The 115343-nt window shown below is 74.8% G+C and carries 92 protein-coding genes (2 of these 92 running past the window's edge); 49 read left to right on the top strand and 43 right to left on the bottom strand.

All coding sequences use genetic code 11. The features are described from left to right. On the top strand, window positions 1-601 hold the 3' portion of the coding sequence (locus tag CAE01nite_RS10180) for an APC family permease (RefSeq protein WP_146903596.1). It extends 869 nt beyond the left edge of the window; only the last 601 of its 1470 coding nucleotides appear in the window; the start codon falls outside the window, past its left edge; the stop codon is at window positions 599-601. Between the two features lie 2 nt (window positions 602-603). Continuing rightward, a complete protein-coding gene (locus tag CAE01nite_RS10175; RefSeq protein ID WP_146903593.1) occupies window positions 604-1068 on the top strand; it encodes a universal stress protein in 465 nt (154 codons plus the stop codon). An 84-nt stretch (window positions 1069-1152) separates the two neighbouring features. On the opposite strand, the gene CAE01nite_RS10170 is transcribed toward CAE01nite_RS10175, so the two are convergent. Then, on the bottom strand, window positions 1153-1455 hold the full coding sequence (locus CAE01nite_RS10170) for a helix-turn-helix domain-containing protein (RefSeq protein WP_146903591.1): 303 nt from the start codon (window positions 1453-1455) through the stop codon (window positions 1153-1155). A gap of 67 nt (window positions 1456-1522) precedes the next feature. Between CAE01nite_RS10170 and map the strand changes: the two genes are divergently transcribed. Next, the gene (map, locus tag CAE01nite_RS10165; protein WP_146903588.1) at window positions 1523-2308 is read left to right on the top strand and encodes a type I methionyl aminopeptidase; all 786 of its coding nucleotides are present in this window, start codon (window positions 1523-1525) and stop codon (window positions 2306-2308) included. Window positions 2309-2387: 79 nt separating this feature from the next. On the opposite strand, the gene CAE01nite_RS10160 is transcribed toward map, so the two are convergent. Then, window positions 2388-3749 (bottom strand): malectin domain-containing carbohydrate-binding protein, encoded by a 1362-nt coding sequence (locus CAE01nite_RS10160; RefSeq protein WP_146903585.1) that lies wholly within the window; start codon window positions 3747-3749, stop codon window positions 2388-2390. Between the two features lie 373 nt (window positions 3750-4122). Here CAE01nite_RS10160 and CAE01nite_RS10155 point away from each other — a divergent pair, with 373 nt between their 5' ends. The 3 genes from CAE01nite_RS10155 to CAE01nite_RS10145 all read left to right on the top strand — a co-directional run bounded on the left by CAE01nite_RS10155 (window position 4123) and on the right by CAE01nite_RS10145 (window position 9291). Further along, window positions 4123-5283, top strand: coding sequence for an endo-1,4-beta-xylanase (locus CAE01nite_RS10155; RefSeq protein WP_146903582.1), 1161 nt, complete (start codon window positions 4123-4125; stop codon window positions 5281-5283). Between the two features lie 184 nt (window positions 5284-5467). Then, window positions 5468-6265 carry a polyphosphate kinase 2 gene (gene ppk2, locus CAE01nite_RS10150; protein WP_146903579.1) on the top strand — a complete coding sequence of 266 codons (798 nt, stop codon included), beginning with the start codon at window positions 5468-5470 and terminating at the stop codon, window positions 6263-6265. 95 nt (window positions 6266-6360) lie between these two features. Further along, window positions 6361-9291 carry a zf-HC2 domain-containing protein gene (locus CAE01nite_RS10145; protein WP_146903576.1) on the top strand — a complete coding sequence of 977 codons (2931 nt, stop codon included), beginning with the start codon at window positions 6361-6363 and terminating at the stop codon, window positions 9289-9291. 54 nt (window positions 9292-9345) lie between these two features. Here CAE01nite_RS10145 and CAE01nite_RS10140 read toward each other — a convergent pair whose 3' ends face one another. Further along, the gene (locus CAE01nite_RS10140; protein ID WP_246131129.1) at window positions 9346-10113 is read right to left on the bottom strand and encodes a nuclease-related domain-containing protein; all 768 of its coding nucleotides are present in this window, start codon (window positions 10111-10113) and stop codon (window positions 9346-9348) included. Between the two features lie 346 nt (window positions 10114-10459). Next, window positions 10460-11539, bottom strand: a complete 1080-nt coding sequence (locus tag CAE01nite_RS10135) for a Gfo/Idh/MocA family protein (RefSeq protein WP_146903571.1) — start codon at window positions 11537-11539, stop codon at window positions 10460-10462. Between the two features lie 368 nt (window positions 11540-11907). On the opposite strand from CAE01nite_RS10135, the gene ggt reads away from it, so the two are divergent. Next, window positions 11908-13689: a gamma-glutamyltransferase gene (ggt, locus tag CAE01nite_RS10130; RefSeq protein ID WP_146903568.1), complete on the top strand. Its 1782-nt coding sequence runs from the start codon at window positions 11908-11910 to the stop codon at window positions 13687-13689. An 11-nt stretch (window positions 13690-13700) separates the two neighbouring features. Here ggt and CAE01nite_RS10125 read toward each other — a convergent pair whose 3' ends face one another. The 4 genes from CAE01nite_RS10125 to CAE01nite_RS10115 all read right to left on the bottom strand — a co-directional run bounded on the left by CAE01nite_RS10125 (window position 13701) and on the right by CAE01nite_RS10115 (window position 18340). Then, complete coding sequence (locus tag CAE01nite_RS10125; protein WP_146903565.1) at window positions 13701-14702, bottom strand: DMT family transporter; 1002 nt, start codon at window positions 14700-14702, stop codon at window positions 13701-13703. A gap of 236 nt (window positions 14703-14938) precedes the next feature. Further along, window positions 14939-15076, bottom strand: a complete 138-nt coding sequence (locus CAE01nite_RS18120; RefSeq protein ID WP_186816511.1) for a hypothetical protein — start codon at window positions 15074-15076, stop codon at window positions 14939-14941. 144 nt (window positions 15077-15220) lie between these two features. Beyond that, window positions 15221-16615, bottom strand: a complete 1395-nt coding sequence (locus CAE01nite_RS10120) for an FAD-binding oxidoreductase (RefSeq protein WP_222595874.1) — start codon at window positions 16613-16615, stop codon at window positions 15221-15223. Window positions 16616-16747: 132 nt separating this feature from the next. Then, a complete protein-coding gene (locus CAE01nite_RS10115) occupies window positions 16748-18340 on the bottom strand; it encodes a trypsin-like peptidase domain-containing protein (protein ID WP_186816510.1) in 1593 nt (530 codons plus the stop codon). Between the two features lie 228 nt (window positions 18341-18568). On the opposite strand from CAE01nite_RS10115, the gene CAE01nite_RS10110 reads away from it, so the two are divergent. Then, entirely contained in the window at window positions 18569-19042 is a 474-nt protein-coding gene (locus CAE01nite_RS10110; protein WP_146903559.1) for a hypothetical protein, read from the top strand. A 66-nt stretch (window positions 19043-19108) separates the two neighbouring features. Here the strand turns inward: CAE01nite_RS10110 and CAE01nite_RS10105 are convergent, their stop codons facing one another. Next, window positions 19109-22141, bottom strand: coding sequence for a helix-turn-helix transcriptional regulator (locus CAE01nite_RS10105; protein ID WP_186816509.1), 3033 nt, complete (start codon window positions 22139-22141; stop codon window positions 19109-19111). Between the two features lie 291 nt (window positions 22142-22432). On the opposite strand from CAE01nite_RS10105, the gene CAE01nite_RS10100 reads away from it, so the two are divergent. Next, window positions 22433-22936 (top strand): NADPH-dependent FMN reductase, encoded by a 504-nt coding sequence (locus CAE01nite_RS10100; RefSeq protein WP_146903555.1) that lies wholly within the window; start codon window positions 22433-22435, stop codon window positions 22934-22936. Window positions 22937-23033: 97 nt separating this feature from the next. On the opposite strand, the gene CAE01nite_RS10095 is transcribed toward CAE01nite_RS10100, so the two are convergent. Then, entirely contained in the window at window positions 23034-23900 is an 867-nt protein-coding gene (locus CAE01nite_RS10095; protein WP_186816508.1) for an SDR family oxidoreductase, read from the bottom strand. A gap of 182 nt (window positions 23901-24082) precedes the next feature. On the opposite strand from CAE01nite_RS10095, the gene CAE01nite_RS10090 reads away from it, so the two are divergent. After that, window positions 24083-25336 carry an MFS transporter gene (locus tag CAE01nite_RS10090; RefSeq protein WP_146904077.1) on the top strand — a complete coding sequence of 418 codons (1254 nt, stop codon included), beginning with the start codon at window positions 24083-24085 and terminating at the stop codon, window positions 25334-25336. A 225-nt stretch (window positions 25337-25561) separates the two neighbouring features. Then, window positions 25562-26938, top strand: a complete 1377-nt coding sequence (locus tag CAE01nite_RS10085) for an HNH endonuclease signature motif containing protein (RefSeq protein WP_146903550.1) — start codon at window positions 25562-25564, stop codon at window positions 26936-26938. An 84-nt stretch (window positions 26939-27022) separates the two neighbouring features. Here CAE01nite_RS10085 and CAE01nite_RS10080 read toward each other — a convergent pair whose 3' ends face one another. From CAE01nite_RS10080 to CAE01nite_RS10065, 4 genes are all read right to left on the bottom strand, one after another. Further along, a complete protein-coding gene (locus tag CAE01nite_RS10080; protein ID WP_146903548.1) occupies window positions 27023-27499 on the bottom strand; it encodes a PTS mannitol transporter subunit IIA in 477 nt (158 codons plus the stop codon). Then, the gene (locus CAE01nite_RS10075; protein WP_146903545.1) at window positions 27496-29118 is read right to left on the bottom strand and encodes a PTS mannitol transporter subunit IIBC; all 1623 of its coding nucleotides are present in this window, start codon (window positions 29116-29118) and stop codon (window positions 27496-27498) included. The genes CAE01nite_RS10080 and CAE01nite_RS10075 overlap by 4 nt, the downstream gene beginning before the upstream one ends. 161 nt (window positions 29119-29279) lie before the next feature. After that, window positions 29280-30320 (bottom strand): zinc-dependent dehydrogenase, encoded by a 1041-nt coding sequence (locus CAE01nite_RS10070; RefSeq protein ID WP_146903542.1) that lies wholly within the window; start codon window positions 30318-30320, stop codon window positions 29280-29282. Window positions 30321-30532: 212 nt separating this feature from the next. Continuing rightward, window positions 30533-30814: a YciI family protein gene (locus tag CAE01nite_RS10065; protein WP_146903539.1), complete on the bottom strand. Its 282-nt coding sequence runs from the start codon at window positions 30812-30814 to the stop codon at window positions 30533-30535. Window positions 30815-31067: 253 nt separating this feature from the next. On the opposite strand from CAE01nite_RS10065, the gene CAE01nite_RS10060 reads away from it, so the two are divergent. Further along, window positions 31068-33689, top strand: coding sequence for an ExeM/NucH family extracellular endonuclease (locus tag CAE01nite_RS10060; RefSeq protein ID WP_222595873.1), 2622 nt, complete (start codon window positions 31068-31070; stop codon window positions 33687-33689). Window positions 33690-33818: 129 nt separating this feature from the next. Here the strand turns inward: CAE01nite_RS10060 and CAE01nite_RS10055 are convergent, their stop codons facing one another. From CAE01nite_RS10055 to CAE01nite_RS10045, 3 genes are all read right to left on the bottom strand, one after another. Then, window positions 33819-34676 carry a sigma-70 family RNA polymerase sigma factor gene (locus CAE01nite_RS10055; protein WP_146903533.1) on the bottom strand — a complete coding sequence of 286 codons (858 nt, stop codon included), beginning with the start codon at window positions 34674-34676 and terminating at the stop codon, window positions 33819-33821. A gap of 174 nt (window positions 34677-34850) precedes the next feature. After that, complete coding sequence (locus CAE01nite_RS10050) at window positions 34851-36359, bottom strand: multicopper oxidase family protein (protein ID WP_146903530.1); 1509 nt, start codon at window positions 36357-36359, stop codon at window positions 34851-34853. Between the two features lie 73 nt (window positions 36360-36432). Further along, complete coding sequence (locus tag CAE01nite_RS10045; protein ID WP_146903527.1) at window positions 36433-36897, bottom strand: hypothetical protein; 465 nt, start codon at window positions 36895-36897, stop codon at window positions 36433-36435. A gap of 370 nt (window positions 36898-37267) precedes the next feature. On the opposite strand from CAE01nite_RS10045, the gene CAE01nite_RS10040 reads away from it, so the two are divergent. The 5 genes from CAE01nite_RS10040 to CAE01nite_RS10020 all read left to right on the top strand — a co-directional run bounded on the left by CAE01nite_RS10040 (window position 37268) and on the right by CAE01nite_RS10020 (window position 42856). Next, entirely contained in the window at window positions 37268-37486 is a 219-nt protein-coding gene (locus CAE01nite_RS10040) for a hypothetical protein (RefSeq protein ID WP_146903524.1), read from the top strand. Window positions 37487-37610: 124 nt separating this feature from the next. Next, a complete protein-coding gene (locus CAE01nite_RS10035; RefSeq protein WP_146903521.1) occupies window positions 37611-38624 on the top strand; it encodes a zinc-dependent alcohol dehydrogenase in 1014 nt (337 codons plus the stop codon). Then, window positions 38621-40225: a xylulokinase gene (locus tag CAE01nite_RS10030; protein WP_146903518.1), complete on the top strand. Its 1605-nt coding sequence runs from the start codon at window positions 38621-38623 to the stop codon at window positions 40223-40225. Before CAE01nite_RS10035 ends, CAE01nite_RS10030 begins: the two co-directional genes overlap by 4 nt. Window positions 40226-40479: 254 nt before the next feature. Then, window positions 40480-41715, top strand: a complete 1236-nt coding sequence (locus CAE01nite_RS10025) for an aminopeptidase (RefSeq protein WP_186816506.1) — start codon at window positions 40480-40482, stop codon at window positions 41713-41715. A 130-nt stretch (window positions 41716-41845) separates the two neighbouring features. Further along, window positions 41846-42856, top strand: coding sequence for a ketopantoate reductase family protein (locus CAE01nite_RS10020; protein WP_146903512.1), 1011 nt, complete (start codon window positions 41846-41848; stop codon window positions 42854-42856). Between the two features lie 93 nt (window positions 42857-42949). Here CAE01nite_RS10020 and CAE01nite_RS10015 read toward each other — a convergent pair whose 3' ends face one another. After that, a complete protein-coding gene (locus CAE01nite_RS10015) occupies window positions 42950-44461 on the bottom strand; it encodes an MFS transporter (RefSeq protein ID WP_146903509.1) in 1512 nt (503 codons plus the stop codon). 131 nt (window positions 44462-44592) lie between these two features. Here CAE01nite_RS10015 and CAE01nite_RS10010 point away from each other — a divergent pair, with 131 nt between their 5' ends. The 3 genes from CAE01nite_RS10010 to CAE01nite_RS10000 all read left to right on the top strand — a co-directional run bounded on the left by CAE01nite_RS10010 (window position 44593) and on the right by CAE01nite_RS10000 (window position 47454). After that, window positions 44593-45363 (top strand): TetR/AcrR family transcriptional regulator, encoded by a 771-nt coding sequence (locus CAE01nite_RS10010; RefSeq protein ID WP_146903506.1) that lies wholly within the window; start codon window positions 44593-44595, stop codon window positions 45361-45363. 79 nt (window positions 45364-45442) lie between these two features. Next, window positions 45443-46699: a kynureninase gene (locus CAE01nite_RS10005; RefSeq protein ID WP_186816505.1), complete on the top strand. Its 1257-nt coding sequence runs from the start codon at window positions 45443-45445 to the stop codon at window positions 46697-46699. Then, complete coding sequence (locus CAE01nite_RS10000; protein ID WP_146903504.1) at window positions 46696-47454, top strand: alpha/beta hydrolase; 759 nt, start codon at window positions 46696-46698, stop codon at window positions 47452-47454. Before CAE01nite_RS10005 ends, CAE01nite_RS10000 begins: the two co-directional genes overlap by 4 nt. Window positions 47455-47562: 108 nt before the next feature. On the opposite strand, the gene CAE01nite_RS09995 is transcribed toward CAE01nite_RS10000, so the two are convergent. Further along, window positions 47563-48102 (bottom strand): ester cyclase, encoded by a 540-nt coding sequence (locus tag CAE01nite_RS09995; protein ID WP_146903501.1) that lies wholly within the window; start codon window positions 48100-48102, stop codon window positions 47563-47565. 122 nt (window positions 48103-48224) lie between these two features. Here CAE01nite_RS09995 and CAE01nite_RS09985 point away from each other — a divergent pair, with 122 nt between their 5' ends. Both CAE01nite_RS09985 and CAE01nite_RS09980 read left to right on the top strand, forming a co-directional pair. Continuing rightward, a complete protein-coding gene (locus CAE01nite_RS09985) occupies window positions 48225-48542 on the top strand; it encodes a DUF1905 domain-containing protein (protein WP_146903495.1) in 318 nt (105 codons plus the stop codon). A gap of 33 nt (window positions 48543-48575) precedes the next feature. Further along, a complete protein-coding gene (locus CAE01nite_RS09980; RefSeq protein WP_186816504.1) occupies window positions 48576-49796 on the top strand; it encodes a M20 metallopeptidase family protein in 1221 nt (406 codons plus the stop codon). A gap of 35 nt (window positions 49797-49831) precedes the next feature. On the opposite strand, the gene CAE01nite_RS09975 is transcribed toward CAE01nite_RS09980, so the two are convergent. The 4 genes from CAE01nite_RS09975 to CAE01nite_RS09960 all read right to left on the bottom strand — a co-directional run bounded on the left by CAE01nite_RS09975 (window position 49832) and on the right by CAE01nite_RS09960 (window position 56016). Beyond that, a complete protein-coding gene (locus CAE01nite_RS09975; protein ID WP_146903493.1) occupies window positions 49832-50719 on the bottom strand; it encodes an NAD(P)-dependent oxidoreductase in 888 nt (295 codons plus the stop codon). A gap of 143 nt (window positions 50720-50862) precedes the next feature. Then, entirely contained in the window at window positions 50863-52161 is a 1299-nt protein-coding gene (locus CAE01nite_RS09970; RefSeq protein ID WP_246131128.1) for an MFS transporter, read from the bottom strand. A 148-nt stretch (window positions 52162-52309) separates the two neighbouring features. Further along, window positions 52310-53281, bottom strand: coding sequence for an aldo/keto reductase (locus tag CAE01nite_RS09965; RefSeq protein ID WP_146903489.1), 972 nt, complete (start codon window positions 53279-53281; stop codon window positions 52310-52312). A 92-nt stretch (window positions 53282-53373) separates the two neighbouring features. Next, window positions 53374-56016 carry a patatin-like phospholipase domain-containing protein gene (locus CAE01nite_RS09960; protein WP_186816503.1) on the bottom strand — a complete coding sequence of 881 codons (2643 nt, stop codon included), beginning with the start codon at window positions 56014-56016 and terminating at the stop codon, window positions 53374-53376. Window positions 56017-56115: 99 nt separating this feature from the next. Here CAE01nite_RS09960 and CAE01nite_RS09955 point away from each other — a divergent pair, with 99 nt between their 5' ends. The 5 genes from CAE01nite_RS09955 (at window position 56116) to CAE01nite_RS09935 (ending at window position 61187) form a co-directional block, all read left to right on the top strand. After that, a complete protein-coding gene (locus CAE01nite_RS09955; protein WP_146903486.1) occupies window positions 56116-57087 on the top strand; it encodes an aldo/keto reductase in 972 nt (323 codons plus the stop codon). A gap of 123 nt (window positions 57088-57210) precedes the next feature. Beyond that, a complete protein-coding gene (locus tag CAE01nite_RS09950; RefSeq protein ID WP_146903483.1) occupies window positions 57211-58005 on the top strand; it encodes a (Fe-S)-binding protein in 795 nt (264 codons plus the stop codon). After that, window positions 58002-59549 (top strand): LutB/LldF family L-lactate oxidation iron-sulfur protein, encoded by a 1548-nt coding sequence (locus tag CAE01nite_RS09945; protein ID WP_246131127.1) that lies wholly within the window; start codon window positions 58002-58004, stop codon window positions 59547-59549. Before CAE01nite_RS09950 ends, CAE01nite_RS09945 begins: the two co-directional genes overlap by 4 nt. Then, window positions 59546-60331: a LutC/YkgG family protein gene (locus CAE01nite_RS09940; RefSeq protein WP_246131126.1), complete on the top strand. Its 786-nt coding sequence runs from the start codon at window positions 59546-59548 to the stop codon at window positions 60329-60331. The genes CAE01nite_RS09945 and CAE01nite_RS09940 overlap by 4 nt, the downstream gene beginning before the upstream one ends. 16 nt (window positions 60332-60347) lie before the next feature. Continuing rightward, window positions 60348-61187 carry an aldo/keto reductase gene (locus tag CAE01nite_RS09935; RefSeq protein WP_146903481.1) on the top strand — a complete coding sequence of 280 codons (840 nt, stop codon included), beginning with the start codon at window positions 60348-60350 and terminating at the stop codon, window positions 61185-61187. 47 nt (window positions 61188-61234) lie between these two features. Here the strand turns inward: CAE01nite_RS09935 and CAE01nite_RS09930 are convergent, their stop codons facing one another. After that, a complete protein-coding gene (locus CAE01nite_RS09930; RefSeq protein WP_146903478.1) occupies window positions 61235-61630 on the bottom strand; it encodes a type II toxin-antitoxin system VapC family toxin in 396 nt (131 codons plus the stop codon). Between the two features lie 253 nt (window positions 61631-61883). On the opposite strand from CAE01nite_RS09930, the gene CAE01nite_RS09925 reads away from it, so the two are divergent. Further along, window positions 61884-62852 (top strand): aldo/keto reductase, encoded by a 969-nt coding sequence (locus CAE01nite_RS09925; RefSeq protein WP_146903475.1) that lies wholly within the window; start codon window positions 61884-61886, stop codon window positions 62850-62852. Here the strand turns inward: CAE01nite_RS09925 and CAE01nite_RS09920 are convergent. Then, a complete protein-coding gene (locus CAE01nite_RS09920; protein ID WP_146903472.1) occupies window positions 62837-63244 on the bottom strand; it encodes an MmcQ/YjbR family DNA-binding protein in 408 nt (135 codons plus the stop codon). The two genes, CAE01nite_RS09925 and CAE01nite_RS09920, sit on opposite strands and share 16 nt — an antisense overlap. A gap of 649 nt (window positions 63245-63893) precedes the next feature. Here CAE01nite_RS09920 and CAE01nite_RS09915 point away from each other — a divergent pair. The 4 genes from CAE01nite_RS09915 (at window position 63894) to CAE01nite_RS09900 (ending at window position 68693) form a co-directional block, all read left to right on the top strand. Beyond that, window positions 63894-64964, top strand: a complete 1071-nt coding sequence (locus CAE01nite_RS09915) for an SPL family radical SAM protein (protein WP_146903469.1) — start codon at window positions 63894-63896, stop codon at window positions 64962-64964. Between the two features lie 2 nt (window positions 64965-64966). Then, on the top strand, window positions 64967-66208 hold the full coding sequence (locus CAE01nite_RS09910; protein ID WP_246131125.1) for a spore photoproduct lyase family protein: 1242 nt from the start codon (window positions 64967-64969) through the stop codon (window positions 66206-66208). 88 nt (window positions 66209-66296) lie between these two features. Beyond that, window positions 66297-66701, top strand: a complete 405-nt coding sequence (locus CAE01nite_RS09905; RefSeq protein WP_146903466.1) for a hypothetical protein — start codon at window positions 66297-66299, stop codon at window positions 66699-66701. Between the two features lie 147 nt (window positions 66702-66848). Then, on the top strand, window positions 66849-68693 hold the full coding sequence (locus tag CAE01nite_RS09900; protein ID WP_146903463.1) for an AfsR/SARP family transcriptional regulator: 1845 nt from the start codon (window positions 66849-66851) through the stop codon (window positions 68691-68693). A 131-nt stretch (window positions 68694-68824) separates the two neighbouring features. On the opposite strand, the gene CAE01nite_RS09895 is transcribed toward CAE01nite_RS09900, so the two are convergent. Both CAE01nite_RS09895 and CAE01nite_RS18115 read right to left on the bottom strand, forming a co-directional pair. Continuing rightward, window positions 68825-69667 carry a class I SAM-dependent methyltransferase gene (locus CAE01nite_RS09895; RefSeq protein WP_146903461.1) on the bottom strand — a complete coding sequence of 281 codons (843 nt, stop codon included), beginning with the start codon at window positions 69665-69667 and terminating at the stop codon, window positions 68825-68827. Between the two features lie 148 nt (window positions 69668-69815). Continuing rightward, window positions 69816-70295, bottom strand: a complete 480-nt coding sequence (locus CAE01nite_RS18115) for a hypothetical protein (protein ID WP_186816502.1) — start codon at window positions 70293-70295, stop codon at window positions 69816-69818. A 321-nt stretch (window positions 70296-70616) separates the two neighbouring features. Here CAE01nite_RS18115 and CAE01nite_RS09890 point away from each other — a divergent pair, with 321 nt between their 5' ends. The 4 genes from CAE01nite_RS09890 (at window position 70617) to CAE01nite_RS09875 (ending at window position 77958) form a co-directional block, all read left to right on the top strand. Then, a complete protein-coding gene (locus CAE01nite_RS09890; RefSeq protein ID WP_186816501.1) occupies window positions 70617-73064 on the top strand; it encodes a fibronectin type III domain-containing protein in 2448 nt (815 codons plus the stop codon). Window positions 73065-73286: 222 nt separating this feature from the next. Further along, entirely contained in the window at window positions 73287-75731 is a 2445-nt protein-coding gene (locus CAE01nite_RS09885; protein ID WP_146903455.1) for a fibronectin type III domain-containing protein, read from the top strand. Window positions 75732-75934: 203 nt separating this feature from the next. Continuing rightward, window positions 75935-77338: a sensor histidine kinase gene (locus CAE01nite_RS09880; protein ID WP_146903453.1), complete on the top strand. Its 1404-nt coding sequence runs from the start codon at window positions 75935-75937 to the stop codon at window positions 77336-77338. Next, on the top strand, window positions 77335-77958 hold the full coding sequence (locus CAE01nite_RS09875) for a response regulator (protein ID WP_146903450.1): 624 nt from the start codon (window positions 77335-77337) through the stop codon (window positions 77956-77958). The genes CAE01nite_RS09880 and CAE01nite_RS09875 overlap by 4 nt, the downstream gene beginning before the upstream one ends. A gap of 30 nt (window positions 77959-77988) precedes the next feature. Here the strand turns inward: CAE01nite_RS09875 and CAE01nite_RS09870 are convergent, their stop codons facing one another. Both CAE01nite_RS09870 and CAE01nite_RS09865 read right to left on the bottom strand, forming a co-directional pair. Beyond that, on the bottom strand, window positions 77989-78789 hold the full coding sequence (locus tag CAE01nite_RS09870) for a sulfite exporter TauE/SafE family protein (protein WP_186816500.1): 801 nt from the start codon (window positions 78787-78789) through the stop codon (window positions 77989-77991). Window positions 78790-78890: 101 nt separating this feature from the next. Further along, window positions 78891-79961 (bottom strand): LacI family DNA-binding transcriptional regulator, encoded by a 1071-nt coding sequence (locus CAE01nite_RS09865; RefSeq protein WP_146903447.1) that lies wholly within the window; start codon window positions 79959-79961, stop codon window positions 78891-78893. 270 nt (window positions 79962-80231) lie between these two features. Between CAE01nite_RS09865 and CAE01nite_RS09860 the strand changes: the two genes are divergently transcribed. Continuing rightward, the gene (locus tag CAE01nite_RS09860; protein ID WP_146903444.1) at window positions 80232-81587 is read left to right on the top strand and encodes a Gfo/Idh/MocA family protein; all 1356 of its coding nucleotides are present in this window, start codon (window positions 80232-80234) and stop codon (window positions 81585-81587) included. A gap of 158 nt (window positions 81588-81745) precedes the next feature. Here the strand turns inward: CAE01nite_RS09860 and CAE01nite_RS09855 are convergent, their stop codons facing one another. Beyond that, the gene (locus CAE01nite_RS09855) at window positions 81746-82969 is read right to left on the bottom strand and encodes a Gfo/Idh/MocA family protein (protein ID WP_146903442.1); all 1224 of its coding nucleotides are present in this window, start codon (window positions 82967-82969) and stop codon (window positions 81746-81748) included. Window positions 82970-83314: 345 nt separating this feature from the next. Here CAE01nite_RS09855 and CAE01nite_RS09850 point away from each other — a divergent pair, with 345 nt between their 5' ends. The 4 genes from CAE01nite_RS09850 (at window position 83315) to CAE01nite_RS09835 (ending at window position 87701) form a co-directional block, all read left to right on the top strand. Beyond that, a complete protein-coding gene (locus CAE01nite_RS09850; protein ID WP_146903440.1) occupies window positions 83315-84250 on the top strand; it encodes a carbohydrate ABC transporter permease in 936 nt (311 codons plus the stop codon). Next, the gene (locus CAE01nite_RS09845; protein WP_146903437.1) at window positions 84243-85148 is read left to right on the top strand and encodes a carbohydrate ABC transporter permease; all 906 of its coding nucleotides are present in this window, start codon (window positions 84243-84245) and stop codon (window positions 85146-85148) included. Before CAE01nite_RS09850 ends, CAE01nite_RS09845 begins: the two co-directional genes overlap by 8 nt. A gap of 111 nt (window positions 85149-85259) precedes the next feature. Next, on the top strand, window positions 85260-86615 hold the full coding sequence (locus CAE01nite_RS09840; protein ID WP_146903434.1) for an ABC transporter substrate-binding protein: 1356 nt from the start codon (window positions 85260-85262) through the stop codon (window positions 86613-86615). Window positions 86616-86726: 111 nt separating this feature from the next. Further along, window positions 86727-87701: an AEC family transporter gene (locus CAE01nite_RS09835; RefSeq protein ID WP_146903431.1), complete on the top strand. Its 975-nt coding sequence runs from the start codon at window positions 86727-86729 to the stop codon at window positions 87699-87701. Here the strand turns inward: CAE01nite_RS09835 and uvsE are convergent. The 4 genes from uvsE to CAE01nite_RS09820 form a co-directional block, all read right to left on the bottom strand. Continuing rightward, on the bottom strand, window positions 87679-88686 hold the full coding sequence (gene uvsE / locus CAE01nite_RS09830; RefSeq protein ID WP_186816499.1) for a UV DNA damage repair endonuclease UvsE: 1008 nt from the start codon (window positions 88684-88686) through the stop codon (window positions 87679-87681). The two genes, CAE01nite_RS09835 and uvsE, sit on opposite strands and share 23 nt — an antisense overlap. A 122-nt stretch (window positions 88687-88808) precedes the next feature. Further along, window positions 88809-88982, bottom strand: coding sequence for a hypothetical protein (locus CAE01nite_RS18110; protein ID WP_186816498.1), 174 nt, complete (start codon window positions 88980-88982; stop codon window positions 88809-88811). A gap of 128 nt (window positions 88983-89110) precedes the next feature. Then, window positions 89111-92098 (bottom strand): S8 family serine peptidase, encoded by a 2988-nt coding sequence (locus tag CAE01nite_RS09825; RefSeq protein ID WP_146903425.1) that lies wholly within the window; start codon window positions 92096-92098, stop codon window positions 89111-89113. Between the two features lie 117 nt (window positions 92099-92215). Then, window positions 92216-92803: a DUF2238 domain-containing protein gene (locus tag CAE01nite_RS09820; protein ID WP_146903422.1), complete on the bottom strand. Its 588-nt coding sequence runs from the start codon at window positions 92801-92803 to the stop codon at window positions 92216-92218. An 84-nt stretch (window positions 92804-92887) separates the two neighbouring features. Here CAE01nite_RS09820 and CAE01nite_RS09815 point away from each other — a divergent pair, with 84 nt between their 5' ends. The 4 genes from CAE01nite_RS09815 to CAE01nite_RS09800 are packed head-to-tail and all read left to right on the top strand — an operon-like array spanning window position 92888 to window position 97731. Next, a complete protein-coding gene (locus CAE01nite_RS09815) occupies window positions 92888-94678 on the top strand; it encodes a phospholipase D family protein (protein ID WP_146903419.1) in 1791 nt (596 codons plus the stop codon). 59 nt (window positions 94679-94737) lie between these two features. After that, window positions 94738-95853 carry a hypothetical protein gene (locus CAE01nite_RS09810; RefSeq protein ID WP_146903416.1) on the top strand — a complete coding sequence of 372 codons (1116 nt, stop codon included), beginning with the start codon at window positions 94738-94740 and terminating at the stop codon, window positions 95851-95853. A 28-nt stretch (window positions 95854-95881) separates the two neighbouring features. Continuing rightward, a complete protein-coding gene (locus CAE01nite_RS09805) occupies window positions 95882-97072 on the top strand; it encodes a sensor histidine kinase (protein ID WP_186816497.1) in 1191 nt (396 codons plus the stop codon). After that, window positions 97069-97731 carry a response regulator gene (locus tag CAE01nite_RS09800; protein WP_146903410.1) on the top strand — a complete coding sequence of 221 codons (663 nt, stop codon included), beginning with the start codon at window positions 97069-97071 and terminating at the stop codon, window positions 97729-97731. The genes CAE01nite_RS09805 and CAE01nite_RS09800 overlap by 4 nt, the downstream gene beginning before the upstream one ends. A 79-nt stretch (window positions 97732-97810) precedes the next feature. Here the strand turns inward: CAE01nite_RS09800 and CAE01nite_RS09795 are convergent, their stop codons facing one another. Then, complete coding sequence (locus CAE01nite_RS09795; protein WP_186816496.1) at window positions 97811-99193, bottom strand: HNH endonuclease signature motif containing protein; 1383 nt, start codon at window positions 99191-99193, stop codon at window positions 97811-97813. 622 nt (window positions 99194-99815) lie between these two features. On the opposite strand from CAE01nite_RS09795, the gene CAE01nite_RS09790 reads away from it, so the two are divergent. Together CAE01nite_RS09790 and CAE01nite_RS09785 are read left to right on the top strand one after the other, a co-directional pair. After that, window positions 99816-100217: a VOC family protein gene (locus tag CAE01nite_RS09790; RefSeq protein ID WP_146903404.1), complete on the top strand. Its 402-nt coding sequence runs from the start codon at window positions 99816-99818 to the stop codon at window positions 100215-100217. A gap of 93 nt (window positions 100218-100310) precedes the next feature. Then, the gene (locus CAE01nite_RS09785; protein ID WP_146903401.1) at window positions 100311-101285 is read left to right on the top strand and encodes an aldo/keto reductase; all 975 of its coding nucleotides are present in this window, start codon (window positions 100311-100313) and stop codon (window positions 101283-101285) included. Between the two features lie 80 nt (window positions 101286-101365). Here the strand turns inward: CAE01nite_RS09785 and CAE01nite_RS09780 are convergent, their stop codons facing one another. Next, a complete protein-coding gene (locus CAE01nite_RS09780) occupies window positions 101366-102190 on the bottom strand; it encodes a formate/nitrite transporter family protein (protein ID WP_146903400.1) in 825 nt (274 codons plus the stop codon). 129 nt (window positions 102191-102319) lie between these two features. Here CAE01nite_RS09780 and CAE01nite_RS09775 point away from each other — a divergent pair, with 129 nt between their 5' ends. Then, a complete protein-coding gene (locus CAE01nite_RS09775; RefSeq protein ID WP_146903397.1) occupies window positions 102320-103468 on the top strand; it encodes a zinc-dependent alcohol dehydrogenase in 1149 nt (382 codons plus the stop codon). A gap of 17 nt (window positions 103469-103485) precedes the next feature. Beyond that, window positions 103486-104055, top strand: coding sequence for a hypothetical protein (locus CAE01nite_RS09770; RefSeq protein ID WP_146903395.1), 570 nt, complete (start codon window positions 103486-103488; stop codon window positions 104053-104055). A 15-nt stretch (window positions 104056-104070) separates the two neighbouring features. On the opposite strand, the gene CAE01nite_RS09765 is transcribed toward CAE01nite_RS09770, so the two are convergent. The 7 genes from CAE01nite_RS09765 to CAE01nite_RS09735 form a co-directional block, all read right to left on the bottom strand. Next, on the bottom strand, window positions 104071-104919 hold the full coding sequence (locus tag CAE01nite_RS09765) for a sulfurtransferase (RefSeq protein ID WP_146903392.1): 849 nt from the start codon (window positions 104917-104919) through the stop codon (window positions 104071-104073). After that, a complete protein-coding gene (locus tag CAE01nite_RS09760; protein WP_146903389.1) occupies window positions 104916-105620 on the bottom strand; it encodes a helix-turn-helix transcriptional regulator in 705 nt (234 codons plus the stop codon). Before CAE01nite_RS09760 ends, CAE01nite_RS09765 begins: the two co-directional genes overlap by 4 nt. A 187-nt stretch (window positions 105621-105807) precedes the next feature. Further along, window positions 105808-110862, bottom strand: coding sequence for a multicopper oxidase domain-containing protein (locus CAE01nite_RS09755; protein WP_146903386.1), 5055 nt, complete (start codon window positions 110860-110862; stop codon window positions 105808-105810). A gap of 233 nt (window positions 110863-111095) precedes the next feature. Then, entirely contained in the window at window positions 111096-112418 is a 1323-nt protein-coding gene (locus tag CAE01nite_RS09750) for an MGH1-like glycoside hydrolase domain-containing protein (RefSeq protein WP_146903383.1), read from the bottom strand. Window positions 112419-112443: 25 nt separating this feature from the next. After that, complete coding sequence (locus CAE01nite_RS09745; RefSeq protein ID WP_222595872.1) at window positions 112444-113790, bottom strand: glycoside hydrolase family 36 protein; 1347 nt, start codon at window positions 113788-113790, stop codon at window positions 112444-112446. Next, on the bottom strand, window positions 113787-114866 hold the full coding sequence (locus CAE01nite_RS09740; protein WP_146903381.1) for a zinc-dependent alcohol dehydrogenase: 1080 nt from the start codon (window positions 114864-114866) through the stop codon (window positions 113787-113789). Before CAE01nite_RS09740 ends, CAE01nite_RS09745 begins: the two co-directional genes overlap by 4 nt. 9 nt (window positions 114867-114875) lie before the next feature. Then, a protein-coding gene (locus tag CAE01nite_RS09735) for a carbohydrate ABC transporter permease (protein ID WP_146903378.1) crosses the window boundary here: on the bottom strand, window positions 114876-115343 show its final stretch. 480 nt of this gene lie beyond the right edge of the window; the window shows 468 of its 948 coding nt (coding positions 481-948); its start codon lies beyond the right edge, outside the window; its stop codon occupies window positions 114876-114878.

Genomic DNA, 115343 nt, shown 5'->3' with positions numbered 1-115343 from the left:
GATGCTGGTCGTCTTCGGGCTGGTCGCCATGGTCGCCATCAGCAACACCGCCCTGGTCACCGTGGTCGCGCAGTCCCGGATCCTGTACGGGATGGCGCGCGAGGACGTCGTCCCCGGGGTCTTCGCCAGGATCCACCCCACGCGCCGGAGCCCGTACGTCGCGCTGCTCTTCGGTGCCGCCGTCGTCGTCTCGCTGCTTGTGATCGGGGCCGCGATCCGCACTACCCAGGCCGACCTGCCGGTGGACGACCAGCTGGACGTCGTGGACCGGCTGGCCACCATCACCGTGGTGTTCCTGCTGTTCATCTACGCGCTGGTGATCGTCGCCTGCCTGAAGCTGCGGGGCAGTGACGAGACAGCGGACACGTACCGGGCGAACACCCCGCTGCTGCTCCTCGGGATCGTCGGCAACCTGGCCGTGCTCGTGTACACCTTGATCGACGACCCGGCGGCGCTGTTCTGGGTGGGGGGTCTGCTGGCCGTCGGCCTCGTGCTGTACCTCCTGGAGAAGTTCTTCGGGCACAAGCAGCCGGGTGCACCAGGGGAGCACCCGGCTCCCGCCACAGCCGTCGAAGCGCCCGCCGCGGACAAGGAGCTCTGACCATGCACGTCATCGTCGCCACCGACGGGTCCCGGGCGTCGCTGGTCGCGGCCCGGCAGTTCAAGTGGATCGCCGACTCCCGCGAGATCACCGACGTGACGGTCGTCGCGGTGGTGAGCCCGTTCGCGGCGGTGCCGTTCGCCAACGAGCTCGGCTCGCAGCGGCCCACCGAGCTCACCGAGCTGAGCTTCGCCCGCGAGGCCCAGGTCGCCGTCGACCTCGTGGCCGCGGAGTTCGACGGGTGGGGACCCACCGTCCACCAGCAGATCCGCAGCGGCTCCCCGGCCCAGGAGATCATCCGGGCCGCCGAGGACGTCGAGGCCGACCTGATCTCCCTGGCCGCGGGCAGCCGTGGGCTGACCCAGACGATCCTCCTCGGCAGCACCGCGTCCCGCGTGCAGCACTCCGCGCCCTGCCCGGTGCTGGTCTGCCGCCCGACCCGGAACAGCGAGCGCGTCACGAGCTGAGGAGCCCGCCGGGTCCGAAACCGGGCCCGGGCTCGCGCGTGCGTCGCGCCGGGCTGCGACAGGAACCGACCCGATCGACCCGACCTACCCGGCCAGGCGCGCCGCCGCGTCGGCGCCGGGCCCCGTGACACCGGCCTCGCCGTCCGACCGGGTGACCTCGGACCACACGGCGTCCAGGGACAGGCCCAGGACCTCGGCGATCGCCGCGATCGTCGAGAAGGCCGGCGTGGCCACGCGGCCGGACTCGATCTTGCGCAGGGTCTCGGGGGAGATGCGGGCGTCCAGCGCGGTCGCGAGCATCGACCGCTCACCGCGTGCCCGGCGCAGCAGCGCGCCGAGGCGCCGGCCGCGTTCGACGTCGGCGGGGGTGAGTGGCAACCGGACCATGACCGGGATTGTAGTACCGGGATAGCATGGCCGGGATAGTTATCGCTCCCCACCTCGAAGGCGTCGCATGATCGAGATCCTCAGCCCCACCGAGCTGCCCCGGGCGCGCGCGGCCGGCGCCCTGGTCGCCGACATCCTCCAGACGCTCCGGTCCCGGGCCGCGGTCGGGACGAACCTCCTGGACGTCGACCGCTGGGCACGGGCGATGATCACCGGGGCCGGCGCGCAGTCCTGCTACGTCGACTACGAGCCGTCCTTCGGCCGTGGCCCCTTCGGCCACCACATCTGCACGTCGGTCAACGACGCCGTGCTGCACGGGCTGCCGCACGACTACGCGCTCGCCGACGGCGACCTGCTGACGCTCGACCTCGCCGTGTCCCTGCGGGGGGTGGTCGCGGACTCCGCCGTCAGCTTCGTCGTGGGCGAGGCGCGACCGCCGGAGAGCGTCGCGATGATCGACGCGACCGAGCGCGCCCTGAGCGCCGGCATCGCCGCGGCCCGACCGGGCGCACGCATCGGGGACCTCTCCCACGCCATCGGGTCGGTCCTCGCCGGCGCGGGCTACCCGATCAACACCCAGTTCGGCGGGCACGGCGTCGGGTCGACGATGCACCAGGACCCGCACGTCGCGAACGCCGGTCGGCCGGGCCGGGGGTTCACGCTGCGGCCCGGGCTGCTGCTGGCGCTCGAGCCGTGGGTCATGGCGGACACCGACGAGCTCGTCACCGACGCCGACGGCTGGACGCTGCGGAGCGCGACGGGCTGCCGGACGGCGCACAGCGAGCACACGATCGCCATCACCGACGACGGCGCCGAGATCCTCACCCTGCCGACGGGCGCGGCCGTGGGGTGACGCGGACCGGCGACCGCCCCAACCGGGGTGCGCGCGACGCCCACGCCGAGCGGGTCGTCCGGTGTGGCGGCGACGCGGCTCAGGCGCCGTTCGTCCGGATGCGGGCGGGGAGTCCCGTGTCGTCGTAGACGTTGCCGGTCGTCACGGCGACGGCCGCGGTGGTCGCGGGCATGATCACCGGGCAGTCCGCGACGGTGGTGCTGCGGCCGAACCGGTTGTCCTGGACGACCAGCCCCTGGACCGGACCCCGACCCTTCTCGCTGATGTTGACGGTGCAGCCGCCGTGGTCGAGCCAGTTGCCGACGATCCGCGCGTCGCTCACCGCCCCGGTGTTCGGGGTGACCATGACGGCGGCGTTCCTGCCCCCGGTGATGGTGCTGTTCGACACCCGCAGGCCGGTGCCCCGGTGCACCTGGATCCCGTCGTTGTGGCTCTTCCCGTCGGACTGGTTCGGGACGTCGTCGTAGCTGCGCAGGTCGTGGATCCACGAGTCCAGCACGTGCAGGTCGTCCCCGTGCACGCCGACGCCGTCGACCGTGCCGGTGATCTCCACGCGCCGCAGGGTGGCGTTCTGGGCGCCGATGCCGTCCTGCCAGAAGGACGGGTGCTCGGGGCGGAGCTCGCTGTCCTCGATCACGAGGCCGGTGTTCGCAGCGTTGTAGCTGGTCACCAGGGGTGTCGCGGTCGTCAGCGTGGCCGCGCTGCCGCGGATGACGGACCGGGTGATCCGCACGTCGGGTGCGCTGATCTTCACGTAGCCGTGGATGTCCATGGCGTCGAGGTGGGTGCCGGGGGTCGTGATGGTCAGGTCGCCGTAGTGGTGCGTGAGGACCGTCCCGGCGGGCACACCCGTCGTGTCCGGTCCGGGCTTGACCGGCGTGGGGGTCGGGGTGGGGGTGGGGGTCGGCGTCGGAGTGGGCGTGGGGGTCGGGGTGGGGGTCGGGGTTGGCGTCGGCGTGGGGGTCGGCGACGCCGTCTCCTTCTGGGTGACCTGGATCGCGGACACCTTGGGCTGCCCGACCCGGCGGACGAAGCCCAGGCTGAGCGTCCCGTCGGTGACGACCACGTCGACGGTCACGTCCAGCGCCCGGTTCTTGCCGCCCGCGCGGGCGAAGATGTCCAGCCTCGGCACGACGACGGCGCCCTCGGCCGTGACGTCGTAGACGCGCCGTCCGGGAGCCCCGGCCGTCAGCTCGGCCTGGCGCAGCACCACCGTGTACGTCCCCGGCTCGCCGACGGCGATGCCCCATGCCGAGAGGTCCAGGCGCTCGCGCTGGTAGAGGGCGTCGTCCGTCGTCCCGGCGATGCCGGCGCGGGACGTCGACACCGTGCCGCCCACGGTCCCGGACGCGGACCTCCAGGTGCTGCCGGCCGCGTCCGTCACGGCCGAGCCGACGACCATGCGCACCGGTGCCATCGCGGCGGCGACGGCCGGTCCCATCCATCCCGCCGTCAGCGCGAGCCCGGCGATGGCAGCGGTCGCGGCAGTCGTGGCCGCTCGGGTCGATCGAGGCCGACCGACACGGACGAGGGGGGCGACGACCACGGCAGTCTCCTGGTGCGAGAGGGACACGGGGGGTGGGTGCCGGCCGCCGCAGGGCCGCCGTCGCCCGCACGCCTCACCGAGCCGCGGACCCGTCGACCGTAGGGGACGCCGAACGGGTGAACAAGTCCCCGGCGGCTTGCCATCGGCGTCGGTCATCCGACCGTCCTCGGCCCAGCGGTTGACGGAGCCGTGCCCTCGTGTTGCACTGAGGGCGCATCGAAAACGTTATCGACAACGTTCCGGATGTCCCCATGCAAAGGAGCATGTCTTGCGCACCTCTCGTTCCCTCATCGCCGGCGCCCTCTCGCTGGCGACCCTGGCCGTCGCACCGACCGCCGCCTGGGCCGCACCGGTCCAGACGGCCACGCCCCCGCCGGCCCACGAGTCCCACCAGTTCAGCCGCAGCAGCCTGGCCAGCATGGCCGGGGAGCTCGGGCTGACCTTCGGTGTCGCGGTCAACACCGACGAGCTGGAGAACGACCGGAAGTACCGGCACCTGGCCACCACGCAGTTCTCCAGCGTGACGGCCGAGAACGTCATGAAGTGGGGCCCGATGGAGCCCGTCCGCGGCGAGATCGACTACGGCCCCGCCGAGGCGCTCATCGCGTCCGCCGTCGAGAACGACCAGCTCGTGCGTGGCCACACGCTGGTGTGGCACAGCCAGACGCCCGCCTGGCTCTCGCCGGACGGCACCGAGACGACCCTGACGCCCCAGCAGGTGCGGGACGCGATGCAGAAGCGCGTCACGGAGACGGCCACGCACTTCAAGGGCCAGATCTGGCAGTGGGACGTCGTGAACGAGGCCTTCAACGAGGACGGCACGTACCGCCGGACCGTCTTCTACAACGCCTACGAGGCGCTGGGCCTGCCGGGCCACCAGTACATCGCCGACGCGTTCCGCTGGGCCCACGCGGCCGACCCGGACGCGCTGCTCTTCTACAACGACTACAACCTCGAGTTCACCAGCCCGAAGGTCCTCGCGGCGGAGGCCATGGTCAAGGAGCTCCTGGCCCAGGACGTCCCGATCCACGGCGTCGGTCTCCAGGGACACCTGGCCACCCAGTACGGCTTCCCCAACCTGCAGGAGAACCTGCAGCGGTTCGCGGACCTGGGTCTCGAGGTCGCGCTGACCGAGGTCGACATCCGCACCTTCGTCCAGCCCGACGGCAACGGCGGGTTCACCCACGAGGTGCTCACCCCGGAGCTGCAGGCCACGACCGAGGCGTTCTGGCGCGGCACCCTCGAGGCCTGCCTCGCGGTCGAGGCGTGCAACTCGTACACCGTGTGGGGCGTCGGCGACGCGAACTCCTGGGTGCCCGGGGTGTTCCCCGGTGAGGGCTCTGCCCTGCTGTGGGACGAGCGTCTGAACAAGAAGGCGCAGTTCCACGAGCTGCGCGACGTGCTGCGCGACGCCATCCGCCAGCAGTAGCACCACCCGCACGACCCGGGCCCTGAGGGACCCGGCACGAGGGGCACGTCCATCCGGACGTGCCCCTCGCGCGTCGCCGGGCGCTCCTGCGACGACCCCCCGGGGTTCCGCGTGCCGCCGTTCGGCACACCGGTGGGCGCCGGCGGTGCCAGGATCCGAGAGCCACGACGTGCGGAGGTGCGCGATGTCCGACCGGATCCCCAAGAAGGTCTACGAGAAGGAGCTGTCCCGGCTGCAGGCCGAGCTGGTCACCCTGCAGGAATGGGTCCGCAGCCGCGGGGAGCGGCTCGTCGTGGTGTTCGAGGGGCGCGACGCCGCCGGCAAGGGCAGCACGATCACGCGGGTCAGGCAGTACCTCAACCCCCGCATGGCCCGGGTGGCGGCGCTGCCCGCGCCGGGGGACCGCGAGCGCACCCAGTGGTACTTCCAGCGGTACGTCGCGCACCTGCCGGCCGCGGGGGAGATCGTGCTGTTCGACCGGTCGTGGTACAACCGGGCCGGCGTCGAGATCGTCCTGGGGTACTGCACGCGGGACGAGTACCACCGCTTCCTGCACCAGTGCCCGATCTTCGAGCGCATGCTCGTCGAGGAGGGCATCATCCTGCGCAAGTACTGGTTCTCGGTCTCCGACGAGGAGCAGGAGGCCCGGTTCCGCTCCCGCCTGGACGACCCGATGCGGCGGTGGAAGCTCTCCACGACGGACCTGGAGTCGGTCACGCGCTGGGAGGACTACTCGCGGGCGAAGGACCAGATGATGGTCCACACCGACATCCCCGAGGCGCCGTGGTGGGTCGTCGACAGCGACGACAAGCGGCGGTCGCGGCTCAACATGATCGCCCACCTGCTCGACAGCATCCCGTACGAGCAGGTCGAGCCGCCGACGATCGAGCTGCCGCCGCGGCCGCCGTCGACCGGGTACGTCCGCCCGCCCAAGGACACCCAGCGGTACGTGCCGGACCACGCGGCGACGCTGAGCACGTGAGCGCCCGGCATGTGCGCGCGCGCGGAACCGTGACACGCTACTTCGGACGGCGGAGAGCCGGATGGTGGGCAAGGGGGCCCGGAGGGGCGGCGTAGGTGACGGACGAGCCCGAGGCGCGGGACGGCGACGCGTCCGACGTCGACCTCCTGGTGGCCGCCCGGCGCGGTGACAGGGGTGCCCTCCGGACGCTCCACACGCGGCACGAAGCAGCCGCACGCGCCGTCTCCCGGCAGTACACGCGCTCCGCCGCCGAGGCCGAGTCGATCCTCCAGTCGGCGCTCGCGCAGGTGGACGGGGCCATCGCCGTCGGTCGGGGCCCTGAGGCCGCCTACCGGCTCTACCTCTTCGCCGCCGTGCGGCGCCTGGCGCTCGGTCGACCCGGCCCAGGCGGCCCGCCGACCGTCCCGGTGCCGGCGGCCGCGGCCGCGCCACCGCCGGGCGTCGCACCGCTGGACGCCCCGCTCGTCGACGCCGAGGACAGCCCGGCCGCAGCCGCCTTCGCCTCCTTGCCGGAGCGCTGGCAGGCGGTCCTCTGGTACCAGGCGGTGGAGGGGCTCCCGGACGCGCAGACCGGACGCCTGCTCGGTCTGTCGCCCGGTGAGGTGGCCTCGCTCACCTACGTCGCCCGGAGCGGGTTCCGCGACGCCTACCTGCGCGCCCACGCGGACGGCGCCCCGACCCCGCAGTGCCGCGCCGTCCAGGCGATGGTTCCCGCGCTGACGCGGGGCGACCTGGGGCGCCGCGACGCCGCTCGCGTCCGTGCCCACCTGGACGGCTGCGCCCGCTGCCGCGCCCTCGAGGCGGCGCAGCGCGACGACGGCCAGGACCTGCGGGGCGTCGTCGCCCCGCTCGTGCTGGGTCTGGTCGGGGTGGGCGCGCTGGCCGAGCGCCTCCCGGTCGGCGGTCTCGACGACGCCGTGGACCTCGGCGCGGTCCCGGGCGGGTCCGGCGACGGGTCGGGTGCCGCGGCGGCCGGTGCGGAGGGCGAGTCGCTCGGCGGACCGGCCTCCGGTCTGCTCGGTCCGCCGGGGTACGGCGCCGCGGCCGGGCCCGGGGCGCCGGCGGGTGAGGTGGCCGCCGGCGCAGGCACCGGGGCCGGGGTCAAGGCGGGAGGCGGTCTGGCCGGCCTCGGCGCGGCCGGCGCGGGCGCGGCCGGTGTCGGGGCCGGGGTGGGCGCGGGTCTCTCCGCGGCGGGCGCGGGCGGTGCTGCCGCGGGTGCCGGAGCGGCGGGTGCCGGAGCAGCTGGTGCCGGAGCCGCTGGTGGCGCAGCGGCGGGTGCCGGGTCGGTCGGTGCCGCGGGGGCCGGTGCGGGAGCGGCCGGTGCCGCGGGGGCGGGTGCCGGGGCCGCCGGTGCCGCGGGTGCGGGAGCGGCTGGTGCTGCAGCGGGCGCCGGCATCGCCGCGATCCCGGTGGGTGTGCTGGCCGCGGCCGCGGGCGGCCTCGTGGTGGTCTCCCTCGCCCTCGGAGGCGTGTTCGACCCGGGGACGGATGAGGGCACCACGCCGGTCGCCGGGTCGGGGGAGCAGGCAGAGGTCGACGGCGGCGCCGACCCGGACGCCGACCCGGGTGCGGTCCCGGGGTCCGACGGACGCGGTGAGCAGGGAGCGGCCGACGACCCCTCCAGCGGTGACGGCGACGCGGGCGGGGAGCCGGGCACCGGTGCGGAGGGGGCGCCGGGACCGGCGGCACCGGGAACGGGGCCCGGCGCGGCCGGCGAGCCCGTGACCCCGCCGGCGACCGCGCCTCCCGCCGCCGGCGTGCCCGGCCCGGCGCCGGCTCCGGCGCCCAGCAGCGGGGCCCGGCAGGCGCCCGCACCCCGCCCGACGGCGCCGCCGGCCGCGCGGCCCACCCCGCGACCGCCGGCTCCCGCGCCGACCGTTCCGGACCCGCCACCGGCGCCCGACCCGCCACCGGCTCCCGCGCCGCCGCCCGTCGTCCCGGTCGACGAGGAACCCGAGCCGCCGCCGGTGCAGCCCGCTCCGGAGCCCACCCCGGCGGTGCTGGGGGTGTCGTCGTCCGCCGACGAGGTCGTGCTGACGCCCGACGGTGTGCAGACGGTCCTCGTCGAGCTCGCGAACACCGGCGAGAGCAGCGCGGCCGACGTGCGGGCCACCGTCGTCCTGCCCGCAGGTCTGGAGCTGGAGGGCCCCCCGAGCGGGGACGGGTGGGTGCCCTGCGGGGACGAGCCGGTGCAGCTCTGCCTGCCGGAGCTGGCCCCCGGCGCCGCGACCGTCCTGTCGGTCCCGGTCCGCGTGGCGGACGAGGAGGCGGCCGAACCCGGTGTGGTCGCCGTCACCGTCACCGCCGACGCGGTCGAGCCGGTGGTCCTCGCCGTCCCGGTCGCCGTGGCCCCCGCCCCACCCGAGCTCACGGTCGTCGCCCCCGAGACCGCGGAGCTCGTCGCCGACGTGCCCGGGCCGGTGACCGTCAGCGTGCGCAACTCCGCGCCGGCACCCGCGCAGGACGTGGTGGTGACCGTCTCGCTCCCCCCGGGCGTGCGCTGGGTGGGCTCGGGGGAGGAGTCGCCGCCGTGGGCCTGCGAGTCGGACGGCGACTCCGTGGTGTGCTCGGTGCCCGAGCTGCCCGGTGCGACCACGGAGGGTCCGGCCGTCGTGGGCCTGTCGCTGACCGTGGTCGCCGACCCGGAGGCGGCCGGCGTCCCGGCGGAGATCGCCGTCACGCTGGTGGTGGACGGAGGCGCCCCCGCGACCGCGACGGTGCCCGTCACCGTCGCCCCGCCCGCTCCCGGTCCGGGTGTGCCGCCACCCCCGGACCCGCCCGTGCCGCCGGACGTGCCGGGTCCCCCGCCGGTGGACCCGCCGGTGCCGCCGGACGTGCCGGGTCCGCCGCCGGAGGAGCCGCCGGTGCCGCCGGACGTGCCGGGTCCGCCGCCGGTGGACCCGCCGGTGCCGCCGGACGTGCCCGGTCCGCCGCCGGAGGACCCGCCGGTGCCGCCGGACGTGCCGGGTCCGCCGCCGGACGAGCCGCCCTCGCCGCCGGAGGAGCCGCCCCCGCCGCCTGGGTGAGCCGGCGGCTCGACCGCGGAGGGCGGACCCGTCGGTCGTCACACCCCGTCCCCGTCAGGCGACCGGGAACGCCTTTGCGAGGGTGCGGTGCACCGCGTGGGTCGCGGCCTCGTCCAGACCGCCGGGCCCCACGAGCTGCTGCGCGAGCTTCCGGGGAGACAGGACGTGCACGCCCGAGGTCGTGAAGGAACCGCCGAGCAGGGGCCAGTCGGCGTCGACGAAGCACAGCACCCCGCGGAGCGGCACGTCGGCGTGCCCGGCCCCGTCGAGGACGTCGCGCACGAGCCCGACCTGGCTGAGCACCGAGGACACGAGAGAGGTCCGGTCGCGTGTCCCCACCAGCAGCCGCTCGACCCGCGGCCGGAGCAGGCCACCCTCGACCTGCAGGTGCGGCCGCCCGCGGTAGCGCTTGGCGTCGATGACGACGACGCCGCGGGGCGAGACCGCGAGCTGGTCGATGTTGGCCCTCGTCCGGGGGATGCGGCGGTCGTGCAGGACGCGGACGCCCTTCTCGGTCAGCGTGTCCAGGCGCCGGCCGAGCTGCTGCTCACCCTGTGCCCCCGTCGCCCACGCCGTCGTGCTCCGCGGCTCGTCCGACACGGCCAGGATCAGCCCGCCCAGCCGGGGGTGCGCCGTGCGGACGCGCTCCTCGCGACGGGTCCTGCGGCGCTCGTACTCGCGCTGCGCCGAGGCGCCCGCCGAGCCGGTGGCCACCGCCTCGGGGTGGGTGGCGTCCGGTACGTCGCGGGGCGGGGTCCCGGGATCGCGCCGGACGGCATCGCCCCGGGAGACATCGCTCCGGACGGCGTCGCTCGCAGGCATGACGGACGCCGCCGCCGGCGTCCCCCCGCCCGACGACCCTGGGCCCGAGGAGCACGCCAGGCACGTCACGGACCTGGCAGCCCGGTCGTAGAGCGCCGTGGTGCCCGCGGGCACCGGTTCGCCGCAGGACCGGCAGGTCCCGGCGTACCCCAGGCGCATGGGGGTCGGGGTCGATCCCGGCTCGGTCGTCACGGTCCACATCGTGCGCCCGGTCGGCGCGTCGTGGGGTGCGACCGCGCATCCGGTGGACTACCCGGGTGGCTTCGCGACCCGGCACGCGGCACGCCGGTCCACCGCAGCCGGGCGAGCGGGGCGTGGTGGTCGTCGCCCGGGCGCCGGGCACGTCTCAGAGCGTGACGCGGTCGCCCGTGCGTGCGGACTCGTACACGGCCCGGACCACCTCGACGGCGTGCCGTCCCTCGGCGCCGTCGACCAGTGGCCGGCGCCCCTGCTCGGCGGCCTCGATGAAGTCGGCGAGCTGGGCGCTGTGCGCCTGGCCCCAGCCGTCGGGTCCCGGCTCCTCGGCGGCCGTGCGGGTCGCCTCGTCGACGGCGGCGGTCGCCGCGCGGGTCCCGCCGGTCGCCACCTGGACGGCGTGCGCGTTCGCGGCCTCGCCACCGCGCCTGTCACCCCCGACCGTGGCCAGCGTCGCGAGGCGGTCGCCCTCGATGACGGCGCCGCCCGAGGTGCCGTGCACGGACAGGCTCGCCGGGAACCCGGGGTACGCGCTGGTCGTGGCCATCAGGGTGCCGACGGCGCCGTCGGCGAACTCCAGGGTGGCGCAGACGACGTCCTCCACCTCGATGCGCTCGTGGGCCGCGGTGCGGGCCACGGCGTAGACCGTCCGGACCGGACCGCAGATCCAGCGCAGCAGGTCCAGGGTGTGCACGCCCTGGTTCATCAGGGCCCCGCCGCCGTCCAGCGCCCACGTCCCCCGCCACTGGCCCGAGTCGTAGTACTCCTGCGTGCGGTACCAGGGCACCCGCGCCTCGGCGAGGACGAGCCGGCCCAGCTCGCCGTCGTCCACGGCGGCCTTGACCACCTGCGACGCGGAGTCGAAGCGGTGCTGGGAGACGACGGCGAGCGTCGCCCCGGACGTGGCCTGCGCCTCCAGCAGCCGGTCGCATGCCTCGAGCGTGACCTCCATGGGCTTCTCGACGATGACGTGCTTGCCGGCGAGCAGCGCCGGGACGCCGACCTCGGCGTGCAGGCCGCTGGGCGTGCAGACCGTGACGGCGTCGATCGTCGGGTCCGCCAGGACGTCGGCGTACGGCGCCGCGTCGATCCCGAACTCGGCGGCCATCGCCTCGGCGCGCTCCGGGACGACGTCCGAGCACACGACGAGCTCCGCGCGGCCTCCCAGCTCGCGCAGCGCGCGGATGTGGGTCGGCGCGATGACGCCGCACCCGACCAGGGCGAACCTCACCGCGGCACCACCGCGTCCGGACCCGGGACGGCGGGCGCGTCCGGGACGGCAGGCGCAGGCGCGCGGTCGCCGGCGTCGACGGCGGACGGGCGGGACGGCACACTCACGCGCACGGGCCTCCTCAGGTCGCGGACGACGGCGATCGTCACCCGGCGGGTGCAGAACGGTCCGGGCCTCGACCGTAGGAGCCCGCGCCGCGGTGCGCGAACCGGCCGGCCGGCCGGGCGAGTGCCGAACGACGGCGTGCGGGCGGAGCGGCCGCAGCCGCGGGACGGCCGCGCGGGGACCCGGGGACCCCGGGGGCTGGGCGAGCGCCGCGGACGGTGGTAGGACGGGAGCCCGCGCCACCTCGCTACCAGGAGCCCCCCATGCGCTCGTCCCGGCACCCCGCAGCGGTCGGCGCGCTCGCCGCCGTCGTCCTCGTCCTCGCCACCGGCACGGCGCCGGCGTCCGCCGTCCGGACGGTCGACAAGGTGCCGGTCGCCGTGGGCACAGGCGGGGCGGTCGCCACCGTCGACCCCGAGGCGACCGCCGCCGGTCTGGAGGTGCTGCGCCGCGGTGGCAACGCCGTCGACGCCGCCGTCGCGGCCGCCGCGACGCTCGGCGTCACCGAGCCGTTCTCGGCCGGCATCGGCGGCGGCGGGTTCTTCGTCTACCACGACGGGGCGTCCGGGACGGTGCACACCATCGACGGACGGGAGACCGCGCCCCAGCGGATGACGAGCGAGTCCTTCACCGAGGGCGGCAAGGCCATCCCCACCACCGAGGCAATCACCTCGGGCCTGTCCGCCGGGGTCCCCGGCACCCCGGCGACGTGGGCGACGGCGCTCGACCGGTGGGGCACCCTCGACCTTCGCCAGGCGCTGCACCCGGCGATCGCGGTGGCGCGGCGCGGGTTCGTCGTCGACCAGACGTTCGTCAGCCAGACGCAGGACAACGCCGCACGCTTCGGCCTGTTCACGTCCACGGCCGACCTGTTCCTGCCCGACGGCGCCCCGCCGGAGGTCGGGTCGGTCTTCCGCAACCGGGACCTCGCCGACACGTACCGGCTCCTGGCGAAGGAGGGCGTCGACGCCCTCTACACCGGCCCCCTGGCGCAGGAGATCGTGGACACGGTCCAGCGGCCGCCGGTCGTGCCGGGCAGCACGGCGAACGTCCGGGCGGGGCTGATGGAGCTCGGCGACCTCGCCTCGTACACCGCCCCGCTGCGCGAGCCCACCCACGTGAGCTACCGGGGGCTGGACGTGTACGGGATGGCCCCGCCGTCGTCCGGTGGCTCCACGGTGGGGGAGGCGCTCAACATCCTGGAGACCGTCGACCTCTCGGTGCTCGACGACACCCAGGCGACGCACCGGTACCTCGAGTCGAGCGCCCTCGCCTTCGCCGACCGGAACCGGTACGTCGGTGACCCGGACGCCGTCGAGGTGCCGCTCGAGGAGCTCCTCTCCGACGGCTTCGCCGCCGAGCGGGCCTGCCTCGTCGACCCGGACGCCGCACTCACGAAGCCGGTCGCACCCGGCGCACCGGACGGCTCCTACGGGGGCTGCGGGGCGTCGGCGACCGGCGGCGCCGAGGGCACGGAGGGGACGTCCACGACGCACCTGACCACCGCGGACCAGTGGGGCAACGTGGTCGCCTACACGCTGACCATCGAGTCGACCGGCGGCAACGGCATCGTCGTGCCGGGCCGGGGCTTCCTGCTCAACAACGAGTTGACCGACTTCACCTTCGTCCCCAGCCAGGGCGACGCCCCGGACCCGAACCTGCCCGGGCCCGGGAAGCGCCCGCGCAGCTCCATGTCCCCCACGATCGTCCTGCAGGACGGTGAGCCGCTGCTCGCGCTCGGGTCACCCGGCGGGTCGACGATCATCACCACGGTCCTGCAGGTCCTGGTCGGCCGCCTGGACCGGGGGATGACGCTGCTCGAGGCCGTCGCCGCCCCCCGGGCCACCCAGCGCAACACCGCCGCGGTGCAGGCGGAGCCGGGCTTCCCGCGCCCCGCGCTCGAGGCGCTGGGTCACACCTTCACGACCACCGCGGAGATCGGCGCGGTCGCCGGGATCGAGCTCCTGGACGACGGCACCTTCATGGCGGTCGCGGAGCCCGCGCGGCGCGGCGGCGGCAGCGCGGGAGTCGTGGACGAGGGCTGAGCGGCGACCGCTCAGGCGGCGACCTGGTCGGGACGATCGCGCTCGCGGCGGGCGGTGGACCGCGAGGCGGCGCGCAGCCGCCGTCCGCCCCGGGAGGACATCGCGCCCACCACACCGGCGATGGACAGGGCCCCGCCGAGGACGTGCAGGCCGGTGATGCGCTCGTCGAGCAGCAGCCAGGCCAGGGCGCCGGAGATGAACGGCATGGCCAGCTGGACGACCGGCGGGATGTTGGCCGGGATGCGGCTGAGCGGGTACGTGGACAGGAAGTGCCCGAGCACCCCCGGCACCAGCGCGATCGACGCGGCGATGGTCAGGTTGCGGCCGCTGATGCTCCCCACCGGCTCGCCGGCGACCAGCACGTAGCCGGACACGGTCACAGCCGCGGCCACGCCGACGCCGAACAGGAAGGGCAGCGCACCGATGTGCGCCATCGCCCGCTTGGACCAGACGACGTAGAACGCCGCGAGCACGACGTTGGCGAACGCCAGGGCCATCCCGGCCGGGCGGCCCTCCGGTCCGGCGGTGCCGGCGACGACCACGACGCCGGCGCCGATGATCGCCAGGCCCGACCACGCCCGGAACGCCGCGCCGGGCCGCTCGCCGAACAGCACCCGCGCGAGCACCCCGACCAGCACGGGCGCGACCACCTGCATGAGGGTCACGTCCACCACCGACGTCGCCTTGATGGCGAGCATGAACAGCAGCTGGTGGGTGCCGAAGACGACGCCGGTCACCGCGGCCCAGCGCCAGCCGAGCCGGCTGGTGAGGACCGGGTGCGAGCGGCGCCGCCACAGCAGGGCGATCCCCAGGGCCGCCGCGCCGATCCACAGCCGGTAGAACGAGAGCACCCCGCCGGACGTGGTCGACACCCCGACCAGGACGGGTCCGATGCTGAAGAGGAGCATCCCCAGGACCACGAGGAGCACCGGTCGGTCGTCGACCGCGGTGATCCATCGCGGGCGGCCCCGGCGCGTGGCGACGGCGGAGGCGTCGGGACCGGTCTGCGTCATGTCCAGCCACCATCTCGGGCGTCGTCGGTCGAGGGTCGCCCGGGCGGTGCCAGCCGCGACGGAGCCTGGCGACCGTACGTCGCGCTCCACCGGCCCGCCCGGCGAGCCCGGTCGCGGTCCGATCCCGTGCGGAGCAGCCGCACCCCGCCCCGAGCCCCCGGACGCGCAGAGGGACGGGGTGCTCGCGCACCCCGTCCCTGTGGTCGGCGCCTCGGCCGGGCGCCGGGCACGTCGTGCTACCGCTTGCGGTTCTTGGCCTTGGCGAGGAGCTCGCGGGCCTTGCGCTGGTTCTCCGGCTTCTGCGCCTGGCGCAGGAGCATGGTGCCCACCTTCAGGGCGACCCCGCTGCGGATCGCCTTCCCGAGGAATGCCATGGTCGTTCCCTTCGTCGTCGCGGTCCGTTCCCTGTCACGGTATTCGCGGACGGCGCCGCCCGCAGGCCGGGAGCGGTGTGACGCACCCGTGCCGGGCCCACCGCGTCGGCGGTGCCCGGCACGTCGCGTGGCGGCGCGAGCGGGTCACACGTCCAGCGCGTGCCCGATCGCCATGACGCCGTCGGGGTCGTACGTCCCGATGGCCGCCCGGAGCCGGGTGAGCGTGGGCGCGTCGTACGCCTCCACGAGGCGGCCGGGGTCGAACGTGAAGTTGGGCATCCGGTGCCCGCCGACCCACGGCCCCATCGTCCGGATCACCTGCTCGGCGTGCTCCGCCACCCCGGGGACGCCCGGGATGCCGACGAGCAGCACGGCGTACGCGGCGCCGCGGGAGCAGAAGGCACTGGGGTGCTCGCCGCCGCGCGCGACCGCCCCGCCCATCTGCCGGACCTCCACGAGCACCTGCGGGGACGTCGACGCCGGACCTGCGACGGCGAGCAGCGCCGCGGCGGCCTCGGCCGGGAAGCCCGTGAGCACGGCCGCGGCCTCGGTGGCGGGCATCGGGTCCAGCGGGTCGGTGTGCACGGAGTCGATGGCGGCGTACGGCTTCACGGCGACGTCGTCGAGCAGCACGGGCGCCGCGGCGCGCATCGGGGCGAACCGGCGCTCGCCCTCGGCGGCGTCGCCGGTCCACACGTACCGGACCGACAGCGTCAGGCGCTCGGCGAGCTGCGGCGGCACGCCCGGCATGGCCGGCAGCCGGAACAGCGCGAACGACGTCGTGCCCAGCTCGGGGAGGTCCGTGCACCAGTCCCGCCAACGCTCGACCACCGCGGCGGCGTCCGCGCCGTCGAACCACAGGGACCCGCCGAGGAACGTCGGCTGGTGCACGAGGTCGAACTCGACCGCCGTGACGATGCCCAGCGTCCCCTTGCCGCCGCGGAGCCCGAAGAACAGGTCGGGGTGCTCGGTCGGGGTGGCGCGTCGCAGGACGCCGTCGCCGGTGACGACCTCGAACGCACGAACCCGGTCGGCAGCGAGGCCGTACGTGCGGGCCATCGGCCCCAGGCCGCCGCCGGTGGTGTAGCCCACCACACCGACGTCGGTCGTCGACCCCGACAGCGGGGCGAGCCCGTACGGGGCGGCGGCCTCGACGACCCGGGCCCACTTCACGCCGGCGCCGACGCGGGCCCAGCCCTCCGGGTGCACGACGCACTCGTCCAGGCCCGAGGTGGCCACCAGCAGCTCACCGACCAGCTCGGCCATGGCTCCGTGACCGGTCGCCTGCGGGGTGACGAGCAGGTCGTGGCGGGCGGCGAACCGGACCGCCTCGACGACGTCGTGCGCGGTGGCCGCGGCCAGCACGGCGGCGGGGCGGACCGCGACGGCGAGGTTCCACGGCGAGACGAGCGCCTCGTAGTCGGCGTCGCCCGGGACGGCGACGAGGCCGACCGTGAGGTGCTGCAGCTCGGCGAAGGGGACGTGGGTGGACAGGTGGTCGAGGACGGTGTCGGTGAGGGTCATGTCGGTGAGGGTCATCAGGGGCTCCAGGTGTCTGCGGTGATGAGGAAGGTGGTGAGGGAGAAGGGGAGGGCCCGCGGGTGGCCCCGCCCGGCTCGGAGGAGCGGGGCGGGGCCGCCGGCGCAGGCGTCGGACGGACGGGGCCGCCGGCTACAGCTGCCCGCCGCACGAGCCGCAGAACCGCTGGCCGTCGACCGCGGGGGCCCCGCAGGAGCGGCAGGTGGCGGCGGCCTGCGCGACGGCGGTCGGCGCGGGCGGCGTCGCCGTCAGGACCGAGGTCGTGCCGGTGGACGCCGGCGCGGGAGCCGTGCCGGTGGCGAAGCCCGTCGTGGCGCGGGCGGCCGGTGCGGCCGTCCCGAACCCGACCGGGGCCAGCGGCTGCGTCTGCGGCGCGAACGGCGCCGGGCTCCCGGCCGGGGCAGCCGGGGCGAAGGTCACCGAGCCGACGCTGTCCACCACGGACACCGGCCGACCCTCGGCCGGGGCCGACGTCACCACCGCGGCGTCCAGCAGAGGTGCCGGCGGGACGACGGCGGCGCGGCGGGCGGCGTTCCGCCTGCGGCGCACGACCAGGACGACGACCAGCACGACCATCACGGTGCCGCCGAGGATCGCGGCGCCGGCGGCCACCAGCACGCCGATGCCGAGGGCGAGCGCCTCCTCGTCGTCCACCGTGGTGGTCACCTCGGCCGCGAGAGGCTCCGCAGTGGGCTCGGGCGTCGGGACGTTCGCCGCCGTGAGTGTGACGCCCTTGGCGGTCAGCCAGGCGTGCAGGTCCGAGGCGTCGGTGATGAAGTTGAACGCCTGGTCGCCGACGATCTTGGAGGAGTTGACGCCGACCACGTTGCCCAGCGAGTCGACCGTCGGGCCGCCCGACATGCCGCCGGACAGGTCCGCGTTGATCTCGGTGCGCGGCACGCCCAGCTCGCTGATCTGCTGGCTGCTCACCGAGCCGGTCTTGAAGCTGGCGCGCACCCGGCTCGCGTCCACGACGCTCTGCACGGAGGCGGGGAAGCCGACCGAGGTGACGGCCATGCCGTTGGTCGGGTCCGCCGCGGACACCGGCAGCGGGATGCTGCCCGTGACGTCGGCCTTGAGCAGTGCGGTGTCGCCCTGGTCGAACGAGCGGTAGTCGACCAGCTGCACGGCGAGCGGGTCCTCGATGACGATCCCGTCCACGGCCTTGGGCTGCACCGCGTAGACGATCCGCTGGGGCTCCGAGCCGGCGTCGAGCCCCTCGACCGGCCAGGTGGCGTACGCCGTCCCGACCGTGGCCGCGGCCTCGTCCGGGGTCAGCACGCCCTCGTCGACCAGGCTGCCCAGGAACGTGTCGACCAGCGAGTGGCGTCCCTCGACGGGGTCGACGCAGTGCCCGGCGGTGGCGATCTGGCCGGTGTCGGAGACGAAGAAGCCGGTGCAGATCGAGGCGACGTAGACCTCGTCGCTCCAGATCGTGCCGGCCTCGTCCGGGATGCCCACGAAGCCGCTCCACTCGATGTAGAGCTGCACGACGCTCGGCTCGATGTCCGTGCCCAGGGCGGCGTCGGCGCCCGGCGTCGTCCCGGTCGTGCCGGCCGGCGGCGCGGTCTCGGTCGTGCCGGCGGGCGGCGCGGCGGGCGCGGCCGACGCGGAGGGCGCGACCAGGAGCGAGCCCGCGGTGAGGGCGGCGGCGCCGACGGCGGCGAGGGACAGCGCGGAGCGGTGGAGCACGGGCCGGCGACGCGTGGCGGTCGTCGTGGACATGGTGGTGCCTTTCGGTGCGGGTGGTCCGGCGAGGACCTGGGTGTCCGGGACGGGATCTCGCCCCACCACGAGGTTGCTCGCACGCCGCGCCACGGACATCGGCGGAACTACGTATCCGGTACCGCGGGAACTACGTACCTACCCGGCCGCGGGCCTCAGGGCCGGGTGGCGGGTACGCACGCCGAAAGGTCCTTGTGACGGCCGGTGCGGGGCTGCCACCATGCCCGCATGTCGACAGCGGATGTGGTCGTGCTGCGCTCCACCGGGACCGACGCCGCGGCGTCGTCGGACGGCGTCGCGGCGGGTGTCCTGCCTGCGCTGCTCGCGGGGGAGCCCGAGGAGGCGACGCAGGACGACGTCGTGCACCGGTACCGGGGTGCGCGGCTGCTGTACGCGGCGGGCGCGCGCCACATCGACGTGACGGCGTCGCCGGCCGACCCGACGACGGTCCGGCTGACGGTCGTCTGGCCGCAGGACGCGCCGTCCGAGCGCAAGCGCGCCGCCTTCACCGGCTGGTGGGTCGACCGGGCCGCGACCCTGGGGTGGGAGCCGGTCGAGACGGACGAGCTGGTCGGCGCGGTCGAGGTCGCCCGGTACGTCGCGACCGACGCGCCCCAGGACGACGGCGGCGTGCCGGTCGTCGTCCACGACTGGGCGCCCCCGCGGCGGGACACGTCGCGCACGTCCGGCCGGCGTACCTGAGCCGTCCCGCCCGCACCGCCCGCGACCGCCGGTCGGGGGGATCGTCGGTGCCCGGGGACCGTGCGTCTAGCGCGTCACCAGCAGCCCGGCCCGGTGCGCGGCCGCGGCCGCCTGCTGCCGGCTGCTCGCCCCGAGCTTGGCCAGGATGTGCGAGACGTGGACGGCCGCGGTGCGCTCGCTGATGAACAGCCCCCGGGCGATCTGGCGGTTGCTGGCGCCGTCGGCCAGCAGGTGCAGCACCTCCAGCTCGCGCGTGGTCAGCCCGAACGGTGCCGCGGCGCGCGCCGGCGCCTCCGCAGGCTCCGGCGTGGTCAGCGCGACCCGGGCCCGGCGCGCGACCGCCTCCACCGCGGCCACCACGGGCGCGGCGGCGAGGCGCTCGGCGACGGCGTGGGCCTCGGCCAGGTGCTCCGCCGCCGGACGGCGCGCACCCGTCACCAGCTCGTGCTCCGCGAGCCGCAGCAGCGCGTAGGCCAGGCGCAGGGGTCGCCCGACCTGCCGGGCGAGCTCCACGACGGCGGCCCACGGCGGCGCGCCGTCGCTGCGCGCGCGGGCGGTCTCCGCGGCGCACAGCGCCGAACCGAGCCGGACGTCCGGCAGGTCGTCGGGGGACGTCGCCGCCACCGAGGCAGCCAGCGCGGCCAGGCGCTCGACCCGTGCAGGGTCCGCCGCGCCGGGCAGCAGCACCGCGTCCGCCTCGATCCGCAGCGCGACGGTCAGGGCGCCCAGCAGCGACTCGGGGTCGTCGGAGCGGGCGAGCGCCTCGACGGACCGGTCCACCGCGTCCCGCGCCGCCGCGGTGTCACCCCGCCACGCGAGGTGCTCGGCGTGCACGCGCCACAGCGCCGCGGTGAGCTCGGGCTCCGCGGACCGGTCGACCAGGTCGTGCGCCACGGCCAGCGCCTGCGTCGCGCCGTCGCCGCGGTGGACGCGGACCTCCGCCTCGGTGAGGGCGATGTGCGCGGCGAGCCCCGCGGCCGGGCGGCGCGCGGAGCACCAGGCGACCCAGTCCATCGCCTCGTCCCACCGGCCGAGCAGGATGAGCGCGCTGACCGCGTTGCCGACGGCGGTGACCGCCGCGGGCGGGTGGTGCGCCCCGTCGCCGAGGTCCCGGACCGCCGCCACCACAACGTCGACGGACTCCTCCTCGCGCCCGACGTTCTGCAGCACGTACGCGGTGTTGGACACCGCCCGCCACAGCTCGTCGTCGCTGCCGCACGCCACCGCCACCTCGCGGGCCTCGCGCAGGGCGCGCAGACCCTCGTCGGCGTCACCGCGCAGCGCCGCGACGACGCCCCAGGTGTCGAGGGCGCTCGCGCGGGCGGCGTCCGACCCGCTCGCGGCCGCCACCGCCAGCGCCTCCTGCGCGCGTGCTCCGGCCTCGTCGAGGCTGCCGAAGATCATCGACGACGCGGCGTGGCTGGCCATCACCCGCGCGCGGGTAGGGGTCGGGTCCGGGGTCGGGAGGGTCTCCAGGGCACGCAGGTACGCCGCGTTGGCGCCCTCGCCGTCGCCGGTCTCGCGGCGGAACCAGGCCAGCCGCTCCCAGCAGCGCGCCTGCAGCTCCGGGGGCGTCGGGCCGCTCAGGGGGTCCTCGTCCGGGGCGCCCGCGCCCGGCGTGCCCGCGCGCAGGGTGCCCGTGGACATGCCGGCGTCCAGGGTGTCCTCGAGGAGCGCGATGCCGCCGTCCACGTCACCGCTCAGCCGCAGCGCCTCGGCCAGCTCGAGGCGGACCTCGGCCGCCGGCAGCACCGAGGGCGCCGTCCCCGGGAGCGGCGGCTCCAGCCGGTCGCGGTGGCCCAGCGCCCGCCGCAGCAGCGCGACCGCCTCGGGGAACGCGCGCACCCGCACCGCGGCGCGCCCCGCGGCGACGCAGGCCTCGAACGCGGCCGCCTCGTCGCCGGACCGGCTCCAGTGGTCGGCGAGCTCCGCCAGCCGCTCCGGTCCGCCGCCGGCCGGCGAGCGCCCCAGCTCCCGGGCGACGTGGCCGTGCAGCCGTCGACCCAGCCACGGCGGGATCGCGCGGTACACCACCTCCCGGTCGAGCCCGTGGCGCAGCGCGTAGCCGGAGCCGGCGCGCACCAGCAGCCCGGAGCGCACCGCCTCCTCCAGGCTCCGGTCGTCACCGACGGGCAGGGTGTGCGCGGGGGGCCCCTGCGACCGCAGGGCCGCGACGAGCCGGCCTATCGCGTCGGGCTCCACCGCCCGGCCCACCGTGGCCACCACCCGCAGCACGTCCAGCGCGTCCGGGGACAGGCCGGTGAGCCTCGCCGCGACCGCGCTGGCGTAGGTGCGGGGCAGGTGGTCGTCGCCGCCGTGGTGCTGCGCGAGCTCGGCCGCTGCCAGCGCGTTGCCCTCGGCCCGTCGCACGACGGCGCCCACCTCGTGCTCGGCGGTCTGCGGCCCACGGATCTGGTGCACGAGCGCCGCCACGTCGTCGTCCGGCAGGGGGTCCAGGGCGAGCCAGCGCACCGCGGGAGCGCGGTGCAGCTCCGCGACGGCGCGGTCCAGGTGCTCGTGCGGCGTCGTGCCGGTGTCGCGCAGCGTGGCGGCGAGCAGGATCGCCTCGGTGGTCACGCTGCGGGCCAGGAACACCAGCAGCGCCAGGCTCGACGGGTCGGCCCACTGCAGGTCGTCGACCAGGACGACCACCGGTCGCCACGCGGCGGCGGCCTCGAGCACGTCGAGCAGCTCGGTGAACCGGCGGTACACCTGGTCCTCGCCCGCGGTGGCGTCGGTGGCGTCGGGGCTGTGGGGAGCCGGGGAGGCGGCCGGGCGCGCCCACTCCCGGGCGGCCGCCAGCACCGCCGGCGGAGCGTCCGTGCCGCGCAGCCGCCGCAGCGCCTCGACGAACGGCGCGAACGGGACGCTCGGGTAGTGCGGGCCGGGCCGCTCGACGCAGCCGCCCTGCAGCACCACGTGGTCCGCACCGGCCTCGCGGGCGACGTCGAGCGCGCGCAGGACGAGACGGGTCTTGCCGACGCCGGGCGCCCCCACGACGACGACGGCACGTCCCCGGCCGGACGCCGCCGCCGCCAGCTCCGCCGTCAGGGTCGCCAGCTCGGCGGCGCGCCCCACGAAGACGTCGGTCGGGTCCATGGCACCTCGTCCCGGGTCGGTCCGGTGGCGGCGTTCGGCGTTCGGCGTGGCGGCGTCGTCCGGCGGATACGGCCGGGCCGGCAGGTCCTCGCAGGACCCGGGCAGGTCCGGAGGGTCCGGAGGGTCCGGCAGGTCCGGCACTGGGGAGTGTCCCGGACCGTGGTGCCCCAGCGGAAGGGCGTCGTCCGCGGACAGGGCGGACGGCGGCCGCCGGGCGCGCGTCATGATGGCCACGACATCCGGCTGCGACGGGGCGGTCGCGGGCGCACGGGACGCAGCGCGGGAGGCTCCATGAGGACGGCAGTGGTCGTGGGGAACCCCCGGGCGGGCTCGCGGACGCTCGAGGCGGCGCTGCGGGTGGCGCGCGGGCTGTCCGGTGGCGACCCGGACCTCGTCCTGGACTTGGCCGAGATCGACGCCGAGCTGCTCGGCTGGGGGACGCCGCGCGTCAAGGAGCTCGTCGCCGGCCTGCCGTCCTTCGACCTGGTGGTGGTGGCGAGCCCGACCTACAAGGCGACGTACACCGGCCTGCTCAAGCTGTTCCTCGACAAGGTGCCGGGCGGGACCGGCCTGCAGGACGTCGTCGTCGTCCCGCTCATGCTCGGTGGTGCACCGGTGCACGCGCTCGCGCCCGAGCTGACGCTGCGCCCCGTGCTGAGCGAGCTGGGCGCCACCACGCTCGCGGGGCTCTTCCTGCTGGAGCAGACCTACGCCGACGGCGAGGACGTCGACCGGTACGTCGCCCGGTGGGCGGCGACGGTCCGCGCGCTGGCGTCGGCCCGCCCACCGCGGTAGCTCGACGGGCTGGCCGGCGTCGGCGTCGTCGGCGGGTGGGTCGGACGGCGGGTCGGGACGGCGGGTCGGGCCCGCGGGTCGGTCGGACGGCAGGTCCTCAGGCGCTCGCGGTGGTCCGGACGAGCTCCTGCACGACCGTCCGCGCCGGGGTGGGGGCGATGCCGGAGGTGCCGGACAGCTCCGTCATGTCGATCGGCGAGTCGTAGGTGTCCATCAGCGCGAGCAGGCCGCTCATGACGGGCGGAAGACCGGGCACGGGCTCGCCGGGGGCCACCGTCCGGACGTCGAGCTCGCGGCCGAGCTCGTCCTGCGCGAGCGCGACGACGTCCCGCCAGGACACGGGCTCCGGACCGCCGATCACCAGGGTGCGACCGGCCCGCTGGGACGGGTCGAGCGCGGCGACGGCGTACGCCGCGACGTCCCGGACCGAGACCATCGAGTGGCGCCGGCGCCCTTCGCCGACGAGCGTGACCGGCTGCCCGGCGAGCGCCGGACCGACGACCGCCGGGACCCAGATGTCCAGGTAGATGTTCGGCCGGAGGATCGTCCAGGCCGTCCGCGAGCCGCGCAGGTGGTCCTCGGCCTCACCCTTGCCACGGAGGAACGGGTCCGGGCCGGCTGCGTCGGCCCCGAGGGCCGAGACGAGCACGAAGTGCTCGACGCCGGACGCCACCGCGGCGTCGATCAGGTCGACGTTGCCGCGTCGCTCCACGGTCTCGGGCGTGTCCGCCCCGCCGCGCTGCGCGGAGTTGGCGGTCGTCACCACGGACTCGACGCCGGCGCACGCGGCGCGCAGCGACGCCGGGTCCTTCAGGTCCCCGGTCACCAGCTCGGCGCCGGCCGACCTCAGCTCGGCGGCGCCCGGCCCGCCCCGCACGAGGGCACGGACCCGGTGCCCCTGCTCGAGCAGCCGGTGTGCGATGAGTCCACCCAGGAGGCCGGTGGCACCGACGACGAGGATCACGTCCGCTCCCTCCCGCACAGCCACGTCGCTGCACGCCTGTCAGGCGGCACGCGTCGGGCGCGGGTGCGCGGACGTCGGCCGCACCTGGCACCTCGCGATCATGCTCGCGCCGGGTCAGCAGGGGAAGTCCCGCGGCGTGGCCTGGGCGTGCGAGACCGGTCGGTGGGATCCTCCTCGGCATGGTGGCCCCGACGCCGCGGCGCATACAGCGCCTGTACCTCGTCCTGGTGGCGGGCAACACGCTCGCCACGTCCGTGATCTGGGGTGTCAACACGCTGTTCCTGCTGGACGCGGGGCTGACCAACTTCGAGGCGTTCGCCGCCAACGCGTTCTTCACCGCCGGGATGGTGCTGTTCGAGATCCCCACCGGGGTGGTCGCCGACGTCCGGGGACGACGCGCCTCGTACCTGCTGGGGACCGTCGTGCTGTCCGCGTCGACGCTGCTCTACTACGCGCTGTGGGTGAGCCACGGCCCGTTCTGGCAGTGGGCGGTCGTGTCCGTGCTCCTGGGGCTGGGGTTCACGTTCTTCTCCGGGGCGGTCGAGGCCTGGCTGGTCGACGCCCTGGTCGCGACCGGGTACACCGGCGCCCTCGAGGCCGTGTTCGGCCGCGCCCAGACGGTCGGGGGCGCCGCGATGCTGGTCGGCGCCGTCGGGGGCGGGGTGCTGGCGCAGGCGACGTCGCTGGGGTTCCCCTTCCTCGTCCGGGCGGGCGCGCTGGTCGTCATGACGGTGGTCGCGGGGCTGTTCATGCGGGACCTGGGGTTCACGCCCGACCGTTCCGCTCCCGCACGGGAGGCGGTGCGCGACCTGCTGCGCGCGTCGGTCCGGCACGGGCTCGGCAACCGCCCCGTGCGGTGGCTGATGCTCGCCGCACCGTTCGTGTCCGGTGTCGGGATCTACGCCTTCTACGCCCTGCAGCCCTTCCTGCTCGAGCTCTACGGGCGCGAGGACGCCTACGTCGTCGCCGGGCTCGCGGCCGCAATCGTCGCCGGCTCGCAGATCGTGGGCGGCCTGCTGGCGACCCGCCTGCGGTCGGCCGTCCGCCGGCGCACGACGGCGATCATCCTGTCGACCGCGGGCTCGGCGGTCGCGCTGGGAGCGCTCGCCCTGACCGGCAGCTTCGTCGTGGCTCTGGTGCTGCTCGTCGTCTGGGGCCTGCTGGAGGCGGCGTCCGAGCCGGTGCGCCGGGCCTACCTCAACGACCTCATCCCGTCCCGCCAGCGCGCCACGGTGCTGTCCTTCGACTCCCTCATGGGCAACACCGGTGGGGTCGTCGTCCAGCCCGCGCTCGGGCGCGCCGCGGACCTGGTCGGGTACGGGACGTCCTACGCCTTCGGGGCGCTGGTGCAGCTGGTCGCGGTCCCGTTCCTCGTGCGCAGCCGGCAGGAGCGCCACCCGGCGGACCTGGGCTCGCAGGCGCCGTCGGCGTCGTGAGGGGTCGCGGGCCGAGCCGTCACGAGCTCCATTCCCGCCGTCGTCACTGGCGCCGCGCCGACCACAGGCTGCCGATTCTCGGTCCCGTCCACAATGCATGGTGAGGCCCCCGGGGAATGTCAGTGGCCCACCGTAGAGTCGTGCCCAAGGAGTTCGCTCGATCGCGTCAGGTAAAACCTTGTGATCTGCCATGGCGCGCCTAGGGGCAGGAATGAGGTGACCGTCGTGGCCGATGAGGACTCGCCCGGCAACACCCTTCAGCGCCCGCGAGCGGTGGATGTCGCTCTCCTGCCCGCGGGCGTCGCCGGCCCGCTGGTGGATTTGGTGGCTGCCATGGACCGCGTGGGGTCGCTGGCCGCTGGGACGGACCTCGACGGGCGTCAGGCCGAGGCCGTGGCGGCGGTGCTCGCCGACGTGACAAGCCGCGCTGCGGTGGCGCAGGCGCGGATGCTGTCGGTGATCGAGGCGGACGGGCTGTGGTCGCTCAGGGCCAGGTCGTTGGCGCGGTACGCGGCGCGCCAGCTCGGCACCGGCATCCGCACCGCTCAGGAGCAGGTCCGGCTGGCCCGAGCCCTGCGGGACGACCTGCCGGCGACCCGGGTAGCGGCAGCAGCGGGCGAGGTCACCGTGGAGCACGCGCGCGTGCTGGCGGCGCTGGCGCCGACGACGGAGCAGCGGCGAGCCGTGCTCGCTCAGGCCGACAACCCGTGCAACGAGGAGTGGCTGGTCCGCCAGGCGCAGCTGCTGCCGGTGGACGACTTCCGCGTGCTGGTGAGGCGCTGGGCCGCCGAGGCGGACGCCGACGCGGACGACCGCGGGTACGTCGAGGCGTGCGACCGCGAGTTCCTCGAGGTCTCACCGACCTGGGGCGGGTACCACGTCGATGGGTTCCTCACCGTCGACCACGGACAGGCCCTGCGCGAGGCGCTGGAGTCGCTCACGCCCGTGCCGGCCGCCGGGGACGACCGGACCGCCGACCAGCGTCGCGCCGCCGCCCTCGGCTCGATGGCTCGGCTCGTGCTGGACAACGCAGCCACGGGGACCGGCCGGACCGTGCGGCCGCGGATCGGGGTGCTCGTCTCGCACGAGACGATGCAGAACCTCGTCGACCGGGCGCAGGCCGCGCAGGACCGGCGGACGCTTCCCGGCCTCGCACCCGGGCTGTCGCCGCGGACAGTGGCGCAGACCCCGCAGTTCGAGGACGGCACTCCCGTCCCGCGGATCCTGCTGGACCGGCTGGCGTGCGACGGCGAGCTGAACCGCTACGTCTTCGGACCGCGGTCCGAGATTCTCGACGTCGGCCGAGCGGAAAGAACATTCACGCGAGCCAGACGATCAGCGATCATCGCCCGCGACCGGCACTGCCGATATCCCGGCTGCACCGCGCCACCGCTGATATCGGAATGCCACCACGTCGAGCACTGGTCGCGCGATCACGGGAGCACGTCCGTGGACGACGGCATCCTGCTGTGCTTCCACCACCACGACCACGTCCATGCGCGCGGTATCGAGATCCAGCGGCGGGGGAGCCGTTGGGTGTTCACCGACGCCGCCGGACGAGAGGTGGGGGGTCACCGCCCGGACGACGACGGCGTCGCGTAGACGCGACGCAGGCCCGGACCGTCCGGCCCGGGCCCGCGTCGTCTCCCCTCAGTGGTGGGGAGGGAGCACCCCGGTCGCCACCCCTCAGTCGTCGTTGACCGACTGCAGGATGTCGTAGATCTCCCCGGCGCTGCCGGCCTGGAGGATCCCGCGCGCGAGGTCGTCGTCGGAGAACACCAGGGCGACCTTGGACAGCACCTCGAGGTGGCCGCCCTCCGCGCCCGCGATGCCGACGACCACCCGGACGGGGTTGCCGTCGCCCCACTCCAGCGGCTCGTCGTACCGCACCAGGCTGATCGCCGACCGCTTGATGCTCGCCTTGGACTCGTTCGTGCCGTGCGGGATCGCCAGCAGGCTGCCCATGTACGTCGTGTAGGACCGCTCGCGCTCGAGCATCGCGTCGACGTACGCGGGGCTCACCGCCTCGGCCTGCACCAGCAGCGCACCGGCCTCGCGGATGGCGTCCTCCTTGGTCCGGGCCGACCCCGAGATGACGATCAGGTCCTTGCTGAGGACGTCGTCGGCGCCCTCGTCGGCGGGCGTCGGGCTGGTCTGCGTCACTTGTCCGCTCCTTCCGCGTCGTGCCGGCGTGCGGTGACCTCGTCGACGACCTGGTCGTAGACGGGGCTGTTCATGAAGTTGTCCACCGAGAGGTGCCGCGAGTGCGGCGCCCGGATGCGGGCCCGGTCGGTCAGCTCGCGCTGGCTGATGACGAGGTCGGCGTCGTCGTGCAGGTTCGCGACCGCGACGTTGACGACGGACACGTCCCCGGCGCCGGCCTTCTTCAGCTTGCTCCGCAGCACGCTCGCGCCCATGGCGCTGGAGCCCATCCCGGCGTCGCAGGCGAAGATGATCGAGCGCACGGGCCCGTCCGCGACCGCCGTCGCCGTGACCGGGGTGGTCGCGTCGGCCATGGTCGTCGGCTCGCCGTCGCGCTGCGACAGCGTGCCGAGCACCGAGCTGCCCTTGCCCTTGTTCGCCTCGGTCTGGGCGATCGCGGCCTCGAGGTCCCCGCTCTCGCCGAGCTCGAGGTCCCGACGGCGCGACGCCCGCAGGATCAGCGCCGAGACGAGGAACGACACCCCGGCGGCGAAGAGGACCGACAGGATCACCCCGAGGTAGCTGTCCCGGGAGGTCTGCGCCAGGACGGCGAAGATGCTGCCCGGTGCGGCGGGACCGACCAGGCCGCTGCCCAGGACCGCGTTGGTCGCGACCCCGGTCGCGCCGCCGAGGATGGCGGCGACGATGAGCATCGGCTTCATCAGCACGAACGGGAAGTACACCTCGTGGATGCCGCCGAAGAAGTGGATGATGATGGCGCCGGGGGCCGACGCCTTGGCCGAGCCGACGCCGAACAGGGTGTAGGCCAGCAAGATGCCCAGGCCCGGTCCGGGGTTGGACTCGACGAGGAACAGCAGCGACTTGCCGGACTCGGTCACCTGCTGGACGCCGAGGGGGACCAGGATGCCGTTGCCGACGGCGTTGTTGAGGAAGAGCACCTTGGCCGGCTCGACGATGACGCTCAGCAGGGGCAGCAGGCTGTTCGCGGCCAGCCACTCGACGACGGCGCCGAGCACGTTGCTGATCTGCGTGACCAGAGGGGCGATGCCGAAGAGGGCCGCCACCGCGAGCGTGCCGCCGACGATGCCGGCGGAGTACATGTTGACGAGCATCTCGAAGCCCGGGCGGATCTTGCCGTGCCAGATCGCGTCGACCTTCTTCATGATCCACGCGGCCAGCGGGCCGACGATCATCGCGCCGAGGAACATCGGGATCGTGCTGCCGACGATGATGCCGACCGTCGCGATGCTGGCGACGACGCCGCCGCGCTCGCCGTAGACGATGCGCCCACCGGCGTTCGCGATGAGCAGCGGCAGCAGGTAGGTGATCATCGGGCCGACCAGCCCGAGGTACTGCCGGAACGTGGTGCCGTCCTCGGCCTCGACGAGCTGGGTCGCGGCCCCCTGCCAGGAGCCGACGTCGGCGTTGCCGAAGCCGCCGATGACGGCGTTGGGTGTCCACCCGAGGGAGATGAAGAGCGAGGTGATCAGGCCCCAGGCCACGAAGGCCGGCAGGTTGGGCATGATCATCCCGGTCAGGAACGCGCCGAAGCGCTGCAGGCGGACCTGCGCGGCCTTGCGACCGCTCATGGCGGGGGAGGCCGCCACGGCTGTGGTCATCGTCGACTCGCTTTCGTGTGATGCCGTGATCGATGGGTGGCGTCGTCGGTGACGCGACCTGGACTGGCGGCGGTGCTCCGCGGAGGACGTCGTCGACGCCGTGCGGTCGTGCGGTGGTGCGGGGGTGCCGGGCGGTGCCGGGCGGTGCCCGGCCGCGGTTCTCAGGGCTCGATGGTGACCTTGATGCCCGTGCCGTTCTGGACGATCGCGATGCCGTCGAGCACCTGGTCCAGCGGCAGGCGGTGGGTGATGAGGTCCGACACGGGGACCCGGCCGTCGGCGATCATCGCGAGCGCCTGCTTGTTGTGCTCCGGGCTCGAGCCGTTGGCGCCCTTGATGGTGAGCTCGCTGTAGTGCACGAGGTTGGAGTCCAGCGTGATGGTCGGCCGGTCCTTCGGCAGTCCGCCGAAGAAGCTGACGCGCCCTTGCGGCCCCACCATGCGCAGCGCCTGCTCCTGGGCCTGGCCGGACGCCGCGGCGGTGATGACGACGTCGACGCCGCGGCCGTTCGTCAGCGCGCGCACCGCCTCCACCGGGTCGGTCTCGGCCGCGCAGATCGCCGCGTCCGGCTTGACGAGGTCGGCGGCGAGGTCCAGGCGCTCGCGGCTGAGCTCGACGAGGAAGACCTGGGCCGCACCTCGGGCCCGGGCGAGGCGCACGTGGAGGCAGCCGATCGGTCCGGATCCGACGACGACGACCACGTCGCCCTCGTGGGTGTCGATGAGCTCCTGGGCGTTGATGGCGCACGCGAACGGCTCGGCGACGCTGGCCTCGGCGTACCCGACGTTCTCCGGGATGCGGTTGAGCCCGTCCACCGCGAGCACCTGCGGCGGGACGATGACGTACTGGGCGAAGCCCCCGTCGAAGTCGTAGCCCATGGACAGCTGGTTCGGGCAGACGGTCATCCGGCCGGCCTGGCAGAACTCGCACGTCCCGCACGGGATGGCGGCGATGACCTGCACGCGGTCCCCGGGTGACCAGCCGGTGACGCCGGCGCCGACCTCGACGACCTCGCCGGCGATCTCGTGCCCCATCACCCGGGGCGGGACGATCCGCTGGTGCCCGGACTTGGTGATCTTCACGTCGGTGCCGCAGGTGGAGTTGGCGCGGACGCGGAGCTTGACCTCGCCCTCACCGGGGCTGGGCTCGGGGACGTCCTCGATGCGGACGTCGCCGGGGGCGTAGAACCTCAGGACCTTCATGACACTCCTTCGTGTCGGTGGACATGCCGGGCCCTCGGGGACGCGGCACCTGCGCCCCTGTGACCCGATGTCCGACCGTGTTGGTACGGATCTGTTTAGTTCCGGATGTCTGTGGTGTCAAGCGTTTCGCCCGAGATCCGGGCAGGAACGGGCGACAGAGCCCGTGGGACGGTCCCGGCAAGGCCCGGGTGGCCCCCGACCGAACACGGCCGTCAGCCGCCGTCCGGGGCGAGCACCTCGTCCCAGGGGCGGATCGTCCACGACGCGACGACACCGTTGAGCACGAACGGGTCGCCGGCCACGAACTCCTCGGCACCCTCGCTCGAGGTGAAGACCGCCAGCGCCTCGCCGTTCATGGGCTCCTGCAACGTCCCGGCCATCAGCAGGACACCGCGGTCGTGGAACTCGTGCAGCCGCCGGACGTGGGCCGCGCCGTTGGCGGCGGCCAGCGGCATGAAGTCCTCGACGGCGGTGTAGCGCAGCACATGCTTCATGGCGCCATGCTGGCGGCACCGGGCCCCGGCGGACCACGAAATGAGCAGGTGGATGTCGTACCACCGGGCGTCGGCTGCCGGACACGTGCCGGTCATCTCGACCGGTCAGGATTCCGGCGCGGTACGGCGCGGACGCCCGTGCGGGTGGCGTGGCCGACACTGTCACAGCCAAGATCAGCGGCGGTGCGCGTCCCTGTGACCCATGGCTGCGCCCGTTCGCACCGACCGATCCACCACCACCGGAAGGTCCCCTGTGTCCCGAACCCTGCGCCGCTCGCGTCCCGCGCTCGCGGCAACCGCCGCCTCGCTGGCCGTCGTCGGCCTGCCGGCGGCAGGCGCCACCGCCGCACCGCCCACCGCCCCCTTCATCTCCGAGGTCCACTACGACAACGCCGGCACCGACGCGGGGGAGTTCGTCGAGGTCCAGCTGCCCGCGGGGACGTCGTCCGCCGGGCTCTCGGTCGTCCTCTACAACGGCAGCAACGGCGCCACCTACGGCACCCTCGCCCTGCCGGCCGTGACGGCCGGCGCCGAGGCCGCGGTCGCGGTCGTCGAGGGCCCGTCCAACGGCATCCAGAACGGGAGCCCGGACGCCATCGCGCTCGTCCGCGGCACCGAGGTGCTCGAGCTGCTCTCCTACGAGGGGACCCTCACCGCCACCAACGGTCCCGCCGCCGGCCTGACCAGCACCGACATCGGCGTGGCCGAGGCCGGGACGGAGGCCCTGGGGCAGTCGCTGTCGCGCTCGTACGACGCCGCGAAGGACGCGCTGGTGTGGGCGGGCCCGGCCACCGCCACCCGCGGAGCCGTGAACGCGGCCGTCACGCCCGAGCCGGAGCCCGAGCCGGTCGCCGTCTGCGACACGACGCCGACGCACCGCATCGGCGCGGTCCAGGGCAGCGGAGCGGTGACCCCGCTCGACGGCCAGGTCGTCACCGTGCGGGGTGTCGTCGTCGGCGACGTGGAGGGCTTCTCCGGCTTCTACCTGCAGGACGTGACCGCCGGGGGCGACGGCGACGCCGCGACGTCCGACGGCGTCTTCGTCTTCAGCCCGGTCGCGGTCGACCTGGGCGACACCGTGGCGGTCACCGGGACGGCCGAGGAGTTCGGCGGCCAGACCCAGGTGGACGCGCCCACCGCCGTGCAGGTGTGCGTCGACGGGACCGCGGACGACCTGCCCGCCGCCGCCCCGCTCGACCTGCCGGCCGACGACGCCACGCGCGAGCGCCTCGAGGGGATGCTCGTGGCGCCCGTCGACACTCTCACGGTCAGCGAGGTCTTCGACCTGACCAGCTTCGGCGAGCTGACCCTCTCCGAGGGCGGCGTGCTCGTGCAGCCCACCGAGGTCGCGCGGCCCGGCACACCGGAGGCCCAGGCCGTGGCGGCCGCCGACACGCTGCGCCGCATCGTGCTCGACGACGGCCGGTCGGCGCGGGTCACCGCGACGACCCGCCCGTACCTGTCCCCGACGACGCCGGTGCGCGTCGGCGACACGCTGTCGTTCACCGAGCCGCTCGTCCTGGGCTACGGCTTCAACCAGTGGCGGCTGCAGCCGGCCGACGGCACCGCGCAGGGCGTCTTCGCGCCGACGAACACGCGCACCGCGCGGCCCGACCCGGTCGGCGGCGACGTGCAGATCGGGGCCTTCAACGTCCTGAACTACTTCATCACGTTCGACCAGACGGTCGGCCGTGGGGCCCGCAACCAGGACCAGCTCGACGATCAGGCGGGCAAGATCGTCCCGGCGATCACCGCCCTGGGTGCCGACGTCGTGACGCTCATGGAGATCGAGGACACGGACTCCACCGGTGCCAGGCCCGGCGACGCCGACGGTGCGCTGGCCGAGCTCGTGGGCCGGCTGAACGCGGCCGCCGGCGGGGACGTGTGGGCCTACGTGCCGCTGCCCGAGGAGCTGTACGCGGTGGACCGCGACGTGATCCGCAGCGCGATCATCTACCGGCAGGACGTCGTCCAGCCGGTCGGCGACCCGGTCGGGCTGGTCGACGAGACGGTGTGGGCCAACGCCCGCGAGCCCATCGCCCAGACGTTCGTCAAGGACGGCGACGCCTTCACCGTGGTCGCGAACCACTTCAAGTCCAAGAGCGCCGGCGCCGCGACCGGTGACAACGTCGACGACGGCGACGGGCAGGGTGCCTGGAACGGCGACCGCACCCGCCAGGCGGCGTCCCTGGCCACGTTCGTCGAGGGGCTGCGCACGCGGTCCGGCGAGGACGACGTCGTGCTGCTCGGCGACTTCAACGCCTACACGCAGGAGGACCCCATCGAGGCGCTGCGCCAGGCGGGCTTCACCGACCTGGGCGAGGACCTCGACCCGGGCCGGTACAGCTACGTGTTCGACGACAAGTCGGGCTCGCTGGACCACGCCCTGGCGACCGCGTCGCTCACCGCCAAGGTGACGGGGCTGGCGCACTGGAACATCAACGCGGTCGAGTCCTCCGCCTACCAGTACACCGGGGACCCGGCGCTGTGGGCAGCGGACCCGTACCGGTCCAGCGACCACGACCCGCTCGTGCTGGGCGTCGACCTCGACGAGCGCTGCGCCGGCCTGCGTCCCACGATCCGCGGCACCGCGGGGGACGACGTCCTGAGCGGCACCAACGGCCGTGACGTGATCATGGGTCTCGGCGGGGACGACGTCCTCGTCGGCAGCAACGACGAGGACGTCCTGTGCGGCGGGGCGGGCGACGACCGCCTGTCCGGCGGCAACGGCGACGACGTCCTGCTCGGCGGCTTCGGTGACGACGACCTCGCGGGTGGCAACGGGTCCGACCGCCTGGTCGGTGGGCCGGGCACGGACGTCCTGGGCCAGGAGAACGGCACGGGCGCCCGGCAGCAGGACGGCGCCGAGTCCTGACGCCTGACCCACGCACGCCGGCCGGCGCGGATCCCTCCGGGGGTCCGCGCCGGTCGGCGTCCCGGGGGGGCGGCCCGCGTCCCGGGGCGGCGGCCCGCGTCCCGGGGCGGGCCCGGGTTGCGGCACGCGTCAGGCGCTGCGGACGACCGCGCGGACCTGCGGGCTCCGTCGCCGGCTCGGCAGGCTGACGAGCGCCGCCTCGGCCGCGGCCGCCGCGACCTTGGCGTAGTACTCCTGCCGCCGCCGGGCCGCCGCACCGTCCGGACGCTCGGGCACCGTGACGAGGTCGGGGTCGAGGTGGGAGTTGATGCCGTCCCGCATGAGAGCCATGGCCTCGGTGCTGATCTGGCTCACCCGGGACTGCGTGATCCCGAGCTCGGCGGCGACCTCGGCCATGGGCCGCTCCTCGAAGTACACGCCGACGACGACCTGACGCATGCGCTCCGGCAGGACGGCGACCGCGGCGTGCAGGTACTGCTGGCGCTCGTCGACGAGCAGCTGCTCCTCCGGCAGAGGGTCGGTGTCCCGCACGGAGTCCGCGAGGGACGACTCGTCGGGGCCCGCGTCCATGGACAGCACCCGCACGTCCAGGACCGCCTGCGCGTCGTTCACCTGGGCCGCGGTCATGCCCAGCGCCGCACCGACCTCCTCGCGGGACGGCGTGCGGCCCAGCGTCCCGGCCAGCTCCACGCTGGTCTTGGCGAGGCGGCTGGCCTTGTCCCGGGCCTGCCGCGTCGCCCAGTCCAGCGACCTGAGCTCGTCGATGAGCGCCCCCCGGATCCGCAGCGCCGCCCACCGGCCGAACGGCACCCCGGTGGAGTCGTCGTACGAGCGCGCGGCCCGCACCAGCGCGAGCTGCCCGGCGGAGACCAGGTCGTCCCGGTGCACGTGCGGCGGCAGCCGGGAGAGCAGCGCGTTCACCTGGTGCCCCACGACGTCCAGGTGCTCGACGACGAGCGCGTTCGTGTGGTGCTCGTGTGAGGGCATGCATCGGCTCCCGCTCGGGCGTGGTCGTCGCAGCGACGCTGTGACTCGAGTCACGGCCGCGCGCGACTCTAACCCGGTCCGCCCGCGGAGGCGACGGCGTCCGAGGCGACGGCGTCCGGGTCGAGCTCTGCGGTCATCGTGGACCCGGGCGTGCGGTGACCCGCGCGCCGCCGGTCACTCCGGGCGGTTGTCGCCGCCGAGCCGGAACGGCGTCGTGACGCCCTCGTACATCAGGTGCGCGACCAGCCCCTCGGCGGCGTGCGGCAGGTTGTGGCAGTGGTCCATCCAGATGCCGGGGTTGTCGGCGACGAACGCGATCTCGTAGGACTCGCCGACCCCGACGTCGAGCGAGTCCACCACCCACGGGCTCCCGGTGGCCGCGACCCCGTCGCGGGACAGGACCACGGCGTGGTGGCCGTGCAGGTGCATGGGGTGGACGGCGCCGGTGCCGTTGCTGATCGCGACCCGGACGACGTCGCCCTCGGTCACCATGAACATCGGGACGTCGGGGTACAGGTGCCCGTTGACCGTCCACCACATCCCCGGCCGGCCGTCGAGGAAGCCCGGACGCCGTCCCACCCGGTACTCGAACGTGCGGGTCGCTGCGGCGGGGTCGAAGCCGAGCGGGGCCGGCGTGCCGTAGGAGAGCGGGTCGACCCGGTCGCGGGGCGGGCGGGCGGCCGGGGGAGCGGCGCCGGGCGGGCCGAGGACGACGGCCGCTGTCCCGCCCAGCTCCACCCGGGCGCCGGAGCCGTCGGCCGGTGTGGTCACGACGAGGTCCGCCCGGCCGCCCGCGGTCACCTCCACGGAGCGGCCCTCGACGAGCCCAGGCTCGTGGACGTCGGTGCCGTCGATCGCGGTGAGCCGGAACGGCGCGCCGTCCACCCAGACCTGCACGGAGGCGTTGTCGCTGTTGATCACGCGCACCCGCACGTCGGCTCCGGGCGCGGCGTCGACGTGGGTGTCGCCCGGACTGCCGTTCACCGTGCGGACGCCGTCGTAGAGATGGACGAGCGCGACGACGTCGTCGGCCGGCTGCGCGCTCGGCGCCGCGGGCTCGACGACGAGCGCACCGAGCAGCCCTCGCCGGACCTGCTCGTGCGACATCTGGTGCGCGTGGTACCAGTACGTGCCCGGCCGGTCGGCGACGAACCGGTACGTGAACGTGCCCCCGGGCGGCACCGCGTCCTGCGTGACGCCGGCGACGCCGTCGGCCGCGTTGGGGACGTCGATCCCGTGCCAGTGCAGCGTGGCGCCGTCCGGGACGGACTCGTTCACCAGGCGCGCCTCGACCAGGTCACCCTCCCGGGCCCGGATGACCGGGCCGGGCGAGGCACCGTTGACCGTGTAGCCCTCCACCGACGTGCCGTCGGCGAGCGTGATCGTCTCCTCGCGGACGACGAGCTCGACGGTGACGTCCGCGGACCGGTCGGCGGGAGCGGTCAGCTGCTCCACCGAGCGCGATCCACCGCCGGGCGCGGTGTGGTCGTGCACGGCGCCCGGCGGTGCGCTCCCCGACCCGCTGCCCGACCCGCTCCCCGGTGCCGCACGACCGTCGTCCACGTAGCCCATGTCCGTCGCCGCGTACGACGACGGGAGCAGGCTCGCCTGCCACAGCCACGTCGGCGCGGCGAGCACGCCGACGGTGGCCGCGACGGCCACGACGGTCCGCCGTCGGGTCATCGTGGGCTCCGCTCGGTCCGCGGGACGGTCGGCGGGACGCCGGGCATGGTCAGGTCGGCAGCCGGGTCGGCGGTCAGGTCAGGGCGGACTGGCGCGTCCGCTGCTCCACCGGGACGTCGGCCCGGGGCACCCGGCGCGCGGCCACCACCGCGGTGCCGAAGAGGGCCAGCGCGTTCAGCCCGTGCAGGAGGCCGAGCCACGACATGCCGTGCAGGAACATGCCCAGCAGGACCTGCAGGACGACGAGCCCCAGCACGACGGCGGCCATCCGGACGCCGCCGGGCACCTTGGCGAAGAACGAGACGATCAGCAGGACCAGGGCCAGCGCCGGGATGACGAACATGCCGTTGAGGCCGTGCAGGATCAGGCCGATCAGCTCCGGGAACAGGGTCTCGCCGCTCTCGACGGCAGCTGCGTCGAGGACGCCCCCGCCCTCGATGTAGAGCCCGAGACCGGCGATGGCGTAGACCATCACGGCTGCCTGGATCGCGACCTCGATCGCGATCAGTGCTGCCAGGACCTTGTAGACGCTCCTCATGGCGACCGCTCCTTCGCGTGGACGTGCGGGACGGAGAGGTCCGTGACCCCCGCCGCGGACCCCGACCGGCCGGGCGACCGGCCCCTGCCCGTCCGGGGGGCGGGGGGCGCCCGACTTGCGAAGTGACGTCGTCAATGCTAGCGAGCCCAGCGGGTCGGGTGGAAGGTGAATACCCGGCAGCAACGGAGCGCTCAGCGGTCGCGCGCGGCGGCACGCGGGGTGATGGTGGACGCAGAGCACGCCCGATGACGCGCGGACCGGGGCCGGATCCCGACAGGGTTTCACCCACCCCATCGCGTCACCGCGCAGCACCCCAGGGCTCTCACCAGGTGAGGGCTCGTACCGGCACAGCGACGAGGACGTGGTGGGCATGGACGTGGCGATCGGCAAGGACACGGGCGCCCGGGGGGCGCCTCGCCCGGAGGACCACGTGCGCCTCGTCTACCACTACCGCGACGGTCACGACTTCACCACGGAGACGATGCTCCGGACGGATGCCGTCGCGTACATGCCCTTGCTGAACGCGGTGTGCGTGGACCCCGAGCACTACGAGGCGTCGTTCGCGCAGATCGAGCTCCGGGTCGGCTGAGGCCCGCACGCGGGGCCGCGTCTCCCGGCGCGTGCGTCCGGCGTCGCCCGTGGGATCGTGGGCCCGGCGCAGCGGCGCCGGCGTCGGTGACGCACGTACGCACCAGAGAGTGGAGCCCCGCCCCATGAAGGTTGCCCGTCTGCACGGCCTCGGCGACGTCCGCGTGGGGGAGGCGCCGGACCCGGTGCCCGGGGACGGCCAGAGCCTCGTCCGCGTCACCGCGGTGGGCCTGTGCGGCTCGGACCTGCACTGGTTCGGCGAGGGCGGCATCGGCGACGCCCAGCTCACCGACCCCTTGGTGCTCGGCCACGAGATGGCGGGCGTCGTGCAGGGCGGCGAGCACGACGGGAGGCGCGTCGCGATCGACCCCGCCTGGCCGTGCGGGCACTGCGAGGACTGCCTGGACGGCAACCGCAACCTGTGCCGGACGGTGCGGTTCGCCGGGCACGGCACGAACGACGGCGGGCTGCGCGAGCTCATGGCCTGGCCGGACCACCTGCTGCATCCCGTGCCGGCGACGCTCACCGACGCCGACGTCGCGATGCTGGAACCGCTCGGGGTCGCGCTGCACGCGCACGACCTGGCCCGCCCGCGCGCGGCCGAGACGGTGGCCGTCGTCGGCTGCGGGCCGATCGGGCTGTGCCTGGTGCAGCTCGCCCGCATCACCGGCGCGGCGCAGGTGGTCGCCGTCGAGCCCCTGGAGCACCGGCGTGCTGCCGCGGCGTCGATGGGCGCCGACGTCGTCCTCGACCCGGCCGACCCCGGGGCCCTCGCGGCCCTGCTCGAGGCGACCGGCGGGCGGGGGGTCGACGTCGCCTTCGAGGTCGCGGGCAACGACGCCGCGGTCGCCTTCGCGGTGCACGCGGCGGCGCCCGGCGCGCAGGTGATCCTCGCCGGGATCCCGGGGCAGGACACCACCGCCTTCCCCGCGGCGGTCGCCCGGCGCAAGGGGCTGACCCTCAAGCTCTCGCGTCGGATGAAGGAGATGTACCCGCGCACGACGCGGCTGGTGGAGCGCGGCCTCGTCGACGTCCGGTCGGTCGTCTCCCACACCTACGGGCTGGACGAGGTCGCCGAGGCGTTCCGGGTCGCCGACGCCCGTGTCGGCCTCAAGGTCGTCGTCGAGCCGAACGCATGAGCACGACAGCCGCGGACCTCGTCCTCGCGGTCGACACCTCGACGACCGGCGCGAAGGCGATCGTCCAGGACCCGTCCGGCGCCGTGGTCGCCCAGGCCTCCCGGCAGCTGCCGACCCGGCAGCCGCGCCCGTCGTGGCACGAGCAGGACGCCGAGGACTGGTGGACGGCGACCCGCGGCGCCGTCGCCGAGGCGGTCGCGGCGCTCGACGACCCGTCCCGCGTCGGCGCGCTGTGCCTGACCCACCAGCGGGAGTCGTTCGTGTGCCTCGACGCCGCCGGCCGGCCGCTGCGACCGGCGATCCTGTGGCTCGACGGGCGCGCGCACGAGGAGATCGCCCGGTTCGGGACGCGGTCGGTGCACGAGACGTCCGGCAAGCCGCCGGACACGACCCCCGCGATCTACAAGCTCGCGTGGCTGGCCCGGCACGAGCCGGACACCCTGCGTGACGCCGCCATGGTCGGCGACGTGCACGCGTACCTGACCTGGCGGCTGACCGGCCGGTGGGCGACCAGCGACGGGTCGGCCGACACCCTCGGTCTGTTCGACCTGCGCCGGATGACCTGGTCCCCCGACCTGCTCGCCGTCGCCGGGCTGCGCGCGGAGCAGCTGCCCGCGCTGGTGCCGGTGGGCGAGCCGGTGGCCGACCTGACGCCGGACGTCCCGACGGCCCTCGGGCTGCCCGCGCCGGTCCCCCTGGTGGCCGGGATCGGGGACGGCCAGGCGGCCGGCATCGGGCTCGGCGCCACGACTCCCGGGGTGGCGTACCTCAACCTGGGCACGTCCATGGTGCTCGGGGTGCAGTCCGACGCCTATCTGTGGGACCCGGCGTTCCGGACGATGGCGGGGGTGCGGGCCGGCCTGTACACGCTCGAGACGGTGCTCAACGCGGCGGCGTACGTCGCCACCTGGTGCCGCGAGCAGTTTGGCGAGGCGGGGGTGGACGGCCCGGCCGGTTCCGGCCTGGAGACCGCGGCCGCGCAGGTGCCGGCCGGCGCCGAGGGTCTGCTCACGGTGCCGTACTGGAACGCCGCGCAGACGCCGTACTGGGACCCGCTGGCGCGGGGCGTCACGGTGGGCTGGCACGGGCGCCACACCCGTGCGCACCTGTACCGCTCGATCCTGGAGGGCGTCGGCTTCGAGCTCCGCCTGCACCTGGAGCGGCTCGAGGCCGTCACCGGCCGGCCGATCACGACCATCCGGGTGGTCGGAGGTGGCGGTCGCAGCGCGCTGTGGGTGCAGATCCTGGCGGACGTCACCGGACGCCCGGTGCGGGTGTGCGCCGACGAGGAGTGGAGCGCCGCCGGCGCCGCGGTGCTGGCGCGCGCGTACCTGGACCGGACCCAGGGGGTCGCCGACGGGTCGGGTGCAGTCCGGCCCGGCGGCCCGTCGGAGCCCGGCGCCCCCGCGGGGCCCGGCGCCCCGGCAGGGCCCGGGGCCCCGGTGGTGCCCGGCGAGCCCGCGGGGCGCGACGTGCTGCCGGACCCGGCCGCCACCCGGCGCTACGAGCGCCTCTCGGCGGTGCACCGGCGCATCTACCCCGCCCTGCGCGACGTCTTCGGCGACCTGCACGCCGCGGCCCGGGAGGACGACGCCCCGTAGGACACCGGCGAGGAGGACACCGGCGAGCATGACACCGGCGAGGAGGACACCGGCGAGGACGGCGGGCAGGTCACCGGCGAGGGCACGGGGGACGCCACCACGCACGGGCGCCGCGCGCCGTAGGCGTTGCCCGCCCGCCGTCGGCGGTGGTGGACTGCGAGGCACGGACCCGGACCCCCGCCGCAGCGCCACTGCCACGGCGGGCGACCGCCGGGTTCGCGTCGTCGGTGCGGACGTCGAGCGGGGGACCGGTCGTGGACGAGTCGCTGGACGCCCTGGTGGAGGCCTACGCCGGGCTGGTGGTGCGGGTGGGGGTGAACCTGCAGCCCGGCCAGCGCCTGGTGGTGCGGGGCATGGTCGAGCACGCACCCGTCGCCCGCGCCGTCGCGGCGGCGGCGTACCGGGCCGGGGCGAGCCACGTCACGGTGCTGTACGTCGACCAGCACCTGCATCGCCTGGCGGTGGAGCACGCCCCGCAGGACCGGCTCGGCCGCTCGCTGCCCTCCGAGCTGGCGTGGGTGCGCGCCCTGCGTCCCGACGGAGCCGCGCTGGTCACCCTGACCGGCAACCCGAACCCGGACGTGATGACCGGTGCCGACCCGGCCCGGCTTGCGGCGTCGGTGCCCCGGGACCTCGTGCGCGAGCTGCTGCCGTTGCTCGCCGCGGACCAGATCCGCTGGACGATGGTCGGTGCCCCCAACCCCGGCTGGGCCACCAGCCTGTTCGGCGAGCCGGACGTCGCCCGCCTGTGGCGCGCGGTCGCCGTCGCGGTGCGCGCCGACGAGGACGACCCGGTGGCGGCGTGGCGTGCGCACCTGGCGGACCTGGAGGCCCGCCGCGACCTCCTGGACGCCCGGCGGTTCGACGCCATCCGCTTCCGTGGGCCCGGCACCGACCTCGTGGTGGGGCTCTCCCCGCGCTCGCGGTGGCTGACGGCCGGGCACACCGCTGCGGACGGGCACGGCTTCGTCGTGAACCTGCCGACCGAGGAGGTCTACACCGCACCGGACTGGCGCCGGGCGGAGGGCACCGTCCGCACCACCGCGCCGTTCTACCTCGCGCACATGAGCACGCTCGTGGAAGGCCTCTCCCTCGAGCTGTCCGACGGCGCCATCCGCGCCGCGCACGCCGACCGGGGGGAGGCCGCCGTCCGCCGAGAGCTGGACACCGTCCCGCGGGCGCGGCACCTGGGCGAGGTCGCGATCGTCGACGGGTCGTCGCGCGTGCGGCGGGCGGGGCTCGCCTTCCGGGACATGCTGTTCGACGAGAACGTCGGCTCGCACATCGCCTGGGGCAACGGGTACCCGACCACCTTCGCCGGCGCGGAGGACCTCGACCCCGACGCCCGGGTCGCGGCCGGGCTCAACCAGGCGCCCACGCACGTGGACGTGGTCGTCGGCAGCCCGGAGGTCGAGGTGGACGGGCTCGACGCCGCGGGACGGGCCGTGCCGATCCTGCGCGGGGACGCGTTCGTGCTCGTCGACGCCTGACGCTCGCCGCGCGCTCCGGCGGCCCGCCGTCCGCTCCGGCGGCCTGTCGTCCGCCCCGGCGCCCCGTTGTCCGCTCCGGTGATCCGCCGCCCGGTCGGCGAGGCACCCGTACGTCGACGAGGATGCCCGGATGCGCTTCGTCATCATCGGAGCCGGCGCCGTGGGTGGGACCCTCGGCGCGCGGCTGCACCAGTCCGGGCACGACGTGGTCCTGGTGGCGCGCGGCGCGCACGGGGACGCGCTGCGGTCGGAGGGGTTGACCCTGCACACCGCCGAGGGCGCCGTGACCCTGCCGGTCCCGACGGTGTCCGGACCGGACGAGCTCGCGCTCACGCCGGACGACGTCCTGGTCTGCGCGGTCAAGTCCCAGGACACCCGCGACGTGCTCGACACCTGGGCGCACGTGCCGGTCGGGCCGTCGGGCCGCCCGGCCGCCGCCACCCTGGCGTTCGTCGTCGCGCAGAACGGGGTGGCCAACGAGGTCGCCGCGCTGCGGCTGTTCGCCCGCGTCTACCCGGTGTGCGTGTGGCTGCCGGCCACCTACCTGGAGCCGGGCGTCGTCCACGCCGAGGGGTTCCCGTACTCGGGGTGGCTCACGGTGGGCCGCCTGGGTGGCCCGCTCGACGACGTGTCGGCGCGCCTCGTGGCGGCCCTGGGCGCCAGCCGGTTCCTCGCCGTCGAGGACGCCGAGGTCATGCGCTGGAAGCACGGCAAGCTGCTCAGCAACCTCGGCAACGGCCTGGACGCCGTGTGCGGCCGCGCGCCCGGCACGGACGAGCTCGCCGCACGCCTGCGTGCCGAGGGTCGGGCGGCGCTGACCGCGGCCGGGATCGCGTTCTCCACCCCGCAGGAGGAGGCCGCGCGGCGCGGGGACGCGGTGCAGGTCCGGCCGGCGCCGGGCACCGACCGCGGCGGCAGCTCGACGTGGCAGAGCCTGGCGCGGGGGACCGGCAGCATCGAGGTCGACTACCTCAACGGTGAGATCGGCCTGCTCGGCCGGCTCCACGGCGTGGCCACACCGGTGAACGACGCGGTCCGGCTCGCAGCCCACCGGCTGCTCGCCGAGGGTCGGGCGCCCCGGTCGTTCGACGTCGCGGAGCTCACCGCGATGGTCGCCGACGCCGAGGCGGCCCGAGCCTGACGTGGCCGGTGGGTCCTACGGGCCCGGGCGCCGGAGCCGGCCGCGCCCGCGAGCCGGCCGCGCCCGCGAGCCGGCCGGGCCGGTCGGACCCGGTCAGTGGGCGGTGACGGGCTCCGGCGCCGCGGGCAGGGCCCCGGCCTGGGTGCGTGCGGCGAGCATCGCCACCCGGACCGAGTGCCGGTTGAGGACCGTCGCGCCGACGAGGGCGACGACCAGGAACGCGGCCGCGGAGCACCAGAACGCCGTGTGGTAGCCCTGCAGGGTGGCCGCCGCCAGCGCGGCCGGCGTCGGGTCGCGGTCGGCGAGGGAGGACGCGATCGCGTTGGCGCTGAGCGTGCTCAGCAGGGCGGTGCCGATCGAGCCGCCGATCTGCTGCATGGTGTTGACGGTCGCCGACGCCACACCGGCGTCGCGCCGGTCCACGCCCGCCGTCGCGGTGTTCATCGCCGAGGAGAAGATGAGCCCGAGGCCCAGGCCCAGCACCAGGAGGCCGGGCAGCACCGTCCCCGCGTAGCCCGTGTCGAGCCCGATCCGGGTCAGCAGCACCATGCCGGCGGCCGCCAGCAGCCCGCCGACGGTGATCAGCACCTTGGGGCCGACGCGCGGCAGCAGCCGGCCACCGATGACGGCGGCGCTGGTCATGATCGCGGCGCTCATCGGCAGGAAGGCGAGCCCGGTGCGCATGGAGGAGAAGCCGAGCGTCACCTGCAGGTAGTAGGTGAGGAAGAGGAAGAGGCCGAACATCCCGACGGCGGTGAGCGCCATGGTCAGGTAGGCGCCGCCGCGGTCACGGTCCAGCACGACGCGCAGGGGCAGCAGCGGGTGCGCGACGCGGGTCTGGATGACGACGAACGCCACCAGCAGCAGCACGCCGCCGATCAGGCACCCGACCGTCACCGGGTCGTCCCAGCCGTTCGTCTCGGCGTTGGAGAACCCGTAGACGATCGCCACGAGGCCGGCGGTGGCGGTGACGACGCCGGGGACGTCGATGTGCGGGCGCTCGGCAGGGCGCGGGTGCGCCCTGAGGTACAGGACCGCCCCGACCAGGCCGACGGCGGCGATCGGCAGGTTCACGTACAGGCACCAGCGCCACGAGGCGTACTCGGTGAGGGCGCCGCCCAGCAGCAGGCCGATCGCGGCGCCGGAGCCGGCGATGGCGCCGAAGATGCCGAACGCCTTCCCGCGCTCGCGCGGGTCGGTGAACGTCGTGGTCAGCAGGGACAGCGCCGCGGGCGCCAGGAGGGCGGCGAACACGCCCTGCAGGGCTCGGGCGGCGACGAGCATCTCGAAGCTCTGGGCCGCGCCGCCCAGCGCGGACGCGAGCGCGAACCCCACCAGGCCGGCCATGAACGCGCGCCGGCGGCCGAGGAGGTCCGACAGACGCCCGCCGAGCAGCAGCAGGCTGCCGAAGGCCAGCGAGTAGGCCGTGACGACCCACTGACGCTGGTCGTCGTCGAAGGTGAGGTCGCGCTGCGCGGTGGGCAGCGCGATGTTCACGATCGTGGCGTCCAGCACGACCATGAGCTGGGCGATGCCCAGCACGGCGAGCCCGAGCCAGCGGTGGTCGACGCGCGGACGCGCGGGTGGTGCGGAGGGGGAGGTCATGGGGCGTCCTTCAGCGGCCGGATGCGAGCGGGGCGTTCGACGCTGGACGCACCGTCGAGGGTAACGCGGAAGCGGATGAAAAGCATCCACTTGTGGCTGCGACCCAGGTCACCGCGGCCTAGACTCGCCGGGTGAGGAGCACCGAGGCCGACGTGGGGAGCGCAGCGCAGGACGCCGGGGGCAACCTCGCACGTGACCCCGCACGCGACCCCGCACGCGACCCTGCAGGGCGCCCGGCCCGCGCAGCGGCCGAGGCCGTGACCGCCGGTCCGCGGCCCCTGCGAGCCGACGCCGAGCGCAACCGCCGGCTCGTCCTGGACGTCGCGGCGCGTGTCTTCGCCGAGCGTGGGCTGGGGGCGACGCTCAACGACATCGCGCACGAGGCCGGCCTCGGGGTCGGGACCGTCTACCGCCGGTTCGCGGACAAGCAGGCGGTCGTCGACGCGCTCTTCGACGCCAAGTTCTCCACGCTGGTCGAGCTCGCCCGGTCCGCCGGGGACGCACCCAGCGCCGGAGAGGGGCTGCGGACCTACATCTGGGGCGCCGCCGAGGCCCGGACGCGCGACCGCGGGCTGGCCCAGGTGCTCGCCGGGGCCGGGACGCCGGGCGCGGAGGCGGAGGGCAAGCGCCGGATGCTGCACGGCCTCGTCGAGGACCTCGTCGCGCGCGCGCAGGCCGAGGGGTCGGTGCGGCCGGAGGTCGCGGCGTCCGACGTGCCGATCTTCATGCTGATGATCGGGGCGGTCGCGGACGCCACCCGTGGCGTCAGCGACGACGCCTGGCAGCGGTACGCGCGCCTGCTCATCGATTCCCTGGCGCCCTCGACCGGTGCGGAGGCGCTCGCCGTGGAGCCGCTCGGTCTCGACCAGATCTTCGTCGCGCTGCAGCGCCGTACGGCGTGACCCCGCCGGCGTCCGCGACGCCCGCGCCCGACCACAGAGAGCCCGACGACAGACAGCCCGACGACAGGAGGACGAGCGCGTGACCACCGCACCCTCGACCGGCACCCGCTGGCTGGCCCGCGCGGAGGCGCTGGACGCCGACGACCCACTCGCGCCGCTGCGCACGGAGTTCCTGCTGGACGCCGCCCCCGACGTCGTGTCGTACCTCGACGGCAACTCTCTCGGCCGGCCGCTGCGCGCGACCGCGGAGCGGATGGCGGACTTCGTCGGCTCCCAGTGGGCCGGCCGGCTCATCCGGGGCTGGACGGACGGGTGGATGCGCTGGCCCGAGGTCGTGGGCGACGAGCTTGGCCGCGTCGTGCTGGGCGCCGCGCCGGGGCAGACGGTCGTCGCGGACTCGACGACCGTGCTGTTCTACAAGCTGGTCCGCGCGGCGGTCGACGCCGCCGCGGACGGGCGCGACGAGATCGTGTGCGACACCGACAACTTCCCGACCGACCGGTACGTGCTCGAGGGCATCGCCGCGGAGCGCGGCCTGACCGTGCGGTGGATCGACACCGACCCGGCGTCGGGCGTGACGGTGGAGCAGGTCCGGGCTTCCGTCGGCCCGCGCACCGCCCTGGCGACGTTCAGCCACGTCGCCTACCGCTCGGGCCACCTGGCCGACGCCGCGGGCATCACCGCCGTCGTCCATGACGCCGGTGGCCTGGTGCTGTGGGACCTGAGCCACTCCGTCGGGTCCGTGGACCTGGAGCTGGACGCCTGGGGCGTCGACCTGGCGGTGGGCTGCACGTACAAGTACCTGTGCGGCGGCCCCGGCTCGCCCGCGTTCGGCTACCTGGCCGCGCGGCACCAGGGTCGGCTGCGGCAGCCGGTGCAGGGATGGATGGGTCACGCCGAGCCGATGGTCATGGGACCGGGCTACGCCCCCGCTGCGGGGGCGCGGAGCCTGGTCAGCGGGACCCCGCCGATCCTGGCGATGGTGCCGCTGCGCTGCGGGCTCGAGGTCATCGACCGGGCCGGGATGGCCGCGGTGCGCGCCAAGTCGGTGCAGCTGACCGAGCTCACGCTGGAGCTGGCGGACGCGTGGCTCGCCCCGCTTGGAGTCGACGTCGTCTCGCCGCGGGACGCGCGCCGGCGCGGCGGCCACGTGACCCTGCGACGTGACGACTTCCGCGAGGTGACCGACCTGCTCTGGCAGCGCGGCGTCGTGCCGGACTACCGGCAGCCGGGCGGCATCCGCATCGGCCCGGCGCCGCTCAGCACGAGCTTCCGCGAGCTGCACGACGGGCTCGCCGTGCTCCGCGACGTCCTGCTCGACCGGCCACGCCCGTGACGGACGCCCCGGTCGCCCACCCGTACGGCCCCGACCCGGACCAGTACGCGGACCTGCGCCTGCCCGCCGGCCCGACGCCGCCGGGCGGGTGGCCGGTGGCCGTGCTGGTCCACGGCGGCTACTGGCGCTCGCGCTACCGCGCCGACCTGATGGACCCGATGGCGCAGGACCTGACCGCTCGCGGCCTGGCGACCTGGAACGTCGAGTACCGCCGACCCGACCGCCACGGCTGGGACGCCACCACCCGGGACGTCGCGGCGGCGCTCGCGGCGCTGGCGGACCTCGACACCGCTCTGGACCCGGCGCGGGTGGTGACCCTCGGCCACTCCGCCGGTGGTCAGCTCGTCGCCCGGCTCGCCGCCGACGCGGCCGCCGACCCGGCCGCCCGGGTGCGTCCGGCGCTCACCGTCTCGCTCGCCGGCGTGCTGGACCTGGTCGAGGGGCACCGTCGCCGGCTCGGCGACGGTGCGGTGCAGCTCGCGCTGGGCGGGACGCCGGACGACGTGCCGGACGTCTACCGCGCGTCGTCGCCGGCCGCGCGCGTGCCGATCGGCCTGCCGCTGGCGGTGGTGTCGGCCGCCGACGACGACCCGGACCTGCTCGCGACCGGCCGCTCCTTCGTGGCCGCCGCGACCCGCGCAGGGGACGACGTCGTCGTGGTGGACGGCCCGGGGGACCACTTCGCCGTCATCGACCCGGCGTCCGCCATCTGGCCGGCGGTCGTCGAGGTGGTCCAGGCCGCCGTCCGGCACTGACCGGCACTGACCGGCACTGAACGGCCCCGACCGGCGCCCCCTCGGGCGCCCGGCGGTACCGGTCGGTGCGGCAAGCCGACCGGCGCCCGTCCGGCCGCGTAGCGGGCGTCAGAGGTCCGGCGGCTCGGTGGGGGTGGCGGCGGGGGACTCGACCGGCTCGGACGGCTCGGGCTGCCCGGCCGGGCGCGGTCCGGGGGTCAGCGGCTGGTCCACCCCCACCACACCGAGCTGCTGCAGCGCCTGGCCGGTGTCCGTGATCTCCCACAGCTCGGTGATCCGGCCCTGCGACACCCGCGCGAACAGCCCCTGGTCCACGGCCAGCGGCCGCCCGGTCGGGTCGAGGCCGAGGAAGGCGCCGTCGTGCGTCCCCGACACCCGCACCCGCGCCACCACCCGGTCGTCGCCGTCGGGCAGGCGCTGCGCGACGACGTCGTGCACCTCGTGCCGCAGCGACCCCAGCCCCTCGTGCGCCTCCGCCCAGGTGAGGGCCGCCTCCGGGACACCCGAGTACGGCGGTCCGCCGCCGGACGGGTGGACCACGACGTCGTCGTGCAACCAGGTCCCCAGGTCGTCCAGGGTGCCGGCGTCGCCGCAGGCGAGGTAGCCGCGGAGCACGTCCGCAGCTCGTCCGGCAGGGTCGTCGGCCATGGCGGTCACGGTATCCGCGGCGGGCCGGGCGGGCCCGGTGGAGAGCCGGTCCGCCGCCGCGGAGGTCGGCGGGTGGGCACGGACCCTGGTCCCCGACGCCCCACCGGCGCGACGATGCCGCCATGACCGACCGGCTCACCCCGACCTACACGTTCGACGCGGACCTGTGGCTGTGGCAGGCCCGGACGGACAGCTGGACGTTCGTCAGCCTGCCGACCGACCTCGCCGACGAGCTGCTGGACCGTGCCGGCCCCGCGGTCCGCGGCTTCGGCTCGGTGCGGGTCGCGGTGACGATCGGGGCGACGTCGTGGCGCACGTCGCTGTTCCCCGACGCCACGGCCGGCACCTACGTGCTGCCGGTGAAGAAGGCGGTCCGCACCGCCGAGGGCCTCGCCGCCGGGGACACCGCGCACGTGCGGTTGCGGCTCGTCGACGTCTGAGCCCGCCGGTGCCCGGGCCGGTAGCGTCGGCCCGTGACCCAGACCCCTGCGCACGTCCCCGCCGACCTGCTCGACGACGCCCGGGCGCTCGCCCCCGAGCTCGCCGCGCTGCGCCACGACCTGCACCGGGTCCCCGAGATCGGTCTGGCCCTGCCGCGTACCCAGGAGCGCGTCCTGCGGGCGCTCGACGGGCTGGGCCTGGAGGTCACCACCGGGGCCGGCCTGAGCTCGGTCGTCGCCGTCCTGCGCGGCGGGCGGCCGGGGCCCGCGGTGCTGCTGCGCGGCGACATGGACGCCCTGCCGGTCACGGAGGACTCCGGCGAGCCGTTCACCAGCGAGCACGCCGGCGCCATGCACGCGTGCGGCCACGACCTGCACGTCGCCGGTCTGGTCGGGGCGGCCCGCCTGCTCGCCGCCCGGCGCGAGGTGATCGCCGGGTCGGTGGTCCTGATGTTCCAACCGGGGGAGGAGGGCAACCACGGGGCCCGGATCATGATCGAGGAGGGCGTGCTCGACGCCGCCGGCACGCGGGTGGTCGCGGCGTACGGGGTGCACGTCGTCTCGGCGATGGTGGCCGGCGGCGTGGTCACCGGCCGGCCGGGGACGGCGATGGCGGCCGCGGACCAGATGTACGTCACGGTCCGCGGGCGGGGCGGGCACGGGTCCATGCCGCACCTGGCCGCCGACCCCGTGACCGTCGCCGCCGAGATCGTCCTGGCGCTGCAGACCGCGGTCACCCGGCAGTTCGACGCGCACGACCCCGTCGTGGTGTCGGTCGGCCGGATCGCGGCGGGGACGGTCGACAACGTCATCCCCGGCACGGCCGAGATCGACGCCACCGTGCGCACCTTCTCCCCGGCGCAGCACGCGATCATCCCCGACCGGCTCATCCGGGTCGTCGAGCACGTCGCCGCGGCGCACGGGCTCACCGCCGACGTGAGCTACGTGCGCGGGTACCCCGTGACCGTCAACGACCCGCACGAGGTCGAGCGCGCCCGGCGGGTCACCACCGCGCTGACCGGCGAGGCCGGCTTCGAGGTCGCCGCGCGGCCGGTGTCCGGTGCCGAGGACTTCTCCTACGTGCTGGAGGAGGTGCCCGGTGCGTTCCTGTTCGTGGGTGCGACCCCGTCCGGAGCGGACCCGGCCACGGCGCCCTACAACCACTCCGCGCACGCGCGATTCGACGATGCCGCGCTGCCGCTGTCCGCCGCGGTGCTCGCCGGCCTCGCGCTGGACCGGCTCGCCGAGGGCTGACGGCCTGGCCGAGGGCGGACGACGGGGGCCGGGCGTCAGCCGCCGGACCCCTCGGCGGCGGGGGGCGCGCTGACCAGGTGCACGGCGGCGACGTCCCGCCCGCCGTGCCCCGCGGCCTCGGCCGCGACGAACCGGGCGGCGACCGCGTCGAGGAGCGGGGTCGAGAACGCGGCGTCCCGGGCGGCCAGCCGCAGGTCCTTGAGGGCGAGCTCGACCGCGAAGCCGGGCTCGTGGCTGCCGGCGTCCATCGCCTGCATCTTCGCCAGCGCGTACGGCATGGCCAGCGCCCCGGCGCCGAGGACGTCGCGCAGCGCGTCGTGCCCGACGCCGAGCCGGTCGGCGAGCGCGAGGGCGTCCGCGGCCGCCACGACGGCGGACGCCATCCACGCGTTGACGACCAGCTTGGCGGCGCTGCCCTCCCAGCCCTCGGCGCCCAGCACCTGCACCGAGCTGCCCAGGGCGTCCAGCACCGGTCGCGCGGCGTCGATGGCGGACGACGCCCCGGCGACCAGCCACACCAGCGTGCCGCTGCGGGCCGGGACGGTGCTGCCCGACACCGGGGCGTCGACGTACGCGACACCCGCCTCGGCGGCACGGCGGGCCGACCGGCGCGCGGCGTCGGGCCCGATCGTCGACGCCTGCACCCACACCCCGCCGGGGGGCATCGCGGCCAGCACGGCGTCCGCGAGGGACTCGAGGGCGGCGTCGTCGCGGACCACCGTGAGCACGACGTCGGCCCCCGCGACGGCGTCGGCGACCTGCTCGTGCGCCGCGACCTGCCCCCGCTCGGCGACGACCGCCGCGGCACGCTGCGGCGTGCGGTTCCAGACCCGGACGGTCAGCTCGCGGTCGGCGAGGCGCACGGCCATCGCGTGCCCGAGCGCTCCGGTCCCGAGGACGGCGACGGTGGTGGGCGCGGGCATGGTGACCTCCAGGCGACGAGGGCCCCGAGCCTGGCACGGCACCCGGACGGGTGCGACGCGAGGCGCCGGCTCGCCGGGCGTCCGAGCCGCCGGCTCGCCGGGCGTCCGAGCCGCCGGCCGCCCGGGTCCGAGCGACCCGCTGGTCAGACGAGCCCGGCCCGCCGGCGGGTGGTCCGGTTCGCGTGCACGGACCAGCGCGGGACCCACCGGGCCAGCGCCCCGGTCGCCGCCGCCCCGAGCACCCCGGTCGCCCAGACGCCGGCCGCGACCGATCCCAGCGCAGCCCCGGCGGAGACCACCAGCGGCCCGAGCGCGGACCCGGAATCCTGCAGCACCCGCCACACGCCGAGGAACTGCGCCCGCCCGGTCGCGGGGGAGACGTCGGACCCGAGAGTCATGAGGATCCCGGAGCTCATGCCGTTGCCCAGCCCCATCAGGGCGGCGGCCACGCACACCTCGGCGACGGAGTCGGTGAACGGCAGCAGCACCATCGACAGGCCCATGACCAGCATGGACGGCACCCCGATCCACAGCCGGCCGAGGTGGTCCATGACCTTGCCGGCCGGGTAGAAGAGCAGCATGTCGACGCCACCCGCGAGGCCGAAGATCAGGGAGGTCGTCGAGGCGTCCAGCCCCAGGTGCTCGCCCCACAGCGGGATGACCGTCTGCCGGGCCCCGCGCACGGCGCCCACCAGCAGCACCGCGATCCCCAGCGACGTGAACACCCGGCGGTGGTCGCGCAGGACGCCGAGCAGGGTGGGCGGCGGCGGGGAGGTCCGCGCGGCCTCGCGCCGGGCCGCCGCCCGCGAGCGGAGGGTCTCGGCCGGCCGGTCGCCGGGAGCCGTCTCGCGGACGCCGACGAGCACCGCGGTGGCGACCGCTGCGGCGCCCACCCCGAGCAGGAACCCGTTGCGCACATCCCCGCCGTGGACCACCAGCGCGCCCGCGAACGGGCCGAGGAACTGCCCGATGCGGTGCACCCCGGCGAGCGTGGACAGCACCCGGGCCCGGCGCATCGGCGGGGTGACCTCGGTGAGGTAGGAGTGCCGGGCGAGGTTGAACACCGCCGCGGCCGCCCCCGTCGCGGCGACGGCCAGACCGAGGGTGAGCAGGCCGGGTGCCAGGAACGCCGCGAGGAACGCGAACGCCGCCACCGTTCCGGCCAGGATCTGCGCGGTGCGGTCGCCCACCTTGGCGGCCAGGGACCCGGCGGGCAGGTCCGCGAGGATCTGCCCGATCGGCAGCAGCGCCGCGACCACGCCCGCGGTCGCCAGGTCCGCGCCGAGGCCGACCGCCGTCGGGACGATGATCGGCAGCATCGCGCCGGTTCCGACGTCGAACACCAGCGACGGCACGAACGCGCCCAGCACCACGGTGCGCATCGGGAACAGGGGGGCGTCGTCGGGCCGGGTCGGGCGGGGTCCAGCGGTCGGTCGGTCCACGGGGCACAAGGATCCCTCACCCGCGGGTGTGCCCCCAGCCAGGACGGGCGGACGGCAGCGGCATGCGACGGGCGCACGCCGCCCGTCGCGCCGCCCCGTCACGCTGTGCAGTCAGACCATGCCGTCAGACCATGCCGTCACCATGCCGTCAGAACCCGGCGACCGGGTGCGGCCGGTACGGCGCCTCCAGCCGGGCGACCTCGTCGTCCGTGAGCTCCAGCTCCAGGGCCGCCACGGCGTCGTCGAGGTGCCCGGGCCTGCTCGCGCCGACGATGGGCGCGCTGACGACGGGCTTGCGCAGCACCCAGGCGAGGGCGACCTGCGCCCGCGGCACCCCGCGCTCGGCGGCCACCTCGCCGACCGCCCGGATGACGTCGTCGTCGCTCGGCTCGGTGTACAGCGTCTTGCCGAACTCGTCGGTCTCCGACCGGGCCGTGGTGCTGCCCACGTCGCGGGTCAGCCGGCCGCGGGCCAGCGGGCTCCACGGCACGACGCCGATGCCCTCGTCGGCGCACAGCGGCAGCATCTCGCGCTCCTCCTCGCGGTTGAGGAGGTTGAGGTGGTCCTGCATGGAGACGAACCGCGTCCAGCCGTGGGCCGACTGCAGGTGCAGCGCCTTGGCGAACTGCCACGCCCACATGGACGACGCGCCGATGTACCGGGCCTTGCCCGCCTTGACGACGTCGTGCAGCGCCTCGAGCGTCTCCTCGACCGGGGTGGTCCGGTCCCAGCGGTGGATCTGGTAGAGGTCGACGTGGTCCGTGCCGAGCCGGGTCAGGCTCGCGTCGATCTCGTGCAGGATCGCCTTGCGGGACAGGCCCGCCCCGTTGGGCCCGGGACGCATCCGCCCGTGCACCTTGGTCGCCAGCACGACGTCCTCACGGCGGGTGAAGTCCTTCAGCGCGCGGCCGACGATCTCCTCGCTGGACCCGTCGGAGTACACGTTCGCGGTGTCGAAGAAGGTGATCCCGGCTTCGACGGCCTGGCGGATGAGCGGGCGGCTCTGGTCCTCCGGCAGCGTCCAGGGGTGGCCGCCGCGCTCCGGCTCGCCGTAGGTCATGCACCCGAGGGCGAGGCGCGAGACCTGCAGGCCGGTGCTGCCGAGCGTCGTGTACTGCATGGCGGGTTCCTCTCGTGGGCGGGAGGCCAGGCTGTCACGCGACGCCGTCCCGCTGCGTCCGTCGTCCGCCCACCCCTCGCTCGTTCATCGGCTCACACCCGCGGCACCTGGCGCAGGACGGGGGAGGGCTGCGGGACGTCGTCGGTGAGCAGCGTGTCGTCGGCGGGCCGCGCGCCCTGCTCCACGCCGTCCAGCAGGGTCTGGACGGCGCGCCAGTACTCCGCCGCCGTGGCCTCCGCCGGCTCGTACCAGGGCAGGTCCGGGGAGGTGGCCGTGCCGCGCGGGTCGCCCGGGAGGTCGGCCCCGGTGATCCGTCGCAGGGCCGCGGCCGCGAGGTCGGCCCGGCTGAGCTCGTCGTAGGGCTGGCGGTGGCGGCTGCGGGTCACGTCCTGGGCGAGCTCCTCGAGGCTGCCCACGGCGGCGCGCATCCGGATCCACTGGCTGCGCCGCCAGTACGCGAGGTCGGAGAACCGGCGGCGCAGGCGGGCGCCGGCGACCACGCCGCGCAGGGCGAGGGACGCGATGGTCGCGTTGTCCATGAACAGGTTGGCCCCGCCCTCGCCGGCGCGCTGGCGCACCCACGCGACCCGTCCGCGGGTCCCGGGCATGAAGGTCTGCTCGGTGTCCCGCCACCCGCGGGCGGTGCCGATGATCGCGGACAGGAACGCCGGCATGCCCGCACTGAGGTTCCGCGTCGGGGCGCCCCTGACGTCCCAGTCCTGCGGGACCCACACGTCCTGGCTGAGCCGGCCCGGTGGGTGCGAGCCCAGGTCGATGCCGAACGTCGGCCACAGCGGCAGCGGCGAGTCGAAGAAGTGGATGGGGAAGTTCGACGTCACGCCGCCGTCGGTGAACCACAGCTGCTCGCACCACGGCCCGGCGCCGGACGGGTAGACGACCGGGACGCCGTCGCGGAGCAGCGCACGTCCCAGCTCGTCGCGCACCGGCACGGCCTCGGCCTCCCGGTACAGGCGCACGGCCTGGAACAGCCCGGGCAGGGACATGCTGAGCCGGACCGCCAGGACGACCGGCAGGTTCCACGGCTCGGGCAGCGGGACCAGGCGCACGCGGTCCCCGGTGCGGATGTCGGTCATCTCCGCCGTCGGGCGCGGCAGGTCCGGGTCGTCGTCGCACTGCAGCAGGACCTGCCGGACGTCGGCGGGCACGACCTGGCGGTCGGGGTCGGTCAGGTCCGCCACGCTGACGTACAGCGGGCTGCCGTCCCCCTCGCGCATCACGTCCGAGCGCGGCAGCGGGAACCGGTACGCGCGGCTCTGCACGAGCTCGGACGTGATGAGCTCGAGGTTCACCCGGCGCAGCTCGGGCCGGGCCGACATCTCCACGGCCTCCCCGGGATGCGCGGGGTCGAAGTCCGGCCCGCACCACAGGTGCCCGAAGCGCAGCACCGGGGGACCGCCGGCCACGGGGCCTGCACCACCGGCGTGCGCGTGCGTGAGCCCGCTCAGCTCGCCCAGCGTGTCCGACAGCCACGTGACCACCGGCCGCCCGGCGGTGCGGGAGGGGTCGGCGCCGCGTGCCCCGCGGGGGCTGTCCGCACCGGCGACGACCCCGTAGCCGAACCGCTTGGCCCGCGCCAGGATCACGGCCGCGCCGGCCGCCAGGGCCAGCAGGACGGTCAGCAGCAGCCCGGCGGCCACCGTCACGAGCACCTCGAGACGGATGGGGCTCCACACCAGGCAGGCCGCGACGAGCGCGACCCCGGTCAGCACCGAGGCGACGGGCAGCCACAGCGCGCGCACCACGGCACCGGCGGACCGTCCGGTGCGGGGGACGACGGGGTCGTCGAGCGTGCTGGGCACCGCCTCGCCGGGCGGCCACGCGGCCACGCCGAGGCCGACGCCGATCAGCACCGCCAGGATCCCCAGCAGGCCGAGCGTGCCGAGCGACGCCGTCCGCAGCCACGGGATGTCGGCGCCCGGGGCGTGGCTCAGCTGCCCGAGCAGCATCCCGGCGACGACGAGCGCGGCGGCCACGACCAGCGTCGGGACCAGTCCGGTGGCCCGCACCACGAGGTAGGGCAGCGTCAGCCAGCGCTCGGCCCAGTACGCCTCGGCGACCCGGAACAGGTGCCGGCCCGGGCGCGCGGGCCGGAACAGCGACGCCAGCCGGTGCCGCTCCGGCGTCCCGGCGGGGTCGTCGAGCTGGCACAGCCACGCCATGGCGTCCGCGAGCCCGGCGAAGCCCGGACGCACGTGCCCGCGCTCGCGGTCGGCGTCCGCCAGCGGGACGTCGTCGACGCCGGACGCCCGTCCGACCTCGGCGGCGGCGGCCATGCCCGCCGCGATCGCCCCCGCGGACGCGCCGCCCACGTTGCGCAGCCGGAACGACCGGGCGATCTCGCACACCGCCAGCGGGTACACGACCCCCGACGTCGTCCCGCCGCGCATGGTGACGTCCGCGCTGGACCGGCAGTAGTGCTCCTTCTGCGCGTCGTCCAGGCCCCGGCGCGCGACCTCGACCGGCGCCAGGGACAGGTAGGGCGCCGTGCCCGCGGCCCGGTACGCGGCCGGGTCGCGCAGGGCCGGCGCCGAGCCGCCACCGGCCCACAGCCAGTCCGGCGGCGGCTCGACCGTGAAGCCGTCCGGGGTGCCGACCGCGTCCGCGGGGACGTCCTCGACCGGCGGCCCGGGCACGTACCGCCCGGCGGCCGGCGGCGGCGCCCCCAGCCGCAGCCGCAGCGAGGTCAGCGCCTGTCGGCCTCGTCGAACCGTCACGTGCACCCCTCGTCCCTCGTCCGGCGTGTCCGGCATGTCCGGCGGCCCGGCGGCCGTCCTGCGGTCGACACCGGTCACCCCGCGGGACAGCCTGTCGCCATGGACTACACCCACCTGGGCCGTTCCGGCCTGTCCGTGTCCCGACTGTGCCTCGGGACGATGAACTTCGGTCCGCAGACGTCCGAGCCGGACTCCCACGCGATCATGGACGCCGCGCACGAGCACGGGATCAACTTCTTCGACACCGCCAACCGCTACGGCGGCGAGCTGGGCGTCGGCGCGACCGAGTCGATCCTCGGTCGCTGGTTCGCGACCGGCGGCGGCCGCCGCGAGAGGACCGTCCTGGCCACCAAGCTCTACGGTGCGATGTCGGACTGGCCCAACGACGGCAAGCTGTCCGCGCTGAACATCCGCCGCGCGCTCGACGCGAGCCTGCGGCGCCTGCAGACCGACCACGTGGACCTCTACCAGTTCCACCACGTCGACCGGGACACCCCCTGGGACGAGATCTGGCAGGCCATGGAGGTCGCCGTCGCGCAGGGCAAGGTGCTCTACGCGGGCAGCAGCAACTTCGCCGGCTGGCACATCGCCACCGCGCAGGAGCACGCCCGCCGGCGCTGCTACACCGGCCTGGTCAGCGAGCAGTCGATCTACAACCTGCTGACCCGCGACGTGGAGCTCGAGGTCATCCCGGCCGTCCAGGCCAACGGGCTCGGGCTCATCCCGTGGTCGCCGCTGCAGGGCGGCCTGCTGGGTGGGGTCGTGCGCAAGGAGCGCGAGGGCAGGCGACGCCTGGAGGGCCGGGCGAAGCAGTCGCTGGAGAGCCACCGCGAGGCGATCGAGGCCTACGAGGACCTGGCTGCCGAGCTGGGGCACGAGCCCGGCGACGTCGCCCTCGCCTGGCTGCTGCACCAGCCCGCCGTGACCGCACCGATCATCGGCCCGCGCACGGGCGAGCAGCTCGAGGCCGCGGTCCGGGCGCTGGACGTCACGCTCGACGCCGCCGCGCTCGCGCGCCTGGACGAGCTGTTCCCGGGCCGGAGGACCGCCCCGGAGGACTACGCCTGGTGACCGGGCACCCGGCGGGCACCCGGATCACCGCGGTGCGCGGGGCGGACCGGGTCCGCCCCGTGCACCCGGGCGGGTACGCTGTTTGAAACGTTCCACTCGGCCGCCCCCAGCGTAGGAGGACCCGTGCGAATCGCACTCATGGCCACGTGTCTCGCGGACGCGATGTTCCCGTCGGTCGCCCGCGCGACCGTCACCGTGCTGGAGCGTCTGGGTCACGAGGTCGTGTTCCCGCCGGGGCAGACGTGCTGCGGCCAGATGCACGTCAACACCGGGTACGCGCGCGAGGCGCTGCCGCTGGTCGCGCACCACGTGGACGTGTTCGAGGAGGCGCTGACGTCGTGCGACGCCGTCGTGGCGCCGTCGGGGTCGTGCGTCGGGTCGGTCCGGCACCAGCACGCGACGGTGGCCGACGGCGCCGGGCGCCACGCGCTGGCCGGCCGCGCGACGGCGGTCGCGGCGCGCACCTACGAGCTGTCCGAGCTGCTCGTGGACGTCCTGGGCGTGACCGACGTCGGCGCGTACTACCCGCACCGGGTCACCTACCACCCCACCTGCCACTCCCTGCGGCTGCTGCGCGTCGGGGACAAGCCGCTGCAGCTGCTGCGCGCGGTCGCGGGGCTCGACCTGGTCGAGCTGCCCGGCGCGGAGGAGTGCTGTGGGTTCGGCGGCACGTTCGCGATGAAGAACTCCGGGACGTCGTCGGCGATGCTCGAGGACAAGATGCGGCACATCCGCGAGACCGGCGCCGAGCGGTGCACGGCCGGGGACGCCTCGTGCCTCATGCACATCGACGGCGGCCTGCGCCGCGCGGCGCGGGAGACGGTCCGGGTGGCCGGCGACGGCGCCGGGCACGGCGCCCCGCGCACCGTCCACCTCGCCGAGATCCTCGCGAGCACCCGCGCGGGGGTGTTCGCATGAGCGCGCTGCGTCGTCCCGTCGCCCTCGGGATGCCGGGCCGGCGGGCCGACGTCGGACACGCCCCCGGCGGTCCGGCACTGGCCGGCGGGGCCTCCAGCCCGCTGCGCGGCGAGGAGACCTTCCCCCGGGCCGCGAAGCGCGAGCTCGCCAAGCCCCAGCTCCGGGCCAACCTCGCGCACGCGACGTCCACGATCCGTGCCAAGCGCGCCGCCGTCGTGGGGGAGGTGCCCGACTGGGAGGCGCTGCGTGACGCCGGCGCCGCCATGAAGGCCGAGGCCATGCAGCGGCTGCCCGAGCTGCTGGAGGAGCTCGAGCGCGCCGTGACGGCACGCGGCGGCGTCGTGCACTGGGCCCGGGACGCGGACGAGGCGAACGCGATCGTCGCGGACCTGGTGCGGGCGACCGGGGCACGGGAGGTCGTCAAGGTCAAGTCGATGGCCACCCAGGAGATCGGGCTGAACGAGTACCTCGACGAGGCCGGCATCGAGGCCCTGGAGACCGACCTCGCGGAGCTCATCGTCCAGCTCGCCGGGGACACGCCCAGCCACATCCTGGTGCCCGCGATCCACCGCAGCCGCACGGAGATCCGCGAGATCTTCCTCGAGCACATGGCGGGCGTGGACCCCGAGCTGACCGACGAGCCGCGGCTGCTGGCGATGGCGGCCCGGGCGTACCTGCGTGAGCGGTTCCTGCGCGCCGAGGTCGCCGTCTCCGGGGCGAACTTCGCGATCGCCGAGACCGGGACGCTCGCGGTGGTGGAGTCCGAGGGCAACGGGCGGATGTGCCTGACGCTCCCCAGGACGCTCATCACGGTGATGGGCATCGAGAAGGTCCTGCCCCGGGCGCAGGACCTCGAGGTCTACCTGCAGCTGCTGCCGCGGTCCTCCACCGGGGAGCGGATGAACCCCTACACCTCGATGTGGACCGGGGTGACGCCGGGCGACGGGCCGCAGGAGTTCCACCTCGTGCTGCTCGACAACGGCCGGACCGCGGCGCTCGCGGACGAGGTCGGCCGCGCCGCGCTGCACTGCATCCGCTGCTCGGCGTGCCTGAACGTCTGCCCGGTCTACGAGCGCACCGGCGGCCACGCCTACGGGTCGGTGTACCCCGGCCCGATCGGGGCGATCCTCACCCCGCTGCTCACCGGAGCGGTCGACCACGACGACCCCAACTCGTCGCTGCCGTACGCCTCGACGCTGTGCGGCGCCTGCTACGACGTCTGCCCGGTCAAGATCGACATCCCGTCGATCCTCGTCCACCTGCGCACCCGCGGGGTCGACGCCGGGCGCGGCGGCGTGCCGGCGCCGGAGGCGGTGGCCATGAAGGCCGCCGGCGTGGTGATGGGCTCGCCGACGGCGTTCCGGGCGGCGGAGGCCGCCTCCCGGGCGGTGCGGGTGCTCGCACGTGACGGTGCGGTGAGCAGGCTGCCCTGGCCGGGCTCGCTGTGGACGGCCAGCCGGGACCTGCCCGCACCGCCGAAGGAGCCGTTCCGGGCGTGGTGGGCGCGCGAGCGCGGCGCGAGCGCGGCGGAGGGTGGGAAGTGACGGCGCAGGCGTCGCCGGACGGCGTGCCGGACGACGCGAGGAGCGTGGTGCTGGCCCGCGTCCGCGCCGCGCTGGCCGGGTCCACCGGGGGTGGCACGGGTCCGTCCTTCGACCACGCCGCACCCGGTGCCCCGCCCGACGCCGGGCCCTTCGCCGCGGGGGACGCCCTGCCCGGCGCCCCGGCCGGCCCCGGCTACCTCACCGCCGACGACGAGTGGGAGACCGGCACGACCGGCGAGGCGCTCCTGGCGCTGCTCACCGACCGGGTCGTCGACTACCGCGCGACGGTGACCCGCGCCCGGACCGCGGAGGTCCCCGCGCAGCTCGTCCGCCTGCTCGCCGGCGCCGGCCGGGTCGTGGTGCCCGCGGGTCTGGACCCGGACTGGGTGGACGCCCTGCGGTCGGCCGGCACGACGGTGCTGGTCGACGGGCCGGACGCGCCCCTCACGCTCGCCGACCTGGACTCCGCCGGCGCGGTCGTGACCGGGAGCCGGCTGGCGGTCGCCGAGACGGGGACCATCGTGCTGGACGGCTCGCCCGACCAGGGTCGGCGGGCGGTCTCGCTCGTCCCCGACCACCACGTGTGCGTCGTGCGCGGCGCCGACGTCGTCCGGGGTCTGCCCGCGGCGATGGCCCGGCTGGACGTGACCCGACCGCTCACCTGGATCTCCGGGCCGTCCGCGACCAGCGACATCGAGCTGAGCCGGGTGGAGGGCGTGCACGGGCCGCGCCGTCTGGAGGTCGTGCTCGTCGTCGACGACGACGCTCCCGGGCAGCGATGACCTCCCGGCCGACGGGGTGACCACCCGGGTCATCGCCGGGCGCCCGCACAGCCCGGTCGGTCTGGGTACGGCCACCCTGACGTTCGCCGGCGTGGACGAGCGGACGGCGGTCGCCACCGTCCACGCCGCGCTCGACGGCGGGGCGACCTGGGTCGACACCGCGTACGCGTACACGACCGCGGGCACCGCGAACCACAGCGAGCGGCTCGTCGCGCGCGCCCTGCGCACCCACCCCCGCGGGTCGGACGCGATGGTCGTCACCAAGGGCGGCCACCACCGCGCCGGGCCCGGATTCCTCGTGGACGGACGTCCGGCGACCCTGCACCGGCAGTGCGACGAGAGCCTGCGAGCGCTCGGGGTCGAGCGCGTCGGGCTGTACCTGCTGCACAAGCCCGACCCGCAGGTGCCGGTGGAGGAGAGCGCGGGCGCGCTGGCGGAGCTGCAGGCGGCCGGCAAGGTGGCCGCGGTCGGGCTGTCGAACGTCACCGTGGAGCAGCTCGACGCGGCGTGCGCGGTCGCGCCGGTCGTCGCCGTCCAGAACCACCTCTCGCCGCAGGACCGCTCGGACCTGCCGATGGTCGCCGTCTGCGCGGATCGGGGGATCGCCTACCTCGCGTACTCCCCGCTCGGCGGGCGCAGCCGGATCGACGGGCTGTCCCGCTCGCTGCCCGGGCTGTCGCAGGTCGCCCGGCGGCACGGGGTCTCCGAGCAACGCGCCGCGCTGGCCTGGCTGCTCGCGCGGTCGCCCGCGGTGTCCGTGGTGGTCGGCGCTCGCAGGCCCGGCAGCACCGCCGACTCGGTGGCCGCAGCCGACCTGACGCTCGACGCCGACGACCTGCGGCTGCTGCCCGGCTGACCGGACAGGCGTCAGCGACGCGGCCCCGCGTCCGGCGACGCGCGGCGTCAGCCCAGGTCGTCGACCGAGGCGACGGTGACGAGACCGGCGGCCGCGTGCGCGAAGTCCCGGTTGGTGGTGACCAGCGCATCGGCCTGCAGCTGGGTCAGCGCGACGTACTCGGCGCCGTAGGTCTCCCACCACCCGAGCCGGTCCGCCACCTCCCACGCGCGCCGGCGCATCACGGCGTCACCGAGCAGCCGGATCTTGATCCGCCCGGCCTTGGCGAGCCGGTCCCGGGCGACGTCGTCCGCGAGGTCACCACGCTGGACGGCCTCGTGCAGCAGCGACATCACCTGCGAGCGCAGCAGGGTCGGGGCGAGCAGCTCGTGCTGCGCGTGGACCGTGATCCCGTGGGTGACGAGGTGCAGGACCGCACCGGCGTCGACGACGTACCTGGACATGCTTCTCCTCTGATCGCGAACCGCAGGAATGTAGACGTCCCGCGGGTGCGGCCGGGGCGCGACAGGCCGGTGGCGACGAGCGTCACACCCCGGTCGGCGCCGGGTGTCGGCGCCGGGCCTCGGCAGCGGCCGGGTCGTGGGCCGCGACGACGGTCGAATCGCGGTCGCGCATCCCGCGGGCCACAGTGGACCGGCTCGACGGCGTGCCGGCACCGGCCGGAGCACGCGGGCGTCGACCGACCACGGGAGCGACATGGAGTACCGACAGCTGGGCCGCACCGGGCTGACCGTCTCGGAGATCGGCTACGGGGCCTGGGGGATCGGCCGGTCAGCCTGGGTCGGGGCGACCGAGGACGAGTCGCTCGCGGCTCTGCGTCGCGCGATCGACCTCGGCGTCACCTTCATCGACACCGCGCGCGGGTACGGCGAGAGCGAGCGCATCGTCGGGCAGGTCGTGCGCGACCACCCCGGCGAGGTCCTCGTCGCGACCAAGGTGCCGCCGAAGAACGGCGTCTGGCCGGCACCGGCCGGGCTGCACCCCGACGAGACCTTCCCCGGCGACCACATCCGTGAGCAGCTGGAGGTCAGCCTGCGCGAGTCCGGGCTCGAGGCGTTCGACCTCGTGCAGCTGCACGTGTGGAGCGACGAGTGGGTCGGCAAGGGCGACTGGCTCGAGACCGTGGCGGCGCTGCGGCAGGAGGGCAAGCTGCGGCACTTCGGGGTGTCGATCAACGACTACGAGCCGGAGAACGCCCTCGCGCTGATCCGCACCGGCGAGGTCGACACCGTCCAGGTCATCCTCAACGCCTTCCACCAGCAGCCCCTCGAGCAGCTCCTGCCCGCGTGCCGGCAGCACGACGTCGGGGTCATCGTCCGGGTCGCGCTCGACGAGGGCGGGCTGACCGGCCGGATCACGGCCGGCACGACCTTCCCGGAGGGCGACTTCCGCAACCGGTACTTCGGTGGCGGCCGCGCCGCCGAGGTGGAGCAGCACGTCGACGCGCTCACCCGGGACCTCGGGATCGGGCCCGACGACGTCGCCGACGTCGCCCTGCGCTACGTCCTGGACCAGCCGGGCGTCTCCACCGTGATCGCCGGCATGCGCTCCGTCCGCAACGTCGAGCGGAACTGCGCGACCAGCGACGGTCGGCGCCTGACCGAGGCGCAGCACGACGTCATCCGCCGACACCGCTGGGAGCGGAACTTCTACCGCGCCGCGTAGCCGTCGTCCGGGCTCGGGTGCTCCGCGAGCCAGGCGCGGGCCAACCTGCGGGGCGCCCTGCACAGCCAGGAGTCCACGACGACCTCCCGCAGCTCGTCGGTGCCCAGCGCGTCCAGGCGCGCCAGGACCGCGGCGTAGCCGTCGAAGTGCGGGGTGGTGAAGTACACGTCCGGCTCGGCGCCGAGCAGCGCCTCCTTGACGCCGAGGTCCGCGACGTGGATCGCCATCGGGGGGTCGACCGGAGCGAGGTCGCCGAGGTGGGCGCGGTCGGCGACCCGCAGGGGCCGCTCGAGCACGAACGCCCTGCCCCGGACCCGCCACGTGCGCTCCGGCGTCTCGCTCACCTCGGGGAGCGCGTCGGCGATCGCGCGGACGTCGTCCCATGTCGCCACGACCTCAGGCTAGCCACTCCGCGCGGCGGCGGGCTGTATTCCGGGCCGGTATTCGCGGCCGCTCTTCCGTGCCGGTATCCCGAGCGTGGTGTCCAGAGCATTCCTCACGCGCTCCGGAGCCCAGGACGCCATCTGCCCAGCGTGTGCTCGTGCTCGGGTCGACCGGCATTCCGTGCCGGTCGAGGAACACCCAGCGGTCGCCGTGCCGATGGATATGGATTGCGCGCCGGTGGACGGGCAGTGGTGGTGCCAGCACGGCAGGGCCTCGTCGTCCACGCAGGTGGCCGTCGTCGCGCGCCCGGTGGTCGACGCGGCGCTCCTGAGGCAGCCCGACAGGTCCACGGCGGGCGCGGACAGGTCGAACGCGGGGTCGTGACCTCGTCCACCGCGCACCCCGTCCGAGGTGTCCCACCGCCACTCGTCGCTCCGTGCGCCCGATCCGACGAGCCGGTACCGACATTCTGAGTGCGGGCAGGAATAGCTGGGCACGTCGTCGTCCACGGGGGACTGCGGTCGGCCCGACCCGCCTTCCACCGCTCGGGTGACCAATACCCCGCGACGGACCAGGCGGTCGCCCCGAGTGACCACCTTCACACCCCGCGACTGACCATCCGGGACGCCCCGTACCCCGCGCGTTGTTGTACCCGACGTGCCCCGCACCTCGTGGATTCCCCAGCACGTCCTGGTCACCCGTTCCGCCGCCGAGCTCCCGCACGGCCGCCGCATCGTCGAGCGGTGCGAGGCCGCCGGCGTCGCCGACATCCGGCTGCTCCCCGGCGACCGGCTGCCCAGCCTCACCGCCGACACCCCGCGCGAGACGTACGCCCGCGCGAAGGCGACGCTCGCCGTCGTCGTCGCCCCGCCGTCCAAGCGCACCCTGCAGCCCATCCCGCCGAGCGCGGACTGGCGCATGGACCTCGCGGAGGGCTGCCCGGCGCACTGCCAGTACTGCTACCTCGCCGGGTCGCTCACCGGTCCGCCCATCACGCGCACCTACGCGAACCTCGACGACATCCTCGGCAGCATCGCGCCGGCCGTCGGGCACGGGGCGGTCACCAGCGGCACCGACGCCCGCGGGCACGAGGGGACGACGTTCGAGGTGTCCTGCTACACCGACCCGCTCGCGCTGGAGCACCTCACCGGATCGCTGGCGGCCGCCATCACGCACGTCGGCACGAGCGACCTGGGCGGTCCCGCGCAGCTGCGCTTCACCACCAAGTTCGCCGACGTCGGCCCCCTGCTCGAGCTGCCCCACCACGGCCGGACCCGCGTGCGGTTCTCGGTCAACGCGGCGTCCGTCGAGCGGTTCGAGGGCGGCACCGCCCGGATGCCCGAGCGCATCGCCGCGCTCCGGGCGCTCGCCCTCGCCGGCTACCCGGTCGGGCTGACGATCGCGCCGATCATGCCGGTGGACGGCTGGCGCGAGGAGTACGGCGCCCTGCTCGACGCCGTCGCCGCCGCCACCGACGACGTGCCGGGGCTCGACCTCACCACCGAGCTGATCACCCACCGGTTCACGCCGAAGAGCAAGGAGGTGCTGCTGGGCTGGTACCCCCGGACCAAGCTCGAGATGGACGAGGACCTGCGCCGCCAGAAGCGGGGCAAGTTCGGCGCCGTCAAGCACGTGTACCCGGCGCCCGTCATGCGCGAGCTGCGCACCTGGTTCGACGACGCCCTCGCCCGCCGCCTGCCCGCCGCCCGCTCCCTGTACTGGACGTGACCATGAGCCAGCCCATGTTCGACCTGGACGCCCTGCGGCCCGTCGCCGACGCCGCCCCGCTCGCCGCTCCGGCGCCCGCACCTGCGCCCGCGCCCGCGCCCGCGCCCGCGAGGAGGCTCGACCGGGCGGCCGCCGGGACGGACGACGCCCCCGTGCGCCCCGTCGAGGCCGCCTCCCGGCGCCCCGGTCCCACGCTGCTCGACGTCCGCCGCATTTACCTCGAGCCGGAGGCCGCGGCGCTGCCGCGCGGGCAGCAGGTCCTGGACCGCTGGCCCGACGCGGAGCGGATCGAGGTCGCCTCGCACTGGAACATCCCCGAGCTGCACGGCGACGAGACGAACGTCGACCGGTGGGTGCGGATCAAGACCGAGGCGCTGGTGCTCGGCATGAAGAAGTCGCTCGCCGCCCGCCCCAACGGGCGCTCGTCCGACTTTATCGCGCCGTCGACGGCCAACGGCTGCGCCATGGCGTGCGCGTACTGCTACGTCCCGCGGCGCAAGGGCTACAGCAACCCGATCACCGTCTTCGCCAACATCGAGAGGATCACCGGGTACCTGTCCCGCCACGTCGGGCGGCAGGGCGCCAAGCCCGAGCCGAACCAGTGCGACCCGACGTCGTGGGTCTACGACATCGGCGAGAACAGCGACTGCTCGGTCGACGCGACGGTCAGCGACAACGTCCGCGACCTCGTCGACCTCTTCCGCGGTCTGCCGACCGCCAAGGCGTCGTTCGCGACGAAGCACGTCAACCGCGACCTGCTGGACTGGGACCCGCAGGGGCGCACCCGCGTGCGGTTCTCCCTCATGCCGGACCGCATCGCGCGGCTGGTCGACGTGCGCACGTCGCGGATCGCCGACCGCATCGCCGCCATCGACGACTTCGTCGAGGCGGGCTACGAGGTGCACCTCAACTTCAGCCCCGTCATCGTCCACGACGGCTGGCTGGAGGACTGGGCGGAGCTGCTCGACAAGGTCGAGGCCGGCATCGGCGCGCGGGCCAAGGCGCAGCTCGCGTGCGAGGTCATCATGCTGACCCACAACGAGGCGCTGCACGAGGTCAACCTCGGCTGGCACCCCAGGGCGGAGGAGGTCCTGTGGCGTCCGGACCTGCAGCAGCCCAAGCGCTCGGAGTCGGGCGGCTGGAACGTCCGCTACCGCACCGGGGACAAGGGCCGGTACGTCGCCGCGCTCACCGACCTGATCGCGGAGCGGCTGCCGTCGTGCCGCGTGCGGTACGCCTTCTGACCCTGCAGGCGGCGTGCGGCAGGCCGTCCCACGATCCCTCACACGGCCGGCGTCGAGCGTGGTGGCACCCACCACCCGAGGAGTCCTCGTGACCGCCACACCCACCACCACCGCCCCGCGTCCCACCCTCGACGCCCGGAGCACCGCCGCTGCGCCGCCCGCGCTCGCCCCTGGCCGGCTGCCCACCGAGCTGCCCGCCGAGCCACCGAGCCGGCTGCCCCTCGAGGTGCTGACCGGGCTGCGGGACGAGCTGCGGGACGCGCTCGAGGCCGCCGCCGAGCAGGACCCGGACGAGCTCGCCTCGCACACCCCGGGCGGGGCCCGTCTGCTGTCCCTGGCCGCGCGGGCCCGGCGCGCCGTCCGTGCCCTCGGTGCCCCCGCCGGCGTCCCGCTCACGGACGGCCCGGGCGTCGTCGTCCTGCGCGACGCGGCCACCACGGCGTCCCTGCTCGACGCCGCCTTCGACCCCCGGTTCACGCGCCGCCTCGGGTGACCGGCGCCGAGCCGCGCACCACCGACGACGCCGTCCGGGCCCCGCGGGAGCCCGGACGGCGTCGTCCGGTCGCCGGTCCGGCCGGCTCGGACCGTGACGGCGCCCACCCCGCAGGGCCACACTGGCTGGCGGGATGGAGGGCGCACGATGCTCCTGGTGAAGCTCCTGGGCCGGCCCACGGTGCTGTCGGACGGCGTCGAGGTCGACGGGCCCCGCGGCAACAAGGCGTGGGGGCTGCTCGCCTACCTCGTCGGTCAGGGCGTGCCGGTGCCGCGCGAGCGTCTGGCGTCCCAGCTCTTCCCGGACGCCGAGGACGGCCTCGGTGCCGTGCGCTGGAACCTCGCCCAGCTCCGGCGCACGCTGCGGCAGCCCGGCGCGCTGTCCGGGGACCCGGTCCGGCCCGACCTCGGTGCGGACGTGCGGGTCGACGTCGCCCTGCTCGGCGGGGCGCCCTGGCACGACGTCGTGGCCGACGTCGACCTGGGAGCGCCGCTGCTGGAGGGCATGACGTTCCCCGGCTGCCCGGCGTTCGAGCTGTGGCTGGAGGGGGAGCGCCACCGCGTCGCCGGGCTCGCCGCCGGCGTCCTGCGCGAGGCGGCCCGGACCTACCTGGCCGACGGCCGCCCGGCGGAGGCCGCCGCGTCCGCACGCCGGCTGGTGAGCCTGCGCCTGTGGGACGAGAGCGGCCACGTCCTGCTGACCCGGGCGCTGGCGCGGTCCGGCGACACCGCGGCCGCACGCGCGCACGTCGACCTGGTCACCGAGCTCTTCCTCGACGAGCTCGGCGTCCCGCCGTCGCGCGAGCTCGCCGCGGCGGCGCAGCCCGTCGTCGAGCGGGTGTCGGGCGCCACCCGTGCCGGGACCCTCGCCCAGCTGCGGGCAGGAGTCACCGCCGCGTCCGCGGGCGCGCCGCAGGTCGGGGTCGAGTCGCTGCAGCGTGCCGTGGCGGGGGCACGCGCCCTGCGCGACCCCGCCCTCCTCGTGCTCGCGCTCACCGAGCTCGGCAGCGCGCAGGTGCACGGCGTGCGGGGGACCGACGAGTCCGGCGTCGCGTCCCTGCGCGAGGCCGTCGCCGTCGCCGAGCGCGACGGGCGGCCGGCGCTGGCCACGTCCGCGTGCCGCGAGCTGGCCTGGGTGGAGTTCCTGCGGTGCCGCCGGGTGCCCGCCGAGCAGTGGCTCGACCGGGCCGAGAGCACGGTGGGGGACGACGACGCCGAGCGCGCGTGGATCCTCATGATCCGCGGCTCCCTGCGCAGCGACGCGGGGCAGCACGCCGAGGCGGCGGAGCTGCTGCACGACGCCGTCCGGCACGCCGACCGGGTCGGTGCGCTGCGCCCGGCCGCGATGGCGCTGACCCATCTGGGCCGGCTGGCGGTGCTGCGCGCGGAGCACGCCGAGGCGGAGGACCTGCTCGCGCGGGCACAGGCGCTCGCGGATCAGGCCGGGTGGCTGTCGTTCCTGCCGTACCCGACGTCGTGGCTGGCCGAGGCCGCGCTGCGGACCGGGCGGGTGGCCGAGGCCACGGAGCTGTTCGGCCACGCCCACGCCCTCGCGCTGGAGGTCCACGACCCCTGCTGGGAGAGCCTGTCGTGCCGCGGCCTCGGGCTCGCGGCCGCTGCGGCCGGGGACGAGGGCTCGGCGGCGCGGCTGCTGCACGACGCGCCCGACGCCTGCCGGCAGCTGCCCGACACCTACGTGTGGATCGAGGCGTACGGGCTCGCGGCGCACGCCGCGCACGCGCTGGCGACCGGGTCGCCGCGGGCGCCGGTGCTCGTCGAGGACCTCGACCGGCTGGCCTCGGCCCTCGACCTGCGCGAGCTGCAGGCCGAGGCGGCCCTGCTGCGGCTGGCCGCCGGGCAGCCCGGTGCGCTGGAGACCGCCCGCCTGCGCGTGGCCGCCGTCGACAACCCGGTGCTCGCCGCGCGCCTCGAACGGCTCGAGCGCGGGTCGCTGACGACGGCGTCGTCGGACGGCGCGCCGCTGCGCCGCTGAGCCGGTCCGCCGGGCTGCTGCCGGAGGGCACGGCACCGGCCGTGCCCTCCGGCCGGCCCAGGGGGCAGGCGCAGAGGGCACGGCCGGGCGGGGTCGCCACCGCGGCGGTCGCGGCAGCCGCGGCGACCCGCTCAGGCGCGGCGCGCCGTGACGACCAGGTACTCCGAGTCCAGCACCAGCGAACCGTCGCCGCGGTCGTTGCGCCGCGCCAGCTCGACCAGGTCACGGTCGAGGGCGGCCAGCCGGTCGGGGTCGTCGGCCAGTGACCGGCGCACCACGATCGTGGGCCCGTAGTGCGTGGCGAAGTACTCCCGGAAGTCCTCCGGCGTCCCGAAGCGGTCGAACGTCACGGTGCCGCGGGTCGCCGTGACCTCGGTGACCCGCTCGCCGAGCAGCGTCCGGACGTGCGCCTCGTCGCCCCACAGGGGCGGCGGCTGAGCGCCGGGGGGCGGCGCCGGCGCGTACGGCTTCATCGTCGCGAACATCTGCCCGATGAACCCGGTGGGCGTCCAGGCGAGGAGCGCCACGGTCCCTCCCGGACGCACCACCCGGACGAGCTCGTCGGCGGCGCGCTGGTGGTGCGGGGCGAACATGACCCCCACGCACGACAGCACCGCGTCGAAGTGCCCGTCGGGGTACGGCAGCGCCTCCGCGTCGGCCACCTCCCACTCCAGCTCGGCGCCGGCGGCCCGCGCAGCGGCCCGGCCGGCGTCGAGCAGCTCCGGGGTGAGGTCGGTGGCGGTCACCCGGGCCCCGGCGAGCGCGGCCGGGATGGCCGCGTTGCCCGAACCGGCGCCCACGTCGAGCACCCGATCGCCCGGTCCCACGCCGCTCGCGGCGACCAGTGCCGGTCCCAGCGGGGAGATGAGGTCCACGGCCAGGGTGGGGTAGTCGCCCAGCGCCCACATGGTGCGGTGCCGCGCCTTGAGCGCGCGGTCCGTCTCCGCCTCGGTGGGCGACATGACGTCTGTCATGAGAGGTCCTCTCGTGCTGTGCGGGCCGGCGTCCGGTGAGCCCGGCCGTCCGGCGCCGGCCTCGTCCTCGAGTGCCGGCACGACCAGGGTCACCAGCGTCCGTGTGCCCGAGCGTGTGACGCCCGACGGGCGTCCGCGAGAGGGCGCCTCAGGCGGTCCCCGCCCCCTGGGGCGCGGCACGAAGAGCGCGCGCGGCGGGCCTCGTCGCAGGTGCGGACAGGGCCGCGAGCTGCCGCCCGGCGCTCCACGAGACGGCGTCGAGCGTCGTGTCGACCAGCAGCGGGTAGCGCGCGACCGGGATGACGCGGCACGTCGTGGTGACCATGACGCCGTCCGGCGCCCCGGTGATCCGGACGTCCAGGTCGGGCGGCCCGTCCCGGCCCAGCCCGTGCGCGGCCAGCTCGGTCTCGAGCAGCATGCGCGTCAGCAGCCAGTGCGCGTCGTGCCACGTGCTCTGGCAACGGGTCCTCAGCCGCAGCCCGGCACGCCACGCCTCCTGTCCCACCTGACCGCGCCAGACGACCTCGCCGTCGCGGGTCGCGAGCGTCAAATCCGAGTCCCGGGGGTCGCCGTCGGCGTCCAGGGACAGCATCAGCGCGGCGGTGCGCGGGCGGACGAGAGTCACCATGCAGCGAGCCTCGCGCACGCATGTTTCCGCTGGTTTTCGCCCCGTGTCGTCCTGCGTGACATCTCCCGTCGTCGGCGAGCGGCCGCTGCCGCGGCCGACGGCCGCACGACCCTGTCACAGCAGTCTCCTCCGACCTCTTCACGGCACGTTGACGCCCGTCGCCCACAGTCTCGACCAGACGCAGGACCCCGTGACGACGCGGTCGAGCAGTCACCCGCACATCAGCACACCCAGCAGCGCACCTGCACGTCAGCGTCGCCACCACCCCCTCGGTGGCGGGGCCGCCCAGCAACCACCACACCGGAACAGTCAGGGGAAGTCATGAGCGCCATGCAGCACCGGGACGAGCCGCGATCCGTGGCCGCCGTCCCCAGCACGACCGGTGGGTCGCCGACCCGCCGTCTGTGGACCACGCCGCGGTCCCGGACCGCCCTGGTCGGGGGCCTCGCCCTCGGCCTGACGTCCGCGGCCCTGACCGGCATGCCGGCCCAGGCCATCAACAGCAACCCGCCCACCGGGCCCGGGAACATCGAGATCTTCCCGATGCGGGACATGGTCGCGATCGAGGGCTACACCGAGCAGGCCGGCATGCAGGCGACCATCACGGCGACCCGCGGCGGGCAGGTCATCGGCAAGACGACCGGGACGGTCGGCGCCGACGGCTTCCTCGAGGCCAACCACCCCGGTGGCGTCTGCTGGGGCGTGGGCACCGGTGCACCGCAGGTCACCCCCGACCTCCAGCAGGGCGACGAGATCAAGGTCGACTTCTCCAACGGCCAGTGGGACGGCTCCAAGGTCGTCGACATCGAGGCCACCGGTGTCGTCCTCGACGAGGCGGCCCACACGCTGACCATCAACGGCCGCTACGGCCCGGGCGTCGACATGCCGAACCCGACGGACCTGGTCGGCGACCCCGGCAAGATCGGCATCGAGATCGTCAACCCGGAGATGCGCAACGGCAGCGCGATCGGCGAGCGGGCCATCGGCTGGCCCGGCCACGTCGTCGACCCGCTCGACCCGGGGCCCGAGCCCGGCTACCAGGTCGTGGGCAGCGTCACCGGCACCGACGCCGCCGGCGGTACCTTCGCCGTCAAGTACACCTTCCAGAACTCGGCCGACCTCGAGCTGGCCAACGCCGGCTCCATCACGGCGCTCGGCTGGCTGGCCAACCACGAGGACCCGAACCAGGAGGCCCAGTACGGCCTCACGCTGAACGAGTTCTACGAGTTCGGCGGGCCCGGCATGGGCGGCTGCCCGGCCGGTCCGACGCAGGTCCGCACCAACGGCCCCGGCACCTACAGCGCCCTCGGCGCGGGTGCCGGCAGCATCACGGTCAACTGGGACGACGCCAAGGTCCTGCCCGGGACCCCTGCGGTCGAGGGCTACACCGTGCGCGCCGTCGCACGGAACCAGGAGGACGAGGTCGGCAAGCGCCTGCCCAACACGGCGGCCGCCAAGGAGACCACCACCCTGACGGGCCTCGTCGCCGGCGACATCTACAGCATCGAGATCGCGGCGAAGAGCGCCGCAGGCGAGGGAACGCCGTCGGTGATCTCGCAGGTCAGGGCCGCTGCGCACGTCGTCCCGACCGCGACGGCCACCACGCTGCGCCGGCCCAACGCCGACGGCAAGTACGCACCGCTCGTGACGGGCGCCAACGGCGACTTCGGCGTCCACCTCGACCCGGCGGCCGGCGTGCTCGGGGCCGAGGTGCACTACACGCTCGACGGCTCCACCCCGACCCTGCAGTCCCGGACCTTCACCCCCGGTGACCCCTCGCTGCAGATCCGTCAGGACACGACCCTGCGCTGGATCGTCGTCGACAGCGGGAACGTCGTCGGCCCGCAGGGCGAGAAGTTCTACGACATCGTCGAGAGCACGAACCCGGCACCGGTCATCTCGAAGGTCGCCGCCACCCCGGTCAGCGGTGCGGTGGACGTCACCTGGAACAAGCTGCCGGCCGACGGTGAGAACCCGGTCAACGGCTACCGGGTCCAGGCGTACACCGGCGCCAGCGCCGATGTCGCGACCGGTGTGCGCGTCGGTGACCCGGTCATGGTCGCCCAGCCGACCGATGCCACCCTCACCGAGGTCACCCGTCGCATGGGTTACCTGACCAACGGCACGAGCTACAAGTTCTCGGTGGCGGCCCGCTACGGCACGGTCTTCAGCAACGAGTCGGCTCTGAGCGAGGCTGTCGCCCCCGAGGCGGCAGCGGCTGCCAACGCCGGGCCGGACGCGTCGTCGCTCCGTGGTCGGACCGTGACGCTGAACGGCACGGCATCGACGAAGGCCGTGTCCTACCAGTGGACCCAGGTCCGGCCGGCTCCGGTCGCACCGGCCACCTACCGCGACCCGATCATCACGATCAACGGTCCCACCACCGCGAGCCCGACCTTCCGGTTCCCGACGAAGACCTCGGCCGCGAGCGATGACGGCACTTACGAGTTCCGCCTGGTGACGACGCATCAGAACGCTGACGGCACGACCTTCACCCGCGGTGACAACGTCATCATCAAGGAGCAGAAGGACGGCTTTGCCGCCAGCCGCACCCGGTGGCGTGCGGGTGACAACCTGGTCGGCACGGGGACGCAGGAGGGCGCTCGCCTGAGCTTCCACAGCGGCTCGCACACCGGCCCGGTCGTGGCCACGGCAGTCGTGGCGAACGGTGCCTGGACGGTCCCGGGCACCAACGCCCAGCCGACCGGCGGCAAGTTCTACGTCTGGTCCGACTACGGCTACGTCGGTGAGCTCAGCGTGACCCCGTAGCACTACCCGCAGGAGGCAGCACCCCGCACCACCGGCAAGGGCCCGTCGCGATCCACGCGGCGGGCCCTTGCCGCGTCTGCGCCGGCGTCGCCTCGACGCCGGGCGCCGTGAAAGTGCGACTTTGACGGCTCGTTGACGCCCTCCCGCGAGAGTTGCACCCATCAGACGACGCCTGCTCGGGCTCGCCACGGACCAGTCAGCGACAGCGCCTCAAGGAGAACGATGAGCAACGACCGCAAGGGTGGACGCCGGAGCACGGCACACGCCGTAGGCAGCGAGGACCGGGCGATCACCGGTCGCAGGACCAACCGCACGCGCAGCCTCGTGGTCGGGGGCCTCGCCCTCGGCCTGACCGGCGCGGGCCTGGTCGGCATGCCGGCTCAGGCCATCAACAGCAACCCGCCCTCCGGGCCGGGGAACATCGAGGTCTTCCCGATGCGCGACATGGTCGCCATCGAGGGCTACGCCGAGCAGGCCGGCAAGACGGCCACCATGAAGGTCATCCGCGGCGGTCAGGTAGTCGGCCAGACGACCGGCACGGTCGGGGCCGACGGCTTCCTCGAGGCCAACCACCCCGGCGGTGTCTGCTGGGGCGTCGGCACCGGCGCGCCGCAGGTCACCCCCGACATCACAGCCGGCGACACGATCCGCGTCGACTTCTCCGACGGCAGCTGGGACGAGTCGAAGGTCGTCGACGTCGAGGCCACCGGCGTCGTCCTGGACCACACGAATCACAAGCTGACCATCAACGGCCGCTACGGCCCGGGTGTGGACATGCCTGGCACCGACCTCAACGCCGACCCGGGCAAGTTCGGGATCGAGATCGTCAACCCGGAGATGCGCAACGGGAGCGCCATCGGCGAGCGGGCCATCGGCTGGCCCGGGCACGCGCCCGACCCGCTCGACCCGGAGCCCCCGGGCGGATTCGAGGTCGACGGCACCGTCACGGGCACCGACGCGACCGGTGGCACCTTCTCCGCCATCTACACGTTCCAGAACGAGGCGGACCTCGAGCTCGCCAACGCCGGCTCCATCACCGCGCTCGGCTGGCTGGCCAACCACCAGGACCCGAACCAGGAGGCCCAGTACGGCCTCACGCTGAACGAGTTCTACGAGTTCGGCGGGCCCGGCATGGGCGGCTGCCCGGCTGGTCCGACGCAGGTCCGCACGAACGGCCCCAGCACCTACAGCGCGAAGGGCGCGGGCGCCGGCAGCATCACCGTCAACTGGGACGCCGCCACCCCCGTCCCCGGCTCCCCGGCCGTCACCGGCTACAACGTGCGGGCCGTGACGCCGGACGGCGTCGACGAGGTCGGCAAGCGCCTGGACAACAAGGACGCCCGGACGACCACGATCTCGGGCCTGACCGCCGACGAGATCTACTCGGTCGAGATCACCGCCAAGAGCGCGGCGGGTGAGGGCACGCCCTCGGTCGTCTCCCGCGTGCGCGCCGCCGAGCACGTCGTCCCGACGGCCACCGCCTCCACGCTGCGCAAGCCCAACGCGGAGGGCAAGTACGCGCCGCTGGTGACCGGGATGGCCGGCGACTTCGGCGTCCACCTCGACCCGGCGGCCGGCGTCCTCGGCGCAGAGGTGCACTACACCACGGACGGCTCGACGCCCACGCTGAAGAGCAAGACCTTCGTCTCCGGTGTGGACGGGTCCATCCAGATCCGCCAGGACACCACCGTGCGGTGGATCGTCGTCGACAGCGGCAACATCGTGGGCCCCGAGGGCAAGCAGTTCTACGACATCGTCGAGTCCTCGAACCCCGTCCCCGAGATCGCCGGCGTCGTGCCGGCGTACGTCAACGGCGCGGTGGACGTCAAGATCAAGCGGCTCGACGACCCGACTGTCACCTTCTACCGGGTCCAGGCCTACACCGGCACGAGCACCGACGCCGCGAGCGGGGTTCGGGTCGGGACCGCCATGAACGTGGCGCAGCCCGCATCGCCCGACGCGGCCGGCAAGGTCGTCACCGAGGTCGTCCGCCGCATGACGGGTCTCACCAACGGCACGGAGTACAAGTTCTCGGTGGCCGCTCAGTACGGCACCCAGTGGAGCAACGAGTCCGCGCTCAGCGCCGCCGTCAAGCCGGAGGCCCCCGCGGTCGCCAACGCCGGTCCCGACCAGACGGTCCTCCGCGGCCGCGTGGTCACCCTCGACGGCGCCGCCTCGGTCCGTGCCCTGAGCTACTCGTGGGCACAGGTCCGGCCGGCCGTCACCGGCAGCACCTACCGCGACCCGATCGTCACCATCGAGCCGACGACCGACCCCACCAAGTCGACCTTCCGGTTCCCGGTCAAGACCTCGTCGGCGAGCGACGACGGTGCCTACCAGTTCCGCCTGACCACGACGCACACCGACCCGATCGACAGCACCAAGACGATCACGCGGACCGACCTCGTGGACATCAAGGAGCAGAGGGACGGCGTGGCGGCCACCCGCACCCGCTGGCGTGCCGGTGACGACCTGGTCGGCACCGGGACGCAGGAGAACGCTCGCCTGAGCTTCCGCACCGGCTCCCACACCGGCCCGGAGGTGGCCATGGCGATCGTCCAGAACGGGGAGTGGACGGTCCCGGGCACCAACGCCCAGCCGACCGGCGGCAAGTTCTACGTCTGGTCCGACTACGGGTACGTCGGCACGATCAGCGTCACCCCGTAGCACCACCCGCAGGACGGCGGCACGGCCGCAGCACACGGGAGGGCCCGTCGCGATCCGCGGCGGGCCCTCTCCGCGGGTGCGGCGCCGGCGACGACCCGGCGGTCCACCGACCGGGTGGAACCGGACGCCCCGCGACGGTTTCGCCCCGGCACGCGGAGGTCGATGCTTGGATGCCCGACGACGACGACTCGATGGTGAGGACGATGACGGTCCAGAGCGACCACACCCAACCGGCTGCGGCCACGGCACCCGTGCCGTGGCGCACCCTCGCGGACGGGCGCGGCCGGCTCGAGCGCCGGCCGGCACCCACGCTGCGGCGCGGCATCGCGATGTTCTGCCTGGCCAGCGCGATCGCGCTGGTGAGCATCCTGGTGCTCGGCGCCGTGGTGATCCGCAGTGCGGCGGAGAAGGAGGCGCTGCGCGACGCCCGGGTGGCCGCGGGGATCCTCGCGCGCACCGTCGTGGAGCCGGCGCTCCAGGACGGCCTGCTCACCGGCGACCCCGCGGCGATCGACGCGATGGACGAGATGGTCGAGACCTCCGGGCTGATGAGCGGGGACCTCGTGCGGATCAAGCTCTGGACCGCGGACGGGCGCATCGTCTACTCCGACGAGCCGCGGCTGATCGGCCAGGTCTTCGGTCTCGACGAGGACGAGGCCGACACGCTCGCGGGTGGCCCGCCGGCTGCCGAGCTCAGCGACCTGTCCGGGCCGGAGAACGCCTACGAGCGTGAGCTGGCCCCGCGCGACGGGCTGCTGGAGGTCTACCGGCACGTGACCCTCCCGAGCGGGGAGAACCTGCTCTTCGAGACCTACTCGAGCTACTCGCGGGTCACCGAGCGCCGCGGGGAGGTGCTGTGGGAGTTCGCGCCGGTGACGGTGGGTGCGGTGGTGCTGCTGCAGCTGTGCCAGCTGCCGCTGGTGTGGACGCTGGTCAAGCGGCTGCGGGTGTCGCAGCGGGCCAGCGAGCGGCTGCTGCGCCGGGCCATCGACGCCTCGACGGCCGAGCGGCGGCGGATCGCCGGCAACGTCCACGACAGCGTGGTGCAGGGCCTGGCCGGCGCGTCCTTCGTCATCGCGGGCGCCGTCGACCAGGTGGAGCGCGGCGGCCAGCCCAAGGTCGCCGACGAGCTGCGGGAGGCCGCCCGGGGCATCCGGCAGAGCATCCGGGGGCTGCGGGCGACCCTCGTCGAGATCTACCCGCCCAGCGTCTCGGTCGCAGGGCTGCCGGCCGCGCTCGCGGACCTCGTCGCGCCGCTGCGTGCCCAGGGCCTCGACGCCGACGCCGTCGCGCCGTCGGCCGTGGAGCTGCCCCGCGCCGTGGAGGCGCTGGTCTTCCGGGTCGCGCAGGAGGCGCTCCGCAACGTCGCGCAGCACTCGGGGGCGCGCAGCGCGCGCCTCACGCTCACGGTCGTGCCGGGCCTGGTGCGGCTCGAGGTGGCCGACGACGGCGCCGGCCTCGACGTCGACGAGGCCCTGCGGCGCGGCGACGGGCACGTGGGGATGAAGGTGCTGTGCGACCTCGCGGAGGAGGCGGGCGCCCTGCTGCAGATCGCCTCCACGCCCGGCGCCGGCACGACGGTGCGGCTGGAGGTGGAGGTCCCGTGATCCGCGTGGTGCTCGTCGACGACCACCGGCTGGTCCGGGCAGGGTTGCAGTCCCTGCTGGACTCCACCGACGACCTGCAGGTGGTGGGGGCCGCCTCGGACGGGGCGGAGGCGCTGGCGCTGGTCGCCGAGCTGACGCCGGACATCGTGCTCATGGACCTGTCCATGCCGGGGATGGACGGCGTCGAGGCGACCCGCCGGATCACGGCGCTCGGCCTGGACGTGCAGATCCTGGTGCTCACGTCGTTCTCCGAGGGCGACCGCGTGCGCCGCACGCTCGACGCCGGGGCCGTGGGCTACCTGCTCAAGGACTCCGACCCGGAGGAGCTGCTGCGCGGCGTGCGGGCCGTGGTCCGCGGGGAGTCACCGCTGGACCCGCGGGCCGCGCGCGCCATGCTGCAGGCCCGGCCGGTGGCGCGCGGGGAGGACCTGACCGACCGCGAGCGCGAGGTGCTCGAGCTGATCACCCGCGGCATGGCCAACAAGCAGATCGCCCGCGCGCTGCACATCAGCGACAGCACGGTGAAGGCGCACGTGGGTAGCATCTTCCAGCGCATCGGGGTGACGGACCGGACGTCGGCGGCGCTGTGGGCCGAGCGCAACCTCCGGACCCAGCGGTGAGGCGCGTGGCCGTGCCCGGGGCGGACGGCGCTACTGCACCAGCAGGTAGCCGGCCGACACGACCGTCAGGGTCAGCACGAGCCGCTCGAAGACGGCCTGGTCGATGCGCCGGGCGACCCGGCGGCCCACCAGGGCGCCGACGACGACGGCCGGCGCGAGCATCAGGTCGAGCGTCAGCGACGCCAGGCTGATCAGCCCCAGCGCCACGGAGAACGGCGTCTTGGCCAGGTTCACGGCCAGGAAGAACCACGCCGCGGTACCCAGGAACTGCTGCACGGGGAAGCGTGCGGCCAGCAGGTACAGGGACATCACCGGTCCGCCGGCGTTGGCGACCATCGTGGTGAACCCCGCGAGCGTGCCGTACACGCCCGTCCCCAGCCGCCGGGAGCCCTCCGCCGGGGCGGGGGCGGGCACGCCGCCGGGCGCAGCGGGCGGGGCTGACCTGCGGGCGGCGGCCCGACGGCGCGCGAGGGTGACACCCACGAGCGCCAGCAGGATCACCGCGATGACCCGCCGCACCGTGGTGTCACCCGCCAGCGCGAGGAACACCGCGCCGACGCCGACGCCGACGAGCACCGTCGGGACCATCCGGCGCAGGGTCGGGAAGTCCGCGTGCGCGTGGTACATCCGCACCGCGAACAGGTCCCCGACGATGAGCAGGACCAGCAGGGTGCCGGTCGACTCGCGCGCCGGCAGGACCGCGGCGAACACCGCGACGGCGAGCGTGCCCGCACCGGGCAGGGCGGTCTTGCTGAGCCCCACGAGGCAGGCCGCCACGGCGAGGAGCACGACGTCGAGCGGTGAGAGGGCGAGTGCGGAGAGCGCTGGCACACCGGGGAGGGTGTCACGTCGGGCCCGGGACGGCCTGCGACGGCCCGCGCCCGCCCGGGCCCGCCGCCCGGGCGCGCACCGAGGGCGCGAGAAGCGGTGCGCTAGGCGGACCGGGCCGGGGTGGAGTCCCGCAGCCGGACCTCACCGGTCACCACGACCTCGCGCGGCTCCGCGGCGGCGTCCAGTGCCAGTGGCGTGGCCAGGCGTCCCATCTCCTCCAGCGGCAGGTGCACCGTGGTGAGCGCGGGGTTCACGTCGTGCAGGGTCGCGATGTCGTCGAACCCGGCGAACGCCAGCCCTCCGGGGACGACGATGCCGGCGTCGCGCGCGGCGGACATGGCGCCCACGGCCATGACGTCGTTGACCGCGAAGACCAGCTCGACGTCCGGGGCGCGGAGCAGCAGCTCGGCCAGGGCGGTGTTGCCGCCGGTGCGCGTGAACTCGCTGTGGACCACGGCGGCGGGCGGGACGTCCACACCCAGGCGGGCCAGCGCGTCGACGAACCCGGTGGTGCGCTCGCGGGCGGTCAGGTGCCGCTGCGGACCGGCCATCACCCCGAACCGGCGGTAGCCGAGCCCGTGCAGCGCGGTCGCCAGGGCCGCGCTGCCGCCCACGTTGTCGACCCGGACCGTGCTCACGCCCAGGATCGCCTGCCCGATCACGGCGACCGTCCCGCCCTGCTCGCGGTAGCCGCGCAGCGCGGCGCGCAGCCGGTCGTTCGCCTCGTCGTCGTCCTGCCGGCCGCCGGCCAGGATGATCGCCCGTGCGCGCTGGCTCTGCAGCGTCTGCACGAAGTGCAGCTCGCGGACGTGGTCGTGCTGGGTGTTGGCCAGCGTCACCGCGTAGCCGCCCGCGTCGGCGGCGGCGGTGACCCCGGCGGCGATCGAGGAGAAGTACGGGTCGGCGATGTCGTGGACGACGAGCCCGATGGAGGCTGTCCGGCCGCGGGCCATCGCCTGGGCGTTGGCGTCGGGGGAGTAGTCGAGCCGGTCGGCGGCCGCCTGCACGCGCTCGCGCAGCCCGTCGCCGACGGCGCGGCCGGAGGTGCCGTTCAGTGCGCGGGACGCCGTGGCCAGCGAGACACCGGCCTCGCGGGCGACGTCGCTGAGGGTCGCGCGGGCTCGCGCCGCCTTCGTGGTGGACCGGCGTCTGCCGGTGGCGGTGCCCGTCATCGTGCCGCGGCTACGCTGGGCATGGGTCACCACTCCGTCGTCGTCGACCGGGCCGGACGCCGCCTGCGCCGTCCGTGGTGACGACGCTAGCAGAAAGCGCTATCCGCGGAAGGGCCGTACTGTCCCGAGGCGGACCGGTCGTTGGACTCGGGGCGCTATCCATCGCGCCGCAGCGGAGGGTTCCGCGATGTGAGCGCCGGGCAGCCACGGCCTCGCCAGGCGTGGCATCCTCTCGGTAAGCGTTTTCACCTCCAACGAAGGAGCTTGCCCATGACGCCCCCGAGCAGCGCCCGTCGGCGCTACGCGGTCGCTGGTACGGGCCACCGCGCCCAGATGTACATCGACGCCATGACCACCACCCACGCCGACGTCGCCGAGCTGGTGGCCTGGTGCGAGCCGAACCCCGGCCGGACCGCGTACTACGACGAGCTCGTGAGCGCGGCGGGCGGCACGGCCGTCCCGCGCTACGAGCCGGCGCAGCTCGAGGAGATGATCCGCGACCTCGGCGTCGACGTCGTGGTCGTCACCGCCCCGGACCACACGCACGCCGACCTGGTGACGCGTGCCCTGGGTGCGGGCGCGGACGTCGTCGTCGAGAAGCCGCTGACCATCGACGTCGAGGGCTGCCGCGCGATCAACGCCGCCGTGGGCTCCACGGGCCGCGACATCGTCATGACCTTCAACTACCGGTACTCCCCGCGGAACTCCTCGCTGAAGCAGGTCATCGCCTCGGGGCAGATCGGGACGGTCACCTCGGTGCACTTCGAGTGGGCGCTGGACACCGTGCACGGCGCGGACTACTTCCGCCGCTGGCACCGGGACAAGTCCCGCTCGGGCGGGCTGCTCGTGCACAAGTCCTCGCACCACTTCGACCTCGTCAACTGGTGGCTGGACGACGCGCCGGCCCGGGTCTACGCCCGCGGGCGGCTGGCCTTCTACGGCGACCAGGGTGCGGGCGTCGCGCAGGCCGGGCCGCGTCCCGCCCGCGGCGCCGAGTCCCGGCCGGGCGACCGCTGGTCGCTGGACATGCGCAAGGACGAGCGCCTCAAGCGGCTCTACCTCGATGCCGAGCAGCACGACGGCTACCACCGCGACCAGGACGTCTTCGCGCCCGGCATCACCATCGAGGACAACATGTCCGTGCTGGTGGACTACCGCGGCGGCGCGACGATGACGTACTCCCTTAACGCGCACGCCCCGTGGGAGGGCTACCGCGTGACGGTCAACGGCACCGAGGGGCGCGCCGAGCTCGAGGTGGTGGAGCGAGGCTCGGTGGAGTTCGACGAGACCACGGGCCAGGCCGTGCTGGACCCGAGCTTCGCCGGGGCCGAGAACGCGGACCTGCTGCGCCCGCAGGGCGAGCGGCTGGTCGTGCAGCGGCACTGGCAGCGCGCCGAGGAGGTCGACATCCCCATGGGTGAGGGGTCGCACGGCGGCGGCGACGCCATCCTGCTGACGGACGTCTTCCGCGGCCGGGACGGGGAGGACCCGTTGGGTCGTCCGGCCGGCTACGTCGACGGCGTCCGTGCGGTCGCCGTCGGCATCGCGGGCAACGAGTCACTGCGCACCGGGCAGCCCGTCGACATCGACGCCCTGGAGCTGGGCGTGGAGCTCGCCAAGCGCTGACCGGGGGGATTGCCCAGCCGGCCCGACCGGAGCCCGGCGCATCCGGGGCCCGCACCGCTCGGTGCGGGCCTCGCGTGCGTCGGGGACGGTCGCGGCGACCGTCCAGAGGCGACGTGCGGCCCCGTGGAGGGAGCGAGCCGCCTCGACGCCGCCGGCGGTCAGGTCGCCGGCGTCGTGCGCGCGGGCGACCACGGCGCCCCGAGCGCGGCGAAGGAGCGCAGCTCGGTGGCCACCCGCGTGCACCACTCCTCGACGTCGCGGACGACCGGATGACGGTCCGGGCCCTCGCCGCGCCACTCGACGAGGTCGGCGGGGATCGGTGTGGGGTCGGGCGCCGTGCGGATCGCCTCGAGCACGCGCATGAACCCGCCGGACTCCTCCAGGGGGCTCAGCAGGGCGACGGTGGGGTCGCCCAGGTGGTCCAGGAGGTTCGCCTGGAGCGAGGCGCTGGTGCACCTGACGGTGCGGGCGCCGGCGGTCCCGTCGACCTCGACGACGTCGGTCTTGTACCGGAAGGTGACCCGACCGGCGGTGCCGTGCACCAGGACGCGGGGCTCGGTCTGCTCGGCGGCGCACACCGTCAGGCCCAGGGCGATGGGCAGGCCCTGGGCGCCGTGCGTCGTGAGGACCCGGACGGACGAGGTGTCGTCGGCCTCGATGTCGTGCGCGTGGTAGAGCTCGGTCTCCACGACGGCGACGTCCTCCACGCGGTTCGCGCCGCCCACCCGCAGGGCGGCGGCGACGGCGTGCGCGAGGGGGTTGGTGACGACGCCGTCCACGACGTCGACCCCGTCCAGGCGGCGGCGTCCGGCCCAGCGCGCGCGCTCGAAGTACGACACGGGCCGCAGCCAGGTGCCGACCACGCCGATACCCGTGACCTCGCCGATCTCGCCGGACGCGACGGCGCCGGCCACGACGGCGTAGGCGTCGGAGCCGTTGGACTGGAACCCGACCTGGCACGCTCGTCCGGTCTCCCGCGCGACCGCGAGCAGCTCGGTGAACTCGGCCAGCGACGCGGTGGGCGGCTTCTCCAGCAGGACGTGGCAGCCGGCCCGCATCGCGGCGGCCGCGAGCGGCGCGTGGGTGGAGATCGGGGTGGCGATGACGACGACGTCGGGCCGGGGGCCCGGACCGGCCTCGAGCAGGTCGGCGAGGTCACGGTGGTAGGCCGCGTCCCCGGCGAGCTCGGCGGCCTCACCGGCCAGCGGCCGCATGTCCACCACGTCGCTCACGGTGCAGCGACCTTCGTCGGCCAGCTCCCGGAACGCGCGCAGGTGGGTCAGCCCGAAGCCCAGGACACCGACGACGGCGACACGGGGGAGAGGTGCGGGCGCGGGGTCGGGCGCAGGGCCGGCAGCGGTCGCGGCGGTGGGACTCGGCATGGTGGAAAGCGTTTACTCGGGGCGACGGCATGTCAAGCAGGGAGCGGGATCGCGGACGGGGCGCTGGTGCCCCGGGTGGTCCGCGGCCCGTCGGTGGTTGACGCGGAGGTGTGGCACGGCGCATAGTGGAAGCGCTTTCCAGTGGTCGCGAGACGGGCCACGACGAGGTAGCAGCTCTCGGTCCATCAACGACGATCCACCGAAGAGGGAGCATGACTCTCTTTCCCCAGGCAGGTCCGTGTGGCGTCGGTGACCCGTGCGCCGACGCCCCCCGCCACCGCGCGCCCCGCGCGGACGGCGCCCGCACCGTGACCGCGAGGTCCCCGATCCAGGAAGAGTGGGTCCATGTCCGCTCTGTCTGAGCTGAGCACCCTCCGCAAGCAGAAGGGAGGCGCGAACAGTCCCACGGAGAAGGCCGACGGTCGTTGGTCGTTGTTCTTCCTGGGGCCGTGGTACATCGGCCTGATCCTCATCACGGCCGGTCCGCTGCTGGCGTCGCTGTACCTGTCCTTCACCGACTACGACCTGCTGACCGACCCGCAGTTCATCGGTGTGGAGAACTACACCCAGATGTTCTCCGACCCGCGGCTGATCAAGTCGCTGCAGGTCACGGCGATCTACGTGTTCGTCTCGGTCCCGCTGCAGCTGGCCGCGGCGCTGGGCCTGGCGCTGCTGCTGGACCGCGGGATGCGCGGGCTGGCGCTGTACCGGTCGGCGTTCTACCTGCCGTCCCTGCTGGGCGGCTCGGTGGCCATCGCGATCCTGTGGCGGCAGATCTTCGGGACCACGGGCCTGATCAACCAGGTGCTGAGCATCTTCGGCATCGAGGGTCAGGGGTGGGTCTCCCACCCCGACTACGCCCTGTCGACGCTGATCGTGCTGAACGTGTGGACCTTCGGGGCGCCGATGATCATCTTCCTGGCCGGACTGCGCCAGATCCCGGAGATGTACTACGAGGCGGCCTCGATCGACGGGGCCACCCGCCTGCGCCAGTTCTGGTCGATCACGATCCCGATGCTGACGCCGATCATCTTCTTCAACCTCGTGCTGCAGCTCATCGGGGCGATGCAGACCTTCACGCAGGCGTTCGTGGTCTCCGGCGGCAGCGGTGGGCCGGCGGACTCCACGTTGTTCTTCACGCTGTACCTGTACCAGCAGGGCTTCGCCTCGCTGAACATGGGCTACGCGTCGGCCATGGCCTGGCTGCTGCTGATCCTGACCGCCGTGCTGACGGCCCTCAACTTCCTCCTCTCCAAGTACTGGGTCTTCTACAATGACTGATCTCCAGGAGCGGCCCGACACCGCCCTCGACACGCCCAAGCCGGACCACGTCGGGGTGGAGTCGCGCGGGCACTCGCGAGCCAGGTCACTGCTCAAGCACCTGGTGCTCATCGCCCTCGGCGTGGTGATGCTCTACCCGCTGCTGTGGATGCTGTCGTCGTCGATCAAGCCGAACGACGCGATCTTCCGCGAGCCGGGCCTGATCCCCAACCAGTTCGACTTCAGCAACTACACGGTCGGCTGGGACGCGCTGCTGCACCCGTTCAGCCACTACCTGCTGAACTCGGCGATCATCGTGCTCGGCTCGGTGCTCGGGAACTTGATCTCCTGCGCGCTCGCGGCCTACGCGTTCGCCCGGCTGAACTTCCGGCTCAAGCCGCTGTGGTTCGCGATCATGCTCATCACGATCATGCTGCCGATCCACGTGGTCATCGTCCCGCAGTACGTGCTCTTCTCCGAGCTCGGCTGGATCAACACGTTCCTGCCGCTGGTCGTGCCGAAGTTCCTGGCGACCGACTCGTTCTTCATCTTCCTCATGGTCCAGTTCTTCCGGGGCATCCCCAAGGAGCTGGACGAGGCGGCGCGCCTGGACGGCGCGGGCCACCTGCGGATCTTCTTCCAGATCATGATCCCGCTGTCGCTGCCGGCCCTGGCCACGACCGCGATCTTCACCTTCATCTGGACCTGGAACGACTTCTTCTCCCAGCTGATCTTCCTGACCAACCCGGACAAGTACACCGTCCCGGTCGCGCTGCGGACGTTCGTCGACTCCACCGGCGCCAGCTCGTGGGGATCGCTCTTCGCGATGTCCATCGTCTCGCTCATCCCGGTGTTCCTGGTCTTCCTCTTCGGCCAGAAGTACCTGGTCAAGGGCATCGCCACCACCGGCATCAAGTAGTCCCGGACCCCAGCACACCAGTTCCCACCACACCAGCGCCGGCCTCGACCAGGAGCGCCGGCTCGCCCCAGCCTGCCCACGAGGCGGGAAGAACCCAGGAGTGACACAACGATGCGCAGCTTCCTGAGCACGACCAGCCGGCCCCGCCGCCGGCTGCTGACGGCGACGCTCGTCGCTACCACGGCCCTCACGCTGACCGCGTGCGGCCAGGCCGACGACACCTCGGCAGGCGCGGCCTCCGAGGGGGCCGAGGCTGCCGCCCCGGCCGAGTTCGACCCGGACGAGGAGTACACCCTCCGCTACGCCTGGTGGGGCTCGGACGTGCGGCACGGCCTGAACCAGCAGGTCATCGACGCGTTCACCGAGAAGTACCCGAACGTGACGATCGTCCCCGACTTCACCGACTGGGACGGGTACTGGGACAAGCTCGCGACCGGCGTGGCCGGCGGCGACACGCCGGACGTCATCATGCAGGAGGAGCGCTACCTGCGGGACTACGGCGAGCGCGGCGTCATCGCGGACCTCAACGACTTCGACATCGCCACGGACAAGATCGAGGAGGAGATCCTCTCGGTCGGCGAGTTCGACGGCGGCCAGTACGGCATCCCCACCGGGATCAACGTCTACTCGGTGCTCGCCAACCCGGCGGTGTTCGAGAAGGCGGGCGTCGAGATGCCCGACGACGAGACCTGGACCTGGGAGGAGTACCAGGACATCGCCATCGAGATCGGCGCGTCCGGTCAGAGCGTCTTCGGCATGCAGGACCACGGCTACAACGAGCCGGGCTTCATGGTCTTCGCCCGCCAGCGCGGCGAGGAGCTGTACACCCCCGAGGGCGAGCTCGGCTACCAGGACGAGACGCTCGTCGACTGGTGGAACATCGCGCTCAACCTGCAGAAGAACGGCGGGCAGCCGTCGGCGTCCGAGACCGTCGAGCTCGAGACCGGCGGCCCGGAGCAGTCCCTGCTGGGCACCAACCGCGGCGCCATGGGCGCCTGGTGGACCAACCAGCTCACCGCGATCCAGACCGCGGCCGGCACCGACCTGGAGCTGCTGCGCTGGCCCGGTGAGACCGAGGGCGAGCGGACCGGCATGTACTTCAAGCCGTCCATGTACATCTCCATGTCCGCCGACACCGAGGCGCCGGCCGCGGCGGCGATGTTCATCGACTTCATGGTCAACGACCCCGAGGCCGGCAGGATCCTGCTGTCCGACCGTGGTCTGCCGGCGAACACCGACGTGCGGACGGCCGTCGAGGCCCAGTTCACCGCCGGTGACGTCAAGGCCGCCGAGTTCATGAAGGACCTCGAGGACGAGATCGTCGACGGCGTCCCGACCCCGCCGGTCGGCGCCGGTGAGGTGGCCGCCATCCTGGCCCGCATCAACTCCGAGGTGCTCTTCGAGCGGATGACGCCCGAGGAGGGCGCTCAGCAGTTCCGTGCCGAGGTGGAGCAGGCGATCGGCTGACCCCGCCCGACCGCACGAGCCCGACGGCCGCGGCCCGCACGAGATCGTCGTGCGGGCCGCGGCCGTCGGTCAGCGCTCTTCGAAGGCACACAGGGACGGGGGCACCGCAGCGTGGGTGGCATCTTCACCGGGTTCGCGATCCTGCTCGCGCTCGTGGCCCTGGGGTACGTCGCCGCACGCCGCGGGGTGCTCCCGGCCGACGGCCAGGAGGTCCTGGCGCGCGTGGTGTTCATGTTCGCCTCGCCCGCGCTGCTGTTCGTCACCCTGCTGGACGCCCCCGTCGAGACGGTGCTGTCCGCGCTGCTCGCCGGCATCGCGGCGTCCAGCACGGTGGCCGCGCTGGTGTTCGTGCTCATCGCGCGCTGGTGGCGGCGGACGGTGGGCGAGCTCACCATCGGCGCCCTGGCGTCGTCGTACGTCAACGGGGCCAACCTCGGCATCCCGATCGCGTTCTACGTGCTCGGGGACGCGTCCTACGTCGCCCCGGTGATCCTCTTCCAGCTGGTGGTCATGGCGCCCGTCGCGCTGGCCGTGCTCGACGTGGCCGAGCGGCGTCGGGACCGCGTGCGGGCCGGGACCGGTGAGGGCGTCGCCGTCGACGGCGACGCGGGGCCGGGTCCCGGGAGGCTCGCGCGCTGGACCCGCCCCGTGCGCAACCCGATCATCGCCGGGTCCGTGCTGGGCCTGGCCGCGAACCTGACCGGCGTGCAGCCGCCGGCCTGGGTGATCGAGCCGGTCACGCTGCTGTCCGGCGCCGCCGTCCCGCTCGCGCTGCTGGCGTACGGCATGTCCCTGCACGGGATGCGGGCCGGCGAGGGTGCGCTCGGGCGCGACGTGCTGGTCTCCACCGGCATCAAGGTCGTCGTGCACCCGTTCATCGCCTACGGCATCGGCCTGCTCGTCGGCCTGCGCGGCCAGGAGCTGTTCGCGCTGACCGTGCTGGCGGCCCTGCCCACCGCCCAGAACGTGTTCGTCTACTCCGTGCGGTACCGCGAGTCCCAGGTGCTGGCGCGCAGCACGGTGCTCCTCAGCACGCTGCTCGCGCTGCCGGCGATCCTCGTGGTCACCGCGCTGCTGGGGGCGTAGGCGCTGTCGTCCGCTCCTCGAGCGCGGCGAGCTCCGGGAACAGCCGCTCCAGCGCGGCGCGCGCGTGCAGCAGCGCGAGGTCCTTGGCCTTCGCCTCCAGGACGACGTCCAGCGGACCGGGGGCCGAGCGCAGCAGGTCCACCAGGTCCCACGGTGCGACGAAGTCCGCGTGCGGGGTCAGCCGGGGCACCACGGGCACCCGCTCGATCCGCCGGCTCCCGGCCGGCTTGCGCTCGGCCGTCTCCAGGTCCACCCGCGGGCTGGACAGGTGCACCTTGGGCCGGACGCCGTCCGCCCACGTGGCGTAGGTCCGGGCGAGCGCCTCGGCCGGGTCCAGGGTGACCGACTCCACCGACGTGCGGTGGTGGTGGTGGTCGTAGGCGATCCGGACGCCGGTGCGCCGGTGCAGCTCCAGGACGTCGCCGACGCCGAACGGCCCGTCGTCGTTCTCCAGCGCCACCCGCGCGCGGGCACGGTCGGACAGCGACTCGTACGCGCGCGCCCACCGGTCCAGCGCCGAGGGACGGTCGTTGTACAGCCCGCCCACGTGCACCACGACGGCCGCCTCGGGCCCCTGGCCGAGCGCGTCCAGCAGGGCGGCGTCCTGCTCCAGGTCGGCGGAGGACTTGGCCGTCAGGACGGGGTCGGCGGAGTTGATGACCGTGTACTGACCGGGGTGCGTCGACAGGCGCAGACCCCGGGCCGTCGCCCGCGCCCCGAGGGCGGTCAGGGCGTCGCGGGCCTCGTCGATCTGGCGCCGGTAGTGCAGCTGGGGCATGTCGGGGTGGGTCCCGTACGGGATGGTCTGGCTCGAGAGCCGGAACACTCGCACGTCGATCCGCTCGAGGCGGTCGAACGCGGGACCGAGGAGCTCCAGGGACCGGGAGAGGTGCGGGCCGCTCTGCCACCGGCGGGTGTCGGCCGTCGGGAGCCCGCCGTCGCCGATGATCTTGACGGGGAAGCCGAGCCGGTACGGGTGTGCCACGGGCCCATCGTGGTGGGCGCGGAGGCCTCCGGCACGGCGAGGACGGGCGACGGGAGGCGGGGCAGCCCCCGCGTGTGCGGTGGCCGCCCCGCCGATCGGCACCCGGTGTGCCGCCGCGGTCGTCAGTCCGTGTGGTCGGCGTCACCGTCGACATCGGCGGCGGCCGCGCCGGGGCCGGTGTCCGGGACGTTCTGCCCGGTGCCCGCGGTGGCCGAGCCGGTCGAGCCCGGACCGGGGCTGGTCGGACCGGAGGTCGTCTCGTCGTCGTGCGGGGTGCGTTCGTCGGAGGTCGTCATCGGCTTCTCCTCGTGGCGGTGGCGGGCGCGCGAGGCCGCCACCGGCGGCAGTGCCCGTGGTCGCACGCTAGACCCTGCCGCCGCCGGCCCGGCAGGGTCTGCGTGCTTCTCCCCGGTCGAGCCGCGCGTCAGCCGGCGGTCAGCCGGTCCATCCGGTGCAGGAAGGCCGCCATGGCCTGCCGGGTCACCGGCGCGAGGGGGTCGAACGCGCGGGTGCCGTCGGCGCGGACGGTCCCGGTGGTGATCCCGGTGGCCGCGAGCCACTCGATCTCCTGCCGGAACGGCGCACCCGCCGGCACGTCCGGGAAGGTCGCGGTGGCCGGCGCCGTGAAGGCCGGCCGGCCGGCCGCGCGGTACAGGAAGGCGGCCATCGCCTGCCGGGTGACGGGCTGCAGCGGGTCGTAGGTCAGCGTGCCGTCCGGCTGCGGGGAACCGGTGGTGATCCGCTGGGCGGCGAGCCAGTGGATCGGCGCGTAGAACGCGGCGGAGGGCACCAGGTCGACGAAGACCGACCTGCCCGGAGGCGCGAACGTCGGTGACCCGGCGGAGCGGTAGAGGAAGGCGGCCATGGCTTCACGGGAGACCGGCTCCAGCGGTCCGAAGGTGTTGTCCGGGCGGCCCGTGGTGATGCCGCGCGCGACCAGCCACCCGATGTCGTCCGCGAACGGGGCGGTGGCCGGGACGTCGGTAAAGGTCCGGAACAGCAGCGGTCGGGGGGTGGCCGCCGCGGGACCGGTGCCGACGGCGTTGGTGGCTGTGACGGTGAAGCTGTAGGCGGTGCCGTTGGTCAGTCCGGTGACGGTGGCCGCCGTCGCCCCGGTGGTCGTCGCCGAGCGCCCGCCCGGGCTCGCCGTGACGGTGTAGGACGTGATGGGGCTGCCGTTGGACGCGGGCGCGGTCCACGTGACGTCGGCCGAGCCGTCCCGCACGGCGGCGGAGACCGAGACCGGCGCGTCCGGCGCGCCCGCCGGGGTGACCGGTGCGCTCGGCGCCGACGCCGGGCTCGTCCCGGCTGCGCTGGTCGCCGTCACCGTGAACGTGTAGGGGACGCCGTTGGTCAGGGAGCCGACCGAGGCGGTCGTCCGGGCGGTGGTGACCGTCGCGCCACCGGGGGAGGCGACGACGGTGTAGAGGGTGATCGGGGAGCCGTGGTCGGCCGGGGCGGCCCAGGACACGGTCGCGCTGCCGGACCCCCGGGTCGCGGTCACGGACGTCGGGGCGTCCGGGACGGCCCCCGGCAGGGACGTGCGGACGTCGACCGACGTCCAGGGCCCGCGCTGCCCCCAGGGGTCGACCGCGCGCACGGAGTAGGTGCGCTGCTCGCCGGGCGGTGGTGCGGCGACCACGGCGCCGCCGGTCCGCGAGGTGCGGACGACGTCGCCGCCGACCTCGACCTCGTACTCGGCGGCCTGGGGGAGCTGGTCCCAGGTGAGGAGCACCGTGGCGTCGCGCAGGCCCGCGGCGAGCCCGGTCACCGCCGCCGGGGGCTGCGGCACGCCCTCCCCGAGGAGGATGCCGTTCGACGGGGCGGACGTGCGCCCGAGCCGGTCGACGGCCCGCAGCCGCCACACGGCCGCGCCGGGCGGCCAGCTGCCCACGCCGATCCAGAGCCATGAGGGCTGCGACGACACCGGCAGCGCCAGGGTGCCGACGCTCACCCCGTTGCGGACGAGCGAGTAGGTGTCGCCGGGACGGCCGTCGGTGGTGGCCAGGAGGCCGAGCAGGGTCGACGCGCCGCTGCCCGTCAGCCGGCCCTCGTGCAGGGTGACGACCCCCGGTGCCGGTACGCCGACGTGCGCGAGGCGCGCGCTGGTCCGCGGGCCGTCGTCCGCCTGGACGTCGACGGCGAGCTGCGTGCCGTCGGTGAGCCCGGTGAGGGTGGCGTGCGGGTCGGCGACCTCGGCGCGCACCGTCCCGTCGACGCGGACCCGGTAGCGCGTCGCGCCCGGGACGGGGGCCCACCCGACGTCGACCGTCTGCGGCTGCCCGGTGGTGAGGGTCGGCGCCCCGTCGTCGGAGCGGTCGGCGGCGGCCAGCGCCGCCGGGATGTCCAGGCGTCCGGCGCCCCACCGGCGGTCCCACGGTGCCGAGCTGTCCGACGACGCCTGGAGTGCCGCCTGGATCTCCTCCAGCCCGATCCCGGGGTGGCTGGCGCGGAGCAGGGCGACGGAGGCGGCGACCGCCGGGCCGGAGAAGCTGGTCCCGCTCGCGTTGCCGTAGCCGTTGCCGGGCACGGGCACCAGGACGCTCTCGCCGACGGTCGAGAGGTCGACCTGCCAGCCGTTGACCGACCAGGCTGCCGGGGTGCTCTGCGGCGTCAGGGCGCCGACCGCGATGACGCCGCTGTTCGCCGCCGGGTACGACACCGGGTTGCCCTCCAGGCCGGAGTTGCCGGCCGACGCGACGACCGACACGCCCCGGTCCAGCGCGTAGAGCACCGCGGCCGCGGTGATGTCGGAGTAGCCCCTGCCCGACAGCGACAGGTTGATGACGTCGGCACCGTGGTCGACGGCGTGGAAGATGCCCTGGGCGACGTTCGTCGACGGGCAGCCGCCGGAGTTGCACACGCGGATCGGCAGGACGGTCGCGTCGGGAGCGATCCCCGCCCCGCCGAGACCGTTGTCGGCCCGCGCCGCGACGACGCCGGCGACGCCGGTGCCGTGCGACGGGTCACCGTCCCCGCCGATGACGTCCACGAGCGGCAGGAGCGCCCCGGCGAGGTCCTCGTGCTCGGGATCGACCCCGGTGTCCAGGACGGCCACGACCTGGCCGGCGCCGCGGGTCACGGTCCACGCGTCGCGGGCCTTGGCGGTGGCGACGGGGTCCTGCTCGTCCCAGTACGGGTCGGGCCCCGTGCCGTCCACCTGGTAGGTCACCTGCGCGTCGACCGCGAGCACGCCCGGGTCGTCCTCGAGGGCCGCCTCGGCGGACTCGGCGCGGTCGGCGCGGACCACGACCGTGGTCACCACGTGCTCACCGTCGACGATCGAGAGCACGTCCAGAGTCGTCCGGGCCTCGGCGGCGGAGGCGGGGGCGGCGGCGGCCAGGGCGGTCGACGCGACGAGGACGGCGGCCACGACACGGCTGAGCCCGGTCGGGGGACGGTGGAGATCCATGCCGTCCGTATCGGCCGTGCACGGGCGCCCCGGGAGCCGCGAGCGCGCGGACGACCCGTTCGGCCGTGCCGTCGGCGTCCCGTCGGGGTGGGTCTGTCCGGACTGCGCGGACCGGGTTCACCCGTCGGTGCGGTCCCCCTGCCGGCCGATGAGGGCGGCTCCTGCCACCAGGGACCCCAGCCCGCCGGCGAGGAGGTCCCCGAGGGTGTCGGTCTCGGTCACGTAGATCGCGGGGTCGACATACGTGTGCCCGAGCCACTCGGCGATCTCCCACACCACGCTCAGGCCGAGCCCGACGGCGACCGTGACGAGCGCGACGCCGAGGCGGTGGGCGCGCAGGTCGGCGTCGTCGGGGTCACGCACGGCGCCGAGCCGCACCAGCGCCCCGAGGGACACGGCGGCCACCAGCCCGGTGACGACGGCATGCACGACGAGGTCCCACCAGACCAGGTCGCGGTAGAAGTCCAGCACGCCGCTCCACGCCGCGACGAGCAGCGCGACGCCGTACGCGACGTCGAGCCGGGGTCCGATGCGCAGGGCCCGGGGGACCATCAGGCCGCCGAGCACGAGCAGCATGAGGGCGACGGCGACCCCGTCGAACCACAGGACCGCGGCGGCCACGGCGGCCAGCCCGACCACACGGACGACGTCGGCCCGGACCCACACCGCGGGTGCCGCTGCCGGTCGGGACGGGGGAGCGACCACACGCTCACGATAGGCCGCCGGCGCCCCCGGATCTCGCCCGCCCGGGGTCTCGTCCGCCGCGTCGGGCTGTGCCACGTTGGGCACATGCTCCGCCGTGCCGCCGACCGTGCCGCCGACCGGCACGCCGCCACGCCGTCCACCGCGACGCCGTCCACCGCGACGCCGTCGGGTGCGACGCCGTCGGGTGCCACGCCGTCCACCGCGACGCCCTCCGCCGCGGACGTCCCGGCCGCCGCCGTCCCCGGGGAGACCGACCACCCGTGGTTCCTCACCGCCTCGCAGCGCGGCAACCCCGCCACCCGGCTGCGGCCGTGGACGGAGGGCAACGACGCGCGGCCCCGGGTGCACGGCGCGCGGTACTTCGACGTGCTGGCCGACGCGCTGGACGACGCCGGGCCCGGCGACCTCGTCCTCTTCACCGACTGGCGGGGCGACCCCGACGAGCGGTTGCGCGAGGCTGGCCCGACCGTCGTGGGCCAGCTCGTCGACGCGTGCCGGCGGGGAGCGGTCGTCAAGGGGCTGATCTGGCGCTCGCACCTGGACCGCCTGCGGTTCTCCAGCGAGGAGAACCGCGACCTGTCCGAGGACGTGTGCGAGGCGGGTGGCGAGGTGCTGCTCGACCAGCGGGTGCGGCCGCTGGGCAGCCACCACCAGAAGTTCGTCGTCGTCCGGCACCCCGACCGGCCGGCGGACGACGTCGCGTTCGTCGGCGGCATCGACCTCGCGCACAGCCGGCGGGACGACGCCGACCACGCCGGGGACCCGCAGGCCCAGAGGTTCTCCAGCCGGTACGGACCGAAGCCGGCGTGGCACGACGCCCAGGTGGAGCTGCGGGGCCCCGCGGTGAGCGACGTCGAGACCGTGTTCCGGGAGCGCTGGGAGGACCCGGCGCCGCTGTCCCGGCTGCCGTGGTACGCGATCACCGACCGCCTGCGCGGTGAGGACCAGCGCGCCGACCGGCTGCCGGCGATGCTGCCCGACCCGCCGCGCGCCGGCTCCTGCGCGGTCCAGCTGCTGCGCACGTACCCGAACCGGTGGCTGGGGGGCTACCCGTTCGCCCCGGACGGCGAGCGCAGCGTCGCCCGGGCGTACGCGAAGGTGCTGCGCCGGGCCCGGCGGCTGGTGTACGTGGAGGACCAGTACCTGTGGTCGACGGCGGTCGCACGGGTGTTCGCCGACGCGCTGCGCCGCGAGCCGGGCCTGCACCTGGTCGTGGTCGTGCCCCGGTACCCGGACCAGGACGGCGCGTTCACGCTCGCGGCCTCGCACCTGGGGCACGCCCAGGCGCTGGAGCTGGTGCGTGCGGCGGGCGGGGACCGCGTCCAGGTCCTCGACGTGGAGAACCACGCCGGGGAGCCGGTGTACGTGCACTCCAAGGTCTGCGTGGTCGACGACGTGTGGGCGAGCGTCGGCAGCGACAACTTCAACCGCCGGTCGTGGACGCACGACTCCGAGCTTGCCGCCGCGGTGCTCGACGACGAGCGGGACCCCCGCGAGCCGCGCGACCCCGGCGGCCTGGGGGACGGTGCGCGCCGCTTCGCCCGGGACCTGCGCCTGGAGCTGTGGCGCGAGCACCTGGACGCGGACGACGACGCCGGCCTCGTCGACCCGGACGAGGCGGTCGGGTCGATCCGTCGCAGCGCTGCCGCGCTGGACGCCTGGTACGCGGGCGGACGCCGGGGACCGCGCCCGCCGGGACGGCTGCGGGTGCACACGGTCCGGTACCCGCCGCCGTGGCAGCGGTGGCTCGCGGCCGCGGCGTACCGGGCGTTCCTCGACCCGGACGGGCGGCCCGCACGGCTCAAGGTGCGACGACGCCGGAGCACGGGTGCGGGCCGGGGTGGTCGGTCGGGGGCGGGTCACCCCGCAGGGTGATGGCCCGGTCCCCGCTCCGGAGGACGACCGGGACGTCGCCGGTCGCGACGCTGAGGGGCATGTCCACCACACGCGTCCCGCCCTCGCCCCACCTCACCACCAGCGCCGCGGCAGGTCCGGCCGCGACCGCCGGTCCAGCCGCGACCGCTGTCGTGACCGCCGTGCCCGCCGGTCCCGCCGTGCCCGCCGGTCCCGCGGTGCCCCACGGTCCGGCGGCGACCGCCGTCGTGACCGCGGCCGCGTCCCGGGTGCTCGCGCAGGTGCGCGGCGCACTGGCGGACGCCGGGCCCCGGCACCCGTACCAGCGTGCGATGTACGTGGTCGCCGCCCTGCTGATGGCCTCCGGCGTCGCGCACGTGGGGGTCTGGGCGGTCGACGGCGGCGCCTGGGAGGGCGCGGTCTCGTGGCGCAAGCCGATCCTGTTCGGCGTCTCGTTCTCGCTGTTCGCGCTCGCGGTCGGCTGGGTGCAGGGCGTCCTGCCGCGCTCCCGCGCGTGGGGATGGACGACCACCGCCCTGATCGCCGGCGGCGGCGTCGCGGAGGTCGCGCTCATCACCGCCCAGCGGTGGCGCGGGACGGCGTCGCACTTCAACCTCGCCACGCCCGTCGACGCGGTGGTGTTCGCCCTCATGGGCGTGACCATCGCGGTGTTCGGGGTGGGGATCGTCCTGCTCACCGTCTGGGCGGCGTGGCGGCTGCGGCGGCCGGCGCCGACCGTGCTGGCCGTCCTCGTCGGCCTCGGGCTCGTGCTGGTCGCCTCGGCGCTCGGCCAGGACCTGATCACGCGCGGGCTCGCGTACGTCGACGCCCACGACGCCGTCCCGCCCGCGGTGGTCTTCGGCGTCGCCGGGTCGGGCAAGCTGGCGCACGCGGTGGCGCTGCACGGCATCCAGGTGCTCGGGGCGCTGGCCCTGCTGCTGGGCCGGTCGGGCCTGACGCCGGTGGCCCGGACCCGGGCCATGCTGGCGGCGTCGGCCGGGTACGTGGCCCTGACCGGGCTCGTGGTGGCACAGGCCTACGCCGGACGCTCGATGCTGGACGTGTCCGCCGGCCTGGCCGCCGGGCTGGGCCTCGCCACGCTGGCGGTAGTCGTGCCGTTCGGCTACGCGGTCCGGGATGCTGTGCGGGGGATCAGGCCGGCGGCACCGCACGGCGCGGTGGACGGGCGTCGCTGAGCGGCGAGGGTGGGCGAGGGAGGTCGGGATGGACGTGCGGTCGCGGCTGCCTCCCGTCGCACCTCCCGCCCGGCCGCCTCACCTGTCCACCGGCGCACCGACCGGCCCTCCGAGCGGGTGGGACCTCCTGCTCGGCGGCCTCGCGAGCGCGCTGCTCGTCGGCGAGGCCGTGGCCGAGGACACCGGGTCGCCGGTGCCCGTCCTGCTGGGCCTCACGATGGGGGCGGCGCTGACCTTCGGGCGGCGGTTCCCCCTGCGGGCCTACCTCGTCAGCGCTGCCGCGCTGCTGCTCATCGCCGGCCTGTACTACGACGCCGGGCTGTACCCGTACGCCAACGGGTTCAGCCTCTACCGCGTCGGCGGGCACGCCCGCACCCGTGTGCAGGCCGTCGTCGGGCTCGTGGTGGGCCTGACGGGGGTCGTGACGTACTGGACGCTGGTGCCGTCGACCGGGATCCCATGGCTCCCCGGACTGGTCGTGGCGGCCTGGGCGCTGGCGTGGGTCGCCGGGCAGGGCGAGCGCCAGCGCCGGCGTGCCGCGGCCGACGTCGTCCGCCGCGCCGAGGAGGCCGAGCAGCGACGCGAGAGCGAGCGAGCCGCCGCGGTGGCGCAGGAGCGCACGCGGATCGCGCACGAGGTCCACGACATCGTGGGGCACGCGCTCAACGTGATGGTGCTGCAGGCCGGCGCCGGACGACGGGTCCTTGACCGGGACCCGAGGGCCAGCGCGGCAGCGCTCGCGACGGTCGAGCAGGTCGGGCGCGACGCGCTCGCGGACCTCGACCAGGCGCTGGCCGTCCTGGACGCCCCCGCCGACCGCCGCCCCGCCCGCGGCCTGGCGGACGTCGAGGACCTCGCGGCGCAGGTGACCGCCGCGGGCGTCCCGGCGCGGGTCACGGTCGCGGGCACGCCACGGCCGCTGCCCATGCCGGTCGACCTCGCGGCGTTCCGCATCGTGCAGGAGGGGCTGACCAACGTGACCAAGCATGCCCCGGGGACGCCGGCCGAGGTGGAGGTCGCCTACGACGACGACGCGCTGCGGCTGCGGGTCACCGACCGCGGCGTCGCGCACGCCGCGGGACGCCCGCCGGGCGGCGACCCGGGTCGCGGGCTCGTCGGCATCCGCGACCGGGTCGAGGCCCTCGGCGGCACCGTGGAGGCCGGTCCTGACCCGGCGGGCGGCTGGACCGTGCGCTGCCGGATCCCGGTGGCCCGATGATCCGCGTCGCCCTCGTCGACGACGACCACCTCGTGCGCGGGGGCGTGCGGATGATCCTGGAGAGCGTCGACGACGTCGTCGTCGTCGGCGAGGCGGCCGACGGGTTGCAGGGCGTGGAGCTCGTCGTGCGCGAGGCGCCGGACGTCGCCCTGGTCGACGTCCGGATGCCCGTCATGGACGGCATCGAGGCGACCGTGCGGCTGACCGCCGAGGCACCGGCGACGCGCGTGGTGATCCTCACGACCTTCGAGCACGACGGTTACGTGTTCGACGCCATCCGCGCCGGGGCGTCGGGGTTCCTGCTCAAGCGCACGCCGCCGGAGGACCTCATCGCGGCGGTGCGGGTGGTGGCCGGGGGAGAGGCGCTGCTCTCGCCGTCGGTCACGCGGCGGCTCATCGAGGCCTTCGCCCGCGTCCCTGCCCCGGTGCCGGTTCCGCCGCTGACCGACCCGCTCACCGACCGGGAGACCGAGGTCCTGGTCGCGCTGGCCTCCGGCGCGTCCAACGCGGAGCTCGCGCTGCGCCTGTACATCTCGGAGGAGACGGTGCGCACCCACGTGAAGCGGGTGCTGCACAAGCTGGGCGTGCGCGACCGCGCGCAGGCGATCGTGTACGCCTACGAGTCGGGTCTGGTCCGGCCGGGGGCTGGTCGGGGCTGAGCGGGTCGGGAGTGCTCCGGTCGCTCGAAACCGTACGACCGCGCCAGCAGGCGCCCCGGCCGTGCCCGCGGCGCACGGCTCATCCCGCCTCGTCGCCCGGGCATGGATCGCCTAGCTCGCGGCCGGCCGCGTCGGTGAACACCCACCGGGCACCTCGCCGGTGGATCTCGATCCCGCGCGCGTGGACATGCCCGTGGTGGTGCCAGCACAGGAGGATCCCGTTGCTGACCGAGGTGCTGCCGTGATCTCGTCCCCAATGTCGGACGTGGTGGCATTCGGACAACGTCGGCGGTGCGCTGCACCCGGGGAACCGGCAGTGCCGGTCCCGGGCGATGATCGCATTCCGTCTCGCCCGGGTGAACGTCCGTTCCGCCCGGCCCACGTCGAGGATCTCGGACGTCGGGCCGAATATCACCCGGTTGAGTTCGCCGTCGCACGCCAACCGGTCGAGCAGAATGCGCGGGACCGGGGTGCTGTCCTCGAACTGCGGCCCGCGCAGCACGCTCTTCTCCGTCAATAGCGGCGCTGCCTCAAGCAGCGTGAGCCCGTCCTGCCGCGCGATCGCCCGCTCGGTGACGGCCTGCAGCGTCTCGTACGACACCAGCACGTTCAGCCGGGGCCGCGACGCTCGCCCGTCGCCGGCCAGTCCCTTGTCCAGCACCAGGTTCGCCAGCACCCCGACCGCCTGCGCGCGCCGCTGGTCCGCCGTCGTGGTGTCCCCGGCGGCGGGGACAGGCGTGACGGCTTCGAGGGCGGTGACCAGGGCCTGCCCGACGTCCACGGTGAGGAACCCCTGCACGTGGTACCCGCCGAGCGTTGGTGCGAACTGCAGGTGCTGGCGTTCGCACGCCTCGACGTACCCGCGGTCGTCCGCCTCGGTGTCGGCTGCCGCCGCCCAGTGCCGGACGATGGTCCGCAGGTCGTCGACGGTGTTGAGCTTGGCTTGCCGGACCAGCCACGCCTCGTTGCACTCGACATCGGGGCTGGCCAGCGCCGCGCGCCGCCGCTCCGTGGTGGGTGCCAGGGCGGCGAGCACGTGCGCGTGCTCCACGCCGATCTCCCCGGCCGCGGCCGCGGCGGCGGTCAGCGGCAGGTCGTCGCGCAGGGTCCGGCCGAGGTGCACCTGGGCCTGGGCGGTGCGGACGGTGACGTCGAGTCGTCGGGCGGCCCATCGGACCAGCGACCGGGACTCGAGCGACCAGATCCCGTCCGCTTCGACCACCGCCAGCATCCGGGCCTGCACCACCCCGAGCCGGCTCGTCGCGGCCGCGATCCCGGCGGCCACCACCGCCGCCTCACGACCGTCCACCCCGGCGTCCGACCGGGCCACGGCGACCGCGGCATCGGCCACCGCCTCCAACGCCGCCAACAGCTCCGCGACCTCCGGACGCACCGTCGACAGATCCGTGCCGGTGGCACTCGGCGAGGTGACGCCCGGCTCGTCCGACACGTCGTCATCCATGGCGTTCACCCCTTTCCCGTCGGTCGTTCGGCTTCGTTGCCCACTGACTCTGGCCCGATTCCTGAGCACCATGCTAGGACGAGCCACTGACATTCTTGGCGGCGCGGCGACAACTGTGGATGAGCAGTGGTCCGCGGATGCCTGTGGGCGGGTGGCAGAAGGAAAGAATGAGCGAGGTCGGCTCGCTTCGGCGGGGTGAAGAATATGGACGAGCAGTGGGGCGCGGGTGCCTGCGCGCGGGTGGCAAAGCGGGAAGAACGAGCCTGTCAGCGCGCGACTCGGCTGGGGCAGCGGCCGCGGGTAGCACGCACACCGAGGATCGGCGCGCCACCGGACGACGCTGCGAGAAGCGGGCCAGCGGGCGGCCGCTGGAGTGGGGTGTGAGGACTCCCGCCCCGCCACCGGACAACGCGTGCAGGAAGCCGGCCACCGGGCGGCCGCTGGAGTGCAATGCGGGGGCTCCCGCCACGCCACCATCGCAACCCCCCGCCCGCACCGTCCCCGAGCGACCACAGGTCGACGCACCCCCTGGCGCTCCCCGCATCGCCGACGGAAAAATCGCCATGCCCCTCGTCCGCCTTCGCCGGCCCGACGGTCGGCCCCCTCCTCTGGAGGACCCGCGATGACCGAGACCCAGCAGGAGCCGCTCAACACCGTGACGTGGTGGGAGCTGCCCGTCACCGATGTCACCGCCGCCCAGAGGTTCTACGGCGAGGTGTTCGGGTGGACGTTCACGTCGTTCGGTGGCGACGACGACGCCTACCTGGGCGTCGTCCGCGATGGCGAGCTGATCGGAGGGATCTACCGCGCCGAGGGGGCCGCCGGCGACCCGCCCGGGGTGCGCACGTACATCAACGTCGCGGACCTGGAAGCGGTCTTCGCCGCGGCGGAGGCGGCCGGCGGGTCCGTCCGGGCGCCCCGGACGGAGATCGGCGGCGACATGGGCTGGTGGGCCGAGCTCAGCGACCCCGACGGTCGCTGGATCGGCCTGTGCACCAGCAACCCGCCCGCCACGACGGGCTGACCCGCGGTCGCCCGCACCCGCACCCTCCGTCGGGTCGCCGGGCCCCGGCCGTGGTGGGATGTCGTCCGCATCGGCGACGACGACGGAGGCACCATGACCACGCCCGCACCCGGCTCACCGACCTGGGTCCGCCCGCTGGGACGGACCGGCATCCAGCTCTCCGCGGTCTGCGTCGGGGCCAGCCCGCTGGGCAGCCTGCCGCGGCTCTACGGGCGCGAGGTGAGCGTCGACGAGGGCGTGGCGACGGCCCGGGCGGCCCTGGACAGCCCGATCCGCTGCATCGACACGTCGAACAACTACAGCGACGGCGAGAGCGAGCGGCGGATCGGGACCGCGATCGCGGACGCCGGCGGTCTGCCGGACGACTTCGTCGTCATCACCAAGGTCGACGCACGGGACCGTGACTTCTCCGGCGACCGGGTCCGGGCCTCGCTCGACGAGAGCCGCGAGCGCCTGGGTCTGGACCACCTGCCGCTCGTCCACCTGCACGACCCCGAGAACTTCGACTTCACGGAGATCAGCGCGCCCGGCGGTGCGGTGGACGCGCTGGTCGAGCTGCGCGAGAGCGGCGTCGTCGGGGCGATCGGGCTCGCCGGCGGGCGCGTCCAGGAGATGGCGAAGTACCTGGCGCTGGGGGTCTTCGACGTGCTGCTCGTGCACAACCGGTGGACGCTGCTGGACCGCAGCGCCGGGGACCTTATCGCCGAGGCGCTCGACCGCGGGATGGGCGTCCTCAACGCCGCGGTGTACGGCGGCGGCATCCTCGCCGCGCCCGACCGCCGCCCGGTGACCTACGGCTACCGTCCCGCGCCGCCGGAGATCCTCGACGCCGTCGCCGACATGCAGCGGGTGTGCGCCGAGCACGGCACGGACCTGCGCACCGCGGCGCTGCAGTTCTCGCTGCGGGACGACCGGTTCGGGGCCACGGTGGTCGGGATGGGCGCGCCCTCCCGCGTCGCCGACACCCTCGCCGCCGCCGCGCACCCGGTGCCGGACGCGCTGTGGGACGAGCTGGAGTCGCTCCTGCCGCCCCGGCACGTCTGGCTGGACGCCCCCTTCGACCGCTGACCCGCGGACCCCGACTCGCTGACCGCTGACCCACCGGCGTCCGTCGGCGCCCCTCGTGACCCCGGACTGATCCCCGTAGGTCAGCGATCAGCCGCCGCACGCCACTGCTCGATCCGCTCGCGGCTGCGGATCAGGCGCAGCATCGTGGTGAGCACCAGCCCGCCGACCAGGTTGCCCGCCACCACGAACCCGAACCACGGCAGCCAGGTGCCGTAGGAGATCCCCGGCTGCTGGGCGTGCAGCGCGACGAAGATGATCAGCGTGTCCAGCACCGAGTGCAGCAGCCCGGTGCCCACGATCACGAAGGCGATGGCGACCGCCGCGACGATCCGGGCGACGTCGTCCTCGGTGCCCTGCTGCATGCGGGTCAGCAGCGTGATGGCGCCGCCGGCCAGGACGGCGAGGACGAAGGCCCGGCCGTCGAGCGCCGCGGTGAACTCCCGCGCGCTCGCGCCGGCGGTCTCGTGCAGGTCCGGCAGGCCGGTCGCCACGAGCCACGCGAGCACCCACCCGCCGGCGAGGTTGCCGACCAGCGTGCCGGCCCACAGGCGCAGCAGCTGGGCGACGGTCGCCTCCTTGGCGGCCACGACCATGACCGGGATGTGGAACCCCTCGGTGAACAGCTCGCTGTGACCCAGGCGCAGGGCGATCAGCCCGACCGAGAACGCGAGCGCACCGAGCAGCGTGCTGCCGGTCAGGTGCTCGACGGTCAGCAGGGCGAGCACCCCGAACCCCACCTCCACCCCGGCGACCGTGCCGGTCGCCAGCAGGTCCGCGGTGCTGCGGTGCAGGCGGGGCCGGCCCTCGAGGATGACGCGGTCGAGGGCCGTGTCCTTGTCCTCGGTGCTCGCCTCGTCGTCCTCGCGGTCCACCGGGTGCTCGGCAGCGTCCTGCGGCGTCTCCATGGGCCCAGCCCAGCACGCGCGGGGGTGTCGTGCGCGACGGCGACCTGCCCACGGTGGTCGGCGCGCGGGGCACCGGCAACGGTGTGAGGCTGTCGCTGTCAGGTCTTCGGCACGAGCGAGGCGGCGTCAATGCGAGCGATGGTCTACCGCGGGCCCTACAAGATCCGGGTCGAGGAGAAGGACGTCCCGCGGATCGAGCACCCGAACGACGCCATCATCCGGGTCACCCTCGCCGCGATCTGCGGGTCGGACCTGCACCTCTACCACGGGCTGCTGCCGGACACCCGCGTCGGGCACACGTTCGGTCACGAGTTCGTCGGGATCGTGCACGAGGTCGGGCCCTCGGTGCAGAACCTGAAGGTCGGGGACCGGGTCATGGTTCCGTTCAACATCTTCTGCGGGTCGTGCTTCTTCTGCGCCCGCGGCCTGTACTCCAACTGCCACAACGTCAACGCCAACGCGACGGCGGTCGGCGGCATCTACGGGTACTCCCACACGGCCGGCGGGTACGACGGCGGCCAGTCCGAGTTCGTCCGGGTGCCGTTCGCCGACGTGGGTCCTTCCGTCATCCCCGACTGGCTGGCCGACGAGGACGCCGTCCTGTGCACCGACGCCCTGGCGACCGGCTACTTCGGCGCCCAGCTCGCCGACATCGTCGAGGGCGACGTCGTCGTGGTGTTCGGCGCGGGACCGGTCGGGCTGTTCGCGGCACGGTCGGCGTGGCTGATGGGCGCCGGCCGAGTCATCGTCGTCGACCACCTCGAGTACCGGCTCGCCAAGGCGCGGGAGTTCGCGCACGCCGAGACGCTCAACTTCACCGAGTACCAGGACATCGTCGTGGAGATGAAGCGGACGACCGGGTGGCTCGGCGCCGACCGGGCCATCGACGCCGTGGGCGCCGAGGCCGACGGCAACCTGCTGCAGCACCTCACCGGGGCCAAGCTCAAGCTGCAGGGCGGCTCCCCGATCGCGCTGAACTGGGCGATCGACTCCGTCCGCAAGGGCGGGACCGTCTCCGTCATGGGCGCGTACGGGCCGATCTTCAGCGCGGTGAAGTTCGGCGACGCCGTCAACAAGGGCTTGACGCTCCGGATGAACCAGGCGCCGGTGAAGCGCCAGTGGCCGCGGCTGTTCGAGCACCTGCAGAACGGCTACTTCAAGCCCAGCGACATCGTGACCCACCGCATCCCGCTGGAGCACATCGCGGAGGGCTACCACATCTTCTCCAACAAGCTCGACGGCTGCATCAAGCCGCTCGTCGTCCCGAACGCCGGCTGACCGGGCAGGAGACCGCCATGACCTACACGTCCGCCAAGCCGCCGCTGCCGGAGACGCCCGAGCAGCTGCGCGCCCGCATCCCGGGCTGGGGCGCCGACCTCGACCCGCGCGACCGCCCGTCCGTCCCCCGCGAGGTCTTCTCGCCCGGGACGACCGGTGCCCACTGGGACCTCCCCGAGCAGCAGCCCGAGCTCTGGCCGCGCGAGCGCTCGATCGAGCACAGCCGGCTCACGCCCGTCTTCGGGACGGCCCAGCCGCCCAAGGCGCTGTCCGGCGTCCTGCGCAAGTACGCCTACCGGCGCTTCAGCGAGGGCCGCGCCGCGCACTGGCTGATCCTCATCGCGGCGGACCGGGTCGACGCCGTGGAGAGCCACCTCGCGTCGTTCGCGACCCTGCACCCGGACAACCCGATCACCGAGACCGGCGTGCTGGCCGAGCCGGGCGCCCACCCGATCGCCTCCCGCCGTGGGCGGGTCGACATCCGGCACCAGACCCTGGACCCGGTCATCGTCGCCGGACCCTGGGTCGTGGGCGGATGGCTCGCGTTCCGGGTGGCCCGAGGCGTCGCCCGCCGGCTCCGCGCCTGACGGCCGCCGCGCCCTCTAGCGCTCCACCGGCACGTCGACGAGGCTGCCGTACTCGGCCCAGCCGCCGTCGTAGTTGCGCGCGCGCCCGTGCCCGACGACCTCGTGCAGTGCGAACCACAGCAGCGAGCTGCGCTCCGCCAGCCGGCAGTACAGCGCCACCTCGGTGTCGGGCTCCACGCCGCGGTCGGCGAACATGGCGCGCAGCTCGGGCAGGGGACGGAACCGGTGCGTCGCCTCGTCCAGCACGTCGATCGAGTCGAGGTTGCGGGCACCGGGCATGTGGCCGGGCACCCGGTGGCGCTCCACCGGCAGGTCCACGCCGCGCGCACCGTGCCCCTCGTACTCGATCTGGGTCCGGCAGTCGAGCAGCGCGGTCCCGGGCAGCCCCGGGACGAAGCGCTGGAGGATGTCGTCCCGGCTGGCTCGGACGGACGACACGGGGGACGGCTCCGGGTAGTCGGCCGGGGCGGGCTCCGGCACCTCCGTGCTGAGCGGCCGGCCCTCCACCTCCCACGCCCGCCGGCCGCCGTCGACCAGGCTGAGCGGCCCGTGGCCGTAGTAGCGCAGCAGCCAGAAGGCGCTGGCCGCGTAGGTGTTGTGCGCGTCGCCGAGCAGGACGACGTGCGTGGTCGGGGTCACCCCGAGGCGGCCGAGGAGGGCGGCGAGCGCCGGTGCGTCCGCGAAGCCGCGGCGCACCGGGGCGTGCAGGTCGTCCAGCCAGTCCACGGGCAGGGCGCCGGGGACGTGGCCGTCGTAGTAGCGGGCCGCCTCCCCGTCCACCTCCAGGACCCGGACGCCGGGGTCCGCCGCGTGCTCCGCGAGCCACGCGGTCGACACGAGCGACCTCACGACGTCGGCGGTCATGACGTCACGCTCCGCGACGACGACGCGGGATGCGGCCGGGGGACGGACGCATCCGGACCCGGGGCCGTCACCGAGAGCAACCCCAGACGGTCCGCCCGCAGCAGCGCCTCGGTCCGGCCGGCTGCGCCGAGCTGGGCGTACAGGGCGCTCAGCAGGCGGTACATCTCGCGGGGGGAGTACCCGGCCGTCCGGGCGAGACCGGCGACGGTGGCGCCGTCGGCCAGGGCCCGGAGCCACCCCGCCTCACGGGGGGCCACGGTCACGGCCGGCGACGGCGCGGTGGACCCGTCGCCGGACAGGGCCCGGGCGGCCGACCGGGGCAGACAGCTCAGCTCGCGCCACGCCCCGGCGACCGCCACGGCGACGTCCTCCTGCGGTGCGGACTCGGGGAGGACGGCGGTGCACGTCTCCATCAGCTCGCGGTACCGGCCGGGCGTGGGGTCCGTGGCGAGGACGACGCACGCGGCCTCCGGGGCGGCGCGCATCACCGCTGCTCGCGCCCGCTGCGCCGGCGGGTCGTCCCCGGTCACCACCAGCACGTGCGGTCGCCTGCCGGTGACCCACTCCAGCAGCCGGTCGGGCTGCGCGATCCGGTAGCCCTGCCGTTCCAGGGTGCCGCGCACGCGGGCGCGGGTGGTCGGTTCGGTGAACAGCACCACGACCTCCAGATCGTCTTGGGTCGACGCTGACAGATCCCTCATGTTTTGCCCCCTTGCCCGGCTGTCGCGCCGGACGTCGCGCCGTGCTGCCCGGTCCCACTGTGCCGGACCCGGCGTCGTCCCACACGGCGTCATCCCCCACGCCTGCCCGGCGGCCTCGGTCCGACCGAGGCCGCCGGGTGGGCGCTGGCCGCTCAGCAGGCTCAGCAGTCCAGGGGCGGCCTGCCGGTCACCGGATCCTCGGCAGGTCGGCCTGGGTGGTGCTGTGCACCCGCAGCAGCCCCCACAGCCCGGCGTTGGTCTGGTTCGCCTGGTTGCCGTCGCGGTAGAGGAAGTCGCCGCTCGTGCCACGCGGCCCACCGGCCCCGCCCACGAGGTCGTGGGAGGACGCCTGGCTGGCGACCAGGAGACCCCGCGCGCTCACGACCGTCGACGCCGGGTCCGCAGGCTGGTAGTTCCAGCCGTGCCCGCCCAGCACGAACGTGTGCGCGCGTCCCCGGTCGCTGCTGGCCAGCAGCCGGATGCGGACCGGGTCCCCGACGTAGGCACGGATCACCGGTGTGGCCGGGTCGCCGTGGACGACGGAGCTGAAGACGTTCGACTGCGCCGGGTCCTTGGCGAGGCGAGGCGCGAACCGCTCCGTGCGGTAGCTGACCCCGCGGTTGCCGAGGTCGTACGGGTCGTCGACCGGACCGGCCGGGGCGATGGCCGCCCCCGAGGCGGTGCGGAGGTTGAGCCCGTCCTGCCACTCCAGGGCGTGCTCGCGGTACACCTGCGGCTTGCCGGCGGCGTCGGTCCACCGGATCACCGCGCTCGCGCCGGTGGTCACCGGGGCGCCGGTCTGCGGGTGGGTCCAGGTCGAGCCCTTCGGCTCGACCAGCAGCCCGCCGTGCAGCCCGTGGTGCCGGTGGCCGCGACGGTCGCCGAAGTCGGCGAGGGTGACGCTGGCACCGGCCAGCTCCTCGGGCACGTACCAGTACTGGGTGATCGACTGCCCCGGCGCCACGGTCTGGTCGAAGTTGTGCCCGACCGTGGCTCCGTCGGCCCGCTTGACGTCGTACTCGAGCAGCGCGGCGTGGATCGACACCCGGTTGCCGGACGGGAACGGGGCGTCCGCGGGGAGCGGGACGTCACCGGTGTGCGCCGGCAGGCCGCCGGCGGGGAGCCTGTTGGTCAGCGTCACCGCGACGCAGTCGCCCGCGTTGGCCCGGATGAAGAGCGGCTCGGTGGGCTTGGTCCCGGCCCGCACCGCGGCCTCGTCCGCGCTCAGGACGTACAGCGCACCGGCGGGGTCGTGGTCCCCGGTCTTCGCGTTGTAGACGATGTCCTTGTTGATCGCCGCCACGTCGTAGGTGCGCAGCGGGGAGCCGACGGGGCACGTGTTGACCGCGTTCGGCGGCTTGGCGTTGAGCGCCTGGCCCGGCTGGAGCGCGGGCCACGGGGTGGCCGCCGCTGCGGGCGCACCGCGGTCGGGCAGGGGCTGCAGGTCGCCCACGGCTCCGTCCGGCACCCGGAAGATGCCCCACATGCCCAGCCACTGGTCGTCCAGCGGCGTCGAGCCGTAGAGGTAGTCACCAGGGCGTCCGGCGCCACCGGCCAGGATGCTGGGAGCACCGTTCGCCTGGTCGTTGCGCGCCTGCTTGAGGGTGCTGTCCGCCGTGCGGGACTTGCGACCGACGCGGGCGCCGCTCACCTCGTAGTTGTAGTACTCGGCCACGGACAGGCTCTGGTTGTCCACGATCGTGGAGCGGGCGTTGTCCGGCTCGTTCAGCCACCGGTGCCCGTGCACGTTGAAGGTGTGGACCTCCTCGTGGCTCCCGTCGACGTTGCGGACGACGACCGGGTCCTTGGTGTAGGCCCGGAACACCGGGGTCGACGGGTCGCCGTGCACGGTGGAGGAGTAGACGTACGCCGGGTCGCCCTTGGGCCCCGCCACGCCCTTCTTCACCCGGATCTGGAACGGCTCGTTGCGGTAGTTGAGGGCGTACCCGCCCTGGTCCGCGCCGTAGTCGTCCACGGCGGGCGGCGGGTTGACCGGGTCGCCGGCGCCGCCGTCCTTCCACATCGGGATGCGGTCCTGGTGGAAGACGCTGATCTCGCGGAAGTCCGGCCCGCTGGCGGAGCGGATGTCGGCGACCGTCCCGGTGCCGTCGGTCGGCGCGCCGGTCCTCGGGTCGTGCCAGGTCGCGTCGGCCGGCTCCACGTGCAGCGCGGCGAAGAGGCCCTTCTGCTGGTGCAGGTTCGCGTACTGGTGGTCGTGGAAGAACACCGTGCGCAGCGGCTGGTCGATGAACCACCGGTAGCCGTAGGTCTGGCCGGGCATCGCGGACGAGCTGTAGTTCCACCCGACGCTCGTGCCGTCGGAGGCGAGCTCGTCGAACTTGACCAGGTGCACGTGGGTGGAGACCTCGCTGGTCTCCTCCTCGTGCATGTAGTCGCCGTCGAGCCGGTTCACGTGGTCGAGGGGCACGGCCGGGTCCTCGTCGAGGTGGAGGTCGTTGGTGGTGAACACCTGGACGCACTCACCGAGCCGGGCGCGGATCGTGAACGGCTCGGGTGCTGAGGTCCCGGCCCGGACGGCGGCCGCCTGCGACTCCTCCACGTACACGCGACCCTGACGGTCGGTCCAGCCGGCGCTGTTGTACCTGATGGGCACGTCCACGACGTGCGGGCGGTAGGTGCGGGTCGGGGCGCCCGCCGGGCACGGGTCGATGTAGCCGTTGCCGGGCTTGGCCGGGTCGAGCGCCGGCAGGCCGGCCGCCTCGAGCGCCGTGGGGCCGCGAGGGGCGTCCCCGGGGCGGCGGATCGCGGCGAACTGGTCCTTCACGACGGCGTTCGGCGCGCGGTACGCCCGCTGGGCGAAGTCGCCCTTGACGAACAGCGGGAAGCCGGGCTGCGCGGCGGTCGGGGCCGCGGTCTGGCCCACGCGGCTGGGGAGCTCGCGCAGCGCCTGGATGGGCGTGCCGTCCGCGTAGGACTGGGTGCCGTTGCGGAGCTTGTCGAAGATCCGCAGGTGGCCCCACATGCCCTGGGCGAAGTGCGGGTACAGGTGGCAGTGGAAGATCGAGTCACCGGCGGTGCGCTGGGTGCCGCCGGCGCCGCCCTCGATCTCCATCCGGTAGCCCTCGCCCGGACCGATGGACTGCACGTCGTTGCGCGGGGAGTCGGGGTTGTTGGGGTCCTTGAACCAGCGCTGGGTGTGCTGGTGCCACGGGTGGCTCTCCTTGGCGCCCGGGTGCACGACGTGGAACTGCACGGCGTCACCGACGTAGGCCTTGGGGATGAGGTTGTCCGAGTCGACGGTGATCTTGCCCTCGGCCGCCTTGCGGACGAGCTTGCCCTCGTCGCCGAACACCCACGACTGCAGGTGCGACTCCTCGTTCAGGCACTTGGCGCCCGGGTCGTCCACGACCCGGTCGAGCTCGGGCACGTAGCCGTCGCAGAAGTGGTCCGCCGGGGTGAAGACCTTGCCGTTGGGCAGCGTGATGGTCTTGGCGACGCCGTTCGGGTTCTCCGGCGTGACGGTCCCGCGGTGCTCCAGGATCGCGCGCATGCGGTTGCGCAGGGGCTCGGAGCGGTAGTTGATGCCGAACGTCGAGTCCGGCAGGCCCGTGGTGGGGTACGTCGGCTGGTTGCCGTTGCGGTCCTTGACGTCCTCGTTCTCGTCCATCAGCACCATGGCGTACGACCGCAGCGCGCCGGTCGGGGTGACGACGTCGGCGTAGGTCTGGGTCTCGACCGCGCGTCCGCCGGCCAGCAGGTCGGCACCGGTGGTGGAGTTGCGCCACACGGAGCCCTTGGGGTGCACGACGACGGCGCCGTACAGCCCGTCCTGGACGGTGGTGTGGCGGGGGTCGGCCGTGTCGACGTTGGCGATGTCGCTGATCGGTGCCTCGCCCTGCTTGTCCGCGTACCAGGTGTAGGTGCGGGAGCCGCCCGGGGCGACGGTGGTGTCCGGGTTCTTGCCGACCCGTGCGCCGTCGGAGGCCTCGGGGTCGAGCTGCACCAGGCCGTCCGGGTGGACGCCGACGCGGCGGGTGAGGTCGTTCTTGAGCACCACGGTGACGCAGTCGCCGACGTTGGCGCGGATCACGAGGGGCTGGGTGAGGTTCGGGTTCGCGAGCATCTGGGTCTTGCCGACCCGGGCGTCCTTGCCCTGCAGCGCGTAGATCGTGCCGTCCGGGAGCCGGTCACCCCACCCGTTGAGGGGGATCGAGATCCGGAACGCGGAGATGTCGTAGGTGATGGAGCGCGACCCTGCGGGGCAGACCCCGGCGCTCGACGCCGCCTGCGCGGTCGGCATCATGACCAGGGAGACACCACCCACCGCGAGGGCGACGACGCCCGCCACCGCCGCGCGGCGGGGACGCGCGGGGCCGGCCCGCCGGGCGAGCTCGGTCCGCACCGCCCGGCCTGCGCCGACGGTGACGCTGGCGAGCATCGCGACGAGCACCGTGGCCGGCAGTGCCAGGACGAACACCTCGGCGGCGTGCGCGACGGGGCCGTTGACCGGCTCCTCGAACAGCAGCCCGTGGCCGGGGCTGGCCACGGCCAGCGCGAGCGCCGCGACCCCGCCGCGTCCGGCGGCGGACGCCGTGGCCGAGCGGCGCAGCCCGCGGACGGCGGCGCCCCTGCGGGCGGCGGCGGCGGACACCGCGCCGCCGGCCAGCAGCGCCGCGAGCACGACCGGGACGGCGAGCAGGCCGTCCCGGAGCCAGTGGGTCAGCGCGCTCATCCCGGCCATGTCGTGGTGGCCGCGCGCGGAGGTGGGAGCGGCCGCCGCGGCGGCGTCGTCCGTGCCGTTGGTGGGCAGCGAGGGGCCGTCCATCTGACCGGAGAGGATCGCCATGGCGGTGTGGTCCACGTGACCGCCGGCATCCGTCGGCGCCGGGGCGGCAGCGGCGGCCGGGTCGGCGTGGTCGTGCGGTGCGGCAGCGGCGGCGGGGTCGGCGTGGTCGTGCGGTGCGGCAGCGGCGGCAGGGTCGGCGTGGTCGTGCGGTACGGCGGCGGTGGCGGGGTCGGCGTGGTCGTGACCGGCCGCGGCCGTCCCGGTCGCGATCGCCGGGGGAGCCGCGAGCGCGGGGTCGACGTGCTGGTGGACGGCCCCGTCCGGGCCGCCGGGGTCCGGCGGCCTCGCGGCCGTCTCGTGGGGGGCGGCCTGGGCGGTCGGCTGCAGCCCGTGGGCGAGCTGGAGCCAGCCGACCGTCCCGAGAGCGAGCGGCACGCTGAGCGCGAGGGCGGGGAGGAGCAGGGCACGGGACGAGCGGCTGCGGACAGCGGGCATGACGGTCTCCAGGCAGGAGCGAGCATGGGAGGGGGGGCCGCGGGGTCGGGCTGTCGACCACGGCGGCGATATGGACGACGGTAGGTCGACGCGCGTCGCACGGGACGGCCGGGAGGCCCCTGGACGCTCAACCTGGCAGACGTGTGCCACGCGCAGATCGACGCCTTGCGCGCTCGCCACGATGGCGCACAATGTGCGGCGGTCCGTCGGTCGCACGCCGGGCGGGCTCGCGGCTACGCGGGCCCCGCCACCCCGCCGTCGGACGCCTCGAGGTCCAGCGCGAGCGCGGCCGTCCAGCTGAAGCTGCGGGCCCCGTGGGGGGCGCCGGTGAACGGGTGGACGTACTCGGGGAACCCGTGCTCGACGGCCAGCCGTCGCGTGTGCGCGGACAGCGCGTCCGCGGTGCCCGTCCGCCCGTGCCGGCGCAGCCCCTGGACGACCAGCCAGGTCATGTTGAACCAGGCCGGCCCGCGCCAGTACTGCGAGGGCCGGAAGTCGTCCGCGGTGACGTCGTAGCTGGGCACCATGAGCGGGTCGTCGCCCAGGAAGCGTGGGCCGTCCAGCGTCGCCAGCACCTGCTCGGCGTGCGGGAGGTCGGCGAGCAGCAGCGGCGTGAGCCCCGAGACGGTCGCCTTGCGGATCGGCTCGTCCCGCACGACGTCGTGCGCCACGTACAGCCCGAGCCGGTCGTCGTAGAGGCTCTCGAGCGCGGCGGTGATCGCGGCGGCCCGGGCCAGGTGCGGCTCGGGGTCTGCGCCGGCGACCTCGGCGATGCGGGCGAGCGCCTCCTCCGAGGCCGCCCACAGCGTGTTGAAGGTGGGGTCCTCCGCGACGAACCGGTCCAGCCCGTCGGTGTCGTCGCAGCCGCGGTCGCGGTAGTGCTCGGCGAGCCAGAAGTACTTGCCGTACTCCTTCTGGCTCGGCCGCTCGGTCAGGTCCGCGTGCTGGAGGTCCGGACGCCCCAGCACGGTCGTCGGGGTCCCGGGCACGGGCGCCAGAGCGCCGTCCCACAGCGGGAGGTTGTCCATCCCGGACTCCCACGGGTGGATGACGCTCGCGAGCCCCCGTCCGCCGTGGTCCCGGCGCGTGCGCAGGTACTCGTGCCAGGCGACGAGGCGCGGGTACAGGCGCGGCAGGAAGCCGCGCGCGACCGACGCGGCGGTGTCCGCCTGGTGCACCAGCCAGGCGGCCCACGCGTGGTTGGGCGGCTGCACCAGCCCGGCCGTGGGGACGGGCGGCGGCGGGTCGATCCGCGGCGACGCCCAGAACGAGGCACCGGGAGCGTAGTCGTCGTCGCGCCGGACGTCGTAGACGATCTGCGGGATCCGCCCGTCCGCCCACTGCCCGCGGGTGAGGGACTCCAGCTCCTGCTGGGCGCGGGCGGGGGCGACGTGCCGCAGCCCGACGGCGATGAAGGCCGAGTCCCAGCTCCACTGGTGCGGGTACAGGCCGGTGGCCGGCAGCGTGTGCGAGCCCGTCCAGTTCCTCTCCAGGACGCGCACGGCGGCCGATGTCAGGTCCGAGGGCGTCCTGCCGGAGGAGGTCGCGGCGCTCATCGTCCGCACCGGGTGCCAGGACACGTCATGGTCGGTGCTCCAGTGGTGGCGGGGCCGGGACGGTGTGCGGGAACGGCGTCGGCGGTGGCGCGGTGGCGAGCAGCGTGCGGGTGGTCTCCAGCCCCCACGCGTCGAGCTCGGCGATGCGGTCCGAGCAGGACCGCAGGCCGCCGTACCGCTCGACCACGTGGGCCCACCTCTCGCGCAGCGCGTAGGACGCGCGCATGACCACGCAGTCGGGGTCGTTGACCCAGAGCCGCCCGTGCTGCCAGGCACGCGCCGTCGTCGCCATCTCCCCGCGCAGCCCCCGGGACCCGTCCTGGGCGTCCACGTGGAAGGTGTCGGGGGAGACCCGCATCGCGTCCACGAGCCCGACGCTGGGCAGCAGGGGGGCGCCGCAGCCGACGAGGTAGGCGTCGGGGCCGACGGCGTCGCGGACGAGCTCCAGCCCGGACCGGTACGCCGCCACGGGCGTGACCGTGGGGTCGTGCCGCGGTCCGGGTGCGGTGCCGCCGTAGAGGAAGTCGAGCTTGAAGTAGTCGAAGCCCGCCTCGCGCAGTGCGCGGAACGCGTCCCCCAGGTACCGGCGCGCGCCCGGGTGCGTCAGGTCGACGCCGTGCAGGCTCTGCCCCCAGTTGACGCCGGCGTCGCCGACCAGCCAGTCGGGGTGCTCGCGGGCGAGGTCGCTGCCCGAGCCGGCCAGGAACGGTGCGACCCAGATCCCGGCGCGACGTCCCGCCGCGCGGATGGTGCCCGCCAGCCGGGGCAGCGACGCGAACCGGGCGGACGGCGTGGTCCAGTCGCCGATCCCGGACTGCCACCCGTCGTCCACCTGGACGACGTCGACCGGGAGGTCGTGCCGGCCGATGGCCCCGAGGTTCTCCACGACGTCGGCCTCGGTCACCTCGAGGAAGTACCGGTACCAGGAGCACCACACCGTCGGGGCCGCCCGCGGCACCGCGCCGGCCTGGGCGGCGTACCGGTCCCCGAAGTCGGCGAGCCCCGCGGTCGCGTCGCGTGCCGTCCGGGCCGTCACGCCCCCGTCGGCGGTCACCACCAGGCGGTCGCCTACTAGCTCGGCGCGGATCGACGGCACGTGGTCGGGGGAGAAGCCGGCGCCGTAGACGCGCACCGGGTCACCCGTGCCGGGGTCGAGGACCAGCAGCCCTGAGCCCTGGAACCCCCGCCCGGGCAGCTCGGCACCGGCGCGATAGCGCATCGTGTGCTGCCAGTCCCGCCGCGGCCGGCGTGACGTCTCGTCCGCGCGGTACCAGGTCGTGGGGCTCCAGCTCTGCCAGCCCTCCTCGTACACCCGCGCCCGGTCAGGGTCGACCCGCACCTCGTCGACCGTGCGGAGGCCGCCGGTGCTCACGCGAGGTCAGCCCCGGTCGGGCCGGCTGCCGGGTCGCCGTCGAACCGCAGGATCACCTGCAGGGTCTCGCCCCCGCCGCCGTCGAGCCGCGCGAAGGCCTCCGCGACCCGGTCGGCGTCCAGCACGTCGGTGACCAGCGGCCGGACGTCGACCGCGCCGGACGCGACCTGCGCCATGAAGACCCGGACGAGCCGCTCGTGGTCCCACCGGGGCCCCAGCGCCGCCGGCGTGCCGCCGATCTGGCTCGCGACGATCCGGACGCGGTTGTGGTGGAACTCCTCACCGAGCCGCAGTTGCTCCCCGCCGCCCTGGTAGAAGCCCGACGCCACGACGGTGCCGTCCGGGACGACGGAGCGCACCGCCTCGTGCAGCGCGCGGTAGCTGCCGCTGAGCTCGATGGCGACGTCCACGCCGGCGTCGCCGGTCACCGCACGGACCCCGACGCCGGCACCCCCGGGCGCGGTCACCGGGACGACGGCGGTCGCTCCCATGAGGCGCGCGAGCGCGAGGCGGTGCTCGAGGCCGTCCACCGCCACGACGTCGCCGCCGCTGAGCCGGGCCAGCCGGGTCGCGAGCAGGCCGATCACGCCCTGCCCGAAGACGGCGACCCGCTCGCCGAGGTGCACGTCGGCGGCGAGCACCGCGTTGAGGGCGATGGCGCCCACCCGCGCGAAGACCGCGTGCAGCGGGTCCAGGCCCGCCGGGACCTGCCGAGCCGCCAGGGACGCGGCCGGGACGACCGCGTCGCTGCGGTGGCCCCAGACGCCGTGGACGACCTCGCCCACCGCGGGTGCGCGGACGTCGTCGGCCGCCTCCACGACCTCGCCGACCTCGGAGTAGCCCCAGCCCGCCATGGGGTAGGCGACGCTCGGGTCGCCGTCGAGGAACAGCCGGCGCCCGGTGTCCCAGGCCTTCGTCAGGTACGGGTTGGAGCCGCGGTACGCGGTCAGCTCGGTGCCCGCCGAGATGCCCGAGTACCACGTGCGCACCCGCACGGCCCCCGGCGTCAGGGGCTGGGGCTCGCACGGGACGAGCCTGACGACCCCGGGCGCGGAGAGCTGGACGACGCTGGGCACGGCTGCGCGTCAGCCCTTCTCCGCGCCGGCCGTCAGCCCGCCGACGAGCAGCCGCTCGCTGGCGAAGAACAGCACGACGATCGGCAGCGTGAGGATCACCGACCCGGCCATGAGCACGGTGGTGGGGACCTCGATGCTGCCGGCGAGCTGGGACAGGCCCAGCGACACCGTCCAGCGGTCGCGGCGCTCGACCAGGAACAGCAGCGCGAACAGGAACTCGTTCCACGCGATCATGAAGACGAACAGCCCGTTGGACACGATCGCGGGCATCGCCAGCGGCAGGGCGATCTTGCGCATGACCTGCAGGCGGGTGGCGCCGTCGATCGCGGCGGCCTCCTCCAGGCTCACCGGGATGGTGTCGAAGTAGTTGCGCAGCATGTAGATCGTCACGGCCGCGACCTGCGCGACGTAGACGACCAGCAGCCCCACCAGCGAGCCGCGCAGGCCGATCCGCGTGAAGAACACGAACAGCGGGAC

It is taken from the genome of Cellulomonas aerilata, from assembly GCF_007991755.1.
Taxonomy (GTDB): Bacteria; Actinomycetota; Actinomycetes; order Actinomycetales; family Cellulomonadaceae; genus Pengzhenrongella; species Pengzhenrongella aerilata.
This window is presented reverse-complemented; position numbering and strand designations above follow the sequence as displayed.

What these genes read in the sequence shown, in the direction of transcription:
- CAE01nite_RS09785 (WP_146903401.1), top strand. Translation starts at nt 100,311, where the DNA reads ATGACCACGCCCGCACCCGGCTCACCGACCTGGGTCCGCCCGCTGGGA.
- CAE01nite_RS09925 (WP_146903475.1), top strand. Translation starts at nt 61,884, where the DNA reads ATGGAGTACCGACAGCTGGGCCGCACCGGGCTGACCGTCTCGGAGATC.
- CAE01nite_RS09840 (WP_146903434.1), top strand. Translation starts at nt 85,260, where the DNA reads ATGCGCAGCTTCCTGAGCACGACCAGCCGGCCCCGCCGCCGGCTGCTG.
- CAE01nite_RS18115 (WP_186816502.1), bottom strand. Translation starts at nt 70,295, where the DNA reads ATGGTGACTCTCGTCCGCCCGCGCACCGCCGCGCTGATGCTGTCCCTG.
- CAE01nite_RS10045 (WP_146903527.1), bottom strand. Translation starts at nt 36,897, where the DNA reads ATGAGGAGCGTCTACAAGGTCCTGGCAGCACTGATCGCGATCGAGGTC.
- CAE01nite_RS10050 (WP_146903530.1), bottom strand. Translation starts at nt 36,359, where the DNA reads ATGACCCGACGGCGGACCGTCGTGGCCGTCGCGGCCACCGTCGGCGTG.
- CAE01nite_RS10125 (WP_146903565.1), bottom strand. Translation starts at nt 14,702, where the DNA reads ATGACGCAGACCGGTCCCGACGCCTCCGCCGTCGCCACGCGCCGGGGC.
- CAE01nite_RS09845 (WP_146903437.1), top strand. Translation starts at nt 84,243, where the DNA reads ATGACTGATCTCCAGGAGCGGCCCGACACCGCCCTCGACACGCCCAAG.
- CAE01nite_RS09775 (WP_146903397.1), top strand. Translation starts at nt 102,320, where the DNA reads ATGCGAGCGATGGTCTACCGCGGGCCCTACAAGATCCGGGTCGAGGAG.
- CAE01nite_RS09770 (WP_146903395.1), top strand. Translation starts at nt 103,486, where the DNA reads ATGACCTACACGTCCGCCAAGCCGCCGCTGCCGGAGACGCCCGAGCAG.
- CAE01nite_RS09865 (WP_146903447.1), bottom strand. Translation starts at nt 79,961, where the DNA reads ATGACGGGCACCGCCACCGGCAGACGCCGGTCCACCACGAAGGCGGCG.
- CAE01nite_RS10020 (WP_146903512.1), top strand. Translation starts at nt 41,846, where the DNA reads ATGCGCTTCGTCATCATCGGAGCCGGCGCCGTGGGTGGGACCCTCGGC.
- CAE01nite_RS10055 (WP_146903533.1), bottom strand. Translation starts at nt 34,676, where the DNA reads ATGCCCTCACACGAGCACCACACGAACGCGCTCGTCGTCGAGCACCTG.
- CAE01nite_RS09855 (WP_146903442.1), bottom strand. Translation starts at nt 82,969, where the DNA reads ATGCCGAGTCCCACCGCCGCGACCGCTGCCGGCCCTGCGCCCGACCCC.
- CAE01nite_RS10160 (WP_146903585.1), bottom strand. Translation starts at nt 3,749, where the DNA reads ATGGGACCGGCCGTCGCCGCCGCGATGGCACCGGTGCGCATGGTCGTC.
- CAE01nite_RS10170 (WP_146903591.1), bottom strand. Translation starts at nt 1,455, where the DNA reads ATGGTCCGGTTGCCACTCACCCCCGCCGACGTCGAACGCGGCCGGCGC.
- CAE01nite_RS10075 (WP_146903545.1), bottom strand. Translation starts at nt 29,118, where the DNA reads ATGACCACAGCCGTGGCGGCCTCCCCCGCCATGAGCGGTCGCAAGGCC.
- CAE01nite_RS10070 (WP_146903542.1), bottom strand. Translation starts at nt 30,320, where the DNA reads ATGAAGGTCCTGAGGTTCTACGCCCCCGGCGACGTCCGCATCGAGGAC.
- CAE01nite_RS10035 (WP_146903521.1), top strand. Translation starts at nt 37,611, where the DNA reads ATGAAGGTTGCCCGTCTGCACGGCCTCGGCGACGTCCGCGTGGGGGAG.
- CAE01nite_RS09890 (WP_186816501.1), top strand. Translation starts at nt 70,617, where the DNA reads ATGAGCGCCATGCAGCACCGGGACGAGCCGCGATCCGTGGCCGCCGTC.
- CAE01nite_RS09825 (WP_146903425.1), bottom strand. Translation starts at nt 92,098, where the DNA reads ATGGATCTCCACCGTCCCCCGACCGGGCTCAGCCGTGTCGTGGCCGCC.
- CAE01nite_RS09945 (WP_246131127.1), top strand. Translation starts at nt 58,002, where the DNA reads ATGAGCGCGCTGCGTCGTCCCGTCGCCCTCGGGATGCCGGGCCGGCGG.
- CAE01nite_RS09880 (WP_146903453.1), top strand. Translation starts at nt 75,935, where the DNA reads ATGACGGTCCAGAGCGACCACACCCAACCGGCTGCGGCCACGGCACCC.
- CAE01nite_RS10140 (WP_246131129.1), bottom strand. Translation starts at nt 10,113, where the DNA reads ATGCCTGCGAGCGACGCCGTCCGGAGCGATGTCTCCCGGGGCGATGCC.
- CAE01nite_RS10065 (WP_146903539.1), bottom strand. Translation starts at nt 30,814, where the DNA reads ATGAAGCATGTGCTGCGCTACACCGCCGTCGAGGACTTCATGCCGCTG.
- CAE01nite_RS09765 (WP_146903392.1), bottom strand. Translation starts at nt 104,919, where the DNA reads ATGACCGCCGACGTCGTGAGGTCGCTCGTGTCGACCGCGTGGCTCGCG.
- CAE01nite_RS09930 (WP_146903478.1), bottom strand. Translation starts at nt 61,630, where the DNA reads ATGTCCAGGTACGTCGTCGACGCCGGTGCGGTCCTGCACCTCGTCACC.
- CAE01nite_RS09755 (WP_146903386.1), bottom strand. Translation starts at nt 110,862, where the DNA reads ATGCCCGCTGTCCGCAGCCGCTCGTCCCGTGCCCTGCTCCTCCCCGCC.
- CAE01nite_RS09995 (WP_146903501.1), bottom strand. Translation starts at nt 48,102, where the DNA reads ATGGCCGACGACCCTGCCGGACGAGCTGCGGACGTGCTCCGCGGCTAC.
- CAE01nite_RS09860 (WP_146903444.1), top strand. Translation starts at nt 80,232, where the DNA reads ATGACGCCCCCGAGCAGCGCCCGTCGGCGCTACGCGGTCGCTGGTACG.
- CAE01nite_RS09790 (WP_146903404.1), top strand. Translation starts at nt 99,816, where the DNA reads ATGACCGAGACCCAGCAGGAGCCGCTCAACACCGTGACGTGGTGGGAG.
- CAE01nite_RS09760 (WP_146903389.1), bottom strand. Translation starts at nt 105,620, where the DNA reads ATGAGGGATCTGTCAGCGTCGACCCAAGACGATCTGGAGGTCGTGGTG.
- CAE01nite_RS18110 (WP_186816498.1), bottom strand. Translation starts at nt 88,982, where the DNA reads ATGACGACCTCCGACGAACGCACCCCGCACGACGACGAGACGACCTCC.
- CAE01nite_RS09800 (WP_146903410.1), top strand. Translation starts at nt 97,069, where the DNA reads ATGATCCGCGTCGCCCTCGTCGACGACGACCACCTCGTGCGCGGGGGC.
- map (WP_146903588.1), top strand. Translation starts at nt 1,523, where the DNA reads ATGATCGAGATCCTCAGCCCCACCGAGCTGCCCCGGGCGCGCGCGGCC.
- CAE01nite_RS09850 (WP_146903440.1), top strand. Translation starts at nt 83,315, where the DNA reads ATGTCCGCTCTGTCTGAGCTGAGCACCCTCCGCAAGCAGAAGGGAGGC.
- CAE01nite_RS18120 (WP_186816511.1), bottom strand. Translation starts at nt 15,076, where the DNA reads ATGGCATTCCTCGGGAAGGCGATCCGCAGCGGGGTCGCCCTGAAGGTG.
- CAE01nite_RS10115 (WP_186816510.1), bottom strand. Translation starts at nt 18,340, where the DNA reads ATGTCCACGACGACCGCCACGCGTCGCCGGCCCGTGCTCCACCGCTCC.
- CAE01nite_RS09955 (WP_146903486.1), top strand. Translation starts at nt 56,116, where the DNA reads ATGGACTACACCCACCTGGGCCGTTCCGGCCTGTCCGTGTCCCGACTG.
- CAE01nite_RS10015 (WP_146903509.1), bottom strand. Translation starts at nt 44,461, where the DNA reads ATGACCTCCCCCTCCGCACCACCCGCGCGTCCGCGCGTCGACCACCGC.
- ggt (WP_146903568.1), top strand. Translation starts at nt 11,908, where the DNA reads ATGCGCTCGTCCCGGCACCCCGCAGCGGTCGGCGCGCTCGCCGCCGTC.
- CAE01nite_RS10110 (WP_146903559.1), top strand. Translation starts at nt 18,569, where the DNA reads ATGTCGACAGCGGATGTGGTCGTGCTGCGCTCCACCGGGACCGACGCC.
- ppk2 (WP_146903579.1), top strand. Translation starts at nt 5,468, where the DNA reads ATGTCCGACCGGATCCCCAAGAAGGTCTACGAGAAGGAGCTGTCCCGG.
- CAE01nite_RS09805 (WP_186816497.1), top strand. Translation starts at nt 95,882, where the DNA reads ATGGACGTGCGGTCGCGGCTGCCTCCCGTCGCACCTCCCGCCCGGCCG.
- CAE01nite_RS09910 (WP_246131125.1), top strand. Translation starts at nt 64,967, where the DNA reads ATGAGCCAGCCCATGTTCGACCTGGACGCCCTGCGGCCCGTCGCCGAC.
- CAE01nite_RS10105 (WP_186816509.1), bottom strand. Translation starts at nt 22,141, where the DNA reads ATGGACCCGACCGACGTCTTCGTGGGGCGCGCCGCCGAGCTGGCGACC.
- CAE01nite_RS10040 (WP_146903524.1), top strand. Translation starts at nt 37,268, where the DNA reads ATGGACGTGGCGATCGGCAAGGACACGGGCGCCCGGGGGGCGCCTCGC.
- CAE01nite_RS09975 (WP_146903493.1), bottom strand. Translation starts at nt 50,719, where the DNA reads ATGCCCGCGCCCACCACCGTCGCCGTCCTCGGGACCGGAGCGCTCGGG.
- CAE01nite_RS09885 (WP_146903455.1), top strand. Translation starts at nt 73,287, where the DNA reads ATGAGCAACGACCGCAAGGGTGGACGCCGGAGCACGGCACACGCCGTA.
- CAE01nite_RS10175 (WP_146903593.1), top strand. Translation starts at nt 604, where the DNA reads ATGCACGTCATCGTCGCCACCGACGGGTCCCGGGCGTCGCTGGTCGCG.
- CAE01nite_RS09965 (WP_146903489.1), bottom strand. Translation starts at nt 53,281, where the DNA reads ATGCAGTACACGACGCTCGGCAGCACCGGCCTGCAGGTCTCGCGCCTC.
- CAE01nite_RS09810 (WP_146903416.1), top strand. Translation starts at nt 94,738, where the DNA reads ATGTCCACCACACGCGTCCCGCCCTCGCCCCACCTCACCACCAGCGCC.
- CAE01nite_RS09750 (WP_146903383.1), bottom strand. Translation starts at nt 112,418, where the DNA reads ATGAGCGCCGCGACCTCCTCCGGCAGGACGCCCTCGGACCTGACATCG.
- CAE01nite_RS09900 (WP_146903463.1), top strand. Translation starts at nt 66,849, where the DNA reads ATGCTCCTGGTGAAGCTCCTGGGCCGGCCCACGGTGCTGTCGGACGGC.
- CAE01nite_RS09815 (WP_146903419.1), top strand. Translation starts at nt 92,888, where the DNA reads ATGCTCCGCCGTGCCGCCGACCGTGCCGCCGACCGGCACGCCGCCACG.
- CAE01nite_RS10120 (WP_222595874.1), bottom strand. Translation starts at nt 16,615, where the DNA reads ATGACCCTCACCGACATGACCCTCACCGACACCGTCCTCGACCACCTG.
- CAE01nite_RS09780 (WP_146903400.1), bottom strand. Translation starts at nt 102,190, where the DNA reads ATGGAGACGCCGCAGGACGCTGCCGAGCACCCGGTGGACCGCGAGGAC.
- CAE01nite_RS09895 (WP_146903461.1), bottom strand. Translation starts at nt 69,667, where the DNA reads ATGACAGACGTCATGTCGCCCACCGAGGCGGAGACGGACCGCGCGCTC.
- CAE01nite_RS10100 (WP_146903555.1), top strand. Translation starts at nt 22,433, where the DNA reads ATGAGGACGGCAGTGGTCGTGGGGAACCCCCGGGCGGGCTCGCGGACG.
- CAE01nite_RS09985 (WP_146903495.1), top strand. Translation starts at nt 48,225, where the DNA reads ATGACCGACCGGCTCACCCCGACCTACACGTTCGACGCGGACCTGTGG.
- CAE01nite_RS09795 (WP_186816496.1), bottom strand. Translation starts at nt 99,193, where the DNA reads ATGGATGACGACGTGTCGGACGAGCCGGGCGTCACCTCGCCGAGTGCC.
- CAE01nite_RS10030 (WP_146903518.1), top strand. Translation starts at nt 38,621, where the DNA reads ATGAGCACGACAGCCGCGGACCTCGTCCTCGCGGTCGACACCTCGACG.